Annotated in this window: 114 protein-coding genes, 1 pseudogene and 2 riboswitches (2 of these 117 only partly in view); of the genes and pseudogenes, 13 read left to right on the top strand and 102 right to left on the bottom strand. The window is 44.1% G+C overall.

Going from position 1 to position 115,343, the window contains the following annotated elements; translation table 11 throughout:
* From SporoP37_RS15420 to SporoP37_RS15320, 22 genes are all read right to left on the bottom strand, one after another.
* Nucleotides 1-492 carry the 5' portion of a heptaprenyl diphosphate synthase component 1 gene (locus SporoP37_RS15420; protein WP_081244518.1) on the bottom strand. Its footprint begins 240 nt before the window's first position, so the window shows 492 of its 732 coding nt (coding positions 1-492); it begins with the start codon at nt 490-492; its stop codon lies off the left edge, out of view.
* Nucleotides 493-522: 30 nt separating this feature from the next.
* Nucleotides 523-744: a trp RNA-binding attenuation protein MtrB gene (gene mtrB / locus SporoP37_RS15415; protein WP_081244516.1), complete on the bottom strand. Its 222-nt coding sequence runs from the start codon at nt 742-744 to the stop codon at nt 523-525.
* Between the two features lie 65 nt (nt 745-809).
* The gene (gene folE, locus SporoP37_RS15410) at nt 810-1,379 is read right to left on the bottom strand and encodes a GTP cyclohydrolase I FolE (RefSeq protein ID WP_081244515.1); all 570 of its coding nucleotides are present in this window, start codon (nt 1,377-1,379) and stop codon (nt 810-812) included.
* A 176-nt stretch (nt 1,380-1,555) separates the two neighbouring features.
* On the bottom strand, nt 1,556-1,828 hold the full coding sequence (locus SporoP37_RS15405; protein WP_037561579.1) for an HU family DNA-binding protein: 273 nt from the start codon (nt 1,826-1,828) through the stop codon (nt 1,556-1,558).
* Nucleotides 1,829-2,042: 214 nt separating this feature from the next.
* Nucleotides 2,043-3,521, bottom strand: coding sequence for a stage IV sporulation protein A (gene spoIVA / locus SporoP37_RS15400; RefSeq protein WP_081244514.1), 1,479 nt, complete (start codon nt 3,519-3,521; stop codon nt 2,043-2,045).
* A 99-nt stretch (nt 3,522-3,620) separates the two neighbouring features.
* Nucleotides 3,621-3,779 (bottom strand): hypothetical protein, encoded by a 159-nt coding sequence (locus SporoP37_RS17125; RefSeq protein ID WP_155961380.1) that lies wholly within the window; start codon nt 3,777-3,779, stop codon nt 3,621-3,623.
* Nucleotides 3,780-3,781: 2 nt separating this feature from the next.
* Nucleotides 3,782-4,495 carry a hypothetical protein gene (locus tag SporoP37_RS15395; RefSeq protein ID WP_081244513.1) on the bottom strand — a complete coding sequence of 238 codons (714 nt, stop codon included), beginning with the start codon at nt 4,493-4,495 and terminating at the stop codon, nt 3,782-3,784.
* Nucleotides 4,496-4,498: 3 nt separating this feature from the next.
* Nucleotides 4,499-4,711, bottom strand: a complete 213-nt coding sequence (locus tag SporoP37_RS15390) for a DUF2768 domain-containing protein (RefSeq protein ID WP_369821941.1) — start codon at nt 4,709-4,711, stop codon at nt 4,499-4,501.
* A gap of 11 nt (nt 4,712-4,722) precedes the next feature.
* Nucleotides 4,723-5,742, bottom strand: coding sequence for an NAD(P)H-dependent glycerol-3-phosphate dehydrogenase (locus SporoP37_RS15385; protein WP_081244511.1), 1,020 nt, complete (start codon nt 5,740-5,742; stop codon nt 4,723-4,725).
* Between the two features lie 26 nt (nt 5,743-5,768).
* Nucleotides 5,769-7,079, bottom strand: coding sequence for a ribosome biogenesis GTPase Der (gene der / locus SporoP37_RS15380; RefSeq protein ID WP_085431386.1), 1,311 nt, complete (start codon nt 7,077-7,079; stop codon nt 5,769-5,771).
* A gap of 130 nt (nt 7,080-7,209) precedes the next feature.
* Entirely contained in the window at nt 7,210-8,358 is a 1,149-nt protein-coding gene (gene rpsA, locus SporoP37_RS15375) for a 30S ribosomal protein S1 (protein ID WP_085431385.1), read from the bottom strand.
* A gap of 80 nt (nt 8,359-8,438) precedes the next feature.
* On the bottom strand, nt 8,439-9,023 hold the full coding sequence (locus SporoP37_RS15370) for a lysophospholipid acyltransferase family protein (RefSeq protein ID WP_081244506.1): 585 nt from the start codon (nt 9,021-9,023) through the stop codon (nt 8,439-8,441).
* Nucleotides 9,020-9,697, bottom strand: a complete 678-nt coding sequence (gene cmk / locus SporoP37_RS15365; protein ID WP_085431384.1) for a (d)CMP kinase — start codon at nt 9,695-9,697, stop codon at nt 9,020-9,022. The genes SporoP37_RS15370 and cmk overlap by 4 nt, the downstream gene beginning before the upstream one ends.
* Before the next feature lie 76 nt (nt 9,698-9,773).
* Nucleotides 9,774-10,415 carry a flagellar brake protein gene (locus tag SporoP37_RS15360; protein WP_158233624.1) on the bottom strand — a complete coding sequence of 214 codons (642 nt, stop codon included), beginning with the start codon at nt 10,413-10,415 and terminating at the stop codon, nt 9,774-9,776.
* Between the two features lie 69 nt (nt 10,416-10,484).
* Entirely contained in the window at nt 10,485-11,768 is a 1,284-nt protein-coding gene (locus tag SporoP37_RS15355) for a PepSY1/2 domain-containing protein (protein ID WP_085431383.1), read from the bottom strand.
* A gap of 24 nt (nt 11,769-11,792) precedes the next feature.
* The gene (sleB, locus tag SporoP37_RS15350) at nt 11,793-12,590 is read right to left on the bottom strand and encodes a spore cortex-lytic enzyme (protein ID WP_085431382.1); all 798 of its coding nucleotides are present in this window, start codon (nt 12,588-12,590) and stop codon (nt 11,793-11,795) included.
* Between the two features lie 84 nt (nt 12,591-12,674).
* The gene (prsW, locus tag SporoP37_RS15345) at nt 12,675-13,367 is read right to left on the bottom strand and encodes a glutamic-type intramembrane protease PrsW (RefSeq protein WP_081244501.1); all 693 of its coding nucleotides are present in this window, start codon (nt 13,365-13,367) and stop codon (nt 12,675-12,677) included.
* A 74-nt stretch (nt 13,368-13,441) separates the two neighbouring features.
* Nucleotides 13,442-14,404: a YpdA family putative bacillithiol disulfide reductase gene (locus tag SporoP37_RS15340; RefSeq protein WP_081244500.1), complete on the bottom strand. Its 963-nt coding sequence runs from the start codon at nt 14,402-14,404 to the stop codon at nt 13,442-13,444.
* Nucleotides 14,405-14,432: 28 nt separating this feature from the next.
* Complete coding sequence (locus SporoP37_RS15335; protein ID WP_158233625.1) at nt 14,433-15,197, bottom strand: metallophosphoesterase; 765 nt, start codon at nt 15,195-15,197, stop codon at nt 14,433-14,435.
* A 108-nt stretch (nt 15,198-15,305) separates the two neighbouring features.
* Nucleotides 15,306-15,611 (bottom strand): hypothetical protein, encoded by a 306-nt coding sequence (locus tag SporoP37_RS15330; protein WP_081244498.1) that lies wholly within the window; start codon nt 15,609-15,611, stop codon nt 15,306-15,308.
* A 147-nt stretch (nt 15,612-15,758) separates the two neighbouring features.
* Nucleotides 15,759-17,198, bottom strand: coding sequence for a RecQ family ATP-dependent DNA helicase (locus SporoP37_RS15325; RefSeq protein ID WP_081244497.1), 1,440 nt, complete (start codon nt 17,196-17,198; stop codon nt 15,759-15,761).
* On the bottom strand, nt 17,198-18,226 hold the full coding sequence (locus SporoP37_RS15320) for a YpbB family protein (RefSeq protein ID WP_081244496.1): 1,029 nt from the start codon (nt 18,224-18,226) through the stop codon (nt 17,198-17,200). Before SporoP37_RS15320 ends, SporoP37_RS15325 begins: the two co-directional genes overlap by 1 nt.
* Before the next feature lie 111 nt (nt 18,227-18,337).
* On the opposite strand from SporoP37_RS15320, the gene SporoP37_RS15315 reads away from it, so the two are divergent.
* Entirely contained in the window at nt 18,338-18,595 is a 258-nt protein-coding gene (locus SporoP37_RS15315; protein WP_081244890.1) for a ferredoxin, read from the top strand.
* A 232-nt stretch (nt 18,596-18,827) separates the two neighbouring features.
* Here SporoP37_RS15315 and SporoP37_RS15310 read toward each other — a convergent pair whose 3' ends face one another.
* The 12 genes from SporoP37_RS15310 to SporoP37_RS15255 all read right to left on the bottom strand — a co-directional run bounded on the left by SporoP37_RS15310 (nt 18,828) and on the right by SporoP37_RS15255 (nt 30,877).
* Nucleotides 18,828-19,409: an ECF transporter S component gene (locus SporoP37_RS15310; protein WP_085431380.1), complete on the bottom strand. Its 582-nt coding sequence runs from the start codon at nt 19,407-19,409 to the stop codon at nt 18,828-18,830.
* Between the two features lie 189 nt (nt 19,410-19,598).
* Nucleotides 19,599-19,733, bottom strand: a riboswitch (FMN riboswitch).
* A 72-nt stretch (nt 19,734-19,805) separates the two neighbouring features.
* Complete coding sequence (locus SporoP37_RS15305; RefSeq protein ID WP_085431379.1) at nt 19,806-21,002, bottom strand: GerMN domain-containing protein; 1,197 nt, start codon at nt 21,000-21,002, stop codon at nt 19,806-19,808.
* A 4-nt stretch (nt 21,003-21,006) separates the two neighbouring features.
* On the bottom strand, nt 21,007-21,531 hold the full coding sequence (locus SporoP37_RS15300) for a sigma-70 family RNA polymerase sigma factor (protein ID WP_081244493.1): 525 nt from the start codon (nt 21,529-21,531) through the stop codon (nt 21,007-21,009).
* A 48-nt stretch (nt 21,532-21,579) separates the two neighbouring features.
* Nucleotides 21,580-23,370, bottom strand: coding sequence for an ATP-binding protein (locus SporoP37_RS15295; RefSeq protein ID WP_085431378.1), 1,791 nt, complete (start codon nt 23,368-23,370; stop codon nt 21,580-21,582).
* The gene (locus SporoP37_RS15290; RefSeq protein WP_081244491.1) at nt 23,367-24,086 is read right to left on the bottom strand and encodes a response regulator transcription factor; all 720 of its coding nucleotides are present in this window, start codon (nt 24,084-24,086) and stop codon (nt 23,367-23,369) included. Before SporoP37_RS15290 ends, SporoP37_RS15295 begins: the two co-directional genes overlap by 4 nt.
* A gap of 104 nt (nt 24,087-24,190) precedes the next feature.
* On the bottom strand, nt 24,191-25,375 hold the full coding sequence (gene ccsB, locus SporoP37_RS15285) for a c-type cytochrome biogenesis protein CcsB (RefSeq protein WP_085431377.1): 1,185 nt from the start codon (nt 25,373-25,375) through the stop codon (nt 24,191-24,193).
* Complete coding sequence (resB, locus tag SporoP37_RS15280) at nt 25,366-27,024, bottom strand: cytochrome c biogenesis protein ResB (RefSeq protein ID WP_085431376.1); 1,659 nt, start codon at nt 27,022-27,024, stop codon at nt 25,366-25,368. The genes ccsB and resB overlap by 10 nt, the downstream gene beginning before the upstream one ends.
* A 15-nt stretch (nt 27,025-27,039) precedes the next feature.
* A complete protein-coding gene (resA, locus tag SporoP37_RS15275) occupies nt 27,040-27,501 on the bottom strand; it encodes a thiol-disulfide oxidoreductase ResA (protein ID WP_443028623.1) in 462 nt (153 codons plus the stop codon).
* A 179-nt stretch (nt 27,502-27,680) separates the two neighbouring features.
* Nucleotides 27,681-28,412 (bottom strand): pseudouridine synthase, encoded by a 732-nt coding sequence (locus SporoP37_RS15270; protein ID WP_081244487.1) that lies wholly within the window; start codon nt 28,410-28,412, stop codon nt 27,681-27,683.
* Between the two features lie 107 nt (nt 28,413-28,519).
* Nucleotides 28,520-29,515, bottom strand: a complete 996-nt coding sequence (locus SporoP37_RS15265) for a D-alanyl-D-alanine carboxypeptidase family protein (RefSeq protein WP_099662755.1) — start codon at nt 29,513-29,515, stop codon at nt 28,520-28,522.
* Between the two features lie 5 nt (nt 29,516-29,520).
* On the bottom strand, nt 29,521-30,132 hold the full coding sequence (gene scpB / locus SporoP37_RS15260; RefSeq protein ID WP_335697287.1) for an SMC-Scp complex subunit ScpB: 612 nt from the start codon (nt 30,130-30,132) through the stop codon (nt 29,521-29,523).
* A gap of 13 nt (nt 30,133-30,145) precedes the next feature.
* Nucleotides 30,146-30,877: a segregation/condensation protein A gene (locus SporoP37_RS15255; RefSeq protein ID WP_081244484.1), complete on the bottom strand. Its 732-nt coding sequence runs from the start codon at nt 30,875-30,877 to the stop codon at nt 30,146-30,148.
* Between the two features lie 27 nt (nt 30,878-30,904).
* On the opposite strand from SporoP37_RS15255, the pseudogene SporoP37_RS17765 reads away from it, so the two are divergent.
* Together SporoP37_RS17765 and SporoP37_RS15250 are read left to right on the top strand one after the other, a co-directional pair.
* Nucleotides 30,905-31,057 (top strand): annotated as a pseudogene (locus SporoP37_RS17765) (DUF309 domain-containing protein); the annotation flags it as partial.
* A 6-nt stretch (nt 31,058-31,063) separates the two neighbouring features.
* Nucleotides 31,064-31,423 carry a DUF309 domain-containing protein gene (locus SporoP37_RS15250; RefSeq protein WP_232329854.1) on the top strand — a complete coding sequence of 120 codons (360 nt, stop codon included), beginning with the start codon at nt 31,064-31,066 and terminating at the stop codon, nt 31,421-31,423.
* On the opposite strand, the gene SporoP37_RS15245 is transcribed toward SporoP37_RS15250, so the two are convergent.
* The 12 genes from SporoP37_RS15245 to SporoP37_RS15190 all read right to left on the bottom strand — a co-directional run bounded on the left by SporoP37_RS15245 (nt 31,420) and on the right by SporoP37_RS15190 (nt 42,013).
* Complete coding sequence (locus tag SporoP37_RS15245; RefSeq protein ID WP_231293262.1) at nt 31,420-31,794, bottom strand: GNAT family N-acetyltransferase; 375 nt, start codon at nt 31,792-31,794, stop codon at nt 31,420-31,422. The genes SporoP37_RS15250 and SporoP37_RS15245 overlap by 4 nt on opposite strands.
* Before the next feature lie 176 nt (nt 31,795-31,970).
* Nucleotides 31,971-33,299, bottom strand: a complete 1,329-nt coding sequence (gene lysA / locus SporoP37_RS15240) for a diaminopimelate decarboxylase (protein WP_081244482.1) — start codon at nt 33,297-33,299, stop codon at nt 31,971-31,973.
* A gap of 87 nt (nt 33,300-33,386) precedes the next feature.
* Complete coding sequence (locus SporoP37_RS15235) at nt 33,387-34,844, bottom strand: spore germination protein (RefSeq protein WP_085431371.1); 1,458 nt, start codon at nt 34,842-34,844, stop codon at nt 33,387-33,389.
* A 1-nt stretch (nt 34,845) separates the two neighbouring features.
* Complete coding sequence (locus SporoP37_RS15230; RefSeq protein WP_081244480.1) at nt 34,846-35,634, bottom strand: SigF/SigG family RNA polymerase sporulation sigma factor; 789 nt, start codon at nt 35,632-35,634, stop codon at nt 34,846-34,848.
* Between the two features lie 3 nt (nt 35,635-35,637).
* The gene (gene spoIIAB / locus SporoP37_RS15225; protein ID WP_081244479.1) at nt 35,638-36,084 is read right to left on the bottom strand and encodes an anti-sigma F factor; all 447 of its coding nucleotides are present in this window, start codon (nt 36,082-36,084) and stop codon (nt 35,638-35,640) included.
* Nucleotides 36,074-36,427 (bottom strand): STAS domain-containing protein, encoded by a 354-nt coding sequence (locus SporoP37_RS15220; RefSeq protein ID WP_231293261.1) that lies wholly within the window; start codon nt 36,425-36,427, stop codon nt 36,074-36,076. Before SporoP37_RS15220 ends, spoIIAB begins: the two co-directional genes overlap by 11 nt.
* Before the next feature lie 441 nt (nt 36,428-36,868).
* Nucleotides 36,869-38,164, bottom strand: coding sequence for a pyrimidine-nucleoside phosphorylase (locus tag SporoP37_RS15215; RefSeq protein ID WP_085431836.1), 1,296 nt, complete (start codon nt 38,162-38,164; stop codon nt 36,869-36,871).
* Between the two features lie 7 nt (nt 38,165-38,171).
* Complete coding sequence (deoB, locus tag SporoP37_RS15210) at nt 38,172-39,365, bottom strand: phosphopentomutase (RefSeq protein WP_085431370.1); 1,194 nt, start codon at nt 39,363-39,365, stop codon at nt 38,172-38,174.
* 24 nt (nt 39,366-39,389) lie between these two features.
* Nucleotides 39,390-40,280 carry a site-specific tyrosine recombinase XerD gene (gene xerD / locus SporoP37_RS15205; RefSeq protein ID WP_085431369.1) on the bottom strand — a complete coding sequence of 297 codons (891 nt, stop codon included), beginning with the start codon at nt 40,278-40,280 and terminating at the stop codon, nt 39,390-39,392.
* Between the two features lie 43 nt (nt 40,281-40,323).
* Entirely contained in the window at nt 40,324-40,806 is a 483-nt protein-coding gene (gene fur, locus SporoP37_RS15200) for a ferric iron uptake transcriptional regulator (RefSeq protein WP_081244475.1), read from the bottom strand.
* Nucleotides 40,807-40,902: 96 nt separating this feature from the next.
* Nucleotides 40,903-41,415, bottom strand: a complete 513-nt coding sequence (locus SporoP37_RS15195; RefSeq protein WP_081244474.1) for a hypothetical protein — start codon at nt 41,413-41,415, stop codon at nt 40,903-40,905.
* Nucleotides 41,416-41,479: 64 nt separating this feature from the next.
* Entirely contained in the window at nt 41,480-42,013 is a 534-nt protein-coding gene (locus tag SporoP37_RS15190; RefSeq protein ID WP_081244473.1) for an NUDIX hydrolase, read from the bottom strand.
* Between the two features lie 73 nt (nt 42,014-42,086).
* Here SporoP37_RS15190 and SporoP37_RS15185 point away from each other — a divergent pair, with 73 nt between their 5' ends.
* The gene (locus SporoP37_RS15185; RefSeq protein WP_085431368.1) at nt 42,087-42,989 is read left to right on the top strand and encodes an aldo/keto reductase; all 903 of its coding nucleotides are present in this window, start codon (nt 42,087-42,089) and stop codon (nt 42,987-42,989) included.
* A gap of 143 nt (nt 42,990-43,132) precedes the next feature.
* On the opposite strand, the gene SporoP37_RS15180 is transcribed toward SporoP37_RS15185, so the two are convergent.
* The 4 genes from SporoP37_RS15180 to SporoP37_RS15165 all read right to left on the bottom strand — a co-directional run bounded on the left by SporoP37_RS15180 (nt 43,133) and on the right by SporoP37_RS15165 (nt 50,099).
* Nucleotides 43,133-44,488 (bottom strand): nucleobase:cation symporter-2 family protein, encoded by a 1,356-nt coding sequence (locus tag SporoP37_RS15180; protein ID WP_085431367.1) that lies wholly within the window; start codon nt 44,486-44,488, stop codon nt 43,133-43,135.
* Nucleotides 44,488-45,072: a xanthine phosphoribosyltransferase gene (locus SporoP37_RS15175; protein ID WP_081244470.1), complete on the bottom strand. Its 585-nt coding sequence runs from the start codon at nt 45,070-45,072 to the stop codon at nt 44,488-44,490. Before SporoP37_RS15175 ends, SporoP37_RS15180 begins: the two co-directional genes overlap by 1 nt.
* Before the next feature lie 129 nt (nt 45,073-45,201).
* Nucleotides 45,202-45,303, bottom strand: a riboswitch (purine riboswitch).
* A gap of 523 nt (nt 45,304-45,826) precedes the next feature.
* The gene (locus SporoP37_RS15170; RefSeq protein ID WP_085431366.1) at nt 45,827-48,598 is read right to left on the bottom strand and encodes a DNA methyltransferase; all 2,772 of its coding nucleotides are present in this window, start codon (nt 48,596-48,598) and stop codon (nt 45,827-45,829) included.
* A 613-nt stretch (nt 48,599-49,211) separates the two neighbouring features.
* Complete coding sequence (locus tag SporoP37_RS15165) at nt 49,212-50,099, bottom strand: AEC family transporter (RefSeq protein WP_232329774.1); 888 nt, start codon at nt 50,097-50,099, stop codon at nt 49,212-49,214.
* Between the two features lie 116 nt (nt 50,100-50,215).
* On the opposite strand from SporoP37_RS15165, the gene SporoP37_RS15160 reads away from it, so the two are divergent.
* The gene (locus SporoP37_RS15160; RefSeq protein WP_081244468.1) at nt 50,216-51,448 is read left to right on the top strand and encodes a CynX/NimT family MFS transporter; all 1,233 of its coding nucleotides are present in this window, start codon (nt 50,216-50,218) and stop codon (nt 51,446-51,448) included.
* Between the two features lie 264 nt (nt 51,449-51,712).
* Here the strand turns inward: SporoP37_RS15160 and SporoP37_RS15155 are convergent, their stop codons facing one another.
* The 3 genes from SporoP37_RS15155 to SporoP37_RS15145 form a co-directional block, all read right to left on the bottom strand.
* Complete coding sequence (locus SporoP37_RS15155) at nt 51,713-52,468, bottom strand: exodeoxyribonuclease III (protein ID WP_085431365.1); 756 nt, start codon at nt 52,466-52,468, stop codon at nt 51,713-51,715.
* A gap of 20 nt (nt 52,469-52,488) precedes the next feature.
* Complete coding sequence (locus tag SporoP37_RS15150; RefSeq protein ID WP_085431364.1) at nt 52,489-53,400, bottom strand: pseudouridine-5'-phosphate glycosidase; 912 nt, start codon at nt 53,398-53,400, stop codon at nt 52,489-52,491.
* 63 nt (nt 53,401-53,463) lie between these two features.
* Entirely contained in the window at nt 53,464-54,588 is a 1,125-nt protein-coding gene (locus SporoP37_RS15145) for an NAD(P)/FAD-dependent oxidoreductase (protein ID WP_081244465.1), read from the bottom strand.
* 130 nt (nt 54,589-54,718) lie between these two features.
* Between SporoP37_RS15145 and SporoP37_RS15140 the strand changes: the two genes are divergently transcribed.
* Entirely contained in the window at nt 54,719-55,819 is a 1,101-nt protein-coding gene (locus SporoP37_RS15140) for a branched-chain amino acid aminotransferase (protein WP_369821939.1), read from the top strand.
* 52 nt (nt 55,820-55,871) lie between these two features.
* On the opposite strand, the gene SporoP37_RS15135 is transcribed toward SporoP37_RS15140, so the two are convergent.
* From SporoP37_RS15135 to SporoP37_RS15095, 9 genes are all read right to left on the bottom strand, one after another.
* Entirely contained in the window at nt 55,872-56,669 is a 798-nt protein-coding gene (locus tag SporoP37_RS15135; protein ID WP_081244463.1) for an ABC transporter ATP-binding protein, read from the bottom strand.
* Nucleotides 56,644-57,687, bottom strand: coding sequence for an ABC transporter permease (locus SporoP37_RS15130; protein ID WP_081244462.1), 1,044 nt, complete (start codon nt 57,685-57,687; stop codon nt 56,644-56,646). Before SporoP37_RS15130 ends, SporoP37_RS15135 begins: the two co-directional genes overlap by 26 nt.
* A gap of 19 nt (nt 57,688-57,706) precedes the next feature.
* On the bottom strand, nt 57,707-58,717 hold the full coding sequence (locus SporoP37_RS15125) for an ABC transporter substrate-binding protein (RefSeq protein ID WP_081244461.1): 1,011 nt from the start codon (nt 58,715-58,717) through the stop codon (nt 57,707-57,709).
* Nucleotides 58,718-58,957: 240 nt separating this feature from the next.
* The gene (locus SporoP37_RS15120; RefSeq protein WP_081244460.1) at nt 58,958-59,707 is read right to left on the bottom strand and encodes an amino acid ABC transporter ATP-binding protein; all 750 of its coding nucleotides are present in this window, start codon (nt 59,705-59,707) and stop codon (nt 58,958-58,960) included.
* Between the two features lie 12 nt (nt 59,708-59,719).
* Complete coding sequence (locus SporoP37_RS15115) at nt 59,720-60,379, bottom strand: amino acid ABC transporter permease (protein ID WP_081244459.1); 660 nt, start codon at nt 60,377-60,379, stop codon at nt 59,720-59,722.
* Between the two features lie 106 nt (nt 60,380-60,485).
* Nucleotides 60,486-61,289: an amino acid ABC transporter substrate-binding protein gene (locus tag SporoP37_RS15110; protein ID WP_085431363.1), complete on the bottom strand. Its 804-nt coding sequence runs from the start codon at nt 61,287-61,289 to the stop codon at nt 60,486-60,488.
* Between the two features lie 241 nt (nt 61,290-61,530).
* A complete protein-coding gene (locus SporoP37_RS15105; RefSeq protein ID WP_369821987.1) occupies nt 61,531-62,922 on the bottom strand; it encodes a SpoVR family protein in 1,392 nt (463 codons plus the stop codon).
* The gene (gene yhbH / locus SporoP37_RS15100; RefSeq protein WP_085431362.1) at nt 62,919-64,079 is read right to left on the bottom strand and encodes a sporulation protein YhbH; all 1,161 of its coding nucleotides are present in this window, start codon (nt 64,077-64,079) and stop codon (nt 62,919-62,921) included. Before yhbH ends, SporoP37_RS15105 begins: the two co-directional genes overlap by 4 nt.
* Before the next feature lie 178 nt (nt 64,080-64,257).
* On the bottom strand, nt 64,258-66,156 hold the full coding sequence (locus tag SporoP37_RS15095) for a PrkA family serine protein kinase (protein WP_369821938.1): 1,899 nt from the start codon (nt 66,154-66,156) through the stop codon (nt 64,258-64,260).
* Nucleotides 66,157-66,318: 162 nt separating this feature from the next.
* On the opposite strand from SporoP37_RS15095, the gene SporoP37_RS15090 reads away from it, so the two are divergent.
* Nucleotides 66,319-67,182 carry a YitT family protein gene (locus SporoP37_RS15090; RefSeq protein WP_081244454.1) on the top strand — a complete coding sequence of 288 codons (864 nt, stop codon included), beginning with the start codon at nt 66,319-66,321 and terminating at the stop codon, nt 67,180-67,182.
* A gap of 41 nt (nt 67,183-67,223) precedes the next feature.
* On the opposite strand, the gene purU is transcribed toward SporoP37_RS15090, so the two are convergent.
* The 3 genes from purU to fdhF all read right to left on the bottom strand — a co-directional run bounded on the left by purU (nt 67,224) and on the right by fdhF (nt 71,684).
* Nucleotides 67,224-68,132 carry a formyltetrahydrofolate deformylase gene (gene purU / locus SporoP37_RS15085; RefSeq protein WP_081244453.1) on the bottom strand — a complete coding sequence of 303 codons (909 nt, stop codon included), beginning with the start codon at nt 68,130-68,132 and terminating at the stop codon, nt 67,224-67,226.
* Nucleotides 68,133-68,252: 120 nt separating this feature from the next.
* Nucleotides 68,253-68,741: a helical membrane plugin domain-containing protein gene (locus tag SporoP37_RS15080; RefSeq protein ID WP_085431361.1), complete on the bottom strand. Its 489-nt coding sequence runs from the start codon at nt 68,739-68,741 to the stop codon at nt 68,253-68,255.
* Nucleotides 68,742-68,759: 18 nt separating this feature from the next.
* Complete coding sequence (gene fdhF, locus SporoP37_RS15075; protein WP_085431360.1) at nt 68,760-71,684, bottom strand: formate dehydrogenase subunit alpha; 2,925 nt, start codon at nt 71,682-71,684, stop codon at nt 68,760-68,762.
* A gap of 260 nt (nt 71,685-71,944) precedes the next feature.
* Between fdhF and SporoP37_RS15070 the strand changes: the two genes are divergently transcribed.
* The gene (locus tag SporoP37_RS15070; protein WP_085431359.1) at nt 71,945-72,286 is read left to right on the top strand and encodes a Na-translocating system protein MpsC family protein; all 342 of its coding nucleotides are present in this window, start codon (nt 71,945-71,947) and stop codon (nt 72,284-72,286) included.
* An 11-nt stretch (nt 72,287-72,297) separates the two neighbouring features.
* Nucleotides 72,298-73,098 (top strand): formate dehydrogenase accessory sulfurtransferase FdhD, encoded by an 801-nt coding sequence (fdhD, locus tag SporoP37_RS15065; RefSeq protein ID WP_143565449.1) that lies wholly within the window; start codon nt 72,298-72,300, stop codon nt 73,096-73,098.
* Between the two features lie 124 nt (nt 73,099-73,222).
* Here fdhD and ypfJ read toward each other — a convergent pair whose 3' ends face one another.
* Entirely contained in the window at nt 73,223-74,065 is an 843-nt protein-coding gene (gene ypfJ, locus SporoP37_RS15060) for a KPN_02809 family neutral zinc metallopeptidase (RefSeq protein WP_085431358.1), read from the bottom strand.
* A gap of 213 nt (nt 74,066-74,278) precedes the next feature.
* On the opposite strand from ypfJ, the gene serC reads away from it, so the two are divergent.
* Nucleotides 74,279-75,376, top strand: coding sequence for a 3-phosphoserine/phosphohydroxythreonine transaminase (serC, locus tag SporoP37_RS15055; RefSeq protein WP_369821937.1), 1,098 nt, complete (start codon nt 74,279-74,281; stop codon nt 75,374-75,376).
* Nucleotides 75,377-75,399: 23 nt separating this feature from the next.
* Here serC and SporoP37_RS15050 read toward each other — a convergent pair whose 3' ends face one another.
* The 3 genes from SporoP37_RS15050 to SporoP37_RS15040 all read right to left on the bottom strand — a co-directional run bounded on the left by SporoP37_RS15050 (nt 75,400) and on the right by SporoP37_RS15040 (nt 77,116).
* On the bottom strand, nt 75,400-76,269 hold the full coding sequence (locus tag SporoP37_RS15050) for an STAS domain-containing protein (RefSeq protein ID WP_081244446.1): 870 nt from the start codon (nt 76,267-76,269) through the stop codon (nt 75,400-75,402).
* A gap of 30 nt (nt 76,270-76,299) precedes the next feature.
* The gene (locus SporoP37_RS15045; protein WP_085431357.1) at nt 76,300-76,722 is read right to left on the bottom strand and encodes a hypothetical protein; all 423 of its coding nucleotides are present in this window, start codon (nt 76,720-76,722) and stop codon (nt 76,300-76,302) included.
* A gap of 82 nt (nt 76,723-76,804) precedes the next feature.
* Nucleotides 76,805-77,116 carry a YqkE family protein gene (locus tag SporoP37_RS15040; protein WP_232329773.1) on the bottom strand — a complete coding sequence of 104 codons (312 nt, stop codon included), beginning with the start codon at nt 77,114-77,116 and terminating at the stop codon, nt 76,805-76,807.
* Nucleotides 77,117-77,186: 70 nt separating this feature from the next.
* On the opposite strand from SporoP37_RS15040, the gene SporoP37_RS15035 reads away from it, so the two are divergent.
* Both SporoP37_RS15035 and SporoP37_RS15030 read left to right on the top strand, forming a co-directional pair.
* Complete coding sequence (locus SporoP37_RS15035) at nt 77,187-78,086, top strand: hydroxymethylglutaryl-CoA lyase (RefSeq protein WP_085431356.1); 900 nt, start codon at nt 77,187-77,189, stop codon at nt 78,084-78,086.
* Between the two features lie 18 nt (nt 78,087-78,104).
* On the top strand, nt 78,105-79,028 hold the full coding sequence (locus tag SporoP37_RS15030) for an alpha/beta hydrolase (protein WP_081244443.1): 924 nt from the start codon (nt 78,105-78,107) through the stop codon (nt 79,026-79,028).
* A 58-nt stretch (nt 79,029-79,086) separates the two neighbouring features.
* Here the strand turns inward: SporoP37_RS15030 and SporoP37_RS15025 are convergent, their stop codons facing one another.
* The 6 genes from SporoP37_RS15025 to yneA all read right to left on the bottom strand — a co-directional run bounded on the left by SporoP37_RS15025 (nt 79,087) and on the right by yneA (nt 83,416).
* Complete coding sequence (locus SporoP37_RS15025) at nt 79,087-79,323, bottom strand: YneF family protein (RefSeq protein WP_081244442.1); 237 nt, start codon at nt 79,321-79,323, stop codon at nt 79,087-79,089.
* Nucleotides 79,324-79,434: 111 nt separating this feature from the next.
* Nucleotides 79,435-79,875 carry a sporulation inhibitor of replication protein SirA gene (gene sirA / locus SporoP37_RS15020; RefSeq protein ID WP_081244441.1) on the bottom strand — a complete coding sequence of 147 codons (441 nt, stop codon included), beginning with the start codon at nt 79,873-79,875 and terminating at the stop codon, nt 79,435-79,437.
* A 146-nt stretch (nt 79,876-80,021) separates the two neighbouring features.
* The gene (tkt, locus tag SporoP37_RS15015) at nt 80,022-82,028 is read right to left on the bottom strand and encodes a transketolase (protein ID WP_085431834.1); all 2,007 of its coding nucleotides are present in this window, start codon (nt 82,026-82,028) and stop codon (nt 80,022-80,024) included.
* Nucleotides 82,029-82,135: 107 nt separating this feature from the next.
* Nucleotides 82,136-82,372: a DUF896 domain-containing protein gene (locus tag SporoP37_RS15010; RefSeq protein WP_081244440.1), complete on the bottom strand. Its 237-nt coding sequence runs from the start codon at nt 82,370-82,372 to the stop codon at nt 82,136-82,138.
* A 67-nt stretch (nt 82,373-82,439) separates the two neighbouring features.
* Nucleotides 82,440-83,093 (bottom strand): YneB family resolvase-like protein, encoded by a 654-nt coding sequence (locus tag SporoP37_RS15005; RefSeq protein ID WP_081244439.1) that lies wholly within the window; start codon nt 83,091-83,093, stop codon nt 82,440-82,442.
* Nucleotides 83,090-83,416 (bottom strand): cell division suppressor protein YneA, encoded by a 327-nt coding sequence (gene yneA, locus SporoP37_RS15000; protein ID WP_081244438.1) that lies wholly within the window; start codon nt 83,414-83,416, stop codon nt 83,090-83,092. The genes SporoP37_RS15005 and yneA overlap by 4 nt, the downstream gene beginning before the upstream one ends.
* 195 nt (nt 83,417-83,611) lie before the next feature.
* Between yneA and lexA the strand changes: the two genes are divergently transcribed.
* Nucleotides 83,612-84,232, top strand: a complete 621-nt coding sequence (gene lexA / locus SporoP37_RS14995) for a transcriptional repressor LexA (protein WP_081244885.1) — start codon at nt 83,612-83,614, stop codon at nt 84,230-84,232.
* Nucleotides 84,233-84,280: 48 nt separating this feature from the next.
* Here the strand turns inward: lexA and SporoP37_RS14990 are convergent, their stop codons facing one another.
* From SporoP37_RS14990 to SporoP37_RS14860, 27 genes are all read right to left on the bottom strand, one after another.
* Nucleotides 84,281-85,540 (bottom strand): methionine gamma-lyase family protein, encoded by a 1,260-nt coding sequence (locus tag SporoP37_RS14990; protein WP_085431355.1) that lies wholly within the window; start codon nt 85,538-85,540, stop codon nt 84,281-84,283.
* Nucleotides 85,541-85,635: 95 nt separating this feature from the next.
* Nucleotides 85,636-85,860 (bottom strand): RNA chaperone Hfq, encoded by a 225-nt coding sequence (gene hfq, locus SporoP37_RS14985; RefSeq protein WP_081244436.1) that lies wholly within the window; start codon nt 85,858-85,860, stop codon nt 85,636-85,638.
* 25 nt (nt 85,861-85,885) lie between these two features.
* Entirely contained in the window at nt 85,886-86,833 is a 948-nt protein-coding gene (gene miaA / locus SporoP37_RS14980; protein WP_085431354.1) for a tRNA (adenosine(37)-N6)-dimethylallyltransferase MiaA, read from the bottom strand.
* On the bottom strand, nt 86,817-87,743 hold the full coding sequence (locus tag SporoP37_RS14975) for an alpha/beta hydrolase (protein ID WP_085431353.1): 927 nt from the start codon (nt 87,741-87,743) through the stop codon (nt 86,817-86,819). Before SporoP37_RS14975 ends, miaA begins: the two co-directional genes overlap by 17 nt.
* Complete coding sequence (locus tag SporoP37_RS14970; protein WP_085431352.1) at nt 87,740-89,380, bottom strand: glycerol-3-phosphate dehydrogenase/oxidase; 1,641 nt, start codon at nt 89,378-89,380, stop codon at nt 87,740-87,742. Before SporoP37_RS14970 ends, SporoP37_RS14975 begins: the two co-directional genes overlap by 4 nt.
* Before the next feature lie 27 nt (nt 89,381-89,407).
* Nucleotides 89,408-91,225: a DNA mismatch repair endonuclease MutL gene (gene mutL / locus SporoP37_RS14965; RefSeq protein WP_085431351.1), complete on the bottom strand. Its 1,818-nt coding sequence runs from the start codon at nt 91,223-91,225 to the stop codon at nt 89,408-89,410.
* A gap of 5 nt (nt 91,226-91,230) precedes the next feature.
* On the bottom strand, nt 91,231-93,792 hold the full coding sequence (mutS, locus tag SporoP37_RS14960) for a DNA mismatch repair protein MutS (RefSeq protein ID WP_085431350.1): 2,562 nt from the start codon (nt 93,790-93,792) through the stop codon (nt 91,231-91,233).
* A 239-nt stretch (nt 93,793-94,031) separates the two neighbouring features.
* Nucleotides 94,032-94,382 carry a DUF6568 family protein gene (locus SporoP37_RS14955; protein WP_081244430.1) on the bottom strand — a complete coding sequence of 117 codons (351 nt, stop codon included), beginning with the start codon at nt 94,380-94,382 and terminating at the stop codon, nt 94,032-94,034.
* A gap of 216 nt (nt 94,383-94,598) precedes the next feature.
* Nucleotides 94,599-95,162 carry an outer spore coat protein CotE gene (gene cotE / locus SporoP37_RS14950; RefSeq protein ID WP_085431349.1) on the bottom strand — a complete coding sequence of 188 codons (564 nt, stop codon included), beginning with the start codon at nt 95,160-95,162 and terminating at the stop codon, nt 94,599-94,601.
* Between the two features lie 119 nt (nt 95,163-95,281).
* A complete protein-coding gene (locus SporoP37_RS14945) occupies nt 95,282-95,716 on the bottom strand; it encodes a YlbF/YmcA family competence regulator (protein ID WP_081244428.1) in 435 nt (144 codons plus the stop codon).
* Nucleotides 95,716-97,263: a tRNA (N6-isopentenyl adenosine(37)-C2)-methylthiotransferase MiaB gene (miaB, locus tag SporoP37_RS14940; protein ID WP_081244427.1), complete on the bottom strand. Its 1,548-nt coding sequence runs from the start codon at nt 97,261-97,263 to the stop codon at nt 95,716-95,718. Before miaB ends, SporoP37_RS14945 begins: the two co-directional genes overlap by 1 nt.
* A gap of 308 nt (nt 97,264-97,571) precedes the next feature.
* Entirely contained in the window at nt 97,572-97,841 is a 270-nt protein-coding gene (locus tag SporoP37_RS14935) for a stage V sporulation protein S (protein WP_081244426.1), read from the bottom strand.
* Nucleotides 97,842-97,933: 92 nt separating this feature from the next.
* On the bottom strand, nt 97,934-98,731 hold the full coding sequence (locus SporoP37_RS14930; RefSeq protein ID WP_085431348.1) for a TIGR00282 family metallophosphoesterase: 798 nt from the start codon (nt 98,729-98,731) through the stop codon (nt 97,934-97,936).
* 67 nt (nt 98,732-98,798) lie between these two features.
* Nucleotides 98,799-100,358 (bottom strand): ribonuclease Y, encoded by a 1,560-nt coding sequence (rny, locus tag SporoP37_RS14925; protein ID WP_081244424.1) that lies wholly within the window; start codon nt 100,356-100,358, stop codon nt 98,799-98,801.
* Nucleotides 100,359-100,841: 483 nt separating this feature from the next.
* Nucleotides 100,842-101,903 carry a recombinase RecA gene (gene recA / locus SporoP37_RS14920; RefSeq protein ID WP_081244423.1) on the bottom strand — a complete coding sequence of 354 codons (1,062 nt, stop codon included), beginning with the start codon at nt 101,901-101,903 and terminating at the stop codon, nt 100,842-100,844.
* Nucleotides 101,904-102,069: 166 nt separating this feature from the next.
* Nucleotides 102,070-103,326, bottom strand: a complete 1,257-nt coding sequence (locus SporoP37_RS14915; protein WP_081244422.1) for a competence/damage-inducible protein A — start codon at nt 103,324-103,326, stop codon at nt 102,070-102,072.
* Between the two features lie 16 nt (nt 103,327-103,342).
* On the bottom strand, nt 103,343-103,921 hold the full coding sequence (gene pgsA, locus SporoP37_RS14910; RefSeq protein WP_081244421.1) for a CDP-diacylglycerol--glycerol-3-phosphate 3-phosphatidyltransferase: 579 nt from the start codon (nt 103,919-103,921) through the stop codon (nt 103,343-103,345).
* Between the two features lie 75 nt (nt 103,922-103,996).
* A complete protein-coding gene (locus SporoP37_RS14905) occupies nt 103,997-104,797 on the bottom strand; it encodes a helix-turn-helix domain-containing protein (RefSeq protein ID WP_158233578.1) in 801 nt (266 codons plus the stop codon).
* A 27-nt stretch (nt 104,798-104,824) separates the two neighbouring features.
* Nucleotides 104,825-105,619, bottom strand: a complete 795-nt coding sequence (locus SporoP37_RS14900) for a DUF3388 domain-containing protein (protein ID WP_085431347.1) — start codon at nt 105,617-105,619, stop codon at nt 104,825-104,827.
* Between the two features lie 133 nt (nt 105,620-105,752).
* Complete coding sequence (gene ymfI, locus SporoP37_RS14895; RefSeq protein ID WP_081244418.1) at nt 105,753-106,487, bottom strand: elongation factor P 5-aminopentanone reductase; 735 nt, start codon at nt 106,485-106,487, stop codon at nt 105,753-105,755.
* Nucleotides 106,484-107,779: an EF-P 5-aminopentanol modification-associated protein YfmH gene (gene yfmH, locus SporoP37_RS14890; protein WP_081244417.1), complete on the bottom strand. Its 1,296-nt coding sequence runs from the start codon at nt 107,777-107,779 to the stop codon at nt 106,484-106,486. Before yfmH ends, ymfI begins: the two co-directional genes overlap by 4 nt.
* Entirely contained in the window at nt 107,776-109,050 is a 1,275-nt protein-coding gene (gene yfmF / locus SporoP37_RS14885; protein WP_081244416.1) for an EF-P 5-aminopentanol modification-associated protein YfmF, read from the bottom strand. The genes yfmH and yfmF overlap by 4 nt, the downstream gene beginning before the upstream one ends.
* 617 nt (nt 109,051-109,667) lie before the next feature.
* The gene (locus tag SporoP37_RS14880) at nt 109,668-110,621 is read right to left on the bottom strand and encodes an ABC transporter permease (RefSeq protein WP_081244415.1); all 954 of its coding nucleotides are present in this window, start codon (nt 110,619-110,621) and stop codon (nt 109,668-109,670) included.
* A 1-nt stretch (nt 110,622) separates the two neighbouring features.
* On the bottom strand, nt 110,623-111,669 hold the full coding sequence (locus SporoP37_RS14875) for an ABC transporter permease (RefSeq protein WP_085431832.1): 1,047 nt from the start codon (nt 111,667-111,669) through the stop codon (nt 110,623-110,625).
* Nucleotides 111,659-113,227: an ABC transporter ATP-binding protein gene (locus tag SporoP37_RS14870; RefSeq protein WP_081244414.1), complete on the bottom strand. Its 1,569-nt coding sequence runs from the start codon at nt 113,225-113,227 to the stop codon at nt 111,659-111,661. The genes SporoP37_RS14875 and SporoP37_RS14870 overlap by 11 nt, the downstream gene beginning before the upstream one ends.
* 269 nt (nt 113,228-113,496) lie before the next feature.
* Nucleotides 113,497-114,585 carry a BMP family lipoprotein gene (locus tag SporoP37_RS14865; protein WP_081244413.1) on the bottom strand — a complete coding sequence of 363 codons (1,089 nt, stop codon included), beginning with the start codon at nt 114,583-114,585 and terminating at the stop codon, nt 113,497-113,499.
* A 340-nt stretch (nt 114,586-114,925) separates the two neighbouring features.
* Nucleotides 114,926-115,343: the 3' end of a DNA translocase FtsK gene (locus SporoP37_RS14860; RefSeq protein WP_085431346.1), read on the bottom strand. It continues 1,925 nt past the right edge of the window; 418 of the gene's 2,343 nt are visible here — the last part of the coding sequence; its start codon lies off the right edge, out of view — the gene reads right to left on this strand; its stop codon occupies nt 114,926-114,928.

The raw sequence follows: 115,343 nt of genomic DNA, 5'->3' as shown, positions 1-115,343 counted from the left end.
GCTAAAGCCGAATGTCTCAAAAAATTCCACAATACACGCACTTTCCACTTCAGTAATCAGCTGCAGTCTTTCCTCAAACGTTGCCGGCGGTGTCTGCAGAAGTGTTGTTTTGCATTCATTGACTCTGCCGATAGCGGCTGATAATGAACGAATGAGATGGAAATTAGGGATCGACGCCAATAATTTATAATGGATACCACTAAAGTGATCACCCGCAAGAACCATCAATTGCTGCTCTTTGGATGATGCATCCGCGATATCGATTTGATCATGGACATCAAAAGCCGTATGGATGGCACCAATCGCCAAGGCAGCTGTCTGCATTTCGTCCGACCACTGTTCACCGTTAAGCATAGGCAGCAGAAGCAGCGCGGCTTTTCGTCTGTCAATCGGCGCATGCCCTGCGTCCTGTTCGACTACTGGCTGATAAATCGCACGTCGCAGGTTTTGTATATAATTGTCGACTTGGTCAGTGAGTCCTTTTATCTCCATCAGTAAGCTCCATTCCCGTGAGTTGTACGGTCATTCTTTTTCTTCGCTTGTAATCACTCCATGCGCCGTGTGAATTTCGGCTTCTCCCCGAATTTTAATAGCGGATGTATGCTCGGTAAACTGCGCGATCATGACTTCTCCCCTATCTAACTTTTCGGTATGGTGAAACTTTGTGTCATTGCCTCTGGTGAGACCGATGACATTCACTCCATCTTTTTTCGCTTTGATAATCAGATAATCCGGTTGTGTCATTTTCGCATCTCCAGTCTATATATAGTCCTAATGATAGCATACATATCCGGCGCTCGGCAAAGACCTCAATTTGATTTTATAAGAGATAAAATTTCAGCGCGTTTGACATCATCATGCTCATAGATTCCTCTGGCAACCGTCGTGATCGTTTTAGCACCCGGTTTCTTGATTCCGCGCATCGTCATGCACATATGCTCCGCTTCAATGATGATATATACACCGTATGGATTGAGCTTTTCCATCATCGCATCCGCCACCGTGGACGTAATGCGCTCTTGCAGCTGCGGACGGCGGGCTGCTGTCTCCACGGCACGCGCAAGTTTGCTTAGACCCGCAACCACTCCGTCCCGCGGAATATATGCTACATGTGCTACACCGAAAAAAGGCACCAGGTGATGTTCACACATTGAATAAAACGGAATATCTTTAACTAACACGACTTCATCGTGATTTTCATGAAATACCGTGTCAAAATATTCTTTTGGATCCTTAGTTAATCCTTCAAATACTTCCTGATACATTTTCGCGACACGTTTAGGCGTGTCAAGCAGCCCTTCACGATTCGGGTCTTCGCCTATGGCTTCCAGAATCATTGTGACGGCCTGTTCTAATTTATTGATATCTTTTTCATTCATGACAGTATGTCCTCCTTATAGGAACAAAACCTATTTCACCAAAATACTAGCACATTCCGTTCATTCCGTATAGTTAGTTGTACTTCTTATGTATTCCGCCAAAAAACGGAAAGGAGTCCATCCATGGCCATCTGATTGACAGATTTGCTGGACGGACTCCTATGTAAAATCTCTAATTATTTTACTGCGTCTTTAAGTGCTTTACCTGCTTTGAAAGCTGGAACTTTACTTGCAGCGATTTCGATTTCTTCACCTGATTGTGGGTTACGTCCTTTACGTGCAGCGCGCTCACGAACTTCAAAGTTTCCGAAACCAATCAATTGAACTTTATCACCGTTAGCAAGAGTCGATTGAATTGTATCGAATACAGCTTCAACAGCTTTAGTTGCGTCTTTTTTTGTTAGACCTGCCGCTTCTGCTACAGAGTTAATTAATTCTGTTTTATTCACACCGTTCACCTCCTCTCAAAGGGGATGCTATTGCTGTTAACACTGTAAAAAGAGTAACATAAGAAAAACGGCGGTGCAACAATATTATCATGCTTTTCCTTTATTCGCGGCATTTCAAGGGATTTTCATAAGAATGCATAGAAAAAAGACCCGTTTTCAACGGATCTTTCATCATGCAGCCTATCCCATTTCATAAGAATTCGGCTTGATTACATCAAACAATAAAGGTGATCATGCCCTTATTCCCGTCATTCACCATTTGTTCAATCGTCTCCCGCAGGCGTTTTCTAGCGCGGTCCGGAACTGCGGCAGTCTTAAATCGGATACTTTCTTTCATGACCTCATGAAGCGGTGTGCCGAATAATTGTGTTTCCCACAGCGCATCCCGGTCATGCAAGTAAGCATTTTTCAACTCTTTCAGCAAGTGATGGCTATGGAACTCAGAACCGATCAGCGGGGCAAATTCCGCTTCCATGTCAATTCGGATAATGTGAAGCGACGGCGCTTTTGCCTTCATTTTCACACCGTAGAATGTGTCTTGTTTAATTAATTCCGGCGCAGTCGGCTGGAAATCTTCTATGGACGGCAACGCTACACCATAGCCCGATTTTTTTGCTGTATCGATTGCTTCCGCATACAAGTCATAGGACTTTTTCGCTTTTACTGCTTCCTGGATAAAAACCAGCCAATCTTTTTTCGAACGCATTTCCGTACCCATGAATTCCTCACATACCGCAACAAAAGCTTGTTCATCCATGTCAATCTTGACGATGGCTCTGCCTTTGCCTGCGTCCACTTCAATTACTTCAGCCTGTCTGACGAATTCTTCTTCCTGCAGCAGCTCCGCAATTTCCTGCACTTTACGAATCTTGGATACACCAAGGAAGCCGTCCTGAATCAGCTGATCAATTCGCGCATTCAGTTTATGGCTGTCTCCAAGCTCCTCCATCCAGTCAGGACGCTGCAGTTCAATGTCGGTGATTGGAAATTCATATAGTGCTTCCTTGAGGATCAGCTGGATCTCTGCTGCATTCAGCTGATCTGCACTGATGGCAATAACCGGTACTCCATACTTTTCATGCAACTGCTGTTTCAGTTCCAGCGCCTTCTCATGGGCAGGCATTTTGGAGTTTAATACAATGACAAACGGTTTGCCGATTTCCTGAAGCTTAGATACAATTTCTTTCTCCGCAACTTCCGCTGCAGCTCTTGAAATATTGTTCACTGTGCCGTCAGTCGTCAATAAAATACCGATCGTCGAATGATCTCGGATGACCTTGTCTGTACCAATCCGAGCCGCTTCCTGGAACGGGATTGGTTCATTGTGCCAAGGGGTATGAACATATTTCGGCCCATCCTCATCCTCATAACCTTTGACGCCGTCAATGACGTAGCCGACACAGTCAGCTAAGCGAATTTGGAATTCAAGTTCTCCATCCCCGATTGAAACGCTTGTTCCTTGGGCAGGTACGAATTTAGGTTCTGCAGTCATAATTACGGGACCTGGTGAACTTTGAGGCAGTTCGTCTTGTGCACGAATCCGATCGTTGGCATCCGTCATGTTCGGAATAACAACTTCCTCCATGACTCGTTTGACAAAAGTGGATTTCCCTACTCGAACAGGGCCTACCACACCTATATAAATGTCGCCGTCTGTTCTTCTAGCTAAGTTTTCGTATAATTCTTCTTTCATCATTAGCCCTCCTTTTTCTCCGCATAGTAGCTTATGAAATAGAAAAACGTTTCATGCATGGATGCAAGAAACGTTTTTGGGTAATGTAATTATTTTTAGTTAATACTTTGTGCCAATCCCTATTTCAGACGAATAAGGGATGCCTTCAAAATGCCCGCCGTCAGCCCGCCGGACAGCAAGTGCGAAGGCATGCCCCGCTTTGACCAGCGTCGGGATTTTGCCGAAATCGCAGAAGGAAACAGCAAAGGACCGGTTCACTGTTATTTCTTCATAAACACCGGCTCGTTGTTTTCATCCACTGTATACGGCATGGAATATGCCGGGAGCACAAGGGAGTTCTCGTACAGCAGATAGCGTATATCTGTGCCCGGTTTGATTTCAGGCTTTTGCTCCATCAGGATTTTATTGAGGTCGATGGAATAGTCTACGTAGAAGTTTCCATCGCCGCCTACTACGATAGGCAAATGTGCATCAGAGTATGGGCTTTCTACTGTCAGCGGCTCTTTGAAGCCCATTTTCTTAAAATCTACCGCATACACATTTTCGCCGACCGGGTCCAGAAACGGCAATTCACCGTTGATGAATTTACGAAGGTTTAGGTCGCGAAGTTTCTCAGTGATCCGCAAATCTACCAATTTGACCGTCGGGTTTTCCTCTACATCCATGAGGACGTATTGGAAGATGCCTCCGTTTTCAAAAGCATTGGACGGGATCTTTTCTGTGAAGTCCGGTACTATTTTGGAGAACTCGATAGGATACTTTATGTATTGATCGGTTTCCTGATCGCGTGTTTTAATCGGCAACAGTCCCCCCGATTGTTCTTGATAGCGTTCTACAGCTTTCTGGACAGTTTCCTGCTGATCAGGATACGGTGTCTCACTGGCCTGCTTCTCTTCAGGCGAACGGCCGCCAAGGCATCCCGACAGCAATAGGCCGCAGATGAGGACTGACAGTATCAGCAATTGTTTTTTCATGTTTTACGCCCCTCCAGTCGGTCCGTTAAATACTAAATAGACCATAGCAAAGAACGATGAAATTAATAATGCATACGCAATAATCGCAAACAGGATACTTACCACACGGTTTTTAATTTTATATCGGCTTGCATAAATCAAGCCCATTGAAATTACCATGAAACCCATTGCGTAAAAAGATAGCCACATTTTATCTAACGAGGACAAAATTGTCACCCTCCTACAGTTTAAATACCGAAAAACGTATCGATTTCTTGTTTCTTTCCACGGCTCATCAATTGATCCACAGCCTGCTTTGGCGGAATGCCTCCAAATAATATGGAGTACAGCGCTTCTGTCAGCGGCATATTCACTTCAAATTGCTGTGCGAGCCGGTATGCCGCTTTCGTTGTGCGGACTCCTTCTATGACCATGCCCATTTCCTCCGTAACCTTCTCAAGAGACTGGCCTTTTCCGAGCAGATTGCCCGCCCTCCAGTTTCTTGAGTGGACGCTCGTACAGGTAACAACCAAATCACCTAGTCCCGTCAGTCCGGAAAACGTTTGTTGACCAGCACCCATTTTCACGCCAAGCCGCGTAATTTCTGCCAGACCTCTTGTGATAAGCGCTGCTTTCGCATTGTCACCGTATCCAAGACCGTCTGAAATACCCGCTGCCAATGCGATGACATTTTTCAATGCACCGCCAAGCTCTACACCAATCACGTCTTTATTCGTGTAAACACGGAAATAATTACTCATGAATAAATCCTGGACACGCTCCGCGGCTGCCATATTGCATGAAGCTGCCGCCACTGTCGTTGGATGACGCATAACCACTTCTTCCGCGTGGCTCGGCCCGGACAGTACGACAATCGCTTCACGCAGCGATTCATCGATCTCTTCTGCAATAATTTCAGAAATTCGTTTCAGCGAGTCCGGATCTATTCCTTTGGAGACATGAACAAAGACAGCCGGTTCAGTCAATAATTCTTGTATACTTCTGCATGTTTCACGCATCGCAACAGTCGGCACAGCCAGGACGATGGTTTTCGCATGCTGCACCGCGGTCTTCAAGTCACTTGTCGAGTTAAGGTTCTCGGGCAGTTTCACTTCCGGCAAATACCGGTGATTCGTATGCCGGTCATTGATTTCATCCGCCTGCTCTGCGCGTCTTGTCCAAATCAGGCTGTCATGTCCGTTTTCAGCCAGCACAAAAGCGAGCGCCGTTCCCCAGCTTCCTGCTCCGATTATAGAGACTGTTTCCATTACCTCCACCCTTTCTGTTCTAGTAGTCAGCTTCTTGCTCTCGTAATTAAACGAATCGGCGTCCCTTCAAATCCAAATGACTCACGCAGCCGATTCTGTAAAAAACGCTCATAAGAGAAGTGCATGAGTTCCGGTTCGTTAACAAAGACCACGAACGTCGGCGGCTTAACTGCAACTTGTGTCGCGTAATAAATACGCAGACGGCGCCCTTTATCAGATGGTGCCGGATTTCTTGCCACTGCATCCTCCACCACTTCATTGAGCACGCTTGACTGAATGCGCATCGCATGGTTTTCACTGATCATTTGAATGTTGGAGAATAAAGTATGCACACGCTGCTTTGTTTTAGCGGAGACGAAATGAATGGGTGCATAATCAAGGAATCTGAACTGATCACGAATGTCGTCGATAAAATTATTCATTGTTTTATCGTCTTTCTCCAGTGCGTCCCATTTATTGACTACGAACATGACTCCTTTACCCGCTTCTTCCGCATAGCCGGCGACACGTTTATCCTGCTCACGGATACCTTCTTCCGCGTTCAGCACAATCAATACGACATCTGAGCGGTCAATCGCTTTAAGCGCACGCAGCACACTGTATTTCTCCGTGTTCTCGTAGACTTTCCCTTTTTTTCGCATGCCTGCTGTATCAATGATTTTGAATTCTTGTCCATCCACTATTTTGGCGGAGTCAATCGCATCCGTTGTAGTTCCTGCGATATCACTGACAATCACACGCTCTTCACCAAGCAGCGCATTTACAAGTGACGATTTACCGACATTCGGGCGCCCTATCAAACAGAATTTGATTGACTCATCGTCTTCCTCTTCCAAGTTCATGTCTTTAAAACTCTCTGCCATCGCATCAAGCAAATCACCAAGGCCCAATCCGTGTGATCCGGAAATCGGGTACGGCTCGCCAAATCCAAGTGAATAAAAATCATAAATCATGTCTCTCATCTCTGGATTATCCACTTTATTTACTGCTAATACGACCGGCTTATTCGTTTTATACAGCATACGTGCAACTTGTTCATCTGAATCAGTCACGCCGTCTCTGCCGTTCGTCAAAAAGATAATGACATCTGCTTCATCAATGGCAATTTCCGCCTGCATGCGAATCTGCTCCAGCAGCGGCTCGTCACCAATATCAATACCGCCTGTATCAATCAGGTTAAATTCATAGTTCAGCCATTCTGCTGAACTGTATATACGGTCCCGCGTCACACCGGACACATCTTCTACGATGGAGATGCGTTCGCCTACAATCCGGTTAAAAATTGTCGATTTCCCGACATTTGGTCTTCCTACGATTGCTACTGTTGGTTTTTTCATTTTCTTTCAATACACCCTTCCGACCTATCTTTGAATATTATACACAAAAAGAATGATGATGCATATGAAAGCATCATCATTCTGATTACGCATATTTACGATTTGTGACCAGTTGCACACATTCAAAGAATTATTCTTTAAATTTTTTCAGCTGATCGCCGATGACATCACCAAAAGAGAAGCCGGTAGTTTCTTCAGGCATTTCATAGCTGAAGTTTTCTTCACGTGTTTCTTTTGGTTTGTCAATCAGGTCTTTAATGCTCAACGAAATACGTTTTTCCTGCGGATTGACATCCAATACTTTAACTTGTACGGATTGCCCTTCCTCTAATACTTCTTGAGGAGTGCCGATATGTTCGTGTGCAATACGTGAAATGTGGACAAGGCCTTCCACGCCTGGCAAGATTTCCACGAATGCGCCGTATGCAACCAAACGCTTGACCGTTCCCTCGAGAACAGAGCCGACTTGTGCTTTTTCCTCAATATTTTCCCACGGCCCAGGCAATGTATCTTTAATGGACAGCGACACGCGCTCTGCGTCACGGTCAACAGATAATACTTTCACCTGGATTTCGTCCCCCTCTTTCAGCACATCCGAAACATTTTCGATATGTCCATGGGAGATTTGTGAAATGTGGACAAGGCCGTCTACGCCGCCGATATCAACGAATGCACCGAATGACGCGATTCGCTGAACCGTACCGTCTAGAATGTCGCCTTCTTGAATACCCGAAAGCGCCTCTTCTTTTTTCTGTTCATTCTCTTCTTGAACAACTGCACGGTGTGACAGGATCAACCGGTTCTTTTCCTGATCCATTTCTACGATTTTAAATGTCATCGTACGTCCTTTATAATCATCGAATGACTCGACAAAATAATCTTCCACTAAAGAAGCTGGGATAAAGCCACGGACGCCAAGATCAACAACGAGTCCGCCCTTTACAACATCTTTAACTTCAGTTTCGATAATTTCACCGTTTTCGAATTTCTCTTCCAATGAATCCCATGCGTTTTCCGCATCGACTTGCCGCTTGGACAGCACATACATTTCATCTTCCACTTTTGTAACTGCCAATTGTAATTCATCACCGACTGAGACTGCATCATCTGCTTTTTCAATATGCAGGCTGGAAAGTTCGCTGATCGGAATTACGCCATCAAAAGGAGCGCCTGCGATTTCCACAGTCACCGATTTCTCTTCAACCTTTGTTACTACACCTGTTACGCGTGCACCTTCACCGTATTCTTTCACTTCATCCATATTCATCTCTTCAGTCATATGTAGTCCTCCTCCATAATGAATCTTATCTCTATAGTATGCGAATCTACACACAAAAACAAAAATTTGCTCTTATTCTTTTATTTATGCTGTTCAATTAACTTGGATATTTCAGCCATAATGGCTTCTGTCACTTCTTCTGCTGATGCTTTTCTTTCGCGGTAAGGCGTCATATCCATTGCTTTCCCATATACCACTTTTAATTGGGAAAATGCTTTATACGGTCCAATGATTGCACAAGGGACCACTTTAGCATCCCCTCCTTTTAACGCAAAGAATCCTGCACCCGCCAAACCTTTACCAATCTCTCCCGTCTTGCTTCTGGTGCCTTCAGGGAAAAGACCGACTACCTTTTCGTCGCGCAGCAGTTTAATTGTTTTGCGGAATGCTTCACGGTCACTCATACCGCGTTTCACAGGATACGCCTGCACCCGCGGCAACAGAGTTTTCAGAACTGGCTTCGAGAACAGCTCTTCTTTTGCCATGAAATGAACTGTCCTCGGGCACGTGATGCCAACGATCGGCGGATCCAGATTATCGATATGATTGGTGCATAATAGGACGCCGCCTTCTTTTGGGAAGTTTTCCTGGCCAATAATTTTAATCCGGTAGAGCGGAAAACAAATAGTGCCAATCAGAAATTTGCCAAGCGGATATAAGTTCATTGGGCCAGCCTCTTTTCCGCATACTCAATAATAGAGTTTGTCACTTCTTCTATTGTTTTCCCTGTTGTATCAATTATAATCGCATCTTCCGCTTTTTTTAACGGAGAAATTTTACGTTCGCTGTCCGCCTTATCCCGTTCACTGATTTCCCTTTTCAATGTTTCATAATCTGAAGACATTCCGCGCTGCTGTTCTTCAAGCAGCCGGCGCTCCGCACGTTCTTCAACAGACGCTGTCATAAAGATTTTCAGTTCTGCTTCTGGCAGTACGGACGTGCCAATATCTCTGCCGTCCATAACGACAGAAGATTTTGCTGCCAGCTGCTGCTGTTTAGCCACCAGAAGTTTACGGACAGCTGTCATCGCTGCAATAGCCGAAACATTCGCCGTTACTTCATGCGAGCGTATCGCATCCGTTACATCCGCGCCGTCAAGCAAGACTTTCTGTACTTGTTCACCAGGCTGCAATTCAATATCCGTCTGGCTGATCAGCTGCATAATTTCTTCTTCACTGCGCGGATCTGCTGCGTGTTGAAGCACCTTGAATGTAATGGCCCGATACATCGCACCTGTATCGATATACGTATATCCCAATTTTTTAGCTACTAATTTAGCAATTGTACTTTTGCCTGCCGCGGCAGGGCCGTCAATTGCGATTCTCATTCCACCAGTCATGCTGAAAACCCCTCCATTTACGCCTATATTGTACCATATGCAAAAAGGAAAAGCCTGTTTTCAACAGACTTTTCCTTTAGCTATTTCGCAATTCCAGCTGCCGTTCAAAACAATACCGGATAATATGCTGTCTATCTTTTTCATCAATTTCATTGAAGGCGAAAGAAGTGAGTCTGCGCTTTTCACTTTCCCAGTTTCGGACTACTTTAGCTTTACATGCCACGTATTTGATTTCTGTCTTGGAGAAATACAGCACAATCATTAATTTCACTTCTTCATTCGGAGCAAAATAATCGTGATCTTTCATATTGACCGCCAGTCCGCCGGCACTGATATCCAGCGACACCAGCTGCAAGGCGGATGCATCTGCCTGCAATGCAACGTCGAGCGATGTATCCACACGGACGAACTCTCTTCTTTGAATTTTGATCAATTGCTTATCTCCGGGGTATTTCAGTTTAAGCATAGGGATAGTCCGGTTGACGCGGCTGTGAACTTCCGTACGGAATGCAAAGGACATTTTATACTCGTCCACAAATGTAACCAACAGCTGTGTCCCGTCAATGAAGAAGGCCGTTTTACCGGTTGCCATATTGATGGGATAATCCATCATAAAGTGTTCATCGTCTTCGATATCCACCACCCGGCATTTGAATTTCTCCGATTCCTCTGTATAGTCCTTCTCTATCGTTAATACCGTTCCAATAGTTAATCTCATTTCTCCACCTGCCATTACTTACTATTCCTTCTATTATGTCACGTGGAGTAAATTTTTCCAATCTATTTATTATTGTTTTTCAGTTGTAATGACTTCCAGCGTATCCGTGTCGACAAGAATTTTATACGTCTCTACGTTTTCTTCCCCAGCTACAACGGTCAGATAATATGCAAGACGCTGTTCCAGCTGGCTGTTTTCTACATATGCCAGCTCTTCTTCCATTACAGTGACTTCTGACCTGAAGAACTTATTCCAGTCGACATCCCGGACCGGCTGCGGCTTGAGCTGCTCTTTTCTAATATATTCAGAAGCATCGAGCCCTATAATTTCTCCATTGTCTTTAGCTAATTTGATATGAATTGGATCAGAGAAGACTTTTGCGTTATTGCCGGGATTCACCCGTACATAGACAAAGTGCCAGGCACTGTCATTCTCCCTTGTTTCTTCGAGTACAAGGTCTTTATAATCTGCTTGCTTTAAAAACTGTTCTGCCGATTTCTGCAGCTCTTCATAGGATCTCTGAGGTTCGCCCATCCGGCGCTCAACTAAATAAGACAATACATGTCCGCCTTTTTCCGTGATGTCAATATATCCAATCGAGGAGTTTTCTGCAAATCGAATATGATAAAACGGATAGGGTGCACCTTTTCTGCTTCTTTCCGCAGCAATAATATCATTGGAAACGGCAGGCAATAATTTTTTAAATTTCTGTATCGCTTCTTCTTCAGAAATCTTTTGGTCCTTTAAATTACGGAGTTCTTTTTTCTTTTGCACATCCGATTCACTCGCTGTCAACGGAAATACTGTTTCGGTATATTCCATAACCGTTTGTCCCATCTTATTCCAGTTGGCTTTTCCTTCGGGAGAGTCACGTAATTTTTTTTCCCAATGACCGATTGACATTTTGCCTGACATCAAATCTTTTGTTGCCAGCTGCCATTCACTTGAAAACTCTTCCAGATTGTCTGCCGCACGTTGAATTACTGCGTAATACTCATCAGGATCTCCTTTTTCGGTCGACTGCTTGGCATAGTTCCCCAACCGGCCTAAGTAGTTCATCCAAGAAGTGGAGAAACTTTCATCTACGGGAAGCGACGCAATAGACGTCTTAATGTCAGAGGACAGCCTCCAAATGTCTTCCCTTTCTTTCGCTGAACTTTTTTGATCTTCAAAAAGCAATGATTTTTTTACCGCTTCTTCAAGTTCGCCAAGCTTTTGTGAGGCATCTGTCATACTTTTCGAGTACTGGGTATTCAGTGCAATTGAAAGCTGCTCATTCTCCTGTACAGTTCCGATTGTATAAATCCCCAGTACAATAAATGAATACGTTAGAATAAAAATCATTCGCTTCATAATTCGTCTGCATCCTCCTTTCCATCAATCACAAAAGATGTGTAAACCAATTTTTTTGATCTGCGGCCTTGACCAGATCCATTTGCTCGTGGCGGTTATCGGATTAAAATAATATATCGCATTTTCGGAAGGATCCCAGCCATTGATCGCATCAATTACCGCTTCTTTTGCCCGTTCATTCGGCGTAAGCCAAATTTGTCCGTCTGCAACTGCCGTGAATGCGCCCGGCTGGAATATAACGCCGCCAATTGAATCCGGAAAATCCGGATGCTCGACACGATTCAATATGACTGCCGCAACTGCCACCTGTCCTTCATACGGTTCACCGCGCGCTTCACCGTACACAGCGTTTGCCAGTAAATTGATATCCTGATTGCTATATTTCGGCGGCGCCTGCATTTGTTTTTGAGCTTGTTTTTGCGGGGCACTGCCCTTTTTCACTTGCGATTCCAGCGACTGTCCGCCGTAATACGTAAATTGATTCCCTTTGGCTATTTGTCCTTTCACATATTTTTCATCATAGTCTGTAATTCCCTTCAGCTTTTTTTGCGTACCTTTTCCTGCAATCCCATCCAGCGGCAGACCGTATTGCTCTTGAAAATTACGCAATGCCCAGTACGTGCCGTATCCGAAATTGCCATCGATCTCACCATGATAAAAACCGATGTATTGCAGTCTTGCCTGCAGCTCAATCACGTCATCTCCTTTTGCGCCTTTCGCCAAATCACGGCCACTGAAAGCATCACTGTGACCCGCATAGAAAGAGAACATTAAAATGCCTGCCAATAGTACGAATAAGAAGCGTGAAGATACTCGCTTCATAAACATCCACCTCCAAAAAAATATGCTTCTTTGTAGTTTGTCCAATCTTCAGTATTTTATAAGACAAAAAATCCGTCTGATTGCTCAGACGGATTTTTTTGATTTTATTGAGTTTCTTTTTCTGAATTGCTGCACTGCAAAAGTATGGGCGTATTTCACCCGTGTCAGACCAAACCACCATAGGAACAGCATGAAAGGTATCATCAGATACAGCCAATAATCATAGGAAAATAAAATTGAATTATATAATATGTGAAGCAAAAAAGGAGCAAAAAACGCCATTGCTATCCATTTCGTTTTTTCTGTGACATCTGAGAATTTCGCTTTACCAAAATAATAGCCCATTACAACGCCGAATAACGCATGACTGGAAACAGGCAATAACGCACGAATAAATGCAGTATCTAATCCGAATGTTAATAAATATAAAATATTCTCGACAGTGGCGAACCCAAGAGATACACTTGCGCCGTATAAGATCCCGTCATACGCATCTTCAAATTCTACCGTTTTGTATACCAGTATGAAAATAATTATCCATTTAAAAAACTCTTCCAAACTGCTTGAAAATATGGCATTACGAATAAATTCATTATGAAATACATGTTCTTCTTCAAAGACATGCTGAATAAATAATATCGGGAATGTCATGATCGCACCGTAAATGAACGCATGAAACAGCGTACGCGAAGGCTCTTTTGCAATTTGCTTGCGCAGATACAAATAACTGAAAAGTGCCAGCGCCGGTGCTATTGCAACTGTCAGCAAAATAAACATAGGCGCCTCCTCACGACGCTATTATACCATACTGTATAAAGCAACAGCCGCCTGATCACAGACGGCTGTTTTGTTCATAGATGCTGTTTGATGTGTTTGGCGATCATTCCGCCATGGAAACGTCCATTTTCAATGAATATTTCATTGGCATTATTGCCTGCAGCAATGACACCCGCGATAAATAGATTGTCAATATTTGTTTCCATCGTTTCTTCATTAAAGACAGGGCGTCCTGACACATCGTCGACTTCAATTCCTATTTTACGTAAAAAGTCATGATCCGGGTGATAGCCAATCATTGCAAAGACATAGTCACTCTCTAGGTCAAATATTTTCCCCTGCTGATCCACCGTCACTGCATCTTCCGTGATTTTCGTGACCGACGCATTGAAATACATATCAATATGGCCATTACGCACTAAACTGTCGAACCCGGGCAAGATCCATGGTTTCACACTTTTTGAATAAGAATCATTTCGATAAACGACCGAGACATGCGCGCCTGCACGCTGTAATTCCAATGCTGCATCGACAGCAGAATTTTTACCGCCGATCACTGTCACCTTTTTATTAAAATACGGGTGCGCTTCTTTAAAATAATGAAAGACTGTCGGTAAATTCTCACCTTCGACATGTAAACTGTTCGGCTGATCATAATATCCCGTAGCCACTACGACATATTTCGCATAATAAGCCGATTTATCTGTCGTCACAACGAATCGCCCGTCTTGCCTTCGGATATCCTCCACTCGTTCATGACTGTTGATTTGCAAATTTTCGATTTGGGCGACCGTTCTGTAATAGACTAGCGCATCGTTGCGCTTTGGTTTGTCTATAGCGGTGATAAACGGCGTCTTGCCAATCGATAATTTACTGCTCGAACTAAAAAATGTTTGGTGAGTCGGATAGTTGTAAATCGAATGAACGATATTCCCTTTTTCAATTACCACTGCCGACAGTCCAATATTTTGCAATTCAATTGCCGCAGACAAGCCGCAAGGGCCTCCGCCGACAATTATTGCATCTGCACAATTCATGACATCTACTCTCCTTATTTCTTGCTGCCTAGTAGCGAATCTCCACTACATGGCATTCTGGTTTTGCACCCAGCCGCAGCGGCAGCATAGTTGTTCCATAACCGTTACTGATTAATTTCGCGCTGTCCGCTGTTTTTTGGAAACAGCCAAGATCCTGCATTCCCCATGGCCCAAAACGTATTTGACCGCCGTGCGTATGCCCGGCAAGAGAAAGTGCCGGCTGCAGCTTTCCTTCAATCTTCCTGAGCAGCGAAGGATTATGGACTGCAAGTATCAGCTTTTCATATCCGGCTGCTGAGTCAGCCGCCTTATCAATTTCCACCGGGCCGTTGTTCGGGTCCTGGAGTCCGCATATCCCCCAGCGCGGATGATTCGGAATCGGTGCAGTGCTGTCGACCAAAACCGTACCGCCAGCCTTTTTTACCGCACGTAAAATATTCGGCACACCGACTTCCTGATCGTTGTTGCCGAAAATATAAAACAGCGGAGCAACAGCAGACAGCATGCGCATATTCCTTTCGACTCGTCCGACCGGCACGCCTTTTTCTGCCGCGTCCCCGCCCACTATGACTGCATCTATGGAACGTGTGCGCAACTCTTCGATCAGCCGCTCAGGCAGCCGGCGCCTATGGATGTCTGAAATAAAAAACACCTGCAATATGTTAGTTGCGGATGAATCAGCTGTCAGCGTATGTGTCAGCACACGGTTTCGATGGGCCAGTGTAAACATATAGGCCATCATGGCGACGGCTGACGAGAGAACCGATAAACCTGCAATGCGTACCTTTTTCATTAGACAGCTCCCATAGAAAAAAGCAAAGTGCATGCTTTGCTTTTCAGTAATAAAATTCATTTGTAGTATAGCAAGATTTCATGTAATTCCATAACCATTTCACTCGGTTTATGCAGCCGGGAAATAGCAGTCAGCTGTTGCGGGATGAAAGCCGACAGAGAGCTCGACTTTTTCAACGGGCACCTGATCCGGCACATCCGGGGAATAGAGATCGGACAGTACATACAACAAAATAACAATAGGAATTAATGTAAAAATCGCCAGGAAAATATTAATGATCTTCACCTGGCCGTATTTTTCCACTTTCTTTTTCTCGTGAAGTTCCGCACGTGAAGGGAGTTTATGAGCAGAAACTTTTTCTTTGATCTCTTTTCGATGCTGTTCAAAATCTGTTTTATACTGATTAGTTAACATAAATAATTTCTCCTTTACACCGCATAATGTCTGTTGCTATTATATGATGCAATTCGTTCCTTCATCCTTAAAAAGCGCGTACATTTATAAGCTTATCTTCTTCTATTATGCCGAATTTTGTCTTAAAAGTAAATACAGACTGCCTTCTTATCCCAATAAGCTGTGTAATCGTTCCCGCCACTGTAATGGTTCTGACACTTGTTTCGGCGGAGAATCCGGCATATTCAGCCAAGTGTCGTCCAAGTTCTGACAATTGGAACAGCAATCGGCTTCTGCGGGGAGAGCATTTTCGCCAAAAAATCTTACAAGTGTGTTCCGCAGACAATTTTCACTAGTAACGTAGCTCTCCATTTCGGCAATTTGTTTTTCCTTGTTTTGAAAAATCCGCTGAATTTGACAGACAACATTTTCTGTGTCGAATTCTTCGAAATAATAATCCAGCAAGCGGGCTGAGACTTCTGTTAACCCTGCTTGTTCAGCGGCCGCCTGCGCATCTGTGCCCGCTTGCATAAGCGAATGATAATAGCGGATTTGCTGTTCGTCCGGAAGATCGTCATAAACGATAAACTTTACTTTTTGGATGTCGCGTTCACTGTATAAAAGCGTAGCGGCGGCCTTTTTGCCATCACGTCCCGCACGGCCTACCTCCTGAATATATGCACTTGGCGCCGCCGGAATATGCTCATGAATGATTTGCCGAATATCGTCTTTATGGATGCCCATGCCAAATGCATTCGTCGCGCAAATCCACTCAAGCTCCCCTTGTACAAATTGTTCCTGTATGATGGACCGTTCATCCTGTTCTTTACCGCCGTGATAGCTCGCCGTTCGAATGCCTCGTTCTCTTATGGCTGCTGCCAGTTCATCTGCCCGCTTTCTGGAGGCTACATAGATAATTCCGGGACCGATTGTCGCAGAGAGCCGTTCAATGATCCACTCGGTCTTTGCCGCCTCTTTCTCCATATGTACGACACGGTATGAAATAGCCGGCCGATCAATCGGCTGACGTTCAATATGCGGTTGTCTCATCTGCAGATAGGATGTGATGTCTTCAATGACTTTTTCATTGGCGGTCGCCGTCAGCGCAAGAACAGGCGGCCGTGCCGCATCCGAAAACAGTTCCTTTAAACGTAAATAATCAGGACGAAAGTCAAACCCCCATTCCGAAATGCAGTGCGCTTCATCGACTACATAAAATGCGATGTGCAACTTCCTAACGAGCTGCTGAACCGCAGACTGCATCATCATTTCTGGCGATAAAAAGATAAATTTATATTGCCCTAGCGCTGCAAGAGCCATATCCTTTTCTTTCCTGGATAAAAAAGAGTTTATCGCAACGACACGCTTCTCTTTGTGCTTTCGTAAATTAGCGACCTGATCCTCCATTAGTGCGACGAGCGGAGAAATAATAACTACTGCACCTTCAAGCATATAGGCTGGTAATTGATAGCAAAGCGATTTCCCCATGCCTGTCGGAAAAATTGCCAGCGCATCCTTTCCGGCAAGTAATTCAGTAATGACCTCCCGCTGCCCAGGACGGAATGAATCATAGCCAAATCGCTGTTCAAGCACTTCCTGAAGTTTCATCAGCTATCTCTCCTTCCAATGATGACAATCAGCCGCAGCTGAAAATAAGAAAGCTCGGGACAGCGTTCTTTTAAAAGACGCAAACGCTTTGTCTGCAGCTGATCAATTTGCTGCCAGACTGCCTCGATCTGCTCATCCGTAACAAATTCCAAATAAGGGAAATCATATACGTTAGCAGCCATTTCAATAAAATGATCTTCTATTGTGCTTAATTTCAAGTGACGCAAGGAAGCTATTTGCTCTACCGAATAACCATGCTCAAACAGTTTCCTTGTTCTTTCGGCAGACTGTGTCAGATATGTATCCACTCTGCACCCGGCAGCCAGCTCCGTAAGTAATGGAAAATCTTCCTGCACCGAAATAAAATCAAGCACAATATGTAAGGCCTCCAGATAATAAAGTTGCACCGTCATGACGGGGAGTTTGAAACTTTCAGCCATCTGCTCCCATGTGTATGCAGTTACATGGTGTCCTGTCAGACGTCCGCTGACAATCGTGCACTGCAGCTCCGACAGCTTGGCGTCCGTCATCGACCGCTCCAATTCTGTACGTAAAGCTTCTGCCAGTGCGTTTATTGGAGCCGGCTGATTGCGTAAAAGCCCCTTAATGAACTGCTGGACAGGCAATTCTTTTTGAATTGGCATAAACATCGTTTCGCCGTTTCTCAGATTCGACAGCGTTTGCACTAAAAGTGCCAGCCGTCTGCCGAACTCTCTTTCACGCCCCCTGTAGTCCCAGCCATTAAACCGCCACAATTCACTTCCCGTCGCTATTTGTCCCTTCGCCGTCACATAAACAAGAATATCAATATACAGATACCCTTCTGACACAAGCCGCTCCACAGCCAGCTGAAAATCGCTTGCGGATAAGCCGGGCAGCAGTCCATAGTATGATTTAACTTGATAATATTCGACATCCTGCAACGTCTGGCCGGACCGTTTTCCGCGCAGAATATGAAAGACTCCTTGTGCGGAACGCTCGCCATGCATGCGCTGAAAGATCGTTAATAAGACAGAATCAAAACTCAAATGTGCTCACTCCTGAAGAAATAACGTTTTATTGTTGAAAAGTGATGAAAACAGCTTTAGAATAGAGTAGGTACAAAAAAGGTAGAGTGAATGGAAGAAGGGAGAAAGACAATGTCTAGCAAAAAGTATACGATTGTCGATCAGGATACATGCATAGCTTGCGGCGCTTGCGGGGCTGCTGCACCCGATATCTATGATTATGACGATGAGGGGATTGCATTTGTTATTTTAGATGATAACACGGGAAACACTGAAGTTCCAGAAGAACTGATGGAGGATCTTGAAGATGCGTTCGATGGCTGCCCTACGGATTCAATTAAAATTGCGGATGAGCCCTTCGAAGGCGATCCTTTAAAATATGAAGATTGATTCAATCCCAACAACACTTCCTGCTATTGGATGTGTTGTTTTTCTTTGACTGGATTAACCAGAGAGAATGCAAGCGGACATCGGCAGAGCATTGGCGCATCAGGAGATACGCGCTCTATGAAGCTGTATTGAATTTTTCTTGCGCGTCCATCCTTTGCTGCGATTTTCCGCTTTCCTTTACGCACAAAAACGCCAGTCTCTTTTTAATTCAAGGAGACTGGCGCTTATTTGTTTAGAACGATAATTTCTTTTGCTGCTGGAGAATCCACTTCTCCATGCTTCTATATAACATTAACGTGATGGCTAATAACATGGCACCCTTGACCAGGTTGAACGGCAGGATTCCTAATATGATCATCTGATACAGCGAGTCGCCAGTAACTGCTGGCATACCCAGGAAATATGTGTACATCGGCAAGAACACCAAGTAATTCAATGCGCTCATACCTACTGCCATTGCCACCGTACCGGCGATTAACCCTGCAGCCAGACCTTTAGCAGAACGATACTTCATAAAAATCCAGTAGATCGGCATAATGAACAATACACCTGTTGCAAAGTTTGCGATTTCACCTACCGGCACACCAGTCGGGCTTCCCTGCAAAAACCAGTGCATGACGTTTTTCAATAATTCCACGCCAATTCCTGCAGCCGGACCCATCGTCATGATTGCCATGACAGCCGGAATTTCACTGAAATCAATCTTTAAAAATCCGGGCATTGCCGGGATCGGGAAGTTGAACTGCATCAATACAGTCGAGATGCTCCCGAGAATTGCCACCAATATTAACTTGCGTAACTTCTTGTTATTCACTTGTTCCTCTCTCCTTTTGCGATTCACTTCAAAAGAGGAAAGGCTTGCTCATCCGTTGTTCTGCAAAAAATCCCTAAAGCAAAAATGCTTTAGGGAGAGTAAAATGCGCTTTTAATAACAGATAATATATAGATCATTATCCGTCAGAAATCAAGCACCACTTTTGCGTACACAAAAAGATGGCTGCACCTTCACCTTCTCCCATCCAGACTATACTGTCGGCTCCGGAATCTCACCAGAATCAGCTGTTAAGCTCGCGGGCTAAAAATAGAAAACTATTTCATTTCCGCCGGTCGGGAATCACACCCTGCCCCGAAGATGAATCAATATTTAATTATGAACCTATTATAGCGCAAAAAAACTGTTTTGTAAACTTCACAAGTCTGTAAAACAGAGTTATTCGATAATTAGAGATTTAGGATTCGCTCCAACCGGCTTTTCCAGCGGCTGGGTAAAGTCAAAACCGTTCCATTGTTTCTGCACGATTTGATCAAATTCCACCCGCTTGTCAAAACTTGCTGCTGTAAGCAAAATCCCTTCTATCAGCTGCATTGCTTCTTCGGGCTGATACTTCTCTAGATCTAGTGTTTCCGTGAATTGCACCTTCACACGGCCGGATTCCTCTAATACGGAAAAATCCACGCCTTCAGGAATTACAGTAGCATATATATCATTTGGCGTTGTTTTCATTTCATTCAATGCTTCTGTCACTGTATGAAAAGATTTGCCGAAATCGGAAGACAGGACCGCTTCCCCGTCTGATTTCACGAACAGATAGTACGCCTGCCGGGACAGAGCACCCGTTAACTTGATAGGTTCTTTTATTTCTCCCACCTGATCAAACGTAATCGGTGATCCATCTTCCTGCAGAAATTCCACCTCTTCAAATCCGTAAAATGTATCTTGCACAGACAAGTTCAGCATTTCAAGTGCCGCACTGGATACATCATAAGAATGTCCCTTCGCAAACTTCATCGTCATACGCAGACCATCTGACGATACCGCCGCATCATAGGGGTGATAATCTGAGAAGCCAAGTGATTCCTCATCTATTTTAGAAGCGTATGCATTGTATAGTGCAACAGCAGTCGGTGAAACTCCTATATCTTGACGAACTTGTTCATCTGGAATCAGGAATGTCACAGGAACGACCATTGCCTGATCTGTAATAAGTCCGATGTGGAATGCTGTATGAGAAGCTGTGTCAGCGGGATAAACGGCATAATGCGGCGCTGGTCCCATTTTGGTGTACATGGATACATCTGCGGATTCACTAGACTCGGTTTCTTCTGCGCTCTCCATTTGATTGGTTTCGCCGGAATCTTCCGTCACTGCTTTATCCATCGATACTTCAGTGTTTTGCTGAAGGAAAACAGGCACCAGGATGGTGAGCAGCAGAATCGCTGCGGCAGCCGCAATGATCGGGGGCCAATTGAATGCAGACCTTTTTTTCTCCGGTTCTTTATTTTCGGCAAGTCTTGAATCATTCTTCAGCCGATGCAAAATCTCATCTTTAGTACGCTGATCTTCTACAACCGGCATATTATGTAATCGCTTTTTTATTTCATCTTCATTCCACTTATCCGCACTCATCTCATCACCCCTCCCTCATGGATTGTACTTCCAGTTTCTCCTTCAGCGATTTGATTGCCCGATGCTGGGTCGTTTTCACTTTGCTTTCGGTCCACTCCAGAATCTCTGCTGTTTCAGCAACTGTGAGATCCTGGAAGAACCGCATCAGGATGACCATTTTCTGATCCCCTGTACATGTGTCTAATGCTTTCAGCACTTGCCGCTGCTCATCATCCGCTTCCAGCAGCTGTTCCGGCAAACGTCCGGGCGCGGTCAATTGCTGTGTCTCCCAATCAAAATGAAGATTGGTATGTTTCTTGACTGTTGACTGTTTACGGAAGTAATCAATGGAAACATTCTTTGCAATCGCAAACAGCCAAGTTTTTTCAGAACTTTTCCCTTCAAACCGGCCATATGATTTAAGAACGCGCACATACACTTCATGCATCAAATCTTCCGCCACTTCCCGGTTGCGGGTTAAATATGTCAGGAAATTAAACACGTCACGGTTATAATCTTCATATAGCCGCTGAAAAACGGAATCATCCATTCAATCCCCTCGCTCTGTACTAGTAGTCGATTCAGCAAGGATAAAGTTTCAGTTCTTTGCTGAATCAAATGGAAGTGAACAAATGAAGATGGTTCCTGACTGTTCGCCGCGTGTCGCTAAAATAGATCCATTGTGCGCTTCCATAATGTTTTTTGCAATCGCCAAACCAAGCCCGGTCCCGCCTTTTCCTCTCGTCCTCGCTTTATCCGCCTTATAAAAACGTTCAAAAACGAATGGCAGATCTTTTTCAGGAATCCCTACGCCTGTATCAGCCACTGTAATATCGAGCATTCCACCGGTACGGAACACCCCTAGCGTAACAGCTCCTCCATCTGGTGTATGGCGGATGGCATTGTCGATCAAATTGGTCAGAACTTGTTCCATACGGTCTTCGTCAGCGGTCACGAGAAGTGCTTCTGGCTCTTCAGTCTGTAAAGATAAGGTGACTTGTGCGTCTTTGGCTACTTGTGAAAATTTCGTCACCATGCGGTCGAGGAATTCCACAATCGGCAAAGGTTCTTTATACAGCTGAATATGTCCTGACTCCATTCTGGCCAGACTCAGCAAATCGGTTACGAGACGGCTCATACGTTTTGATTCGTCATGAATAATCTGAACCATTTCCATACGCTCTTCCTCACTGCTCACTACATTATCGATAATCGCTTCACTGTATCCCTGCAGCATCGAAATTGGCGTGCGCAGTTCATGCGAAACGTTCGCGATGAAATCAGAACGCAGCTTATCCAGTTTACGCTGCTCCGTCATATCACGGAACACAGCAACTGCTCCGCGGATACTGCTCTCACTGTACAGCGGGCTGATAGAGATCACATAAAACTGTCCGCCTAATTCCAGTTCATCCTCCACTTCCTCGTCAAATGAAATAGCATGTTCAAGCATATGGAACACTTCTTTTGGCAATGGATGTTCCTTTTTCTCGTTATAGCCGTACCATTTTTTCAGCAGCAGTTCTGCTTGAGGGTTTTTAAGCAGGATAGAATAGTCTTGATTAAATGTCACAACCGCGTCTGTCATCGACGTCAAGATGCTCGACAACTGTTCTTTCTCCTGCTTGATCAATTCCATATTATATTTTAGTTGACGTCCCATCTGGTTAAAAGCGGTTGCCAGCTGACCTATTTCATCTTTTTGCATGACCGGCAAATGCGTATCAAAGTTCCCTTTTGATAATTCAAAAGCGGCCTGCTTCATTTTACGCAGCGGCAGTGTTATACGTGTGGATAGGAAAAAAGCAAAAAATGTTGTCAGAAGAAATGCGATAAACGCAGAAAGGAATACAATATTCGTTGTACTTTTAGTCGTCCTGTGAACAGCATCCAAACTTTGGTACATGAGCACACTTGCCTGTTGGCCAGATGCCTGTTCATACGGATAAGAAAGAATTAAAAACTGCTCCATGACATCCGCTTCAGTCAGAGAAGGCAGTATCATTTCCTTCATTTTTTGCTTGCCGGTTTCAGGCGAATCAAATAAGCCTTTTTCCGAAAGAAGCTTTTCTTCAATCTCTTGTTTGCTGCTTGATGTGTGGAATGAATAAAGAACGTCTCCCCTTGGGTCTACCACAAGAGCATTAGTTTCCGCATCAAGAATATCTTCTATAATCTGATGTACAGAATCGGTCTTCTGTCCGCTTTGGTCGTTGACAATTTTGCTGATGGTGGCAGCTTCTCTCTGCAATGACTCTTCTGCTTGTTTCGTATGGAAGTTATCCAGAAACTCCAGCAGGAACAGTGTGACGATAAACAAGACAAAGGAAACGAGAAGCAATATGGTGGCCCATAGCTTCCCGACAATTGAATTCCATATTCTCATCATTCGTTCGGAACCTCAAACTTATACCCGACACCCCAGACAGTGACGATCATCTTTGCCGCTTTTTCAGACACACGGCTCAATTTCTCACGCAGACGTTTTACATGTGTATCGACTGTCCGCAAATCTCCGAAAAATTCGTAATGCCATACCTCTTTCAGCAATTGTTCACGGTCAAATACTTTGTCTGGTGACTTTGCAAGGAAATACAGCAATTCATATTCTTTTGGCGTCAAATTGACTTCCTTGCCTTCTGCCGTTACGCGGTGTGCATCGTGATCAATTGTTAGCTGCGGAAATACGACCAGATCTTTCGACGTCGTATTGGATGATACATTAGGAAATGAAACGGAGCGTCTTAGCATCGCTTTCACACGCAGCACGACTTCCCTCGGACTGAACGGTTTGACAATATAATCGTCTGCACCGCTCTCGAATCCGCCTACACGATCTGCCTCTTCCCCTTTCGCGGTCAAAAGAATGACAGGCGTCATCAGCTTATTCTCACGCAATTCCGCCAGCACTTCCAAACCGTCTTTCTCCGGCATCATGACATCGAGCAAAATACAGTCATATTGTTCAGTGAATGCTTTTTCAAGAGCCTCTGCTCCATCAACTGCCTCGTCAATTTCATAGCCTTCTCTGGATAAATACATATTTAACAGACGGCGGATACGATCCTCATCATCCACCACTAATAACTTCACGGTTTCTTCCACAAAACATTGCCCCTTTCGACATACTTCTGTCTCCATTGTACAATTATTACCCTCCAAATAGAAATAAAAAGACTGCATGACATTTTCTGTCATGCAGCCGTAGCTTATGCATAAGAGTGTAAACCAGCAATAATTAAGTTTACCGCAATCAAGTTGAACATAATGATGACGAAACCGATCACTGCCAGCCAAGCGGACTTCTTGCCTTCCCAACCGCGCGACAGGCGCAAGTGAAGGAATGCGGCGTAGAACAACCATGTAATGAGTGCCCACACCTCTTTCGGATCCCATCCCCAGAATCGCGACCAGGCTTCGTGCGCCCAAATCATAGCGAAAATCAATGCTCCGAGTGTAAATACAGGGAAACCGATTAATACCGAACGATAGCCGATCTCATCCATTAGTTGAGAGTTTGCCTTCTTCGCGAGTGGCTGGAAAACCGCAGCAATCGGCTTGCGCGCAATTAACCGCAGCAGCAAATAAAGAACTGAACCTACTGCAATTGACCACACTAGTGAGGATAACTTCTGCGCGTTGATGATAGGCGGCATTTCTACCCATGGCGTCATAGTATCCGGTGTCATCGCTTCATATTCATTCATTCCGAATAACGGAGGAACATGATACGTGATTTCGGCAGGCGCTTCATTTTTATCAATATACGTGAATTCTGCTTCATAATTCATTACTTTGAATGTAGTTGATGTGACAACAAAACCAAGAACCAGAATCAGTGTATACATCACTGCTTCAATCCAAAAACGTGATTTAGATTTCTTTGTCATATCAATATTTTTCACCAGGAATACCAGTCCCGCGATCGCACTGATTGCCAGTATCGACTCTCCGATAACCGTTGTAATTACATGAATGAATAACCATTTACTTTGCAGTGCTGGGATCAACGGCGTGACCTCTGTCGGGAACATCGTTGCATAGGAGATAATAATAATCGCAATCGGCAGCGCAAATAATCCAAGTGACGGTGTTCGGTATATAATATACAATAAAATGAACGCCCCCACTAGCATCATGCCAAATGCAGTTGTGAACTCGAACATATTACTGAGAGGTGCATGGCCTGAAGCGCCCCACCGTGTGAAAAAATAGCCTAAATGAGACAGGAAACCGATGATTGTAATCACAAGACCGATTGTGCCCCACTTACTGTTTTGATAGGCTTTTTCTGTTTTTGACTTTTTAATAGCCCCTCCAAAAAACAATGTTGCCACCAAATAAGCAACAAATGAAACCAATAATAAATTACTGCTTATGGTAATTAAGTCCATATCTCTTCGTCCCCTTCCTGTTCCGGCTTGTCCAACTCAGGATCCTGACGATCTATATAAGCAGGCAAGTCTGCAGACTCCCGTAATTTATCCAGTTCTTTACGTAAAGAAAACCAGTTTTTATTCGTGTGAGCTGCAATCAATAGGTGTCCTTCTGCATCCTCTTGAATCCAGATTCTGCGATGCTGCCAGTACATACCTTGAATGACGCCGATCATGAAGATCAGACCGCCAAGTAACAGAATATACAATGTTTTGTCTTTCCGAATCGTAAGACCTGAAATATTGCGGGTTTCAGCAGAGGCAAACTTAATAGCGTAGTCGTTTTCTTCCACTTCAAGCGTTTGACGGATCGCGACAAAACTTTTTTCACCTTCTGGTTTATCTGGTGTGTTCATCTGAAATATGAATGCCGGATTATTCGGAACCGGTGACTTCGAAAACGGTTCACCATCTTTAATCCCGTCATAGTCCGGATAAAAACCGAGCATATTAACTGATGAGCCATTGCCAAGATCGTATTCTTTTTCCGGATCACTTAAATTAACAGTGAATTCCCCTAAAGATTCTTCAGAAGATTTATTGACCAAGTTAAACGTCATACTTTTCAGTTCGTTCAGCTTATAATCCATCTGGAACACATTATAGCCGTCAAATTTCAATGGTTTGTTTACAACAATCGGATAATCCTTTACTTTTGTCAGACTTTCACTGCCGGGCAGAGCATTTTCATCCTGCTTATAGAGTGTGACATCTGTTTTATACGTTTTGGCAATCGTGCCGACTTTATCCAAAGCTTCACCGAATACTTCTTCCGCTTCTTCTTTGGAATAGTTTTCTAATGTAAATTTCTTGTTTTCCAGTACATATCCCGGCGCACCGACGATATTTCGTGTCTCACCTTCACGAAGCCACATCGCTTCATCAACATAGAAGCCCGGAATACCTCTCAACAGTACGCCGATGAAGAATATAATCAGCCCTGTGTGGTTTACATACGGACCCCACCGTGAGAAGCGGTGTTTTTCAGCTAATATTGCACCATTTTCAGTTTTCACATTATAGCGCAGAGCTTTCAGCTTTTCTTCTGCTTTCGCTAATGATTCTGCCGTATTTTGAACATTGCCTGCTCCGTAAATCCGCTGACGCCTCATAAATGAAGGATGACGGCGCGTGCGCTGCTTTTTAAGAGACTTATACAGCGGTACGACCCGGTCAATACTTGCGATAATGATAGATGTGGCAAGCATAAAGATCAGAACTTTAAACCACCAGCTGTTATACATATCGTAAAACCCGAGCTGATAATACAATTTACCTGCCGTGCCATACAGGCGCTCATAGTATTCAAGATACCCTTCTGGCGTAGTGGCGGGCACATAGAATTTCTGCGGGAAAATGGTTCCGATTGCAGAAGCGATCAGCACTGCCGCAATGATGCCGACCCCAATTTTTACACTGGAGAAGAAATTCCATATTTTATCGATTATGGAGCTTTTATATGTTTGGGATCTCCTCGAAGACCCTTCATAACGCATATCTACAATATCACTTTTCTTTGCCTTTTCAGACAAGGGCCGTCCGCACTTTTCACAAAGCTCTGTACCATAAGGATTTTCATGCCCGCATTGGCATATGATTTTGCTCATTGAGTAACAATCTCCTTACTTTGGTTGTATGCTTTCTAAATACTCGATAATTTGCTGTTCTGTCATTCCTTGCTTAATAACTTTTGTAATCTTCCCTTCAGGGTTGATCAGAAAAGTCGTTGGCAATGGTTTGATATTGTACAAGTCCATAACTGTTTTGTTCTTATCCCACAGCATCGGGAATGAAAGGTTCATATCATCTCTGAACAGTTCTACCTTCACTTTCGGCTCTCCAACGTTCACCGTCAGGATATGTACACCTTTCGCCTCGAAGTCTTTGTAAAGATCCTCCATGTGAGGCATCTCCTTTTTACAAGGCGGACACCAAGTGCCCCAGAAATTAAGAAATACACCCTCGCCTTTATAATCGGACAGACGATGTGCGTTGCCTTCCAAATCCACAAGTTCAAAATCAGGCGCTGTATCACCTTCAGCCAAGACTTTCACTTTATCTTTTGAAGCAATTGCGTAGACCATGACCGCTGCTAAAATTAATAGAAGGGCTGCTCTGCTAATCAGCCTGACAGTCTTTTTATTTCTTTTTTTGGCCAATCATGTAACCTCCTGTCTATTTCACGTGCCAACCGCTATTATACCAAAACGAAAATTCAGTTGACACCGCACTAGTGATAGGTTTGTGAACTTTTGACGTTTTCTCAGCCGATTTTTCCTGTTTCAGCCAGAACACGTAATTGTTTCAGTTCATGTGTTGTTAATTCCCGAGCTTCCCCTGCATTCAATCCGCGTGTCGTTAAGTTAGCAAACTCTTCACGCTTTAGTTTTTGCACAGGACAGCCAATCGCGTCAAACATTCTGCGCACTTGACGATTCCGCCCTTCGTGAATGGTAATTTCTACAATTGCGGTATTCGTCTTTTTATCCACAGTTGTCATTTTGACATGAGCCGGAGCGGTTTTACCGTCTTCAAGCTCAATACCTGTTTCCAGCTTTTTCAGGTTCTCGCGTGACGGGATTCCTTTCACTTTGGCTACATATTTCTTTTTGATCTCAAACTTAGGGTGCGTCATCAAATAGGAGAAGTCTCCGTCATTTGTGAGCAGCAGCACGCCCGATGTGTCATAATCCAGTCTGCCGACAGGGAAAATACGCTGACTCACTTCCGGCACCAGATCGATCACCGTTTTACGTCCTTTTTCATCATCCACAGTTGAAATATAGCCTCGTGGTTTATAAAGCAGATAATAAACAGGTGTTTCCTTCGTCAATTGAACGCCTTCCACTTCAATTGTGTCCATTCTGCTAACTTTAGTGCCAAGTTCCGTTACTACTTTACCATTTACTTTAACCAGGCCGTCCAAGATCAGTTTTTCTGATTTTCTTCGTGAAGCAATGCCGGCCTGTGCCAATACCTTTTGTAATCTTTCCATGGGTTCCTCCTTGATGTTACATACTGAAAAAATTATGTCACACTTTGGGCTAAATGAAAAGAAGACTGACCTGTAGAGGCCAATCTTCAAAATAGTATGTTTTCTATTCATTTTTCTGTTTCGATATCGACCGCTATTGTCTTGATTGGTGCAGTCCCTAAATATATAGACCAATAACCTTTCTTCTGCTTCCCGTCTGTTTGGGGAATTTGCAGCACATTGGACAGCAACTTTTTTTCTTCTTTGTTTACGAGAAGTTTAACTGTCTGATCCAGTTTCGCAGTCATGTGAGGAAATACTTGATAACGTCCTTTTTTCACTGCCGTAGACAATTGATACTCGGAGAACACTTGCTGAGACAGCTGTTTATGCACTTGCCAGTCGTTGCCATTATTCAGTGTGACAACAATGACTGATTTTCCGTCTTTTTCAAAATAAGTTGCCAGTGTTCGTCCGGCAGCTTTCGTGAAACCTGTTTTGCCTGCGATCGCTGTTGGCTCAGATAGTACCAGCCTGTGCTTATTCTGCCAGCTGTTTTTACCTTGCTCTGTTTCAAACGGATAATTTACAGTGGATGCGATTTTTCTGAACTCGGGATTCTTCATTCCAAAATACAGCATTTTTGCCGTATCATACGCCGAAGACAGGTGATGTTCTGCATGAAGACCGGACGGATTCGTAAAGTACGTCTGTTCCAGGCCGTGACTGCGCGCCTTTTCATTCATCAAGTAGACAAACCCCTCGAGCGACCCCCCGGCATGTTCAGCCAGTGCCTGTGCCGCATCATTTCCTGAGCGGAGCATTAGGCCATACAGTAAGTCCCTGGTACTTCTTGTCTGACCCGCCTCCAAATAAATTGATGATCCTTCCGCTGTGGCCGCCTGATGTGAGATGACAGTGTCTTGATCATCCGGCTGTATATCTAAAAACGTGTATGCAGTCCACATTTTCGTCAGACTCGCGATAGGCAGCGGATAATGCTCATTTTCGCCCATCAGCAATCTGCCGGTCTCTCCGTCTATCACTGCATAAGAAGATCCTGCAGCCTGACTGCTAAGGGGATTCAACAGCAGAGATATTATCAGTAGAACGATGATCGTCATCTTTTTCAAGCATCATGTCCTCCTTCTTCGGTAATGGAAAACGCTTCCTGGAATTTCGTCATGAATAAATCCGTATCTTCCGAAGACTCCTGTTCTTCATCTAATGACAGCGGAGGCATATCCGCAAGAGAAGCCAGTCCAAAGCGGTCAAGAAAGAAATCCGTGGTGCCGTATAAAATAGGCCGCCCCGGTCCTTCCATGCGACCCACTTCCTCCACAAACCCTTTGCCTGCCAATGAAGACAGCGCCCGTTCTGACTTTACTCCCCGCAGGTCATCGATCTCTACGCGCGTCACAGGCTGTTTGTAGGCAATAATGGCAAGCACCTCGAGTGCAGCCTGTGTAAATGTAGAAGGTTTCGGATCTTCCAGCATTCGCTTGATGTCGTCAGCCCATTCACTTTTTGTCATGAGGCGCCAGCTCCCGCCATAACTTTTTACAGTAATGCCGCGTGTAATGTCTTCATCATATTTTTGTTGCAGCGTCATGACAATATGTTCCGCCCGCTCTTCGTCACACTCCAATAATGCTGCAAGCTGTGCAAGTGTCAATCCTTCCTCACCCGCGACGAATAAAAAACTTTCAGTCATCCCGATGAAACGTGGTTCTATGTCCATTCCCCTCATCCCTTCACATCAATGAGATTCGTAATTCTTCAAAATTACGGCTTTGACGCACTGTCACTTCCTGTAACTTCATCAGCTCCAGCAGAGACAAAAATGTCAGCACGAGTTCTGGCACGCTCGCCGTGTCAAAAAGCGCATGAAACTCACATTCCCCGCCGCTCAATTCCAGCTTGCTCATGATGACAGACATCTTATCGCCGACAGACTGCTCTGATTTTGTTATACTCGCTGTCAGGGGCAGCCGCAGTTTCTTCCGGTGCAGCATCTTTTGAAATGCGCCGATCAAGTCAAAGACATTCAGCTGTTCTTCTGTTTCCGCCATCACCGGTTCACCGTATTCGGTCAGATCTTCCGGTTCTTTTGTAAAGTGCTCATCCCGGTGTGCTGCAGATTCGCGGAGAGAATGGGCCGCTTCTTTGTATTTGCGATATTCCACCAGCCGTGCAATCAGTTCTTCCCGCGGATCTTCTTCATAGCCGAATTCTTCGATGAATGTTTCTTCTTCATTGACAGGCAGCAGCATTTTGCTTTTTATCTCGAGAAGAGTTGCTGCCAGCACAAGATATTCGCTTAACTCATCTAGTTGAAGAACGCGCATGGCGTGCAGATGTTCTATGTATTGCTGTGTCAGCTCCGCCATGGGGATGTCATAAATATCGATTTCGAGCCGGTTGATCAAATGCAGCAATAAATCAAGCGGACCTTCGAAGACTTCCAGTTTCACACTATAACTCATTTTACCTACCTACCTTATCAGAAAGGAATGTATTGTATGCACCCTTACTATCATCCTCTGTTTCTACAGTTTATTGTGTATTTCAATGACAATCAAGATTATTTTGAATGCCATGAAGTGCTTGAGGAATATTGGAAAGAACAAGAAGATTTTTCAAAGGATCATCCTTTGACAGGCTACATTCTCATGGCTACAGGATTATATCACTGGCGCAGAGGAAATATCGCTGGCGCATCTCGCACCCTGAATAAAGCATTAGTGCGCTTTCGTGAGATGCCTGTACAGTTCAGCGACTACCTGGAAGAAGTGGCTCTTGATGAAGTCATCGATCAGCTGGAATACTGCCTCACCCGCATAGAATCAGGTGCCGGCTTCCGTTCATTTCAGCTGCCGGTTTCCCGCGGGCTGCAGATGGAAGCAGACAATTTCAAGCCGCAGCTCTCCCTGCTGCCAAAAGACAGCGCGTCCGTCATTCATAAACATATGCAGCGGGACCGGTCTGATATTCTCTTACAACGTGAAGAAAAGAAGAAGGGCAGCCGTTAAAGATCTGCGCCTTCTTCTTTTCGTAGACAACTCTGTATAAAAGGTTCGGTGAAATCTGTTCCCTGACAGCTATATCCTGGATAAATCTCCCGCAATTCCATCATCATCTTATACGCGATGCCTTCCCCGCGGAATGACGGATTTACGGAAATATGCTGAACGGTATATATCTTGGCTTCATCATCCGTTTCCACACCGATTAATCCGATATAGTCTTCTGATTCTTTATAAAGAAACAGCTGCCACTGTTCATTGCAAATATATTGCTGAACAGTTTCTTGTAATTTGCATAACATTTTTTCACTAGGGATATAAGATAAAAAGCCCATAGCAATTTTCTCTTGTGCTTTCTTAAAGCGAATAAGATTCAATAGTAACCCCTTCTTTTCAGAAATCCTTTGTACAGTCTACACCAATCCTACGCTAACTTCAACCCGCGCTTATTTAAAGCGCGGATCAATCACCGGAACGACGAAATACCAATAGATGACTCCCCAGATAACCGCCATGCCTACAATGGAGATAAATAGAATGATGTTTTTCTTTCTCATGAGAAACTTCCTTTTTCATCCGGCTGCAGCGGAAGATCTAATTTAATAATGTCTTCATATGTTTCACGTCTGACTGCCAGCTGGTGCCTTCCTTTTTCCGCGAACACAACAGCAGGACGCGGCAATCGATTGTAGTTGCTGGCCATCGAGTAGGTGTATGCGCCTGTACAAAAGACCGCCAACAGATCACCGGTCTCCACTTGCGGCAGCGCGGCCTGTTCAATCAGTTTGTCACCCGACTCACAGCATTTTCCCGCCACGGTCCATAGCCGGTCATGCGGTTCATTCATCCGGTTGGCCAGCGCACTGGAATAGGGTGCATCGTATAAAGCCGGACGAATATTATCAGACATACCGCCATCCACCGCTACGTATGTACGCACGCCCGGCACATCTTTTGTGCTGCCTGCGGAATAAATCGTTGTTCCCGCATCGCCGACAAGTGAACGGCCGGGCTCAATCCAAATTTGCGGAATCGGATATTCGCTTTCCTCCGCCATGCTTTTTACCACATCAGCCATTTCTTCCACATAAACAGCCGGCTCAAGGGGCGTATCTTCTTCTGTATAGCGAATACCGAAACCGCCGCCTAAATTCAAGACAGGACAGATAAACTGATAGTCTTTTCGCCACTCTGCCATTCTTTCCATCAGCACTTCTGCTGCGAAACGAAACGCATCAGTTTCAAAAATCTGTGATCCGATATGACAGTGCATACCAAGAAAACGGATATATTCATGATCATACAATGCCAAAAATGCCTGATCTGTTTGACCATTTTTCAAATCAAAACCGAATTTTGAGTCTTCCTGGCCTGTTGTAATATAATCATGAGTATGCGCCTCAATGCCCGGCGTTACGCGAATTAATACATTCATGGACTGCTCGCGTTTTTCAGCTATTTCTTTAATAAGATCGATTTCCAAGAAATTATCAACTACAATACAGCCGATTTCCTCGTCAAACGCATACTCAATTTCTTCACGGCTTTTATTATTGCCGTGGAAATGAATCCGTTCACGCGGGAATCCTGCTGCTGCCGCAGTAAACAATTCTCCGCCTGATACTACATCCAGAGAGAGTCCCTGCTGATCTGCCAGCTGATACATGGCAATCGAAGAGAACGCCTTGCTTGCATAGGCAACCTGGGCGTCAATATTTTTTCTCTCAAACGTTTCTTTGAACGCCTGCGCGCGCGATTTAATTAATTCCGTATCGTACACCATGACAGGTGTCCCGTATTGTGATGCCAGTTCAGTAACGTCTACTCCGCCAATTGTCAGGTGGCCGTTTTCATTCACGGCCTGTGTTCCATAAAGATGCATGTCCCAAACCCCTCCCGAATTCTCTCAGATAACTTTATCACAAGAAGACGGATAGTGGCAACGGCATGCAAGAATCAGAACAACGGCTTACGACATCCTGTCACGATTCGGTGAATCTGTAATGAACGGCCGAGGGTCATCGATTGTCATAGGGAAACGAATTAAGACACGCAGCATCGCTTTCGGGAAGAACGGGGTAAACGGCCACAAATACGGCACATTCATTGGCTTTAAAGAACACAGATAGTAATAAATTACAGCAGACGCAATGAAAAAGCCGGGAGCGCCAAGCAGTGCCGTCGAAACCAATAAGAAAATACGGAATACTTTTGTTGTGATGCTTAATTCAAATGAAGGTATCGCAAATGTCAAAATTGCACTGACTGCCACATACAGCACGACTTCCGAAGAAAATAACCCCACGTCAATCGCCACTTGCCCGATGACGATCGCGGCGACTAGCCCCATTGCGGTAGACAGCGGTGTCGGCGTATGAATCGCTGCCATACGCAGTATTTCAATACCGACATCCGCCAGCATCAGCTGCACGAACAGAGGGACTTCCCCCCATTCATTTGGTCCGATATACTTAATTGCCTCCGGAACGAAATGTTTTTCCGTCGACAGCAAATACCAGAACGGCAGCATGACGAGACTGAAAAATGTTCCCGTAAAACGCACCAGACGAATGAATGTCCCAATCAGCGGCGCCTGCCTGTACTCTTCCGCGTGCTGAAGATGATGGACGAGTGTGACAGGCACCAATATGACCGAAGGCGATGTATCAACGATAATCGCGATATGACCTTCGAGCAGATGCGCTGCGCAAATATCGGCACGTTCGGTATAACGGACAAACGGCATCGGATGAAAGCCTTGTTTGAATAGAAATTCTTCCAGTGATTTATCGGTCATCGTCAGTCCGTCCGTTTTTAACTGATCAAGACGTTGTCTGACAAAATCCAAATGCTCTTCATTGGCAGCACCTTTCAAAAAGGCGATCGCGATATCCGTTTTGCCTTTTACAGACGTTTCGTGCATTTCAAAACGCAGTTCCGTTGCCCGCAAACGTCTGCGGATCAATGATGTGTTCATCAGAATATTTTCTGTAAAACCATCTCTTGAACCGCGTATAACTTTTTCCGTATCGGGTTCTTCAGGATTTCTCCCTGGGTATGAACGCACATCCAGCGCAAATGTAAAACCGTCTTTCATGACAAAGACAGCTAAACCGCTCAGTATTACTTTGGCAAGCGAATCTTCGTCTTTTACTATTTCCAGCGCATGATACGGGAAGTAATCCATCAAAGCCTTGTCAATATTTTCGTCAGTGTTACTTGTATACAATTCATTGCGGTACTGCATTTCTGTCAGTAAGGTTGTTAAGACCTCTCCATCTACTAAACCGTTCATATACAGAAGTAGTATCTCTCTATCCCACAGGTGGATCAGCCGTTTGGTCGCATCAAATGTTTCGTCTTCGCCAAACTGGCTGATGAACCACCGTTCCCCTTCTCGTATAGACGTAAATAGATTTTCGGTCAAATTATGGTCTCCTCACCTTCTCGAGTGCTTCTTCCGCATCCGCACCCATCCAAGTTTTCATTTGTGATAAAATCTTCTTTTCCAAACGTGATACTTGCACTTGCGATATTCCGATCCGTTTGGCAATATCACTTTGTGTGTAGTCAAGATAGTAACGCATATAGATGATCGTCTGATCGCGTTTATTCAAGCGTGTAATCACATCGCGCAACGGAATATGGTCGAAGACGCGTTCCGAGCGGTCGTCACGGAGCTGATCCATCAGTGTCAGACTGTCGCCGTCACTTTCATACAGCTGTTCATTGAGAGAAGCAGGGTCCCGCAGTGCATCAGACGCCAAAATAATGTCTTCCAGCTTCACTTCCAGCACTTCCGCCACTTCTGAGATTGACGGTGAACGGCCATTTTTCTTAATAAAGTCATCCGTTGCGTGACGTATCTTATAACTCAGTTCCCGGATTGTCCGGCCGACTTTCACCATGCCGTCATCGCGGAGATACCGCTGAATTTCCCCTACAATCATCGGTACTGCATACGTTGAAAACTTCACTTCATACGAAAGATCGAACTTATCTATTGATTTCATCAAGCCGATACAGCCAATTTGAAATAAATCTTCTAAATCCGCACCACGCGAAGCGAAGCGTTGAACGATGGACCATACCAGTCTCGTATTTCCTTCCACCATCATTCGTCTGGCTTCTTTGTCACCCGCTTGTGATTCTTTGATGAGCTCCCGCATTTTTTCTTGTGACAATAGAGCGTGTTGCTTCTCAACAGATGCTTCCATACGTCACCTCATTCTACTTACTTCTGTGACGGGAGAAAAACTCTTCTCAAACGTCACGATAGTCCCGTTTCCAAGGGTAGAATCTACACGGATACAATCCGAGAAACTTTCCATAATGGTAAAGCCCATACCCGAACGCTCCATTTGCGGCTTGGTTGTAAACATCGGCTCCATCGCTTGCTCTACGTCGAATATTCCCATGCCTTCATCTTCGACAGTCATTTTCACAGAGCGGTCGTCAATCGTCGCGCGGATGGTTACCATGCTTTTACCGTCACATTCATAGCCATGAATAATCGCATTGGTGACAGCTTCTGAAACGATTGTTTTGAATTCTGACAGTTCTTCCAGCGTCGGATCCAGCGGGGCAATAAAGCAAGTAAGCGCCATCCTTGCAAGCGCCTCATTTTGTTCTATCGCCAGAAACGATAAGGTCAATTCATTTTTCATGTACAACCCCTCCGATTTCGTCGATTGCTTCTTCGACTGTACAGTTTCTGATGGCATCACCCAGTCCTGAGAATTGGAATAGTTTCTCCATTGTCGGAGAAGGGTTCAATATAAGTGTTTCTCCATTGACGGGGACGAGGTCGCGCATTCTTCCGAGTATGAGTCCGATTCCTGCGCTGTCCATGAATCCCAATTGACATAGGTCCCAGATGATAGCACGTGTACTTCCTGTGAATATAGCGGTAGATACTTCTTCTCTAATTTGATTGGCTTCGTGATTGTCCAATTCACCTGCGAGTGTGATTAGCACGATGCCATTTTCCAGTTGTGTAATAGTTGCCATTTGTGGATACGCCTCCTTCATGAAGGCATTGTCGCACATTTAGAACCCATATCCTTTAGTTTTGACAAAACTAGTCATCCATCCCTAAAACTTCTTACGTTGTGACAGAGATTTTTTAAGAAGATGCCACTCGGAAATGACCATGACCGCAATTACAGTTCAGGAAAAAGCATCATGTAAAACTACGTCACCGTTTGTTCTATCCCTTTCCAATTGAAGTGCTTTGCAGGCGGACAGCGAAGTAATGTGAACAGGCCAGGCAGTCCTTGGCGAACGATTCGCCGTCGTCTGAGCATCATCAGCGACGTTATATCATCACTCCCGCCGGGCTACACAAGAGTATGTACAGTCAAAATCGTTTTTACACATAGACAACAAAAAAGCCATGTGTTCTGAAAGGTTCAATTTCCTGAAACCTTTCAGACACATGGCTTTTCTGTATTACAATGAATATATTAAAGGCGGTGCCGCTGTTTTCTCTGATGATATATGCATATGTTCCTTAAGAAGATTTATTGAATCTTCTGCGTGCTGTTTGTTGGTATGCAGTATGGCGAGCGCTTCTCCTTTTTCCACATAGTCACCAATTTTCTTGCACAGCACAATTCCGACAGCCAAATCAATTACGTCTTCTTTCGTCGCACGCCCTGCGCCCAAGAGCATTGCGGCTACCCCTACTTCGTCAGCGTCGATTGCCGATACATAGCCGCTCTTTACAGCAGGAACCTCGATCTGATACCGGGCTTGCGGCAACAGACTCGTGTTATCCACCACGTCTGCATTGCCGCCCTGTGCTTTGATCAGCGAACCGAACAAACGCAGCGCATCTCCATTTTCCATGACAGTCTGTAATTGTGCGCGGGCATCTTCTTCGATTTTCGCTTTGTTTGCAGCGAGCAGCATTTTACTGCCGAGCACCAGACAGAGCTCTGTCAAATCAGCCGGACCTTTTCCTTTCAGCGTATCAATCGCCTCTTTTACTTCAAGCGCGTTTCCAATTGCAAATCCGAGCGGCTGACTCATATCCGAAATGACTGCACTTGTATTTCGGCCGACTTCATTGCCGATCGCCGTCATGGCGTCAGCTAGCTGCTTTGAGTCTTCCAGCGTCTTCATGAATGCTCCGGCACCGGTTTTCACATCCAATACAATAGCGTCCGCACCCGCCGCAAGCTTTTTACTCATAATAGAGCTCGCGATAAGCGGAATGCTGTTTACTGTCGCTGTGACATCCCGCAGCGCGTACAGCTTTTTATCTGCCGGCGTTAAATTGCCGCTTTGTCCAATGACAGCGATTTTCAAATCATTCACTTGCTGAATAAATTGTTCGGTTGAAATTTCTACATGGAAACCTTCAATCGCCTCCAGCTTATCAAGCGTTCCCCCGGTATGACCGAGACCGCGGCCGCTCATTTTAGCAACGGGCACACCGCATGCAGCCACAAGAGGTGCGAGAATTAGCGTCGTTGTATCTCCTACGCCGCCGGTAGAGTGTTTATCCACTTTCACGCCTTCTATAGCAGACAGATCAATCTGATCGCCTGATTCCGACATAGCCATCGTCAAATGACCTTGTTCTTCCGCTGTCATTTTTCGGAAATAAATGGCCATCAGAAAGGCGCTTGCCTGGTAATCAGGAATTGTGCCGTCAGTATATCCTGTCACGAAAAACTCAATTTCTTGTTTGGACAGTTCTTCGCCGTCACGCTTTTTTTCAATGATATCTACCATACGCATCATGATGTCAGTCCTCCCCGGCTACTGAAGATAAAAAACTTTCGCCGTGCTCGGGTCTGTTCACTCTGAAGTTATCCGCAATCGTTGCGCCGATATCTGAGAATGTCTTGCGGATCGGCAGGCTGCCCCCTCCGTTATGGGACGGTGAATAAACGAGCAGCGGCACGTACTCTCTCGTATGATCTGTTCCTTCATGAATCGGGTCATTGCCGTGATCTGCAGTGATGATTAACAAATCATTCGGTTTCAACGCTGCCAAAATTTCCGGCATGCGCGCATCGAATTCCTCAAGCGCTTTACCATAGCCGATCGGGTCTCTCCGGTGTCCGTAGAGGGCATCGAAGTCCACCAAATTGACAAAACTCAAACCTTCAAATTCTTTTTGCATCACGGATACCAGCTTGTCCACGCCGTCCATATTTCCTGTCGTGCGCACAGCTTCCGTTATCCCTTCACCGTTATAAATATCAGCGATTTTGCCGATTGCGATAACGTCGTAGCCGCCATCCTTTAATTCGTTCATCACCGTTTTTCCAAATGGCTTCAATGCATAGTCATGACGGTTTGTTGTGCGCGTGAACGCACCAGGCTCCCCGATGAACGGACGTGCAATGATGCGGCCAACGAGGTATTCCGGCTGCAATGTAAGTTCCCTGGCGATTTCACAAATGCGGTACTGCTCTTCAATGGGAATGACATCTTCATGTGCTGCGATCTGCATTACAGGGTCCGCCGATGTATAGACAATGATTGCACCGGTCTGCATATGCTCCTCACCGAGTTCTTCGATAATTTCAGTTCCGCTGGCCGGTTTATTGCCGATAACTTTTCTGCCGGTCTTCAGTTCAAGCTCATCGATCAATTCTTTCGGGAAGCCATTTGGATACACTTTAAACGGCTTATCGATCAGCAAGCCCATAATCTCCCAGTGCCCCGTCATCGTATCTTTCCCGACAGATGCTTCTTCCATTTTGGTATAATACGCCTGTGCTTCTTTTTGCGGTGAAAGTCCTTTTATCGGTGCAATATTAGCAAGTCCCAGACGTTCAAGGTTCGGCATATTCAGCCCATCCATTTCTTCACCGATATGGCCGAGAGTATTGGAGCCGACGTCGCCGAATGCCTCCGCGTCCGGTGCTTCGCCAATGCCTACTGAATCAAGCACGATTAAATGAATCCGGTTATAACGTAATTTTTCCATATAAAAACCTCCAGTAATAATAGTTTACGCCCGGGGATGGTACATGCTATACACATCTTTCAGGCGTTTTTTGCTGACATGCGTATACAGCTGTGTAGTAGAAATGTCCGCATGACCGAGCATTTCCTGAACCGCGCGCAAGTCGGCTCCGTTTTCAATCAAATGAGTGGCGAATGAATGCCGCAATAAATGTGGAGTAATGGCTTTTTGAATGTACGCCTTCTCCCCTGCCTCTTTCAGGATTTTCCAGCAGCCCTGTCTCGTCAGCCGTCTTCCATGCATGTTGAGGAATAATGCTTCCGTATCACCGGTCAGGCCGGGCCGGGCTTCATTCAGATATTTTGTGCAGGCCTCAACCGCTCCGCGTCCCAGCGGCACAATCCGCTCCTTGCTTCCTTTTCCAAAAACCCGGACAAACCCCATTGTCAGGTGAAGATCAGCCAAATCAATCGCTATCAATTCACTTACCCTCATTCCTGTTCCATATAACAATTCCAGTAACGCAATATCACGCATTCCTTGAAAAGTGTTGCCATCTACCGCGTCAATCAGCCGCTCTATTTCAGGAATGGAAAGAATATCCGGCAATTTTTGTTCGATTTTCGGCAATTCGATATGAATTGTACAATCATGCGTAGTCACTTGCTCTCTCACTAAAAATTGATGGAAAGAACGAATGGACGAAATATGCCTGGATAATGTGCGGCTCGATTTCCCGCTGTCTTTCAGTTTCTGTAAATATTGCAGAACTGTTGCCCGATCAATCGCATCAAGTGTTTCCACTGACAGGCTTTCTATGAATCTCAAGTAGGCTGTGAGATCTCGCTCATACGATTTTACTGTATTTTGAGCGAGCTGCCTTTCCACAGTGAGAAAATGCACATAATCTTCTAAAGCAAACTTTGCATCTTTCATGACGCAGCCTCCTTTCTATGTAAAAACTAAAAAAGGACAGCGCTTAGGCCATCCCTTTGTCGTCATTTTCTTTCTCTGGCTGTTCATCCTTGGCTTTACAGCGTTTACAAATCCCGTGAAATGTCAGCCAGTGATCTTTCACCGTGAATCCATACCGGCCTTCCACGACTTTTTCCACTTCGCCAAGTAAGTCTTCCTGAATTTCATCGACTGTTCCGCATTCAAGGCAAATCAAGTGATGGTGGAAACGGGCTGCCCCTTCCTCACGCAAGTCATAGCGCGCCACACCATCTCCAAAGTTAATTTTATCGACAACCTTCAGTTCGGTTAATAATTCCAATGTGCGATATACAGTCGCAAGACCGATATCGGGTGCTTTTTCTTTCACAAGCAAGAAAACGTCTTCTGCACTTAAATGGTCTTCTTCATTTTCCAGAAGAACTGCTACAGTCGCTTCACGCTGAGGCGTCAACTTGTAGCTGGCCCCGTGCAATTGCTTCTTGATTCGTTCAATTCGGCTCTCCATACGACGCCCCCCTCAAATTGATTCCATTATACCAAACTGTCGTTCCAGATGACAATAGAAAGGAAACGTTCCGTTCATAATGTGGTATAGAGGAAATTACTTTATGAAATGAAAGACCGATAGTTCCAGCAGCTGCGTGATCAGCAGTAAGCCAATCAGAAGCGGCACTGCCGTTAGCGGACGGTCTTTCCTGACGGCCGGTGCGACAAAAAATGGCGGGTTCAGCACTGTGCATAATATAAGGAACAGCAAACAGCTGATCAGCTGGAATGGGAACCACCAAACCGTGTACGTTAACAGTTTCAAGCCTGTCGACAGTAAATAGGTGGACGACAAGCCAAAAAGGGTGCATTTAACCGCACCTAGAAACATAGTCATAAAACGGACCCTTTTATATTTTGACAGAATGATGGCGAGCACTACAAAGCTCAATGTCACAGCTACAGGTGACCATAAAGCCGCTTCAGCTCCCATTACTACACGCTGATCGTATAAACCGACGATCTGTTCAAGTGAAGTGACCGGCCACTCCCTGAATAATAAAGCTCCTCCTATATAACTGATTGCGAGTATAACGAACAAATAGATAAAAGACAATGATCGAGCCATAAATAGGACACCTCCGCATCGTTTCTACAACATATGCTTGTCCGATCTAAAATAGCTCAATCATTTATAGGTTTTTTACATACCAGACTGCAGCAACTGTCTTGGCATCATAAATCCGTTCGTTCGCAATCAGTTCTTCCGCTTCTTTTACGGATACTTCCAGCACTTCGATGAATTCATCTTCATCGCCGGCTGCAGGATGTTCAATTCTAACGAGATTCTCCGCTATGTACAAGTGAATAATTTCATCGGCAAATCCGGGAGACGTGGAGAATGTCTGCAAATATTTGAATGATTTTGCACGGTATCCGGTCTCTTCTTCCAGTTCCCGTCTGGCGGTGAGTTCCGGCTCTTCACCGGGTTCGATTTTACCAGCGGGAATCTCCAGCATCGTTCGTTCGAGCGCCTTTCTGAACTGTTCCACCAGCACGATCTTTTTATCTTCAGTCAAGGCGATAATTGCAACGGCACCAGGGTGTTTCACTAACTCTCTTTTCGCAAGTTTTCCATCAGGCAGTTCTACTTCATCCACTTGCAGCGAAATGATTTTGCCTGCAAATATCTGTTTTGTTGAGAGGGTCCGTTCTTCAAACTTCATTCAGCACCCAACCCTTTCCATTGGTTTTCTTTCCTGCTTTCATTGTACCATGAAAGCTAAAGGAGTGAAGCACATGAAGAAGCGTACAATCGGTTCCAGTGATCTGCTTGTTTCTGAACTCGGTTTAGGATGCATGTCGCTGCCGGCCGAACTCGAGGCGGCTCGTTCAGTCCTGGACGAAGCGATCGAGAGCGGCATCAACTACTTTGATACAGCAGATCTGTATGATAAAGGAACGAACGAAGAACTTATAGGAAACGTGCTGAAAGAAAAGCGTCAGGATCTGGTCATTGCAACAAAAGCGGGAAATAAGTGGACATCTGAAGGGGAGTCTTGGACATGGGATCCCTCCAAAGAACATATTATGGACGCGGTTAAACAGAGCCTGCAGCGGCTGCAGCTTGATTATATCGACCTGTACCAGCTCCATGGCGGTACAATGGAAGACGATGCGGATGAAACAATTGAGGCGTTTGAGACGCTGAAGAAAGAAGGTGTCATTCGTGAATACGGCATATCAAGCATTCGGCCGGCTGTCATCGACCGTTTCCTGCGCAGCAGTAATGGCGTTTCTGTCATGATGCAATATAATTTGTTAGACCGCCGTCCTGAAGAGTATTTCCCGCTGATTGCAGAACACGGCGCGTCTGTTGTCACACGCGGAACATTGGCAAAAGGATTACTGACAGCAGAAGGAATGAAGCGCATACAGAAAACTGACGGTTTCGCGTCTTATACATCGTCAGATTTGCAGCAAACCCTAAAAACACTTTTTGATCAAACCGATAACCTGCATGCCTATGCCCTTGCCTTCGCGCTTAAAGAGCCTGTTGCAGCCTCTGCGCTGATCGGCTCCAGAACGCCGGAGCAGCTGCGGGAGTCATTGCAGGCATATGACACACCGATAGACCCCGAGATATTGAAACAGTTAATAAAAGCGACCGTGCCGCACCGTTATGAAGAGCATCGGGTGTAAGCGATATAAAAGAGTTTGAGGCTGCACGCACTCAAATAAAAAAACCGCGTAAAACCAAGTTGTACGAACTCTGGTTTTACGCGGTGTTAATTTTAAAATGGGAAATCACACTGGATTACCTGCTTATGTCCCAACCGCTTTAGTTATTTATGGTCTGCTGTTGCGCTTGCCAGAACAGAAGCCGGTCCTTCTTTCATGCTAAGAGGCATCGTTTTTGGAGTGTCAGCTTTTTCAGCAGCTTGTCTTTTCTTAGAAGGCATCATATTGAAAATGATATTCAGGAAGATCGCTGTAATACTGCCGAGCACAATTCCGTTGCTTGTTAAAATTTGCAAGTTTTTCGGTAATTCATTAAACAGATCCGGCACTACTGCAACGCCAAGGCCGATGCCGACAGAACATGCGACGATCATTGCATTGTCCTGACTTATCGAAATGACAGGACTGAGCATCTTGATTCCTTGCGAGACGACCATTCCGAACATTGCCACCATCGCCCCGCCAAGAACCGCATTGGGGATGATCGTTGCCAGTGCAGCAACTTTTGGCAGAAAGCCCAGTGAAATCAGCATAATAGCCGTCACCAATATCACACGGCGTGACTTCACACCGGATAACTGCATCAGACCGACATTTTGAGAGAACGTTGTATAAGGGAAAGCGTTGAAAATACCGCCGATCACTGAAGCCAGCCCTTCCGCACGATACCCTCTTTCCAATTTTTTCTGATCAATTTCTTCTTCACAAATATCACCGAGTGCAAAATATACACCTGTTGATTCCACAAGTGACACCATTGCCACGAGTGTCATAATCGCAATGGGCAGGAAGTGGAATGTCGGTGTTGCCAAATAAAACGGCATCACCATATGCACGTAAGAAGCATCCTGCACATTCGAAAAGTCCACAATACCGAGTAATACTGCTGCAAGCGTACCGCCGACCAGCCCTAGCAGAATTGCAATGGACTGCATAAATCCTGACGTGAACCTGAACATCAGCACGATGAATAATAACGTACCGAAAGCCAAACTGATATTGGTCATCGAACCGAAATCCTCGGCACCCTGTCCGCCGCCCATATTATTGATGGCAACAGGAATTAAAGTGATTCCGATGATCGTCACAACGGAACCAGTGACGATTGGAGGGAAAAACTTCACAAGACTTCCGAAAAATCGGCTGATTACAAAGATAATTGCCCCCGAAGCCATAACCGCACCGTAAATTGCGGATATACCATAGTCATTGCCAATTAAAATCATCGGACCGACTGCTGTGAACGTACAGCCTAGAACAACGGGCAATCCGATTCCAAAATACTTATTGCGTGATATTTGTAACAAGGTCGCTACACCGCACATCAATATATCAATTGAAACCAGATAAGTAAGCTGTGTCGGCGTTAACCCAATCTGCGTTCCAACGATGAGCGGCACCAATACTGCACCTGCATACATTGCCAGTAAATGCTGAAAACCAAGAAGCGTAGTTTTCATCAGTCAGTTTCCTCCCCGACGAACTGGACCTGGCCGTTCTGCAGAGATTGAAGCTCTGCCAATGATTCCAGGCGCACTCCTGTTTTACGTATCAAGTCTCCGCCTTGCTGAAAACATTTTTCAATGACAATTCCAACTCCCGCGATTGTCGCCCCCGCCTGTTGTGCAATATCTATCAGCCCAAGTGCCGCTTGACCATTTGCAAGGAAATCATCAATTAACAGCACGGTATCTTCTTTCGTTATGAAATCTTTTGAAACCGAAATATCACTGGTTTCTTTCTTTGTGAATGAATACACTTTTGCGGAGTACAAATGATCCGTCAGCGTTAAAGATTTGCGTTTTCTGGCAAACACTACAGGCACCCCTAAAATCATTCCCGCCATTGTTGCAGGAGCAATTCCTGAAGATTCAATCGTGATGATTTTCGTGATGTTATGTTCGCTGAAACGTCGCACGAACTCTTTGCCGATTTCCTGCATCAGTAATGGATCGATTTGATGATTCAAAAATGAATCAACCTTCAGTACCTCTTCCGATAATACTTTACCTTCTTGTCGAATCTTGTCTTTTAGCAACTCCACGCTGTTGTGCTCCCTTCAATTTTACGAATAAAAAAAGCGTATACGCCCTACTCCCATATAACACTATGAGAGAGCGGCGTGTACGCTTGTAAAAATGAAAAAGCATTTTTCCGTCAAACGACAAAAAAAGCTGCTTTTCATTCTCCCCATAGGCGGTTCATTTACGGTAAACCGGTAGAAACTTACGGGCCATATTCCCGTGATTATATGAGTCTTATTTAACTGAATGCTATCAGTATAGCATGATTCGACAAATTTTCAATACGAATATTTACCATTTAGATTGATAGGTTTAAAGCTGCCGACAGATGGACATATTCTGGACAAATGTTGGGATTGGATTGGTTACCATTCATTGGGTATCTCAATAAAATACTATGTACTTAAATTATAAGTTACTTGTCTTTAAAGAAAAATATAAGGACTTCGAATGTTTTACGAGTGTACATAATTAGCTTATTGTACATAAAAATTCTCTTTTACTTTAATTATGTACATAAATTCGTGATTTACTAAAATTTATAATTTGTGGAGGTACATTTTATTGTGTAGATTTGAATTACTAGATGGTTTATGAACTTATTATGGGTATTATTGAGGCATATTTAATATTGGATGACTTGAGTGGAAGTGATATAAACGCCAAATATAAATGAATCGTATTCGTGGGTGTACCATTAACGGGTGCAAGAGTTGGATAAGACGACCAGTAATACGGTCGTCTTGTTTTAAATGTGGATTACAAGTATTCCTCTTACTCAGTGCTGAATTTTTTATAAAGTTTAAATAGGTGAGCTACCGCATCAGCTTCTGTCGTGGGCCCAATTTCCATACCATAAGCCACCATGACGGCCCGATCATTATTTTGATGCGCTTTTCTTAAATCAGGTGGCATTGATGCCTCATTGTATAAATCAGCATAGGATGATTCAGGATATTTTGCTCGAACATCTAAAATCGTTTGAGCAGTTTTAGAAATTAATTCTTTTTGTTTTTCGGTAGCATTTGGCCATGGAAAATTATTATAAACGATATTCTTTGAATATCTATAATCAGATTTTAACCGTCCACCAACTGTTCTTAACCATGCCATATGGACATTTGAAGTCATTACTCCAAAAGTATAGAGATCAGCCTCTGGCATTATTAAAACCAAATTACTTGCCATGCTATTTTTATCCATATAACCAATTGGAATATAGCGACGATTTTCTGATGATGCGCTTGGAATCAATAAATAATCACTTGTCGGGATATTTTCAACGTGGAAACGAGTTGGAGTATCTGCAATTTTACGAGTTCCTTTACTTTTACTCGCCAGACGGTACTCACGTACTGCTTTTACTCTTTCAAGTACTTTAGACATTGCTCTTAATTCATTTGGTAAAGCCTCCCCGACCCATAGACAATATCTGGGATCTTTATTGATAAACTCTCTGGCACCATACCATGGTCTAAACCATTTTTTACTCTGGGGTTCTTCAGATATAAAAGCATCCATTTCTTCTTTAGTAAATAGATAATTACCATCGTCAATTGGTTTATTTCCTATACCTATATCTGGAACATCACTTAATGGAGTAGTTCGACTATGAACCAAGACATTGGGTGCTTCTAGCAAATAGGGATTAATATGCTTTACGACTTGTGCAGCATCATCTTGATAAATGACTTTATCAGATTGTTCACCTTTTAAGGTACTAAAACCTATGATTACACAATGAACAGCTGCTTTATTTGAGGCTTCACTTTCCCATTTAAATGTACGATAGGCAAAGTTAATCACGGTATCATAGTCGTTTATTAATGACTCCCATAAAACAGCTACTTGTTGACCTTGTGTAATTGAATTTGTAGAAACAAAAGCACATTTTATAGCTGAATATTGGATATATTCAGCTGCTTTTCGATACCAACCTGATACATAATCTAAGTTACCAGATCCAGTTTGTACATCGAATATTTCTTTTATCTCATCAGTTTGTTCCGATGACATCAATCGTGCGCCGAAAAATGGTGGGTTGCCTATAATATAATCTAAATCTCGTTTGTCAATGACGGTATTCCAATTCATTGTTAGAGCATTTCCTTCAATAATATTGATATATAATTTTAAAGGGAAAAACTCTGCATTTGAATAGACTAATTCCTTTGTCTTTTCGAACATCTGCGACTCGGCAATCCAAAGAGCCGTTTTTGCTGTCGAAACGGCGAAATCATTAATTTCTATGCCGTAAAATTGGTCTAGCGAAACTTTAATGAAATCATCAACTACATCCAGTCTTGGACTATCTCCATAGATAATTGTAAAAACTTGATTTTCTAGTTCTCTAAGAGACAAATATGTTTCAGTTAGGAAATTTCCCGAACCACAAGCCGGATCTAAAAATTGCATATTTGCTAGTTTATCTTGAAATTCCAAAGCCCGTTGTCTTTGTCTATTTATTTGCTTCATTTGTTGGATCAGGGCGAGTTCTTCCTTTAAATCATTTAAAAATAACGGGTCAATGACTTTGTGTATATTTTCAATTGATGTGTAATGCATTCCGCCTTCTCGACGCTGTTCTGGATTCAGTGTTGATTCAAATACACTACCAAAAATAGTTGGGCTAATCTCAGACCAATCAAAATCACTTGTAGCATTCTTTAATATCAATTCTCTCAAATGTTCTGTAAAATTTGGTATTTCAATATTTCGCTCCTCAAATAACCCCCCATTGACATATGGAAAAGAGCCTAATTTATCCCCTATATATGGATCACGCTCAGCTTCTGGAGTATCTAAAACTTCAAATAAGTCAATAATTGCTCTTCTAAAGTAAAGTGCAGGCACTTCTTCCAAATAATCACGGAAAGCCCCTTTACGGCCAAATAACCCGGCATCTTCCGCATAAAAACAAAAGACTAATCTAACAGATAAAACATTGATGCTTTCAAGTGTATTTGGATTGTCAGGTTCGTTATATTGCTCTAATAACTCACTATAAATTTCGCCTATTAGCCCACCAGCTTTAATAGACACTTTCGTTTCTTTTTCAATATCTTCGTTTGTTTTATCAATTAAAAAATCTAGGCGATAATATTCTTTACTCAAATCGGTTAATTGAATGACCGCTGGTGTTCCATATGGATTGTTCATGTCGTGAATTCTAATTTCCTGAAAGTTTGACACAATAATCCATCGGGCTTTCTTGTTATAAGGTTGATGGTTGTTATATCGAAAAGCTTGCTGATATGGGTTTAAAATAGAGCCATCTGATTGTCTTTCGCCTTTATCAAGATTGATATGAGAGCTTTTTTGCTCGATAAGTACTTTAGTTTTTTCGATATACCCATCAATGAAGTTTCTTGTTTTCATATTTCTTACAGGTAATTCAAAGTTAATATATCCTGTCGGGTTGCTAACCCCATATACTTCATTTAATAATTCAAGCCAAAATGATTGCGTATGTTGTTTTTCGTCTCCTTTGTCTTTCCATCTATCAGTAAATATTTTTGCTGCTTTTTTTCGCACAGATACTTCCATGGGTGATCCCCCTCTAAGTCACAAAATAATTATCTACATTTTTACGGTTCACGTTAACATATTAAGTATATATTAAATAATGTAGGTTTAATAATAGGATTATCGTGTAAGAACCGTCTTAGTATTTAATATCTCATTTAATACTACTTCATTTGCCACGTCACCAATTTCACGAATTCCTAAACTTCCTGCATAAGATGATGAAATGTTCTTTTCCGTATAGAAAGACAACCCATTTCAGGAGTTCAGCAATGTAATTCAACTAACGGGCGCTTTAACGCAACAAGAAATTCAATTAATGATAACTTATCTAGAAATGAATCCTTTAATGGAAAGTCATAAAAACTAGAAAATTTGATGATTGCTGCTTTTACATGAATAAAGGAAGTCTTATTAGCCTCTTCACGTAAATGGCTTTCAAATCTTTATGAACAATAATAAATATTCTTATTATTTTGCAAATCTTATAATATCAATGTTTATATATCTATTAAAACTAGTGATTATATACACTTTCTTAATGTACAACATTATTAAGATATCATTATGAACAGAAGCCCGCATGACTGCTGGCGTTTCTTTGTCCTTCAGTCTTGCAGGCCTTTCCATTCCCCTACCCAAACAATAAAGACGAAAGATAAATCACTACACCTACTGTAAAACTGCTGGCTACAGTGTTAAAAAGTACAATTTGGGCCGCAAGTTCGGATTCTACATCGTATTCAAGCGCCAGCGTGGAACTGTTCCTTGACGTAGGAAACGAGCTTGCGATCCACAATGACTGCGCTGTTACACCGTCTATCTGTAACAGCAAAATTAATAACAGCGCCGCAACTGGTGAAATGATAAGACGGCCAAGCGCACTGAGGAAAATGAGGCGGTTCCACAGCGACTTCACTTGAATTTGCGCCAACTGTGCGCCCAGCGTGATTAATGCGATGGCAATGAAAGCATCCGAAAGATGGCTGATCGGCAGCTCAACAAATTGGGGCAGCCTTATATCTGCCAGATTGAGCAGCGCTCCAAGCCAAAGCGCATGAATAATCGGCATCCTGAGAAACTGCTTCACAATCTCGGTGCCCGATTGAGTTGAGGCAACCAGGTTATACAGGCCATATGAATAAGTCAGCAGGTTTTGATAGACGATCAGGACAATTTGTATCGAAACTCCGAGCGGATCGGCATGGAAGACCAGCTGGCTGACAGGCAATCCATAGTTTCCTGAGTTGATCAGGACGATGCTGTTCTTCATCACGGCCGTCTGCTGACGGTTAAGGCGCAGAATTTTACTGAAAAAATGACCTGTAATTAGTAAACAAGTTGAGAATAATAGAACAAAGAGTAATACATCCACTAAAACTTCCACATCAATAACCGTGTGATATAAATTCATGAAAACAGCAGCGGGAATCAGACAGTATGTTAAAATATTCCCCAGTGCTTTCACATTAAAAGTAAACTTTATTTGCAATACCACGCCAATTGCTAATAAAATGAGCATCGGTGTGATAACATTTATAAAGACTATGAGCAAGTACTCCACAAAGGAATCTCCTTTCTGCTGATTCAGCTGCATACTTCTCAGAATAATCTTCAAGGAATACAGGAGGCTTCAAGATGGAAAAAGAACGACCTAGTAAACATTTGCATTTCCCGAAAAGTCAGTGGATATTGCTGGCGGGCATTTTGTTTTTAGCCGCCACGATCCGTTCACCGCTTACTTCGGTAGGACCTATCATCGGAAACATCCGTGACCAGCTGCAGATTACCAATTCGCTGGCAGGATTTCTGACTACGATCCCATTACTGGCATTCGCCATTGTATCACCTTTTACGCCGCGTTTAGCAAAACGTTACGGATTATCCCGAACACTTTTCTATTCGATGATCATTTTATTGCTCGGAATCATTATGCGTTCCATCGGCAACAGTACGCTGCTGCTGATCGGCACATTTTTAATCGGAGTAGGAATCGCTTTTGCAAACGTACTCCTGCCGAGTCTTCTCAAACTCAGTTTCCCTTTACATATCGGATTGATGACAGGACTGTATTCAGTGTCAATGAGCATATCCGCAACTCTGGCTTCAGGCATCGCAGCTCCAATTGCTAATCAGACTTCCTACGGCTGGCAGGGAGCGCTTGGAATATGGGGTGTCATCACATTTCTGGCCATTATTGTATGGATTCCCCAGATACTAAAGAAAAAGGAAATTGTCAAAACGGCACAAAAGAATAAGAAAACGAAGCCCGCCGCGCCGCTCTTGCGTTCACCGCTGGCGTGGAGCATCACCGTCTTCATGGGACTGCAGTCCTTTCTATTCTATACGACTGCATCATGGATTCCGGTTGTATTGCAAACTGGCGGAATGACGGACGAGGCCGCTGGATGGATGCTTGCACTCGTTCAGCTCGCACAATTGCCCATGATGTTTATCATACCAGTGATTGCAGATAAAGTGCACGATCAACGCGGACTTGTAATAGGCGTTTTTGCCTGTTATCTGATTGGTTATGGAGGTGTACAATTCGGCAGCGAAAGTCTGACAGCGCTGTGGATGATTTTCATTGGCCTCGGAGGCGGTTCCGCATTCGGACTGGCAATGATGTTCTTTACATTGCGCACCAGCACTCCGGCACAGGCAGCATCAATCTCCGGCATGGCACAGTCTATCGGCTACCTGCTGGCGGCAGTCGGACCGGTTCTGTTCGGTTCGCTTCACGATTATTCAGGTTCATGGACATTGCCGCTTTACACGTTTCTTGTCATCGCAGCCATACTATTTGTAAGCGGTATGTACGCGGGGAAGAGACGGTATATTTCACAAGAAGCAGATATGGAGGCTTCATGACAAAAGAGACTGGGACATAATATGAAAAAAGCGTAAAGGAGTTTTCCCTTACGCTTTTTTATGTCTATTTTTTAATAAATACTTTGCAAAGCATTTGAGTGGACCGGAGCGGAAAAAGGCCGACTCCTGCGGGATTTAGCGCGAATGTTGAGACCTCGCAGGAGCGCCAGCGACGAGGAGGCTCAAGCGCGCCCCGCGGAAAGCGTGCCTTTTGGAGCGCAGGGGAACGGACTTTATTTTTAGTTTTGTCCCAGCCTCTTTTTATTACATTAAAAATTCTGCAGAAATAGGACAATGATCGCTACCCAACACTTCTGAATGAATGGAAGCCGTTTGCAGAGCCGGCCCGAGACGTTCAGAAATAATGAGGTAATCAATACGCCACCCGATATTTCTTGCTCTCACATCACGCATATACGACCACCACGTATAGGCTCCTTCCTGATCAGGATTCATATAACGGAATGTATCAAGAAATCCCGCATTCAGAAGGCGTGTCATTTTTCCGCGCTCTTGTTCCGTAAATCCTGAATTTCCTATATTGGATTTCACATTGCGAATATCGATTTCTTCGTGTGCGACATTCAGATCGCCGCAATAGATGACGGGTTTCATCGCATCCAGTGCGGTTAAATGGACGAGCAATTCGTCTTCCCAAGCCAGACGATACGGCAGACGCGCTAAATCACGCTGTGCATTCGGTGTATAACTGTTGACGAGGAAAAACGTATCAAATTCCAGCGTCAGCACACGCCCTTCCTCTTCAAAATCCTGATCATTCAAGCCATAACGAACAGATAGCGGCTTTTTTTTCGTAAACACCGCAGTTCCTGAATAGCCTTTTTTTACTGCATAGTTCCAATAGGATTCATAGCCTTCAAACGAAAGATCTATTTGTCCCTGCTGACATTTAATTTCCTGTATACAAAAAATATCTGCCTTTGCTTGTTCAAAAAAATCTACGAACCCTTTCTTTACACAAGCCCTGATCCCGTTGACATTCCAAGATACTACTTTCAACTGTTCACAACCTGTCTTTATTAATTCCCGTTAAAACTGACTGCCAGTTTTGCGGCAAGTTCCGCATTCGCTTTTACTAATGCAATATTAGCATCCAGACTTTTCCCGCCTGTCATTTCCTGCACTTTTTTCAGCATATACGGTGTGAGATTTTTTCCGCTGACACCTGATTGTTCCGCCTCTGCAAGTGCATCTGAAACCAGTTTATCCATATACTCCTGATCCATTGCGTATTCTTCTGGAATTGGATTGGCGATGATGGCACTGCCCTCCAAACCCAAATTCCATTTAACCCTCAGCATTTCTGCCATCATATCGATTTCATCCATACGGTAATCTACATGATGCGCGCTGCTTCTTGTATAAAAGGCAGGAAATATATCCGTTTTATATCCCATAACAGGCACACCTTTTGTTTCCAAGTATTCAAGCGTCTTGCCAAGATCTAATATTGACTTGGCGCCTGAGCAGACGACCGCCACGCTCGTACGTGCAAATTCCTCAAGATCGGCGGAAATATCCATTGTTTTCTCCGCACCGCGGTGTACACCCCCGATGGCCCCTGTCGTGAACACACGGATACGTGCCAAGTCCGCGAAAAACATCGAAGCTGCGACTGTTGTGGCTCCGGGCTGTTTCGTTGCGATTAAATAACTGATATCCCGTCTGGAAGCTTTGACAACCCCCTTACTGTCACCAAATCGCTCCAGTTCTTCGTCAGTCAGGCCGATTTTAATTTTCCCGTCCATAATAGCAATCGTTGCTGGAACTGCCCCATTGCCCCGTATGATTTGCTGAACTTCCCGGGCCGCTTTGACATTTTCAGGATACGGCATACCATACGTGATAATAGTGGATTCCAATGCAACAAGCGGTTTACCGTACTTCATCGCTTCCTTTACTTCTTCTGAATACGAAACATATCTTCTCATGTCCATCTTCCCCCTAACCGTTCAATGGCTCTATCTTCATAATAAGCATTCTGCGTGCTTTGTTCAATGCGCATCTTCAATTATTTGCTCAACAGCATAGCTTTCCAAATTCCATCCTGTTTCTTCACCAAGTACCAATTTTGATAACAGCTTCCCGAGCAATGGTCCGACCGTTAAGCCGGATGAACCGAGCCCATTGACAACCCAGACTTGCGGATGATCAGGCAGCTGGCCGATCACAGGCATAAAATTTGGAGTATGCGGACGAATGCCCACACGCACCTCCGCCAGCTCCGCTTCACGCAATGCGGGAGCAATCGGCAGTGCATTCGCCAATATCTCCATTATGCCTCCGGCTGTGGACTGAATAGTAACGTGATCTGTATCTTCATGTGTCGCGCCTGCAACGAATCTGCCATGTTGGAACGGTACAAGATACTGGGTGCTTGGCGGCATGATCACCGGCCAGTCGCCGGATGATTCATGAACTGACTGCAAGTGAAGAATCTGTGCTTTCTGTCCCGCTACTTGCAGTTTCTTGCCGAGCGGTTCTGTAAATTCACCCGCCCAGGCGCCCGCTGCAACGATGATTTGATCCGCTTTTACTATTTCTCCGTTGACCATGACACCTCGAACTTCGCCATCTTCTGCATATGGAGTTGCGGAGCCGCGGATCAGTTGGACGCCCCGTTTTACTGCGACACGCTCCAATGCCTCCCGCAGTTTATCTCCCTCGACTTTGGCTGCGCCTGAAATTCGGACTGCTGAATAATCCTCTGACAAAACCGGAAAATAGACCGCCGCCTGACCAGGTTCCAGTAACTCTACTTCCCCAATTTCAGGGCTTTGTTCTCTTCTTGTATGCAACAGGTCCACTTTCTTTTCCAGACGGCTCACATCCGTATGAATCGCCAAAGCGCCCACTTTTTTATACCCTGTCTCCATCTCTCCCTGTTCTTCCAGTGAACGGATGAGTTCAGGATAATACGCAGCACCTGCTGACGCCAGCGCGTACCATGCTTTATTTCGCCGTTGAGAGGCCCATGGACAAATAATGCCTGCTGCAGCTTTTGTTGCCTGCCCCGGCTCCTGTCTGTCGACCAGCACGACTTCCGCCTGTTGTGCTGACAAGTGATAAGCGGCGGATACTCCGGCGATTCCAGCCCCGATAATCAGTACCTTTTTCATTTCATCTCTGTCCTTTCTACAATAATTTTCAAAAACGACAAACTTTTCACTTTATTTTTTGGAAAAAAGCAGTATAATTACACTATTCGGAATTGAAGTTTCGGAATATTCTACACTTTGAGGAGATCTGATGATTATGACGAGATTACCTATGCAAATACAATTAACACAAAGCAAAAAGGAAAAACCGGACCCCAGCACACTCGTTTTTGGGAAAACATTTACCGACCATATGCTAATTATAGACTATGAAGAAGGTAAAGGATGGCATAATCACCGTATTACTCCTTACGCACCATTGACGCTTGATCCAGCCGCAATCGTTCTTCATTACGGACAGACTGTTTTTGAAGGCATGAAAGCTTATCGTTCAGAAGACGGGACGATTCGTCTGTTCCGTCCGGATGAAAATATGAAGCGCCTGAATTACTCGCTGGACCGACTGTGCATGCCGCGTATCGACGAGGCGAATGCGCTGTACGCACTGAATCTGTTACTGCAAATAGAGCAGGATTGGATTCCTGCACTGGAAGGAACTTCACTTTACATTCGGCCATTCGTCATTGCAACAGAGGCTTTCCTGGGCGTGGCTCCTGCAAAGAAATATCAATTCTATATAATTTTATCTCCTGTCGGCTCGTATTACAAAGAAGGCATCCATCCTGTCAAAATTCTCGTGGAAAATGAATTTGTCCGTGCGGCTAAAGGCGGAACAGGCAGCGCCAAAACTGCAGGCAACTATGCAGCTGCTTTAAAAGCACAAGAAACAGCAGACAAACAAGGCTATTCGCAAGTTCTATGGCTCGACAGCACGGAACGTAAATACGTTGAAGAAGTAGGCAGCATGAATATTTTCTTCAAAATTAATGGTGAAGTCGTCACGCCTGCAATCAACGGCAGCATTTTGGAAGGCATTACACGAAAATCGATTTTACAGCTGCTTCGTCACTGGAATATACCGGTCGCTGAACGAAAAATCTCCATGGATGAAATCCGTGCAGCCTATGAGTGCGGTGAACTGGAAGAAGTATTCGGCACCGGAACAGCTGCTGTCATTTCCCCTGTAGGCGAACTGAACTGGGATGGCTATAAAATGATTATCGGGAACGGTGAAACGGGTGAACTTTCCGCTAAACTGTACAATACATTAACGAATATTCAAACAGGCAAAGAGAGCGACCCATTTGACTGGGTGTATGAAATCAAAAAACCTATTGCACATCTTGCCTGAGCAGACGAAACAGCCCCTGTTTTCCCAATAGCGGAAAACAGGGGTTTTTCATTTATACAGACAGTAATGCAGCATCACTGTTTAATTGTTCACCGCGAATCCGCTGGAATTCATCCATTAACTTCGCAATGGTCAGATGCCGTTTCTGTTCTTCTCCTACTTCCAGGATAATCTGTCCCTTGTCCATCATGATCAAACGATTCCCGAGGTCCAGTGCCTGCTGCATATTATGCGTAACCATCAATGTCGTCAGCTGATCTTTCTCAACCAGGCGCTTCGTCAGGTCAGTGATCAGCTCGGCACGTGACGGGTCAAGTGCTGCTGTATGCTCGTCAAGCAGCAGGATGGACGGTTGTGTAAATGTCGCCATCAGCAGTGACAGCGCCTGCCGCTCCCCGCCTGACAGCAGTCCTACTTTTGCCGTCATTCGGTTCTCGAGATTTAAATGTAACGTTTCCAGTGATGTGCGGAATAAATCTTTTCGTTTCTTATCTACACCGCGGTGCAGTGAACGGCGTTTATTACGTGAATAGGCCATCGCCAGATTCTCTTCAATCGTCATAGCGGGCGCTGTTCCCGCCATCGGATCCTGGAACACACGGCCAATCATTTTGGAGCGTTTAAACTCTGGGAGTCGCGTAACATTTTTACTATCAATAAATATATTGCCGAAGTCAGGTGTCAGGGCACCGGAAATCATATTCATCATTGTTGATTTCCCCGCTCCGTTACTGCCGATCACCGTAACGAAGTCGCCCGGCTTTAAATGCAGGTTGATCTGGTCGAGCGCCACTTTTTCATCCGGAGTCGCTTCATTAAAAATTTTATTGATTTGGTCCAGTTTCAACAATGCTGTGACCCCCTTGTGATGCTTTCATTGCAATTCGTTCAGATTGTCTTTTCGCTTTACGTGCTTTTTCCCGTCTCTTTTCCAAAATCTGCGGAATGATCAAAGCAGCAATTACAATTACTGCTGTAATCAGTTTCATGTCTCCGGAATCCAGGATTTTTACGCGCAGTGACAGTCCGAGTACGATACGGTAAATGACAGCACCAATTACGACTGCCAATGTCGTACGGAAAATAGTTTTCGTTCCGAATATTGCCTCTCCAATAATTACAGAAGCCAGGCCGATGATGATCATACCGATCCCCATCCCGTTATCGGCGAATTTTCCGTATTGCGCAATCAGAGAACCTGAGAAAGCGACTAATGCGTTAGAAATACCTAATCCGAGAATAACGAGAGTATCTGTATTGGCAGAAAAACTGCGAATCATTTTTTTATTATCGCCTGTTGCGCGGATTGCCAAGCCGACTTCAGTCTGTAAAAACCAGTCCGCAATAAATTTAATTACAATTACCACGAGAATCATCAGGAATAATGTTCCCCATGTAGAAGGCAGATGTTCTATGCCGAGTCCTGATAAGAAGCCGTTAATCATTCCGTCAATACCTAGATTACTCCAGAATCCCTGGAACTTACTGAAAATCGTTTCTGCATTTAATAGCGGAATATTTGGGCGGCCTACTGAACTTTCGGTAGTCAGTCCCATTATCCGAAGGTTTATCGAGTAAAGAGCTATCATCATGAGGATTCCGGATAAAAGTGGATTGATTTTTCCTTTGGTATGTAATAAACCTGTTATACATCCAGCAAAAAAGCCTACCACGATCGCGGTAAGTGTTGCAACAAGCGGATGATAGTCAAAGACGATCATCGTAGCAGCCACCGCTGCGCCTGTTACAAAACTTCCGTCCACTGTTAAATCTGGAAAATCAAGCACCCGGAATGTCAGATACACTCCGAGTGCCATGATCGCATAGATGATACCCTGCTCAACTGAGCCAAATACAGCTGAAAACATGCAAGATCATCTCCTAATTTTATTCTACAATTTCTGCATTCCAGTCGTCTTGTATTTTCAAGCCGATTGCGTCTGCTGTTTTTTCATTCATCATCAGCTTCAGGTTCTGCGGCACTTGTACAGGCAACGATTCAGGTGCAGCTTCCCCTTTAAGAATCTTGACTGCCATTTCGCCGGCTTCATAACCGATGTCATAGTACTCGAAACCGTACGCGCCAAGTCCGCCGCGCTTCACAGAATCAAATTCACCGACCATCATTGGAATCTTATTGTCATTCGCAACGGAGATAACAGATTCCAATGCTGATACTACAGTGTTGTCTGTAATGATATAGAATGAGTCCACTGAACCGATCAGCGATTCTGCAGCCTGTTTCACATCAGCTGAAGTAGCAACAGATGCTTCCACTACTTCCATGTCCATGTCTTTTAGGATCTCTTTTACGTGATCCACTTGCAGACGGGAGTTCTGTTCTCCAGAGTTGAAGATCATCCCTACTTTTTTCGCGCTTAAGTTTTCTTTCAAAAATTTCATGGTGTCAGAGATTGCCTCCGGATGGTTATCGATTGTTCCGGTAACGTTCCCGCCTGGCTCTTCATTAGAAGCCACAAGCTCTGCAGCCACTGCATCTGTTACAGAAGTAAAGATGATTGGAATCTCCTGTGTGGCACTGGCCGCAGCTTGAGCGCTCGGTGTAGAGTTGGCAAAGATTAAATCTACCCCCGCCCCTGCCAAGTTGTTCGCAATCGTGGAGTTGGAACTATTATCATTTTGCGCATTTTGCTTATCGTATTCGACGTTCAGTCCGGCATCTTCAATCGCCTTTTGGAAACCTTCAAATGCCGCATCCAACGATGGATGTTCTACAATTTGCGTGACACCAATCGTATATTTTTCTTCTGTGTCTGCTTTGTCATCACTTGTATCCCCTGATGATGAATCCGATGACCCATCTTTCCCCCCGCACGCAGCTAAAATGAGCACAATACTGAATAGTGCTGCTGCGTAAGTCATCCAACGTTTCTTCATGCAAATCCCCCTCAACTATTATCTACCAGCTTTTCGATATATTCTAAAAAGATGATAATTATACGTAATCGTACCCTTTACACAGTTATTCGTCAATGCAATATTCGATATTTTACGTGAATTCCCATAAGTTTACGGGTAACTTGCCTAACCCTTTCACAAATTGCGATAATTCCGGTGTTACTTCACCAGGATAGTAAAAAGCCAGGCGAATAGTTTACTCGCCTGGCCCTATTTTCCTTATTCTTTTTGTACGTAGTTCAGGAATTTTTTCGTCCGTAATTCTTTCGGCGCTTTAATTACTTCATGCGGAGTGCCGGATTCTATAATCATACCGTCATCCATGAAAATCACTTGATCCGCGACATTACTTGCAAATTCCATTTCATGCGTGACGACAATCATCGTCATATGCTCTTCCGCAAGATTTTTCATGACTTGCAGCACTTCTTCTGTCAGTTGCGGGTCAAGGGCAGACGTCGGTTCGTCAAAGAGCAATATATCAGGGTTCATCATCAGCGCCCTTGCAATTGCTACACGCTGCTTTTGACCGCCCGAGAGTCTTGAAGGCAGTTCATGACTTTTTGAAGCAAGACCTACTTTTTCAAGCAACTCCATACTTCGTTCACTGTAATTTTGGGCTTTCTCTTTTTTCACCAGTTTTGGTGCAAGCTCCAAATTCTGCTTCACTGTTAAATGCGGAAACAGATTGAATTGCTGAAAGACCATTCCCATTTTCGAGTTGATTATTTTACTGTCGGCCGCGTTCGCATACACTCCATCTTTTACGAGGTAATCCCCGTCAACGATAATGCTTCCGCCCCCTACCTGCTCCAGCTGTATCAAACTTCTGAGCATCGTACTTTTTCCAGATCCTGAAGGCCCGATAATTGCCAGCACATCATTTTTCTGAACATCAAATGAAATGTCCTTCAATACTTCCAACGGACCGAATGATTTTTTTAAATTGCGCACTTCAATGAAAGACATAATTTTCTCTCCTCAATCGTATTGCAGCTTTCTCTCTAAATACTTGAACACCAGTGTCAGTCCGAATGCAATCAGCAAGTAGATCCCCGCCGCAATAAAAAACGGAATGATCGTGAAATCTCTATTGACGACGGTTTGTGCATAATGAAGCAGTTCCGGGACCGCGACCGCATACAACAGAGCCGTATCTTTAACAAGAGACACTGATTCATTGGCAATTGGCGGCAGCGTCACACGGAACATCTGCGGCAAAATTACACGTACGGTCGTCTGCCATTTGGACAAACCGAGTACTTGAGAAGCTTCATACTGTCCTTTATCGATGGAGATCAATCCGCCGCGGAATATTTCAGCGAAGTACGCAGCATAGTTCAGAATAAACGCGAGTGTCGCTGCGACGAAACGGTCGAGTACTAAAAACTCACCAATTACCGGCAGAAGTGGTAAACCAAAAACAAAGAACAGCAGCTGCAGTAACAAAGGGGTCCCACGCATGACATAAATATAAGTCTGCGCCAAATAAGAAATTGGTTTAATACTACTTCTTACGGCAAGTGTCAGTATGAACCCAAGCGGTATGGAAAGGACAATCGCAATTACAAATAACAGGACAGTCGCTTTGGCACCTTCCAGCATGGGAATCAGCATGGACATAAAATATTCATAGCTCATCAGTCAATTCCTCCAAAAAACCAATTGCGGTTTTATGTACTTCTTTTACAATAAAACCACCGGAAATCCTAACGGCAACTTCCGGCGGCATCACTTATTCTACATCTTAACGAAGAACTTTGTCTTCTCCGAACCATTCCTTGGAGATTTCAGCAGAAGTACCGTCTTCATTCATTTGATCTAATGCATTCTGGAGGCTTTCCAGCAGTTCTTCATTGCCTTTTTTTACTCCAATTCCGTATTCCTCCACTGCTAATGAGCCTTCAAGTTTTTTGAAGACATCCTTTTCTGTTGTCATGTAGTAATCGATGACGACTTCATCGATGATTACTGCATCCAGACGGCCTGTCTTTAAATCCGTTAATGCCAGCACATTATCCGCAAATTCGGTAACATTTTTTACTTTTTCATTGATTGGATGATTTTCCAGTGCCGGACCGGCAGATGACAGCGCCTGCAGGCCTACAGTTTTCCCAGCCAAATCCTCAAATGTTTCAATATCAGAACCCGCCAATGTAACGACCACTTGATTATTATCCAAGTACGGCTTTGTGAACAATACTTTTTCTTTACGCTCTTCTGTGATTGTATAGCCGTTCCAAATTAAATCAATACGGCCGCTGCTGAGTTCAGTTTCTTTTGTTTTCCAGTCAATTGGCTGGAATTTCGCAGCAGCACCCATATGTTCAGCAGCTGCTGTCGCCATATCGATATCAAATCCAACTAAGTTATTTTTATCATCACGGAATCCCATCGGTGCAAACTTGTCATCAACACCAATGATAATTTCTTTCGTTTCTTCTTTTCCTTTGTCATCTTTCGAGCTGTCCCCGGTCGAAGACTTGTCCGAACATCCTGCAATTACTAGGAACATTGCGGCAAACAGGAATGTAAACAGTATCTTTTTCATGTATTTTCCTCTTTTCTCAACTCTTTAGTACGTTAATGAGTTAGTATACTATAAAAATAACATTAGATGCATGAAATGAAAAGTACCTTGATAAAAAAAGATCGAGGAAAGTTCAATGGGGACGTACGAGACAGCCTGCCGCTCCGGATACAGACAGCGGCAAATACAAATAAAAGCTGAAGACACCCTAGTTTCCGGAATGTGTCTTCAGCTTTACAATTAACCTTCTGCTCTTTATCCATTACTTGCTTCTTCTGAACACTTTGTGACCGTCGTATGAAAAAACAAGTGGTTTGTTTTCGAGTACTGTCTCAATGTGCACTATGCGGCCCCACAGATGATGAATATGCGGCAAGACGTGTTCCAGGTACGGAAGATCAAGTTCGGTATCTTCATAGCGGTGTACGAGGTAGAGCTCGCCATTCCTCATATAATCACCGTCTTCTACTACAATATAAGGGAAACCGCCGTTGACGCGCTGTCCGATCAGCTGATTCCTGACCGCTTCAGCCTGCTTATCAGATATTTTATACTGATCATCCTGTTTCTTGAACACATACAGATCTTCCTGTTTGATTAAATCATCCGTCAGGTAATTACGGATAAAGGACGTATCATTCTCAATTTCGCGTGCTTCGAATATTTTTTCACGTCCTGTAACAGCCTGCTCGCCTCTTTTGCCGGCTTCTGCCGCCAGCAGGTCATAACGCTTTTCTATATCCTCGTATATTTTAACTCCCAGATAATATGGATTGATTGAGGTCTTTGAAGGCTGAAGTACACTTGCATTAAGCTTAGCAAATTCTATTGTCTCCGCAGGCGTCAGATCCATCTGGCGCAGTATAGTCTGATGCCAGTAAGAAGCCCATCCTTCATTCATGATTTTTGTTTCCAGCTGCGGCCAGAAATACAGCATCTCCTCACGCAGCATCGTAAGAATATCCGATTGCCATTCGGTCAGGCTGCGGCTGTTTTCAAGAATAAAAAGCAATATGTCTTTTTCTTGGTTTCGCGGATTTTTTTTATGCATTTCAATCGCCTGCTGGCCCGGAATTTTCTTTTGATCCAGCTCCCATAAATCATCATATGCTGTCTTTCTCGGCTGCTGTACAGCGGAAGCAGACGGTATGACATCCCTCATAATACTCGGGTCGACGTGTTCCTGAATTGCCAGCACTGCATCCAGAAACGTTTCCACACGGCTCTTGCCGTGTCGGATTTCATAATCCGCGATTCTGTCTGCTGTTGCTGCCATACTCTCCACCATATCTTTTCGGGTCTTTGAGAAATAAATATTGTTCTTGAAAAAATCACAATGCGCCAGAACGTGCGCAATAATTAACTTATTTTGAATGAGACTATTTGTATTCAATAAAAATGCATAACAAGGGTTTGAATTAATGACCAGCTCATAAATCTTACTGAGCCCTACATCATACTGGAGCTTCATTTTGTGGAACTGCTTACCGAAACTCCAATGAGTAAAGCGGGTCGGCATTCCATAGGCACCGAATGTGTACAAAATATCGGCGGGACAAATTTCATAGCGCATCGGGTAAAAATCAAGTCCGTATCCGCTGGCAATCTCCGTGATCTCATCTATCGCATAGTGTAATGCCTGTTGATCGGTCAGCGTAATCCCTCCGTTCGCTTTTCGAAGAATTTCTTGAGCGCAAAGTAGACATCGCGGTTTTTCTGCAAAATGTAATAATTAAATTTGGGATGTTCGATTGATTTATAAGCAGACATCAATGTAGACATTCTGCGGTGTTCATTGACTTCCGCATAACCGAACATATTGGATATTGCCAATAATTCATCCACGTACTCCAAACATTTCTTGTTATCGCTTGTCATATTCTCACCGTCCGAAAAATGAACAGGATAAATATTATAACTTGCAGGAGGATAAGACTCTTTGATTACTTCCAGCGCCTTTACATAAGCTGACGAACATCTCGTTCCGCCGCTTTCCCCTTTATTGAAGAAATTATCTTCAGATACCACTTTTGCTTCCGTATGATGCGCTATGAATTCAATTTCGACGGTTTCGTATTTTGTACGCAGGAACTTCGTCATCCAAAAGAAGAAGCTGCGTGCCATATACTTTTCGAACTTGCCCATCGACCCGCTCGTATCCATCATGGCGATGACTACCGCTTTAGACTGCGGTTTCTCCACAGGGTTCCATGTTTTGAAGCGCAGGTCATCTTCCAGAATCGGTGCGATTTCCGCCTTTCCCTTCATCGCATTGCGTTTGATTGCTGATAATAGGGTCCGTTTCTTATCAATATTTCCGATCAGACCTTTTTTACGGATATCTGTAAAATCAATATCTTCAATTGTTGTGACGGATTGCTCTTTTTGCTCTAAGTGAGGCAGTTCCAATTCTTTGAAAAACATTTCTTCCAATTCTTCGATAGAAACTTCTGTTTCATAAATATCCTCGCCCGGCTGATCTCCTGCCTCTTTCCCTTTCCCCGGCTGCGCCTGCTTTTCACCCTGCGCCACTACATCCCCTACTTCGCTGTCGCCCTGCCCTTGGCCGACGTGCTTGGACTTGTCGTGGTTGTAGCGAATTTTAAATTCATCCAATGAACGAATCGGTATTTTCACCATGTCTTTTCCATTTGACAGTATGATGCTCTCTTCGCTGATTAAGTCGGGTAAATTACTTTGCAACACTTCATTTATTTTATCCAAATGGCGTTGCTGATCCTGATGGCCTTTGCGATGGAGTGACCAATTTTCTTCGGTAACAACGAATCGACTTTTCTGGTTTTCTTCCATTCGAATCCCCGCCTATCTCTCGAACAATTTGTTTCCTTATCATATGCGATAGAAGTTTGAATATTGACAAAATAAAAAGAGACCTCTTGTTTAAGAGGTCCCAGAATGAATTCAGATCAAACTATTTTCATAAAACACTGGCTGCAGTCTGCTTGCCTTCCCGCTATTCTCCATCTGGTTATCTGTTCAGCAAGCTCCCGACATAGCGCAGCAGTTCATTTGCGGAAACAGTATTATAACCGTGTTCGTCTACCAGACGGGCTACTACTTCATTCATTTTCTTCAATTGCGTCTCATCCGGTGTAGAGGAGGTTGTAGTGATTTTTACTACATCTTTCAAATCGGCGAAAAGCTTTTTCTGAATGGCTTCACGCAGACGGTCATGCGAACGGTAGTCAAAGCGCTGACTTTTTCTGGCGTATGCTGAAATACGGATTAAAATCTCTTCACGGAAAGCTTTCTTTGCATTTTCCGAAATTCCAATCTGTTCTTCCAGCGAACGCATCAATTTTTCGTCGGGACTGACTTCTTCACCGGTAAGCGTATCCCGTAATTTATTTTTATTGCAGTAAGCTTCCACATTATCCAGGTAGTTATCCATCAGCGTCTTCGCTGATTCTTCATAGGAATAGACGAACGCTTTCTGCACTTCTTTTTTCGCAATTTCATCGTATTCTTTGCGTGCCATGGAAATGTAATTCATATACGTGTCACGGTCTTCGGCAGATATCGATGCGTGCTGATCAAAGCCGTCTTTTAACGAACGCAATACATCCAGCGCATTGATGCTCGGCACTTCTTTTCGAATGATTGCGGAGGAAATGCGGTTAATGACATAGCGCGGGTCGATTCCATCCATACCTTCGTCAATGAATTCGTTTTTCAGTTCTTCAGTATCTGCATTATTAAACCCTTCCACATTCTGTCCATCATACAGACGCAGCTTCTTCAAGCGGTCGACTCCTTGTTTTTTAGAAGCTTTCAAACGCGTCAATACAGAGAATATCGCAGCTACGCGCAGTGCATGCGGTGCAATATGGACGTGAGCCATATCACTGTCGCGAATCATTTTTTCGTAGATTTTTTCCTCAGCACTTACTTTCAAATTATATGGAATCGGAATGACAATCAACCGTGAATGCAGCGCTTCATTCTTTTTGTTGCTGATAAAGGAACGGTATTCCGTTTCATTTGTATGCGCGACAATCAATTCATCTGCACTAATCAGCGCAAAGCGGCCTGCTTTGAAATTCCCTTCCTGTGTCAGGGATAATAAATGCCAAAGGAACTTTTCATCGAGCTTCAGCATTTCCTGGAATTCCATCATGCCGCGATTCGCTTTATTTAACTCTCCGTCAAACCGATAAGCGCGGGGATCTGATTCGGAACCAAATTCGGCTATCGTTGAGAAATCGATGCTTCCTGTCAGATCAGCAATATCCTGTGATTTTGGGTCAGATGGAGTGAAAGTCCCGATTCCCACTCTTCGGTCTTCAGACAGCAGGATACGCTCCACCAGGACATCTTCAATCTTTCCGTCATATTCTTCTTCCAGACGCAGCTGATTAAGAGGCGACAAGCTGCCTTCTACACGTATGCCGTACTCTTCAAAGAATGACTCCCGCAGCGGGTTGGGGATGAGATGCAGCGGATCTTCATGCATCGGACAGCCTTTAATTGCGTACACTGCCCCTTCATCTGTGCGTGAGTACGCTTCCAGCCCGCGCTTGAGCATCGTAACAATAGTTGATTTACCGCCGCTGACAGGGCCCATGAGCAACAGCACCCGTTTCTTTACGTCCAAACGTTTTGCCGCAGGATGAAAGTATTCCTCCACCAGACGCTCGATCGATTCTTCAAGACCAAATAATTCTTCATTAAAGAAATTATAGACTTTCTTGCCGTCGTGCTTTTCGATTCCTGCACTTTTGATCATTTCATAAATACGTGAATGGGCAGTTTGCGCAACTTCTTTGCGCTCTTTTAACAGCTCCAGGTATTCCATAAACGTGCCTTCCCACTTCAACTCATTTTCTTCTTTGCGATAATTATGCAACTGACGAATGATATCCAACATATCTCCTCCAATTAGGCTATGATGTATCATCGTATGCCCGGGAAGTAAAAATGATTCATCCCTCTTCCTAGAGAGAAAAATGAAACTCTTATAATTCATCCTTCTTTCTTCGTTTAAATTCCGTTAAGATAGTACATATCGGATTTGGAAAAGGGGAGTGTTATGAACAAGCAGCATAAAAAAGAGACGATCGGGCATCTGCTCAGACGCTATGTATTTATTTCAATCGGTGTAGTCATCACCGCCATTGCATTAGATTTATTTTTGATCCCGAATTCCGTGATTGACGGAGGAATTATTGGAATTGCCCTTATATTAAACTTCATCACAAAAATACCGTTCGGGATTTTGATTTTGCTCTTAAATTTACCTTTTCTGTTTTTCGGGTATAAACATATCGGGAAAAATTTCTTTTTCTCCTCATCCTATGCTATTGCATTACTTGCCATTGTAGAGATTCCGCTAAAAAATGTCGGACCGTTCGTTACGGATTCATTGCTTGCCACTGTGTTTGGCGGTCTGCTGCTCGGGGCCGGTGTGGGAACCATCATCCGAAATGGCGGTGCGCTAGACGGCACGGAAATTTTAGGCATCTTATTGACGAAAAAAATTCCGTACAGTGTCGGAGAATTTGTTATGTTCTTCAACCTCTTCATCTTCGGCTGGGCAGGGTTTGTGCTTGGCCCGGAAAAAGCTATGTACTCCATCATTACCTATTATATCGCCTCAAAAGCAATCGATATCGTCATACAGGGACTGGATGAAACAAAGGCTGTCTTTATCATTTCAGATGAATACGAAGAGCTTGGCGAGGCGATTCGTCTGCGGCTTGGAAGAAGTATTACAAAACTGCACGGCCGCGGCGGCTACACAGATAATGAAAAAGACGTCATCTACGTCGTAGTGACACGGCTGGAAATTTCAAAACTGAAACAGATTACGACCGATATAGACCCGTCTGCATTTCTGACGATTATGAACACGCAGGAAACGCACGGGGCCACTTTCAAATCACCCATACACTAAAAAAACCGTCATCCAATGACATCGGATGACGGTTTTTTCTATTACTGGAAAACGATTGTTTTATTGTTCTCTACAATTACACGGTCTTCCAGATGCCATTTCACCGCGCGGGCAAGGACACGCCGCTCGATAGTACGTCCAATCTTCTTCAGCTGGGCTACATCGTCCCGGTGATCTACCCGTTCGATATCCTGCTCAATGATCGGACCTTCATCCAGATCATTCGTTACGTAGTGCGATGTCGCACCAATCAATTTTACACCGCGCCCAAACGCTCTCTCATATGGGCGTGCGCCGATAAATGCCGGTAAAAATGAATGGTGGATATTGATGATCTGATTTGGAAAGTGACTGACAAAATCAGGCGTCAGAATTTGCATATAACGCGCTAAAACCAGTACGTCGACATCGTATTCCTCCATCAGCCTGATCTGCTGCTGCTCTACTTCTTGGCGGATATCTTTATTTGCAGGAATGTAGTGAAAAGGGATGCCAAGTGCTTCTACCATACCGCGTGCATCTTCATGGTTACTGATGACGACCACGATATCCGTATTCAAATCACCGTTTTGCCACTCCCAAAGAAGCTCCATTAAGCAATACGGCTCTTTAGAAACGAAGATTGCTGTCCGTTTCAGCTCTACTGCATAGGAAAATTTATAATCTAATTCATGCTGGGCTGCAATTTCCTCAAAATCTGCCTCAATCTCTTCTTTCTTTTCAAGCAAATGATCCAAGTGGAATTCGATGCGAAGATAGAACATGCCGCCTTCAGGATCAGTTGAGTATTGGCTGGACTCTACAATATTTGCGCCGTGTTTCAGCAAAAAAGTAGAAACTGCAGAAACAATTCCCGGTCTGTCCGAGCATTTAACAAGCAGTCTGCCGATATTTTTCAATGATGCGGATTGTTCTTTTAAATGTGAAGCTATTTTACTCTGTGTTGACATTTTTCCATCTCCTACTAATAAAGTTACTTAATGAATAAGTTCCCCGGCCCAAATGGCCAGGGAACGGGTGAACTATTACGTTACAGTATGAAGCAAATTCGCCGGTTTCGCAAAGTTTTGTTACTCTGAAGAATCCTCCAGGCCTTTACCCATTCCCTTGAGGAAGTTCAGACCGAATGTTAACGCACGATTTATATCAGGATCATTCATCGATTTCATCAGCTGAAGCAGACTTGTTTTCTGTCCTTCTGCATTTCCCTGTTCCGCTTCAGATAAGCCCTTTTGAACACTTTGAGATAATTGTTTAACGGTTGCCGGATCCAAAGCGGTCAGCACGCCGGCGCCGGCCATCAAATTATTGAGCATATTCGTTACAGGCTCCCTTGATACTTGACCCAGCGCTATTCCGGTGATCTTTTCTTTTGATTGAAGCATGGCCTGCAATGCATCCAATGCTCCAATCTTATGAAGTTCACCTGTAAGCTCCATCACTTTCTGCAAAGACTCTTCCTGTTCTGCAATTTGTTTCTGCAATTCGGCCAGTTTCTCCTGCTGCACTTCCATTTCCGAACGTTCTTTTCTTTTAATAGAAGTTATTGGTGCTGCCATTCACATTCACCTCACTGTTTATCGGTCTGTTAATTGAACATACCCTGGACGGTTCCATTTACGCTGCACTTCCACGCCGTTTTGCGGATGGCGCTTCTTATCGCGATGATTACTCTTCGGCAATGGATTATCTCCCTGCTTTTCAAGAACTTCCATCCGCACTTTGGTCTGCTTGTATGCCGGCGTGTTTGTTCGCTCATCTGTTGCCGGGCCGGTCAAGAAATTAATTGCTGATTCTTTTTCCACTGAATTCATAGGTAAGAATAATTCATTCTTCTGTACTCTGTCCGTGACAAGTGCAGGCAGCTTAACCGCACCGTACGGCGATATCAATCTGACATACGTACCTGTTTCCACTCCCCGTTCACTAGCCAGTTCGGGAGAGATTTCCACATAAATATTCGGTACCTTTTCTTGAATTCCTTCTGATTTATTGGTCATATTTCCTTCATGGAAGTGCTCAAGCATACGTCCATTATTAATATGAAGATCAAATTCATCAGGAAATTTCACAGGCTCTACCCAATCTGATAATGCAAAGCGGGCTTTTTTGTCAGGGAAATTGAACCCTTCGGTATAAAGCAGCGGAGTACTCTTTCCTTCAAGACTGCCCCATAGGAAACTGCCCCAATCTTCCAGCACTTCATAGGAAGCTTCGCCGAACATTGGACTCAAACTTGCCATTTCAGCGAAAATCTCACTTGGATGCGTGTAATTCCAGTCAGCGCCTAATCTATTCGCAACTTCCTGGATAATCCACCAGTCCTGCCGTGAATCACCTTTATTCGGCAGCGCTTTATACAGTCTTTGTACCCTGCGCTCGGTATTCGTGAACGTACCGTCTTTCTCAAGTGATGGCACGGCGGGCAATATCACATCCGCATATTGTGCAGTACGTGAGAAGAAAATATCCTGAACAACGAGAAAATCCAGCTTCGACAGAACGTCATGAACATAGTTCGCATTGGAGTCTACAAGCGCCATATCTTCCCCGACAATATACATTCCTTTCATTACCCCGTCATCAATTGAATGCAGCATTTGAATATTATCGAGTCCAGGTTTACCTTCTATTTCCACACCATACGCGCGCTCAAATTTCTCTCTTGCCGCGTCGTCCGTAATATGCTGATAGCCTGGCAGCCAGCCCGGAAGACTTCCCATGTCGCAGGCACCTTGGACGTTGTTGTGACCGCGAAGCGGATACGCACCTGCACCCGGACGGCGGTAATTCCCAGTAGCCAGCAGCAAATTGGAAATTGCTGCAGAGGTATCCGAACCGCCCGTATTCTGTGTCACACCCATCCCCCATAAGATACACGTGCCGTCTGCATCGCGGATCATTTCCGCAGTGCGGATGAGTACGTCTTTTGAAATACCTGTCACTTCTTCCGCGTATTCCAACGTATAGCGGTTTAATACTTCGTTAAAGTCTTCAAAGTGCAAAACATTCTCTTCGATAAATTGCTGGTCGTGCCAGCCCTGGTCAATCAGATATTTCGTTACTGCCATCAGCCATACCTGATCCGTCCCTTGCTGCGGTGTCATAAAGATATCTGCGCGTTCCGCCATCTCGTGCTTTCTGAGATCCGCCACGATTAGCTTTTGGCCATGAAGTTTATGCGCTCTCTTAACGCGTGTCGCAAGAACAGGATGTCCTTCTGCGGGATTGGCACCGACAATGATGACGAGGCCTGCTTCTGCAATATCTTTAATTGTGCCGGCATCCCCGCCCATCCCTACTGTACGGAACAATCCGTCTGTAGCCGGAGATTGGCAATAGCGCGAACAGTTATCTACGTTATTCGTACCGAACACCTGCCGGGCAAATTTTTGGATGACATAGTTCTCTTCATTCGTAATTTTAGATGAAGAGATGATGCCTACCCCATCCTTTCCATGCTCATCACGTATTTTACCGAGGTTTTTCGCGACCAGATCCAATGCATCATCCCATGACGCCTCTACAAAGTCCTCGCCTTTACGAATAAGCGGAGCCGTAATGCGCTCTTCACTGTTAACGAAATCCCAGCCGAACTTCCCTTTGACACATGTAGATATTTGATTGACTGGTGCATCAGAAACCGGCTGAATTTTCAATATAGTTCGATCTTTCGTCCATACTTCGAACGAACAGCCTACACCGCAAAAAGTGCAAACCGTTTTGGTTTTATCAATCTTCGGCTCTCTCATCGCAGCTTCCACATCGGAAATTGCCATGATGCTGCTGTAACCCGGTTCCACTTCTTTAATTAAATCGATCATCGGATCCAATAGCTCATCATCCATTTTCGTCAGGAATCCTGCTTCACCCAGCATCGTTTTTTCCATGAGTGCGTTACACGGACAAACCGTGATACAATGGCCGCAGCCTACGCAGGACGATTCATTGATCTTCGCACCGCCGTCCCATAAAACGATTGGACGGTCACGTTCCCAATCGATAGAAAGTGTTTCATTGACCTGCAGGTTTTGGCACACTTCCACACACTGGCCGCATGCGATACACTGATTCGGGTCATAGCGGTAGAATGGATGCGTGAAGTCTACTGCATCTTTTGAACACTTTGGCTCATAAGGATATTTTTGTTCTTCCACTCCCATGAGTGCCACTGTATTATGTACTTTGCAGTTTCCATTATTATTGTCGCAGACAGTACAATACAGCAAATGGTTTTCTAAAATTCGGTCCATCGCCTCGGTCTGTGCAGCTTTCGCACGGGGAGATGCTAATTTCACATCCATGCCGTCCACTGCCTTCGTAGAACAGGCACGCGTGAGTTCGCCATTTACTTCCACGATACATGTATCACATGTCTCAATGGGGTCTACTTCAGGCAAATGACAAATTTGCGGATGCTCGATGTTGTTTGCATTAATCACCTGAATAAGTGTCGACCCCGGCTGGAAATCAAACAGCTTATCGTTTATTGATATTGACATACAGGCGCCCTCCTTCTCAAATAAAAATCCACCATAAAAAAACCGTCAGTGCGGTAATTTTTATGGTGGAATAGTTTCTTAACAGGACTTGCTAAAGAACCAATCCATACTTATTATATCAAGTAGGCTGATGAACCCCCGGCAATCGCATACTGGAGTTTCATCAATTCTGTATTTAGTATAAAGTAATAGAGCACATTATACAATGCCTAATGACAAAAAATTAGACTATTCTGCCAATAAGAGTAAGGAAGTGTCCTATGAAAAAAATTCATGAGTTTAATGATGTGATCCGGAAACTGCGCAAAGATCTATTCGGTAAAGGACCAGAGCGTATTCATACGGTATTTATTGATAATATGGCGGTGTCTACCCTGTACGGCAATTTGACACCGACTGAAAAGTTTATTGCTGGCACTGAGGACGGCAAAGAGATGGTGCACCGCGCGCGCACGAGCATGATTCAGGCTGTTTATGATAAAGAACCGCCCGCAGGCTTGGAAGAACTTGTCGATGCGAAGTTTCTGCACTTATTCAGCGATTTTAAAATTGACGATGACATAGCGGTATCGGTTTTTTTATTCGATCGTTCGATTGATTGAAGGGAGGCAGCATCATGGAGCTGCAGCAGCAACGTTCTATTATTCGTTTTCAGGACGGCGAAATTTTGAAAAAAGATGACCGTGTGGCAATAGAATACGCGATCACTATAAAGCTGAATGGAAAAGAATTTGCAACAATCGTCTGTACGCCTGAATACATTGAAGATATGACAGTCGGCTTTCTTGCCTCAGAAGGTGTCGTACCGAAATGGGCGCACATTAAAGATATCCGATTGGATCTCAAAAATGGCTTTATTCATATCGAAACGGAAAAAGTTTATCCTTTCTTTGAACAATTGCAGAACAAGCGTTATATTACATCGTGCTGCGGCATGAGCAGACAAGGATTCATTTTCGCAAGTGATGCATTAACCGCAAAAAAAATGGACAGCGTTTCGGTTCATCTTACACCTGCTCAAATATTTTCACGGATGAATGAAATGGAAGAACAGGCAGACATGTTCCGCCATACTGGCGGTGTCCACAATGCAGCATTATGTGCGCCTGATCAGCTGCTGCTGTCTCGCATGGACATCGGCCGGCATAATGCACTGGATAAAATTTATGGCCATTGTTTGAAAAACGATATTTCCGTTCGCGATAAAATTATTGTGTTCAGCGGGCGAATCTCTTCTGAAATTTTATTGAAAGTCGCGAAGATCGGCTGTGAAATCGTATTATCTAAATCTGCACCGACCGAGCTGGCCCTGTCTTTAGCGGATGACCTTGGCATTACAACTGTCGGTTTCATTCGCGGCAAGTCTTTTAATGTCTATACTCACCCTGGTCGGATCCGATGGAATGAAGAGTGAAGTATTTCCCTGCTTATGTGAGAGAATACTAAACGGCTTCGCAATGAAAAGCATAAATCACATCACGCAACAAAATAAAAAGACAGCACCTGTCATTCTTTCTGCATGAATGACGGGTGCTGTTTTATTTTTCGGTCTGATTAAATGTGTCTCCGCCTTTAATCGTACCCAGTTCAAATCCGTGCTCAAACCAGTACATGCGTTGTTTTGCCGTGCCGTGCGTAAAACTTTCGGGCACTACATATCCCCTTGCACGTTTTTGAATCGTATCATCTCCTACGGCACTTGCTGCTGTAATAGCTTCCTGTAAATCACCCTGTTCCAAATATCCGCGCCCTTGCGCATGATGCGCCCATACGCCTGCAAAATAATCTGCCTGCAATTCAAATCTCACCAAATATTTATTGAATTCTTCTTCGCTCATTTTTTGGCGTAATGGCATCACTTGCTCTGAAATTCCCAGCAATGTCTGCACGTGGTGCCCCACCTCATGTGCAACGACATACGCCATTGCAAAATCACCCGGCGCTTTAAATGAATTTTGCAATTCATTGTAAAATGCTAAGTCAATATACAATTTCTGATCTCCGGGACAGTAGAATGGGCCGGCAGCTGCGCTTCCAAATCCACAGGCAGTCTGTACTTGTCCAGAATAAAGCACGAGCGTGGGATTCTCATATTGCAGTCCTTCGCGCGCAAACAGCTCTGACCAAATATCTTCAGTATCCGCCAAGACAACTGACACAAAATCCGCCAGCTCTTTATCCTGTGCTGTTTCGACGTATGGCTCATCAGGAGCTGCCGGGCTGCTGTCCAAAAGGTCTCCGGGGTTACCTCCTAACAGCAGAAAAAGAATAATACCTACGATGCCAAGGCCTCCGCCGCCTAAAGCAATCGCTCCCCCTCCTCTTCTTCTGCCTCTGCGGTCTTCCACATTTGTACTTTTTCTGCGTCCGTCTGTTTTCACTATCTATGCCCCCGTTCCTTCTTTTACTCATCGGAAATATTTCATTATGTAGACTGTACTTGCTTACATTGTACCCATCTTTACAATTCAGCAAACTAGACGGCAAGACAAATCGAAGCGGTTCTTTGCAGATATTCGGCAGATAACTATTCCACACGCTCTGTTTTTCATATATACTTTACTTTAGGGTTGTAAATTAATGAAGGAGTGATTTTGTTGAATAGTCAAAAGGCTGTCTATAATTTTAATGCGGGTCCATCCGCTCTTCCAAGAGAAGTACTGGACAAAGCACAAGCTGAACTTGTGAATTTTAAAAAATCCGGGATGTCCATCATGGAAATGAGTCACCGCAGTGCAACATATGAGGAAGTACATAATCAAGCAATTCAGCGTTTACGTTCTTTATTCTCCATTCCTGAAAACTATGAAGTCCTATTTTTACAGGGCGGGGCAAGTCTCCAATTTGCCATGGTCCCAATGAACTTCCTGCCTGAAGGAAAAAAGGCCGGCTATATCATGTCTGGTGCCTGGTCAGATAAAGCATTAAAAGAAGCAAAGACAATCGGTGATGTATACGAAGCAGCTTCCACAAAAGATACAAACTATAACCATGTTCCATCCGCCGAGGAAATCAAATACAACGAAACGGATGCTTATGTTCATATTACATCCAACAATACCATTTTCGGCACACAGTTCCATGAGTTCCCGTCTATCGGCAATGTTCCGTTGATTGCTGATATGTCCAGCGATATTTTGTCCCGACCTCTTGACGTCAGTAAATTTGGTATGATTTATGCCGGGGCTCAGAAAAACCTTGGTCCATCAGGTGTTACAGTTGCTGTCATTCGCAAAGATCTGCTGGAGGATGCCAACAGCGGAATTCCGGCCATCTTAAAATACAGCACGCATGCGTCTAACAATTCTTTATACAATACACCGCCGTCTTTCGGAATTTATATGCTGGGCGAAGTATTGGGCTGGATGGAGCAGCAGGGCGGACTGGAGCAAATTGCAAAACGAAATGAAGAAAAAGCAAATCTGATCTATGACGTAATCGATAACAGCAATGATTTTTATACAGGACACGCTGAAAAAAGCAGTCGTTCACTTATGAACATCACATTCCGCGTAGCAGATGAAGAATTGGAAAAGCAATTCTTGCAGGAAGCAAAGGAAGCTGGATTCGTCGGATTAAACGGCCACCGTTCTGTCGGCGGATGCCGGGCATCAGTTTATAACGCAGTGCCGTATGAAGCCTGCCGGGCATTACAGCAATTCATGCTTGACTTCCAGAAAAAACATCAATAAAAAAATAGACCCAGCCGCTTCTGTTAAGAAGAGGCCGGGTCTTTAATTTTCCCTATTGAAAATACATCTGAAAATGCCATTTCCAGCGAACTGAACGTTTGAACATTCGTGAAATCCAGGCCAAGCTCTGTAGAAGCATGGGCAATTTCTGGCCGAATCCCTGTAATTGTAGTTCGTGTGCCTAATAAAGAAAGGACCTGTGTGATTTGAAAAATCTTCTGGGCCACCAACGTGTCAATTACTGTCACCCCGGACAAATCAAGGAATACATGCTCAATATCTAATTCCAAACTCCTTTTTGGAATACTTTCCAGCATAATCCGCGCGCGTAGCACATCCATATCCCCCACTAAAGGCACGATTCCGATCTTATCCGTAATTTTAATAACAGGTGCGCTCAACTCATTGATCAGGCTTTGCTGTATAGCAAACTTGCTGTTCATGTATTGATTATAAGTTTCCGCAAAGCTTACATAAATTTCGTCAAAAGCATTACTTAATGTGTCACTCCAGCGCATATAATCTTTCATCGTAATTTCGTCTTCATGAAGTGTATAAAACTCTTTTATGAAGCGCCAATGCGTTAAGCGGACTTTGCTTAATGCGTCAATCACATCTTCAACAGGTGTGTTGCTGTTGACTCTGCTGAGGGCGACTACTGCAGCCCACTTCTTTTTATTTGCCGCAAATACATCCGGATTGCCGAGCAAGCTGCTGGTAACTGTCAAATTTGTCAGTTCATTCTGTTCACGAAGTGTTTCTACAGTCCGCGAATCGGCATCAAGAGAGTATATGGAGTCGTTTTCAACCGCCCTCATCGCCAGCCACTCATTTGTGATTTCCGGGGATTTATCTAGTAAATATTCATAAAGCTTACTGTCAAGCTGCCTCATCTTTTGTCCTCCTGAATACTTCAGTACTTCTTATTGAATATACACAATCAGCTGATTGGCAGTAAAATCAAAGATTTGTAAAATTATGCCGAGCGCCGTTATGTATTTGTACAGTGTATCATAATAGATCACACCATATTCTTTCTCGTAATGAGCAATTGGATAAGGATAATTTTGCTCGTCCGGTATCGGCAAGTACTTCCATGGCCTTGGTGAGTCTTTTGATTTTTCTGCATGAGCATCTGACAACTTGCCGTAAAGTCTTTCTGCCTTCTCTTTTGGGAAATCAAAGTATGTTACATTGCCATTTGCAGAAATCGGCGTCAGATTTTCCCGGATCCATTGAACAATCGGGTGCTCAATCGGCGCTGAATGGACACGTTTGAGAGATTGATTGAACTGTTCTTCCTGTATATCCTGTCTGTTGCGATAGGCAATATACAAAAAAATCATATTTTCTCCTCCTCAATTGAGCGTAATAAGTAGCACATCAAAGTATTCCGCACGGCAAAACTGCTGCCTGTATTATCAGTTTTTAATATTTTGTTCCCTGATCTCCATATTCCTCAAGCAATTCTTCAAAGCTTTTATTTTTCTCTCTTTCTTTACGTTCTTGAATCCGCTGTACTTTTTCCTGTTCTTTTTTTGTTTCTTCTATAGCTTTCATTTCTTGCTTCATTTCCTTTAATTTAGCGAGCATATCATCGCTAACTATATCTGAAAGAGATGAAGCGGAGTTATCTGCAGATTTTTCTTGCTGCTTTATAGCTGGCTTCCGTAATTTTTTGGACATTACAATCACTGCTTTCTGTTTACTAGAATTGTTGTGCTTTTCGATTTTTTTCAAAAAATAGCAAGGGGTTTGCATTGCCCTTATTCTCTGTAATTACGTACAATAGAAGAAGGGAGGTATGTGTATGTTTAGTCTACCAAAAAACGTGACACTAATCGAGGTTGGACCGCGCGATGGTTTGCAAAATGAAAATAATAGTATCCCGACAGATCAAAAACTAGCTTTTATTCACGCTTTGCAAAATGCAGGAGTCAGAGAGATGGAAATCACGTCTTTTGTCTCTCCTAAATGGGTCCCCCAAATGGCAGATGCAGCAGAGATAGTACATCGTGTAAAGAAACTAGGCAGACAACTCGTCCTGACACCGAATGCACGCGGCGCAGAAAATGCCCTGGAATCCGGCGCAGAAAGTTTCGCCGTCTTTGTGGGAGTAAGCGATACATTCAACAGGCATAATATTAACCGATCTACTGCGGAGAGTATGGAATTATTGCAGCCCATTATTACACAGGCAAAAAAAGAAGGTCATTTTGTCAGAGCCTGTATTTCGACCGCTTTTCACTGTCCTTATGAGGGGTTCATTTCTCCTGCACAGACTATGGCACTGTGTCAGCAGTTTGTAAGGATGGGTGTCGATGAATTAAGCGTTGCAGATACAGACGGCATGGCGAATCCGTCGGCCAGTTATTCTTTATTCCTTGCACTGAAAGAGCAATTTCCGGACATACTGATTACAGCTCACTTCCATGATACGCGAAAATTAGGCTTGGCGAATATTTATGCTTCCTTGCAGGCAGGTGTCGACCGTTTTGACACATCCGCTGGCGGACTGGGCGGGTGTCCTTTCGCACCCGGGGCTACAGGTAATGTCGCAACAGAAGACGTTTTATATTTGCTGGATTCACTGGAAATTGAAACAGGTATTGACAGAGAGAAGATTTGTGCCGCGGTGGATACAGTAGCACCGTATTTATCACGTCCTATTGAGACTGCTATGTATAATCTGTACAAAAGAAATCATTAAACGGAAAGGAGAATATTGTTGAAACGTAGAGTGATGTATGTCGCCGGAATTGCATCCAGTGTAGTAACGGCGTTTCTTACCATCTTCGGTATTGTCGTAACGAACCGCCTTATGTACCTGAAAACAAAGGATTCCGAATTCATTTTACAGCGTGAAATGATTGCAAAACGCTTTGACCGGCAATGGTTTGAAACCGTAAGAAAAGATGATATTTGGATTCCTTCGCCTAATGGCTATAACTTGCGTGCGATTTTCCTTCGGCCTTTGGATACGACACGCACTGTCGTTATTTGCCACGGAGTGACTGAAAATAAAGTGAATTCTATTAAATATGCCCGACTGTTTGAAAAGCTGGGATTTAATTCTGTAATTTTCGACCATCGCCGCCACGGTGATTCCGGCGGTAAGACGACAAGTTTCGGATTTTATGAAAAAATGGATTTAAAAGAAGTGGTTTCGGCTGTCCGTAAACGCGTGGGCAAACGTGCGTTAATCGGAATTCATGGAGAATCAATGGGAGCTGCGACGACGCTGCTGTACGCCGGCACGTATGAGGATGAAGCAGATTTCTATATTTCTGACTGTCCTTTCTCTGATTTCTCTGAGCAACTCTTGCATATTATTCGGACAGAACTTCCTTTTAAGACGTCCATGAGCTTGCGGATCGCCAACTTATTTTTAAAAATTCGGGATGGCTACACGTCTGCGGCAGTTTCACCGCGTGAAGTTATGAAATTCATCGACAAACCGGTATTGTTCATACACAGTATGGAAGACACGTTCATTTTGCCGCATATGACGGAAGAGCTGTATGATCTGAAAGAAGGGGATAAAATGATGAAACTTTTCGCAAAAGGCGCGCATGCCAAATCATATAATGACAACCCAGAAGAATATTTACAGACCGTGCAAAGATTTTTAAATCGTTTTCAGTTATACTAATTAGCTTTTGAAAGTCAAAAAACTCCGTGGCAGCTGGCAGCTGATCACGGAGTTTTACTTATTTTTTTTTAGCGGGCTTGTCCTGAACTTTATTCATTTGAGCCATCATTTGATTGATTTTCTTTTGTGAAGGTTTTTGTCCCATTTGCATCATCATCATACGCAACATCTGTTCATTAATTGGTGGATTTTCCTTCAAGTAATTCATCATATATTTACGCGCGATGAAAAAGCCGAGTGCGACTCCGCCGATCAAAGCGACGACGATCAATACAATTGCTAACCATAAATCCATTGCTGCCAATCCTCCCTCACTGAAAATAGTTCGATAACATACTACCAAGAAGGATTATACAACATAGCAGCAGTGAATAGCAATGACTGTTCGTAATTTGTGCGGAAGTTTTTACATCATTGCATTCTCCAGTATCATCCGCTCTGAATATTTAATTGGTTTCAGCCATCCGCATTCTTCCTGTTCATTCATGATTGCGAAAAATCGATCGGTGGAAGTGGACAGTGCGACGAATAAGTCCAGGTCAAGCATTCGGGAACCCTGACAATACACTTGGATACAATGAGTGCTCACTTTAATAAAAACTTCTCCTTTAATCAGGTGGGTCAGCCGATATTCATGATGATGCGAGTCCACATGATCAAAGCATTTGGCCAGATTATGCTGAATGATATGATCCAATTCCTTTTGGTTTAACTGATCACATAAATATTCAATTTCCTGATAGTTCGCAGAAGGACTCACCGCTAATAACTCAAAAAGTAACCGTTCACGTCCCATTATGAAGGATTGATACGCAGACTTTATCTTAAATATTTCATACTTCCTCATAACGAACACCTCCTACTGTCTATCATAGGGCTTGTCTTATGTAAATCATGTCAGTTTACGGAAAACTTCATCACTATTATTGTCGTAAAGATGCATAAAAAAACACACGGCTCCGGTACTCAGCCCGGGCCGTGTGTAAATTATTTTCAGTTATTCAGCAGATTAGTCATTTCTTTCACGACATTCTCCACGGTAAAGCCATACTTCTCGATTACCAAGTCCCCAGGGGCACTGGCACCGAATGTATCGATTGCCATGACAGTTCCTTCATCACCTGAATATTTATGCCATCCAAGCGACGCGCCCATCTCGATTGCTACTCTCTTCTTCACATTCTTAGGCAGAACTGACTCTTTATATGCCTGATCTTGTTTCTCAAAGAGATCCCATGAAGGCATTGATACGACACTGACGTCGATATCCTGTTCTTTTAATGCTTTCTGCGCTGCAACAGCCAAACCAACTTCTGAACCGCTTGCCAGCAGCAAACCGTCAGCTTGCTCTTTGGCAGCAGGCGATACTACATATGCCCCTTTAGCTACATGAGTCATCGCAAGTTCTTTTGACTTCGGCAGCACTTCCAAGTTTTGTCTGGACAATACCAGAACAGTTGGCGTATCTTTTGATGTCGCTGCTGTGAGCCAGGCAGCGGATGTTTCATTGCCGTCTGCAGGGCGGATAATAGACAATCCTGGCATCGCACGCAGAGAAGCAAGTTGTTCTATTGGTTCGTGTGTTGGGCCGTCTTCTCCTACAGCCACACTGTCATGTGTGAATACATACGTTACAGGCAAGCCCATTAACGCAGACAGACGTATAGCAGGCCGTACGTAATCGCTGAACACGAAGAACGTGCCGCCGAATACTTTAACACCGCCATGGAGTGCCATACCGTTCAGCGCCGTTCCCATCGCAAATTCACGCACGCCGAACCAGATATTGCGTCCTGAGTAATCAGCCGCTGTAAAATCGCCTGCATTTTTAATTGTAGTTTTGTTTGAGCCTGCAAGATCCGCACTGCCGCCAAATAAAGCCGGCACAGCGTTTGCCAATGCATTAATTGAATCCCCAGATGCGGAGCGGGTCGCTACAGAAGCACCAGCCTCATAGACAGGCATCTGCTCCTGTAAATCAGCGGGAAGTTCATTCGCTACGGCTTGTTTGAATTGGGCTGCCAATTCTTTGTGTTCGTTGGCATAGCTCTCAAACAGCTCATTCCATTGCTGTTCTTTTTGCACGCCCAGTTCATCTGTTGCCGAATTGAATCGGTCATACACTTCTTCTGGGACATAGAAATCCTCTTCGAATGTCCACTTATAATACTCTTTTGTCAGAGCCATTTCTTCTTCTCCAAGAGGGGCGCCGTGCGCGTCTGCTTTACCTGACTTATTCGGAGATCCGTAACCGATGACAGTTTTTACTTCGATGATTGTCGGTCCGCCGCTGTTTTCTTTTGCTTGTTCAATTGCAGCTGATACAGATTTCGTATCGTTGCCGTCTTCTACACGCGCATAATTCCAGCCGTATGATTCAAAGCGTTTTCTGATATTCTCAGAAAACGACATATCCAAATCGCCATCTAAAGAAATGTCATTACTGTCATATAGTACGATCAATTTATCTAATTGCAGGTGACCAGCCATGGAAATAGCTTCAGCCGCTACTCCCTCCATAAGATCCCCGTCACCGCAAAGTGCGTACGTGTAGTGATCAACAATATTAAAGCCAGGTTTATTGTATGTTGCCGCAAGGTGCTTTTCAGCCATTGCCATTCCGACAGCCATACCAATCCCTTGGCCAAGCGGTCCTGTCGTCGCTTCGACTCCTGCTGTATGACCATACTCCGGGTGACCCGGCGTTTTTGAATCCCATTGTCTGAAATTCTTCAGATCATCAATCGTCAAGCCGTAGCCGCTTAAATGCAGCAAACTGTAAAGCAGCATGGAGCCATGTCCTGCTGAAAGCACAAAACGGTCACGATTGAACCATTGTGGGTTTGATGGATTATGGTGAAGATGCTGTGTCCATAATGTGTAAGCCATCGGTGCTGCGCCCATCGGTAATCCCGGGTGACCTGAATTTGCTTTTTCAATTGCGTCGATTGATAATGTCCGGATTGTCGTTATTGCCAGTTGATCGATTTTTTCGGTCATGCTGTACATCCTTTCCATCCTGCTCATATGAGTGTTTTATGGTACATATTCCTTCTCTAGTGTAGTCAATTCCCGAGATAATTACAATGTTATTCCGTTGCCTGCAGTCAATTCAGGGGTTTTTTGTTTGCTTTTGCTTCTTTGACTTTTTCAGGCGTGACATCATTACCTTCCGCATCGATTACTTTGACGGATTCGATTGTTTCACGCATTCCCGAACGGAACGTTTCGAGGTACTCTTTGCGTAATTGTGTCTGTTCTTTTGCTTCTTCAATCGATAAACCTGTTGTCTTCTTTTTATTTGCAAGCTCATTAATACGTTTCATTTTCTTTTCTGGCAGCATGTTATAAACCTCCACATATTTATTGTTCAACTAAAATGTAAACAACCTGGAGGAAAAGTGCAAACGATTAGTGTTCCTGCGCTATAAACTCTCTATATCTTCTATGAACTGTTGCCTTGCTGACTGTGTGGCCCAGTCCATTCAGCACATTGGCAATCTCTTCATAGGTGAGGCCTTTACTGCGCAGCGAGACAATCTCTTCCATGGGCAGCTCAAGTCTTTCACGCCCTGGGCCCTGATCGATATTATACAAGTTTTCAGATGGATTATAGCCTCTTTCAACAGCCCGCTTCATCCCTCTGCGTATTTTTGCATTATGTAGTTTCCGCTGATATTCTTCCACTATTGCAAGAATCTCCAGCAGCATGGTATCCATTTCGTTAAGTTCTATCGTCCCGTTGGAATGATTCGTAATTACTGCAGTATCACTCTTGGCAATAACATGCAAAATAGCCACCCGCGCATTCCCCCGTCCCAAACGTGTTTCATCTTGAATGAATACGGCATCTACAGCTCCGCTCTGAATATGATCCAGCATGGCAAGAAGCCCTTCGCGGTCCATATCATATCCGCTTTGACGGTCTGTATAAATCCCTTCACATGTGTAGGACAATTCTGCAGCCAATTTCTCAAGTTCTTCCTGCTGACGAACAATCGACTGCTCTTGTGTTTCTTTTTCTGTACTCACACGGCAATAGATTACGCAATTCTTTTCCTTCATCTTTCTCCCACTCCCATTTCAGCTACACGCATATCTGACTGTTTATTTATTTTAACAGGGACACGCAGTAATTCACCTGAAATGATCTGATCACTCTGTAATTCATTCAATGAGCGCACCTGTTTAATCCAATGTGCTGCAGGTATATCTTCTGAATAATTGGAAGCCAGCCCCCACAATGTATCTCCTTCATTAATAACTATTTCCATGTATTGGTCATCTTCTGCCAGTTTATCAAATTGCACCCATGCAAATGTTACACATACTGCCAGCAGTACCGCAAAATAATAATTGTTTTTAATAAATTCTTTCATAATCTCCATGATAACTCCTCCTAAAATATACGATTTAAGAATGCATGTTCGGAATACTTGTTCTTAATTATAAGAGAACATACGATTCCATGTCAAGTAAAATTAGAACCTTTGTTTGATTAGTAATCGAACACATGTTATACTATATTCAAAATAATGGTTCAGTATTCCATTGCTCGTAATCTTGCAGAAGAGGTGAATATGTTGAAAAAAATATCGAAGAGACAAGAAGAAATACTCGCTTTCATCAAAGATGAAGTCCGTTTAAAAGGATATCCCCCTTCCGTGCGCGAAATCGGAGAAGCTGTGGGACTTGCGTCAAGTTCAACCGTTCATGGGCATTTGTCGCGATTGGAAACCAAAGGATTCATCCGCCGGGACCCGACAAAACCCCGTGCTATCGAGATTTTAGATCCAGATGGTCTGGATGAGATGAAAAGCGGAGTTATGCACGTGCCGCTCATCGGTAAAGTTACAGCCGGCAATCCGATTACAACAGTTGAAAATATTGAAGAATACTTTCCATTGCCGGATACGTTCGGTTCTTCAGAAGATGAAATTTTCATGCTGGAGATTGTCGGAGACAGTATGATTGAAGCAGGAATCCTTAACGGTGACCGCGTAATCGTCAGACAGACGCATTCAGCAACCAACGGAGAAATTGTAGTGGCGATGACAGAAGAAGATGAAGCGACAGTGAAACGTTTCTTTAAAGAAAAAGATTATTTCCGTCTGCAGCCTGAAAACTCTTCCATGGAGCCGATCATCGTAGATCAGGTATCCATCCTTGGAAAAGTGGTCGGCGTCTACCGGATGATCCATTAAAAAAAGTGTATCGAGAACCGAAAACAGGTTCTTGATACACTTTTTTATTTATACTAGCTTTTTTTCCAGTAATTGTTCCATGGAATTCAGCACCGCTGATTTCACATGCTCATAAGTCAGTCCGCCCTGAATATAAGCCGTGTAGGGCGGTCTGATTGGACCGTCAGCAGTCAGTTCAATGCTCGATCCTTGTATGAATGTACCCGCCGCCATGATGACGTCGTCAGTATAGCCCGGCATATAAGAAGGCTCCGGCGCATACTGGGCATTGATCGGGGAATTTTGCTGGATCATCTGACAGAACGTTATCATTTGTTCTGCCGTGGAAAAATTCACTGATTGAATTAAATCCGTGCGCTGCTCACTATAATGAGGTGTTGTGTCCATCCCAAACATACCGAAAAATGCTGATGTGAACAATGCGCCTTTAACTGCCTGGCTCACTACATGAGGCGCCAGGAAGAATCCTTGATACATCTCCAGTAACGTATCCAGCGATGCTCCTGCTTCTGCGCCTAAACCGGGAGATGTCATCCGGTATGCACATTTTTCCACCAGTTCTTTTTTTCCTGCTATATAACCGCCAGTTCTCGCCAGACCGCCTCCGGGATTTTTAATCAGTGACCCCGCCATCAAGTCTGCTCCCACTTCTGCAGGCTCTTTCATCTCGACGAATTCTCCATAGCAGTTGTCCACGAAAATTACAACATCTTCCTTGATCTTGCGCACTTCCTGAATGATGGCTTCAATTTCATGGATACGGAATGAAGGATTGCTCGAATACCCTTTTGAGCGTTGAATAGCAACCATTTTCGTTTTAGACGAAATGACTTCTTTTGCTTTTTTATAATCGACTGAACCGTCTTCATTCAAATCGATATGCCGGTAGGATATTTGATAGTCTTCGAGCGAGCCGGTATCTTTCCCGTTGCCGGAAATGATAGACTCCAGTGTGTCATAAGGCTTGCCTGTAACATAAAGCAGCTCATCGCCCGGGCGCAAAATCCCGAACAAGCTGATCGTAATTGCATGGGTGCCTGAAATAATTTGGTTTCTTACAAGACAGTCTTCCGCTCCAAACACATCGGAATACACTTGTTCTAATACATCGCGGCCGCTGTCATCGTAACCATAGCCTGTAGAGCCCGATAAGTGGAAATCACTTACCTGATTCTGCTTAAATGCCTGAAGAACTTTTCGCTGGTTATAAAAAGCAATTTCTTCGACTGTTTTCACATACGGCGCAATCAGCTGTTCCGCTTCCTTCGATTTCGCCAGTAAGTCTTCATTAATTGGTGCAATTTGCATTATGTAGTACCTCATTTCATTTTCTCATCTTCTATTTTAGCAGATGCGCAACATTTGCCAAATGAAAGACAACAAAAAAACAGGCGGATGCCTGTTTATTGTTCATCTTTTAAGATAACTGGTTTTGAAGGAGCATAAGTTGAGATCGCATGTTTATAGATCAGCTGCTGTTTGCCTTCTGATTCCAGCAGGACCGTATAATTGTCATATGACTTGATCAGACCTTTCAACTGAAAACCATTGAGTAAAAAGATTGTTACAAATGTGTTGTTCTTGCGTAATGAATTTAAAAAAGTATCTTGCATATTTCCTTGTGCCATTCAATTGCCTCCTTGTCTCTGTCCTTTATTTATTCCATACTTCTTTCTGAAAATCCTTTATTATTTCCAATGTTTTCTGATAAATTTCTTCACCTGACTGATCAGCTTCCACCCACCGCACAGGCAATTTATTGCGGAAGTATGTCAGCTGGCGCTTGGCGTAATTACGTGTGTTCTTTTTCACGGCTTCAATTGCCTGCTCTTTTGTCAGCAGCCCGTCAAAGTAAGATATCAATTCTTTATAGCCGATAGCCTGTACAGACTGCGTCTTTCGAATCCCTCTGTCCCAAAGGCTTTTCACTTCGTCAAACAGACCCATTTTGACCATTTCATCGACACGCTGACCGATTCGTTCATAAAGTATATCTCTCGGAAGGTCGAGTCCAATGATCAGATAATGATACATTGGCATATTTCCTTGCTGCTGCTCATGATCCTGCTTTGTTTGTCCGGTCACTTCCAAAATTTCAAGCGCCCGCACTAACCGGCGATGGTTATTCGGATGGATTTTTTCCGCACTTTTTGGATCCAGCTCCGAAAGTCTTGCATGTAATTGCTCAGCACCTGCTTGTTCCAGCTCTTCTTCCAGCCGCGCCCGCACTGCAGGATCAGCCGCTTGTTCGGTGAATCGGTAATCAAATAATACGGATTGCACATACATGCCGCTGCCTCCTACGATAATAGGCAATTTTCCGCGTGATTGAATATCTTTAATCCACTGTCTGACTGCCTGCTGATACTCCGCCACAGAAAAGGATTCTGTCGGCTCTTTCACATCAAAAAAGTGATGCGGGATACCCCGCATCTCAGAAGGGTGAATCTTGGCTGTGCCGATATCAAGTTCTTTATATACTTGCATGGCATCGCCGTTGATAATTTCCCCATTCAACGAAGCGGCAAGTGCTGTGCTCAGTGCTGTTTTGCCTGAAGCAGTTGGTCCTACAACCGCCAGTACATCAATTGGTGCGTTCATTTCGTTTCATCCACTCCACAATAGTCGTATAGACTTGCTGATAATTGATTTCCTGAAGCATCTCATGTCTTCCGCCCTCATACAACTGAACAGTAACCTGCTGCTGGCTGGCTTTATTCAGCTGTTTCGCCACTTTCCAAACACCTTTCGCTTTATCCCCCACCGGATCATCTGTGCCTGACAGCAGTAAGATTGGCAAATCATCCGGGATATTACGTAAAAACTCTGGCGCTTCAAGCGAATTCATTCCTTCAAGAAGTACGCGAAACAGTTGTGCAGTCGGTACAAAACCGCATGCTTCATCTCGTTCATAATCCGCAACGCTTTCTGCATCGCGCGACAGCCAGGCAAATGATGTTTCACCCGGGAATAGCTTGGAGTAATTGCCGAATATCAATTCATTTAAAAACTCATCCGGCTGCCGGTCATCAAGCTTTCCTTCTCTGTAAGCCGCCAGTGCAATCGCCGCATGTGCTATGAACTCAGAATTACTGCCTGTGCCAGATAATATCACTGAATGGAGTGTGGAACCGTACAGTTGGATATAACGCCTGGCCACGAACGATCCCATACTATGTCCAAGCATTACCGCCGGCAGTTCTGCATACTCCAGTTGATAGGATTGGTTCACTTCAAACGCATCATCGACCAGCTGGTCAAAAGTGGCTGATTCTCCTAAATAACCATACGTGTGACCGTTTCCGGCAGCGGTCTTGCCATGCCCTCTTTGGTCATGCATCGTTACGGCATATCCTTCTGATAGCAAGTACTTGGCAAAGCGCGTATAACGCCCGCTATGCTCAGCTAATCCATGAATGATATGTACGCGGGCTTTTGGCTTTTGATCAGGCGCATAACATCTGCTGTAGATCTTTGTGCCGTCACGCATCTCTATCCACCGTTCTGTCATGAAACTGCACGCCCTTTCGCTTCAGCAACCGCATTCATCAAATCGTTTTCATGAACGGCCTTTTCATTGTCCGTGTAATCCAGTAATGCTGCCATATATTCAGTGACCTGTTTCGCCAATGATTCTACTGTATCGATTTGGAAATATAGATCCCCTTTGCGCCGAATAAAGAAATCACTTGGAGAGGTAACCATTTCATAATGAATACCGTATAAAATTTCTGCACGCAAACTGATTGGCAATGGATTCTCTTCTGTCGATATCGAATGTGCAAACTGGAAGACACGTTCACTGTTTCTTCCATAAAAAGATGCAATACGCGCACCTTGCTGGGGTGTTAAGCCGAATTGAGGCGCTCGTACAGCCTGCACATTTATAAATTCTTCCAGTGCGGCATCATCTGCAAAATCACTTCCTGAAACCGGTATATTTTTCGTCTGACATTGTTTAATAGAAGGCTTTTTTAATCGTTTAGTAATTCGGTCAACGACAACTTCCGCCATCTGACGGTAGCCCGTCAATTTTCCTCCGGCAATCGTCAGCAGTCCCGGCACAGTTTCCCATATCTCATCTTTCCTCGAGATTTCAGATGCATCTTTGCCTTCCTGTGCAATTAACGGCCGGATGCCCGCCCATGTGGATTCCACTTGATGACGCTGCAAGCGGACGCTCGGGAATATTTCATTTACTGCGTTGATAATATAGTGAATATCATCTTCCGTTGCGACGGGATGCTGTTTGTCTTCTGAATAGAAAGTATCTGTCGTACCAACGTACGTTTTATTATCACGGGGAATTGCAAACAGCATCCGGCCGTCTGAGTTATCAAAGTATACTGCCTGCCGCAGCGGAAAAACAGACTGATCCGTTACAATATGGACCCCTTTCGTAATATGCAGCTGCTTGTCCTGCTTACTGATAACTTTCTTCTGTAAATCATCCACCCACGGACCGGAAGCATTCACTACCATCGATGCCGCCACAGAGAACCGTTCGCTTGACAGCTGATCGCTCAGCACTGCTCCGACGATGCGCTCGTTTTCAAAGTTAAACTGTTCACATTTCATGTAATTTACACATAGTGCACCTTTTTCAGCCGCTTTCTTCAAAACTTCAATGGTCAGGCGAGCGTCATCTGTCTGATATTCCACATAATATCCGCCGCCTTTCAGCTGCTTTTTTTTCAAAAGCGGTTCAAGTGCAGACGTTTCTTCTTTCGTCAGCATTTCGCGGCGTTCATTATGCTTTACACCTGCGAGTAAATCGTAGACAAGAAGCCCGGCGGATGTAGAATATTTGCCGTACGTTCCTTTTTTGTAGATGGGCAACAGCATCGGTCTGGACTTCGTTATATTACGTGAATTGCGGAAGACAATTTCACGTTCTTTCCCTGTTTCTGCTACAATTTTCACTTCCAGCTGCTTTAAATAACGCAAACCGCCATGTACAAGTTTCGTTGAACGGCTCGAAGTCCCAGCTGCAAAGTCTTGCATATCTACCAGAGCAACTGAAAACCCTCTTGCTGCTGCATCCAGTGCGATTCCTGCCCCTGTTATTCCTCCGCCGACAACCAGCACATCGAATGAAAATTGTTTCAAATCCTGAATTTTGTTTGCTCTTTCTACTGTAGAAAACATACTATCGCTCCTCTCTGAACTGCTCCGTCACATTACACGCTTGAACATTTTTTCCAATTCATAAGTTGTAAAATGAATCAGCACCGGCCGGCCGTGCGGACAGGTATACGGATTTTCACAAGTGCCCAAATCCGTCAGTAAACGCTCCATATCCTCTTGTCTTAAGAAATAATTAGCCTTAATAGATTTTTTACAGCTCATCATAATGGCGCTTTCTTCCCGCAGCTTTTCCACATCGACTTTTCTTTTATCCAAAACCTGCTCAATCATTTCTTCTATGATTGCGGCTGCCTGTCCCTCGGGAAACCAGGCAGGATATTCTTTTACTGTATACGTCGCCGGCCCGAATGCCTCCAAAAACACACCGACTTCTTCCAGCGCATCTTTGCATTCTTCTATCTTCACTTGTTCGTCTGCTGAATAATGAAAAACGAGAGGCAGCAGCAGCTGCTGACGTTCACCCGCATCCACCTGACCAAGCTTCACTTTGAAATACTCGTATTTAATCCGCTCCTGTGCTGCATGCTGATCGATTAAATAAAATCCATCTTCATTCTGTGCCACGATATAGGTGCCGTGGACTTGTCCGATTGGCACGATGGAAGGAAAGTGATTCGTTTCCTGTATTTCCTGCTCAAATACTGCAGGCTCTTCGATGACAGGCTCTGGCTCTGCAGGTGCTGGTTCTTCCTGCTGCTCAAAAACCGCTTCAGGAAATGCTGGCGCTGGGGCGGTCGGCTGATAGGTCTGCTGTTCGGCAGGCGCCGTTATTTCTGGCCGGCGATAGGCTGGCGTCCAAATTGTCTGCTGCTCCGATTCCCTTTTAACAGGCTTCTCCTTTTTCACAGCGTCCGGAATAATGGTCACCCCTTGTATTGCCTCCCGAATTGCATTTTTTATGAGAGACAGCAGTTCGCCTTCTTTACTGATCCGAATATGTCGCTTTGCAGGATGCACATTGACATCTGTTAATATAGGATCTGCAGTAATATCGATTACAGCTATGGGAAATCGGCCAATCGGCAAATACGTATGCATTGCATCAATTGCCGCCTGTGTTCCGGCATAACTTTTAATCCAACGTCCGTTCATCAGAAGGGAAATGTAGTTTTTTGATGCCCGTGTCATTTCAGGCAGTGTAATGAAACCTTTCACAGCGAAATCCGCATCTTCTTTTTGAAAAGATATCATTTTACGGGCCACTCCGAAGCCGTATATATCAGATAATACCCGCAATAAATCTCCTGAACCCGAAGTCCTGAGAATTTGATGCTGATCATGCGTCAAAGTGAAAGATATGTCTGGGTGGCTTAATGCCAGACGGTTGATTAAATCAATTGTATGACCAAGTTCTGTCTGAATGGTTTTCATATATTTTAAACGCGCGGGCGTATTAAAAAATAATTGCTCAATAAGGAAGTCTGTTCCTTTTCGGAGCGCCCCTGCTTCATGCTTGAGAACCTTTCCGCCTTCAATTTCAACGACCGCACCCTGTTCGCCGTCAGAAGTCCATAATGAAACTTTCGATACGGCCGCGATACTTGCCAATGCCTCCCCGCGAAATCCAAGCGTTCGGATCCGAAACAGGTCGTGTTCATTGGTAATTTTACTTGTGGCATGCCGTTCAAAACAGCGTATCGCGTCTTCCCCAGACATTCCGTTGCCGTTATCGGTCACACGGATTGAAGTCAGACCTGCCTCCACAAGCGATACTTCAATTTTGGTGCTTTGCGCATCAATCGCATTCTCCACCAGTTCCTTGACGATTGAAGCGGGGCGTTCCACTACTTCCCCCGCCGCAATTTTATTGGCCAGTGTGTCATTCATAATGTGAATTTGATTCATCCGCTTCACCCTTCCTTATCGGTCATCAGCCGTTCCTTCCATTCCATTAATTTCTGCATCGTTTGCATTGGTGTCATATTCATTAAATCCACTGTTTTTATTTCCTTCAGCAGCTTCTCTCGTTCGTTTGACAGGACGGGTTCATCATGCGCATCAAATAAGGCAAGCTGTTCCGATACCGCCGCTTTTGTTGTACTGTCTTTTTCAAATTGCTGCAACAGAGTTTTTGCGCGGCTGACTACTTCACCAGGCAGTCCTGCCAGTTCCGCAACATGAATCCCGTAACTTCGGTCAGCTGCTCCCGGCAACACCTTATGCAGGAATACGACTTTGCCGTCCTGTTCTTTTGCTGCCACATGAACATTTACTAAGCGCGCCAGCACGTCTTCCAACTTGGTCAATTCATGATAATGGGTGGAAAATAACGTATTGGCTCCGATTTCTTCATGGATGTATTCCATCATTGCCTGCGCAAGTGCCATGCCATCATAAGTAGATGTCCCGCGGCCGATTTCATCAAATAACAGCAGGCTGCTGGATGATGCGTGAGCAAGAGCATACTGTGACTCCATCATCTCCATCATGAACGTACTTTGTCCCGATGCCACGTCATCTGCCGCACCAATCCTTGTGAATATTTGATCTGTAATAGGCAGCAAGGCAGTCTCACACGGTACAAAGCAGCCGATTTGCGCCATCACTACCGTAAGCGCCACCTGACGCATATACGTACTTTTACCGGACATATTCGGGCCGGTGATGAGCAGCATATTCTCGTCTTCGGCAAGCGTGCAGGAATTTGGAATATACAGTGAGTGATTCATCATTTTCTCTACAACAGGATGCCGGCCATTTTGTATATCGAGTGCCCGGCCTGTATGAAATTGCGGACGGACATACTGATTTTTTTCAGACACTTTTGCAAATGCCAATAACACATCCAGTTCACTGATGACGGAAGCTAACTGCTGAATGCGCTGCACATCGCTTTTTACCTGTTCACGGATTGACTGGAACAAATCCAGTTCTAATGTCTGGCTGTCTGCCTCAGCGTTCAGAATCAGTTCCTCTTTTTCTTTCAGTTCTGTCGTTATGTATCGCTCGGCATTGGCCAATGTCTGTTTACGCTCGTAACGGGACAAGTCTGCCAAGTGAATATTGGATTTGGTGATTTCTATATAATAGCCGAAAATCCGGTTATAGCCGATTTTCAATGTTTTAATACCAGTCAGCTGCCGCTCTTGTTGCTCTAGCTGCGCCAGCCACGTCTTCCCATTACGTGACGCATCCCGCAATTCATCCAGTTTTTCATTGTAGCCGTCACGTATCAGTCCGCCATCTTTTACAGATATAGGCGGGTTGACTGCAATCGCATCTGTCAGCAGCTGAAACGTTTCGCTGCACGGATCCATTCGATCCGCCAATCGCTGCAGCATAGGACGGCCCGATTCTTCGAGCAGCTGTTTTAATTTCGGAATGTGTGATAATGAATTCCGTAACTGTGCCAGATCCCGTGCACTTGCACTGCCCATGGATATTCTTCCTGCCAGGCGTTCCACGTCATATACGTCATGCAGCTCTTCCAAAAGTTCTTCACGCAAGAAAAATTCATCCAATAAATTACTTACGGTTTCCAGGCGGTCTTCAATGGCTTGACGCTGTGCAAGGGGCTGGTGAATCCACATGCGCAGTTTTCTGGCGCCCATCGCTGTGACTGTTTCATCAAGCACCCAGAATAATGTTCCTTCCTTTTTGCCCGAACGGATAGTTTGAACAAGCTCTAAATTCCGCATAGAATTCGCATCAATGGATAACTTTGCATCTTTTTCGATATAAACGAAAGGACGAAGATGACCGAAGACCATTTTTTGCATGCGCAGCAGGTATGATTGCAACTTGCGGCAGGCTTCCTGCAATTGCTCGGGGAGATGTTCATAAGTGTCGCGGCCGATCGTCCCCGCATGCTCGGTATCTTCAATGGACAGCATAATTTCACGGCTTTCAAACAGGTCTGCCAGCATCACATGGAGCTGTTGATCTACAACGATTTCCTTCATTCCAAGTGATTCGATTTCGGCCAGCAAAGTCCGCTCGCTTCCTTCTATCAGCTCTACTTTCCCTTCACCTGTTCCTACATCCAGGTATGCCAATGCATAACATTGATTCCCGAGGCTGTCGATTGCACCGATGAAATGATTGGCTTCGGTATCTATCGTTTTCCCTTCAGTCAATGTCCCCGGCGTAATGACTTTGACAACTTCACGTTTCACAATTCCCTTTACTGAGCGCGGATCTTCCATCTGCTCACAAATCGCCACTTTATGGCCTTTCTGTATTAACGTTTCAATATACCCAGTGGCAGAATGGTACGGTATGCCGCACATTGGAATGCGGTCTCTTGCACCGGAGTCCCTGCTCGTTAATGTGATTTCCAAAATGGAAGATGCATTGACCGCATCTTCAAAGAACATTTCATAAAAGTCCCCTAACCGGAAAAATAGAAATGCATCTGTGTACTGTTCTTTAATTTTTAAATACTGCTGTATCATTGGTGTATGCTCAGACATGGTAAACCCTCTTTTACTCGATCATTTTCTCTTCATTATATCAAACAGCCCCGAAGTTAACGAATCAAAAGGGATTGTTGTTTTTTTCAATTAAAAGGTGATTGGCAACATAAAATAAATTGCCCTGTCCCTGTAAAGCGGAAATAAGCCATACAGAACAATTTTGTTCTGTGTGGCTTATTTTGGGAATCCAGTATAAAATCCAGACTTATTGATCATATGCAGGATGTATAACCGGGTTATTTATTCATGAACGATTTAATTTCTTCTTCAGGCATAGATGAATCGCACTTCACATGCACTGAGCTGCCGTCAGTATAGACGAAGCCTGGTACCGTAGGAATCTCGTATTCATTTCGGAACGCTGTAATTCCTTTCATGTCAGACGCTTCTGCGCTATCGACATAGTAAATATGAGTGTTTGTTTCTTCAGATGCTTTTTTCAATTTCCCAACGAATTTTTGGCAATATGGACATACAGACTTGCCAATATAGATGACAGCCTCGTCTTCCCCTTTAACCAGATCCAGTGCTTTTGCAGAATCAATTTTATCAAATGCAGCTACAGTTTCTTCATAAGCAGTAAACATCAGTCAAAACTCCTTTCTCTTCTTTCATTAGTATAACGCAATGGATACATGTTAAAAAAGGTTTTGCTTACTTCGCTGACTGTCAGCGTTTCGAAACTGCTTCTGTCCTGTTGAATAAATGTACTGTCCATGCACGCATAATGACTGACCATGTCCTCATGCTTTATTCTTTGTAGCTGAACCCAAAATAAAAAAAGCCGGTAAAACTCCCGGCTTTTAAAATGGTGAATCTTTACGCTTTGGCGGCTGATGAGGCTGTTCTTTATTCACACTCTCTTTATTTGTCTTATCTTCCATAACGACAGAGGTAGATTCTGATTCTATTTCAGCCATCGGCCATTCTTCGTCATACGGATGCGGATGAATGGTGACAGAAACTTTTGTTTCACCGATCATTTCCACCAATAACTCTCTTTCAATGGAAATTGAGAAGTTTTGGCCGCATTCAGAAATACTGGCTTCCGTACAATTTGGATGCTGCAGCACCGTTACGATTGTCTCTTCTTTCGCAGAGGTGGGTTCATCCCGGTAATGTAATGCAATCTTATCCTTGTAAGGAACAGATTCCGTAAAAACGGATGTTTTGGAGTGATCATGATGCGAGTACCAAACATTTACATCAAAACTGCCCGTTACTTCCACATGTGAGCCGACCTTTTTTGCCTGGTGCGTGTGGTTGATTACCCAGCAACCTAAAATGCTGGAAGGACGATTAGGCGGCTTCAGCGTCACGTTGGAATCTGAACGGTGCTTCCCTTTGGCGATAACAGCTTTGGTCACAATTTGTCGTAAGTTTTTCAGTTTTCTTCCTCCTTCTTAGGCTTCTATCCATCCTATGCAACAGCAGCCCAAAAATTGAAAAAATCGGCAAGGAATTTTCTCCTTAGCCGATTTAATATTTACGACAATGATTTTTTCTGCGTATTCTCTACATATGAGCCTGTTTCGCCGCGCAATAAATCGCCGCCTGTTGATTCAATAATTTCATCTGTTACGCTGTTTGCGATTGTATTGGAAACCAACTGAAGCAAGTTATTGACTTCGTCCTGTGACTGTTTGAACTCCTGAACTAATGGAATTTCATCAATTTCGCCTTGAACCTGCTCAATTTTCTTCTCAATTGCTTTCAATGCGCGTTCTTTTTCGTAGTTCTGGAAGTTTACAGCCTGAGTTTGAAGTGATTTCAAGCTTGCGATCTTTTCACGCACTTTTTGATTTTCATTAATTTGTGCTTCTGCACGCTTATAGAATTCAACCTCTTCCGTGTTTGCCAGCATGTGCGCCAGCTCGCGCGCTTTTTCTATAATTTCGTCTTTCGTAAACGTTTTTTCCATTATAACATCACCTTTTCCTCTTTGACCACTCCGATGAATTCACCGTTGAGTGACCATGATTTTGCTTCTTTAATCTGTACTTCTACGATCTCACCGATTACAGAACGCGGTCCTGCAAAATTCACCAGCTTATTTTTCTCGGTATAACCGGCGAGCACGTCAGGGTTTCGCTTACTTTCCCCTTCGACGAGCACTTTTACAATCTGTCCTTCATAGGGCTTCATCGCTTCTGCAGACAGTTCGTTTACAAGTTTATTTAAACGCTGTAAACGCTCCTTTTTTACTTCCATTGATACATTATCCTGCATCTTCGCAGCAGGTGTTCCTTCACGCGGTGAATAAATATATGTGAACGCCATGTCAAAGCCGACTTCACGATAAAGTGACATCGTTTCTTCAAACTGTTCGTCTGTTTCATTAGGGAAACCAACGATTATATCTGTCGTCAATGACGCATTTGGGATCGCAGCTCTGATTTTATCCACTAACTCCAAATAACTTTCGCGTGTATATTTACGGGCCATGATTTTCAGCATATCCGTCGAACCTGATTGAACCGGCAAATGAATATGATCGACAAGATTGCCGCCTTTTGCAAGCACTTCAATTAAGTGATCATCGAAATCACGCGGATGACTGGTTGTGAAACGGATCCTAGGAATATCAATTAACCGCAATTCATCCATCAGGTCTCCAAGCCGATAATTGATGTCCTCGAAGTCTTTGCCGTACGCATTGACGTTCTGACCAAGCAAGGTGATCTCTTTATACCCTTCTGCGGCCAGCTGCCGGACTTCCTGAATGATATCCTTCGGCCGTCTGCTGCGCTCTTTTCCGCGTGTATACGGCACGATACAATACGTACAGAACTTATCGCATCCGTACATAATATTAACCCATGCTTTGATCTTGCCGTGGCGGACTTTCGGCAAATCTTCAATCACGTCGCCTTCTTTTGACCACACTTCTATGACCATCTCTTTGGACATATATGCCTCATGTAAAATGTTCGGTAATCGGTGGATATTATGCGTCCCAAAAATCATATCTACTTGATCATACGTTTTTAATATTTTATTTACAACGGATTCTTCCTGAGACATGCAGCCGCACACCCCGATTAATAAATCAGGCTTTTCCGTTTTGAGCGGTTTATAGTGACCCAGTTCACCAAACACTTTGTTTTCCGCGTTTTCTCGTATGGCACAAGTGTTCAGCAAGATGACATCTGCATCTTTAACGTTGTCTGTGGCTTCATAACCAAGTGCCATAAGGATACCTGCGATGACTTCCGTGTCATGTTCATTCATCTGACAGCCAAAAGTGCGGATGAAAAACTTACGGCCTTGTCCCATCCCTTTAAAACGTTGATCTATTTGAAAGTTATCGTGATATTCCACTTCTTCTTTCCCGCGTTTTTTTGCGTCTTTCAGAGAAGGTCCGCTATACACAGACTCAAAATATTTACTGTAGTCTTTCTCTGCCGGTTTAGCTGTCGGTTTATCCTCTGTAGCGAGTCCAGCCTGCAGGCGCTGTTCTTCATTCATTGCAGTAGCCCCTTTCTATTACTTATCGGGAAATAAGCATACATGATGTTATTATACTGAACTTTCGCCGGATATGACAGCAAAGGGGAAAATTGTTGCTTGTTTGTCATGAAAGACAAAAGAGATTGGAGACTATTGAAAACACGCCACGTGATTTATCTTCCGGAATGAAGTCTGCCGCTTGCAGTTCGTCGTTTTATTGGATGGAGAGACGCTGTTCTGCCCGCAATATAAAAAAACTGAAGCTAAACTCTGCAGTAAGAGTTTGTCTTCAGTCTCATACCACAGATCTCATGGTATTTTACGTTCTACTTCCGATCCTTTTTTTCTACGAAGAGTTTGAGCGCTGTGCGCCCTTCTCCGTTGATTTCGATATCAGTGAATGCAGGCGCGCAAACTAGATCGCCTCCGCTTGGTGCTACGAATCCTCTTGCGATCGCAATTGCTTTTACTGCTTGATTTAATGCTCCGGCTCCGACTGCCTGAATCTCCGCATAGCCTTGTTCACGAATGACCGCAACTAATGCACCAGCTACTGAGTTCGGATTCGAGCGGGAAGATACTTTCAAGGGACTCACGATATTTCCTCCTTATTTTGCAATGTCTATGGAACGCGTATATTCCATACAACATCCTATGATAAGCAAGAAGGTTTTAGACACCTCGAAAGTCAGTTTGTGAACGGGTGATCTTCGTTAATGCGAATTCGTTCAATTTTAGTCGCTTTTCCCGTTTTGTCATCCAATTCGACGAACATGCCGTTGAGCTGCGGCCGGCCCCTTTTTGGCACTTCAAACCGGGTGGGCAAATTAGTATAGAACCGATACAGCACATCCTCTTTTTTCATGCCAAGGATTTCATCATACGGACCTGTCATTCCTGCATCTGTCAAATAAGCAGTACCGCCAGGAAGAATCCGCTCATCGGCAGTCTGTACATGTGTGTGCGTCCCTACTACAACAGACGCTTTTCCATCAAGATGCCAGCCCATCGCAATTTTTTCACTCGTTGCTTCCGCATGGAAATCAACAAAAACAAGCGGCGATGTCTCCAATGCCTGTTCTACTAAATCATCCGCTTTCGCAAAAGGATCATCATGCGGCGGCAGAAATGTGCGGCCATGCAAATTAATTACAGAAAGTGTGACGCCATTTTTCGTGACAGACGTCATTCCTTTGCCTGGCGCCTGTTCAGAGAAGTTTGCCGGCCGGATTAAATAATCGACATCATCAATGAAATCATAAATTTCGCGCTGGTCCCACGTATGATTTCCCATCGTGATGACATCTACGCCGGCATGCAATAAATCATGATAAATAGATTTGGTAATCCCTCTGCCTGAAGCTGCGTTTTCTCCATTTGCGATAATAACATCCGCCTGGTATTTGCGTTTCAGACGCGATAAATAATCTGTCACCATTTCTCTGCCCATCGATCCAACAATATCTCCAATAAAAATTACTTTCATCTGTACTAACCTCTTTCCAAAATGAAAACAGCTTCCAAACGAATCGGAAGCTGTTTTATGTCAGGTATTATTTTGCATATTCTACTGCGCGGGTCTCCCGAATGACCGTCACTTTAATATGCCCCGGGTAATTTAATTCTTCTTCGATCTGTTTTCGGATATCACGTGCCAGACGGTGTGCAGTGATGTCGTCAATTTGTTCAGGTCTGACAATAATACGCACTTCCCGGCCTGCCTGAATAGCAAATGACTTTTCTACACCTTCATATGATTCCGAGATTTCTTCGAGCTTTTGCAGACGTTTAATATAGTTTTCCAATGTTTCGCTTCGTGCACCCGGTCTTGCCGCAGATAATGCATCTGCTGCTGCTACAAGTACAGCGATAACAGATGTTGCCTCTTCATCACCGTGGTGGGAAGCAATACTGTTAATGACAACTGGATGTTCTTTATATTTCACTGCCAGCTCTTTACCAATCTGCACATGACTGCCTTCCACTTCATGGTCAATTGCTTTTCCAATATCGTGAAGTAAACCGGCACGTCTTGCAAGCGTAACGTCTTCTCCGAGCTCCGCTGCAAGTAAGCCTGTCAAATAGGCCACTTCTATGGAGTGCTTCAGAACGTTCTGTCCGTAACTTGTACGGAAGTGCAGACGCCCGAGGATTTTAATCATATCAGGATGCAAGTTGTGAACACCTACATCAAATGTAGTCTGCTCTCCTTTTTCCCGTATGAGCTCGTCCACTTCTCTTCTGGACTTGTCCACCATTTCTTCGATACGCGCAGGATGGATTCGTCCGTCCTGAACCAGTTTTTCAAGAGCCAGCCGTGCTGTTTCTCTGCGTACCGGATCGAAACCGGAAAGAATGACTGCTTCTGGTGTATCGTCAATAATCAGATCAATTCCTGTGAGTGTTTCAAGCGTACGAATATTTCGTCCTTCACGGCCGATGATGCGGCCTTTCATCTCATCATTAGGTAAATTGACGACAGAGACAGTCGTTTCTGCCACATGATCTGCCGCAAACCGCTGCAGTGCCAACGAAAGAATTTCACGAGCTTTTCGCTCAGATTCCTCTTTCGCCCGCTGCTCTGATTCTTTCGTCATGACCGCAATATCTGTTGACAGTTCTTCTTCGACATCTTCCAAGATCACGCGTTTTGCTTCATCTCGGGTAAGAGAAGAAATTCTTTCCAGCTCGGTCTTCTGTTTCGTAACGAGTTCTTCCGCTTTGCGTTCCATCTCTTCAATATGCTGTTGTCTTTCTAATAGCGCTTCTTCTTTGCGCTCTAGACCTGCTTCTCTTTTATTGAGCGCATCATCCTTGCGATCAAGGTTTTCTTCACGCTGTAAGAGACGGTTTTCCTGTTTCTGTAGTTCCGTCCTTCTCTCACGGATTTCTGTTTCTGCTTCAAGCCGCAGTTCGTGAGTTTCATCTTTCGCTTCTAACAGTGCCTCTTTTTTCACTGACTCCGCTTCACGCTTCGCCTCTTCGACGATTTGGCTGGCAGTGTGTTTGGCACCAGTCACTTTTGAATCATTCACATTTTTCAATATAAAAAAGCTAACAACTGCACCGACGATGAGACTTAGCAAAACGGAGATGAGTATTTCAATACCCATTGAGGTCACCTCCTCCTGCTTATTCTTTTCTTTTCAGTCGGCTCGTATAATCAATTTTTGCCGCGGCGAATTTCTTCACGTTACCTATTACCGAAGTTCCCGGTAATGTCCCGAAAATTTGTGAAAACGCCGAAGGCTTAACTTAATCCAACGGGTAGTAGAAACCCTGTTGCTCCGGGACTGTTTTCTATTCATGCCACTACTTTTTACTTAACGTACATAATTGCTGAATTAAGTTAAAATCAACATACCGCCAAAAAAACAATTGATTGGTTTGTTAAATATAGGACGTATATAATACGCCACTTTAATTGTATAGTTGTATTTTTATTGTGTCAAGGAATGATGGATTATTTTTGATTGTCCGGTTTAATTTCACATGGTTTCATATAGATTTTACAGTTGTTTTCTTCTAATCTGCAGAAATTTATTTCAACGTATGAAAAAGACCCCCAATGTTCATTGGCGGGTCTGTGTGAAAAATTATTTTTCTTCCGGCATAAGCAGTAATTCTTCGAGCTCATCTTCTTCGTCATGAGCTGCTATCACATAATTCGTGCTGTCCAAACCATATGATTCACGAATTTTTGCTGCGATTTCATTACGCATGTCTTTGTTTTCCTTCAGGAATTGTTTCGCGTTTTCACGGCCTTGTCCTAAACGCTCTCCTTCGTAGGAATACCAGGCACCACTCTTTTGGACTACTTCCAATTCTGAGCCCAGATCCAGAATTTCACCTTCTTTTGAAATTCCTTCACCATACATAATATCTACTTCTGCAGTACGGAAAGGCGGTGCAACTTTATTTTTCACGACACGAATTCTTGTTTTATTACCCATGATATCGTTCCCTTGCTTGATCGCTTCGCCGCGGCGCACTTCAAGCCGAACGGAAGAATAGAACTTTAACGCGCGGCCGCCCGGCGTAACTTCCGGGTTACCAAACATAACGCCGACTTTTTCACGAATCTGGTTAATGAAAACGGCAATGGTATTCGATTTATTGATGGCGCCTGAAAGCTTACGCAATGCCTGTGACATTAAACGCGCCTGCAAACCAACGTGTGCATCTCCCATTTCGCCTTCAATTTCCGCTTTTGGCACAAGCGCTGCCACGGAGTCAACGACAATGATGTCGACAGCACCTGAACGTACGAGTGCTTCTGCGATTTCCAGTGCCTGCTCGCCTGTATCCGGCTGTGACAGCAGCAATTCATCAATATTGACACCCAGTTTTTGCGCATAGACAGGATCCAGCGCGTGCTCCGCGTCAATGAACGCTGCAGTTCCGCCGCTTGCCTGAACTTCTGCAATTGCGTGCAATGAAACCGTCGTTTTACCCGAACTCTCCGGTCCGTATACTTCAATCACACGTCCGCGCGGATATCCGCCTATTCCAAGTGCCGCATCCAGTGCCAGTGATCCTGAAGATGATGTAGCAATTTGAAGATCGGTCTTTTCTCCAAGTTTCATGACAGAACCTTTACCAAATTGTTTTTCTATTTGTTTTAACGCCATATCTAAAGCCGCTTTACGATTATTCAATCACAATTCCTCCTCAAACTCTATTTCTACTCTTATTATACCTTTTATCCGCGCAATACACAAGAAATAAACGAACGGGTATTCGATTAATTAGAAACAGAAATTGAAAAACAAACCTCATTTACTGGGTGAAATTGATTTTTGACGGCTGAATCGGCAGCAAAATTCAATACTTCAGTTCTTTTTTCTCTTTCATCATCTGAATAAGGTAATGCAGAGCAAACTGCACGGATCTCCTGCGATTGGTGTTGCGGGTTCCCGACAGCTGAAGTTTATAGGCAGCGGTTTTCATGCCTTCTGCAGCGATTCCGATCCAAACCGTTCCAGGCGGCTGCCCGTCATGCGGTTCTGGACCTGCCGCACCCGTCAGTCCGACGCCAAATGTTGTGCCGAAACGTTCTCTGACGCTTTCCGCCATAGCAGCAGCACACTCTGCACTGACAATGCCGTGAAAATCAAACAGTGACGGCAAAATGTCCAGCTGTTCAATTTTCATTTCCTTATTATAGACAACGACGCCGCCTTTTAATGCATTGCCGATACCGGGTTCAGATCCGAGTTCTGCCATGAACATGCCGGAAGTAAGACTTTCAGCAGCAGAAATTGACCAATCATTCTGCAGCAGGAGTTCAGTTGTTTTAGATGCCAGGGTATCATCATCTACACCATAGATGAACTCTCCCACAATCGAACGGATTTCCTGCTCCACAGGCAAGATCAATTTTTGCGCTTCCTCTTCTGTTCTGGCTTTTGCGGTAATTCGCAATTTCACCATTCCCGGCGATGCAAGCGGTGCAATTGTAGGATTTGTCTGTTTTTCTAAGAGAGACTGAATACGGACTTCTAATTCCGATTCTCCGATGCCCTGCAGCTTCAGTACTTTTGAAGAGATGATGTCCTGTCTGCCGTATACTCCGCGCAGATAAGGAATTGCTTCATCTTCAAACATCGGTTCCAATTCATGGGGCGGACCCGGTAATAGAATATATTGTTTTCCATCTTTTTCAATTGCCATGCCAGGCGCCATGCCGTTTCGATTCGGCAGTACGGCAGCCCCTTCCATTACAAGTGCCTGCTGCTTATTATTTTCAGTCATTACTTTCCCGACTTGATCGAAGTACTCAGAAATAGTTTGCATCGCTTTATTATCCAGCACCAGCTCAAGGCCCAATTCCTTTGCGATGGTTTGCTTTGTCAAGTCGTCTTTGGTAGGTCCGAGACCTCCGCTGAAAATAAGGATGTCTGCACGCTGCTGAGCCAATTTTATCGTTTCAGACAACCGCTGCGGATTATCGCCTACCACGGTGTGATAATACACGTCGAATCCAGCCTCTGCCAGCCTTCCAGAAATGAACTTGGCATTCGTATTAGTTATTTGACCAAGCAAAAGTTCTGATCCCACTGCAATAATTTCTGCTTTCATGAATGAATCCCACTCCTCACATTGACTCAACTAACACTTTACGGTTTTTAATGAAATAATCGACTCCTGACCATACGGTAAACACTAATGCGATATATAGCATAATTGTGCCGAATGGAATTCCGATTGCTTCAAAGAAAATATTATGCAATAGAAGGAAGGAAATCGCCAATAATTGCGTGACGGTTTTAATTTTCCCTAATTGATTGGCGGCAACTACTTCTCCGCCGCCCGCTAAGATTAACCGCAATCCTGTAACCGCAAACTCACGGCTAATAATTACGATGACGATCCACGCAGGAGCAGCCCCCATTTCCACCAATAAGATGAATGCCGCGGAGACTAATAATTTATCCGCCAGCGGGTCCAGGAACTTCCCCATATTTGTTACCAGATTATTTTTTCTGGCTAAGTAGCCGTCCAGCCAATCTGTTGTTGATGCGATGATAAAAATAATTGCGCCTACTAAATGTTCTGCCGGCATTTCCACTCCGCCCAGCCGAATCAATCCCCAGCCGAAATCTACTGCAAGAAACAGGATGAAAAAGGGAATCATCAATACTCTGGAGAGCGTAATTTTATTTGGCAAATTCATTGCAAGTCCACCTTCCTGACATTCATGTTGTGCATCTGAATAATAAAATAGTCACCTTTTTAGATGACTATTTTTCTACGGCTTTTTCATAACAATATTTTGTGTAATCAGGTCAGTTGGATAATCCACCCGCTGTCCGTTAACAGTCAATTTTGCAAAGTTCGTGTTACCGACCCGAATTCTCAGACTGTCAGCGTCGTCAGCATCGATCTCAATCGTTTCTCCATCATTCACTACTCTGCCCCTATTATCAGGCATACGTTCTTCGCCGTCCTGATCTGTCACAGAGATCCATGAATTGCCTGTCGTTTTCACGATTACTCTTAATTTGTCGGGGTCTGACACAACAAAAGTAGACGTCTCGCCTGCAGTGGAAGCGTGTTCGAATGGTTTCTTCGGCTTTTCAACTTCAGCAGTATCCGTCTGCGTTAATTCGGACATATCGCCTTGCGGTGTGTCACTTCCAATCCCCGATTCTGCCGCTTTGTCCCTTAGTAACACATAAACTATGACAAATATCATGATAATGAATGCCGCCACAATAATTTTAGGCAATGCCGCTTTTAACTCGCTGTACTGCTTTGTCCCCGCACTGCGCTGCATAGTTGCTGGGGTTACTTTTTCCTGTTCGTCCTGAACAATGCTTTCATATTCCTTCTGATACAGCGACAAAATCTCATCCGCATCCATGTCGACTGAATCAGCATATTGTTTGATGAAAACCCGCACATAAAACGCACCGGGGATCACCTTGAAATCCTCATTTTCAATTGCCGACAGATAACGTTTTTGGATTTTGGTACTGTCCTGCAAATCTTCCAATGTTAATCCTTTTGCAATTCTTGCTTCTTTTAAACGTGCACCGATTCCGAGCAAGTTCAACACCCACCTAACTAATCTCTATCAATTAAACATATCAAATCCGCCCATGGGATTGCGGGTTGACATTTGATCATTCTTTTCCAAGATATCATAAGTAATTTCCTGATCAACGTGTGTCCGCAACTCTATAATGATATCAAAATCGTCAATAGTATATTCGGATTGCTTGACGAACATATCAGGATGTTCAACCACTTTGATCGTAGGCAATCCCATAATTTCACGAACCAGCTGCATATGCCGTTCATCAGACGATTTGCGTGTGACGATCCCATCTAAAATAAAGATGTTATCATCTGAAAACTCATCACCCATCATGCTTGTGCGCACCGTTTGTTTAATCATCGTAGAAGACAGAAACACCCATTTCTTATTGGCACAGACACTCGCTGCCACCACTGATTCCGTCTTGCCTACCCGCGGCATCCCGCGAACACCAATTAACTTATGACCATCCTGTTTAAAGATTTCGGCTAAAAAGTCTACTAGAATTCCCAGTTCACTGCGTATGAACTGGAATGTTTTCCGGTCATCCGTCCCGCGCTGGATATAATGTCCATGACGAACAGCCAGAATATCCCGCAATTTGGGCTCTCTGATCTTATGAATGACAATCGTGTCCATAGTAGACGCGATTAACTCAAAACGTTTAATCTGCTGATCATGATCTGTTTGAACGAGCATGCCGCGATACCTTCCATCTACCCCATTAATGGTTACGATGTCCACGCGCAGCATGCCGAGCAAGGAAGCGATATCGCCCAGCAATCCCGGCCGATTGACTTGAATCTCGTATTCGACATACCACTCTCCCATTCGACACACTCCCTCATATAATCTGTTTTTTTCCAAAATGCGCTACTTTGCATGTAGTTCTATAATAGCGGATACACCGTATGAATTAAAGAAAAAAAGAAAAGGACATCGTGCGCTGTCCTTTTCCCGCAGACTATATGTACCAGCCGCCATTGATTTGAATAATCTCACCAGTCATATAATCCGCTTTTCCGCTCAGCAAAAATTCTGCCATATTCGCTATTTCCTGCGGTGTCCCGACTGACAAGAGCGGGATCTGCTCGAGCACCTGCTGCCGCTCTTCAGCGGAGAACTCCTGATTCATCCTAGTATCAATCCATCCGGGCGCAATGGCATTGACACGAATGCCTGAATAAGCAGCTTCCTTTGCATAGGCTTTAACAAATGCGTGCTGCGCGCCTTTCACCGCTGAATACATGACTTCCCCTGCGGCTCCGGCACTTCCCCAAATCGACCCGATAAACGTTATATAAGACACATTATGCCTGCGCAGTTTTTCAGATAATAATGCGATTAACCTGGCAGGATTTTGTATATGAACCTGCCACAGCTCAGTCATCTCTACTTCCGTTGTATCGGACAACAGTTTCACCAAGGCTTGCCCATTGGCAACAACAATGGCCTGAACGTGCGTAATATCTGCTGCGAGCTTTTCCGCTGCCTGTTCCGCTCTAAAATCTGCCTGAACACTGCGGAACTGTTGGCCGGGATACGCTTTTTTAAGTTCATCCAGCAGCAGATCCAGCTGTTTTTTATTTGTATTATAATGCAAATATAATGACCAGCCAGCTGCAGCCAGCTGTCTGCTGATTACTTCGCCTATTCCGCCTGACGAACCTAAAACGAGAGCGAATCGCAGATTGTTCATTGCGTGCTTGGCGGCAGAATTTTAAAGATGGTGTAGCTGCTGTCATCAGAAATTGTAGAGAATGCCTGCTTTAACTTATCCATTGACAGTTTCTCTAATGTCGGAACGACGTCAAATAAGTTCATTTCGTTAAATTCATATCGGGTATACTGATTAGCGATAAATTCTATAGAATTCAGCGAACGCATAAATTGACCGATTTTCTTTTTGCGCATTCTTTCTAAATCCTCATCCAGCACCGGCCAATTAGTTTTTGCGTCTTTAATTGTTTGACGAATTAATTCTTCTAAACGTTCCGGTTCATCGGTATCTGATCCAACCATTGCAAAACCGTAGCCCTCTTCCATTGAAAACTCATAGGAAAATGATTCATCAACGAGCCCTTCTGCATTGGCTTTTTCATAAAATGAAGAAGTGCGTCCGAAGAGACTGTCAAGGACCAGGTTGGCTGACAATTCCGTTTCCAGCATTTGCTGCCCCTGCTGGTCGACTGCAGTGCACTTCATGCCGATGTTCAGCTTTGGTTTTGAGACATCCATTGTTAAGGTGCGTTCTGGCACATCCACTTCCATAGATTCTGAAGGGAATTTCCGTTCGATCGGTTCAGGCTGATCGAACTTTTTCTTGGCCTGGTTTTCTTTGACAAAAGCCATCATCTCTTCCGGCTCTACAGCGCCAACGATGAACAGCAGCATATTGGACGGATGATAGAACGTTTCATAGCATGTATGCAAATACTCCGCCGTAATATCCTGAATGGACTCTACAGTGCCTGCAATATCAATTTTTACGGGATGATTTTCGTAAAGATTTTCAATTGTGCCGAAATACAAACGCCAATCGGGCTGATCATCATACATTGTAATTTCCTGGGCAATAATCCCTTTTTCTTTATCTACAGTCTGTTTGGTGAAGTACGGGTCTTGAACAAAATCTAACAGCACTTCCGTATTCTCTTTTAATTTATTTGTCGCAGAGAATAAATAAGCAGTTCTGCCGAATGTTGTATAGGCGTTTGCAGAGGCGCCATTCAAACTGAATTTCTGGAATACATCGCCGTCTTCCTTCTCAAACATTTTATGTTCAAGGAAATGTGCGATCCCGTCCGGTACAGTTATGAATTCATCTTTGCCGTGCGGCTTGAATGTACGGTCAATGGATCCGTATTTTGTAGTAAAAGTAACGAATGTTTTAGAAAATCCGCGTTTCGGCAAAATGACGACTTTCAATCCGTTGTCCAATGTTTCCGTATAGATTTTTTCCTGCAGCTGATTAAATACTATTTCTTTCATTTGGATTCATCTCCCTTGCCTGACAGCAGATACACGATTTCAAGCTGAATTGTTTTTGCCATTTCTTTAATATCATCCAGAGTGACAGATTCCCATTTCTTGATCAGTCGCTCTGATGTGAAATTTTCATCGAGCTCTTTGTATTGATCGTAAATTTCAATTTGGCTGCGTGCAGAATCATTTGCACCCAAAATGCTATTTTCAAGGAGTGCAATCGTCTGATTCAACTCGAGTTCGGTTGCTCCGCCATTCTGCAGCGATGTCAGCTGCTCCAGGATTAAGTTAACCGCCTTCTCTTCCAGATCCGCATCTATTCCTGCTGTCACGTAGACAATGCCGTACTGTGAAGCGAATGCACTGTTTGCATAATAGGCCATACTTTCTTTCTCCCGTACGTTCATGAACAGTTTACTGTGCGCAAACCCGCCAAAAATTCCATTCGTCACTTGCATCTTATGGTAGTCGGGATGGCGAAATGAAACCGGTGTATCAAAACCTAAGTGCAGTTTTCCTTGCTTCATATCTTGCTTTTCTCTGACTGTTTTTACTGCATCCGGTGCTGTTACTTCCGGCAACTCGTTTTGAACAGCTGCTTCTCTTGCCGTGAAAGGCAGGAACTGCTTGATCTGTTCAATGATTTCATTCTCATCCACATCACCCACCACATATATATCAATCAAATCATTAGTGATCATATCTTCATATGTAGCATAAAGGCTTTCATGTGTAATTCCTGCCACAGCATCTTCTGTTCCATAAGCTGAAATCGATGCAGGGTGATCAGGACGCATGATCTCCAGCATACGCTTCTGTGCAAAGCGTGTTTTGTCATCATATATCGATCGTATACGGTCACGCACATTTCGCTTTTCTCTTTCCGTCACAGCGGGATCAAATGCGCCGTCTGTAACGTTCGGATCAAATACAACAGAGCGGATCAGCTGCCACAATTGCTTAAAGATATCTTCACCTTCGAAAAACTCATCGTTTACACATTCTGTATAAAGCGAAACAATGTGCTGTGAACTTCGCTTAGAGACATCTGTAAACAATACCGTCCCATAGAGTTCATCGAGCGCCTTGCGCATCTCACTTAACGTTGGATACTGCTTCGTTGTAGCCTCCAGCACATTAGCAAGCACCGTACGTTCAGAAGCCTTCTTCTGATCCAGCGGCGCTTTCCACTTGATCGTCACATTCACTGTTTTAAACTGATCCGTTTTCCGTATATACAAATGAACGCCATTTTGTAATTTTGTTTTATTGAACATACAAACACCTCGTTTACCTTATTATATGTATTCCTAGTCTCACTATACATTTTAGCCGTGGAAATGGAAAATAATACACCTACAAGTGCTGAGAGCGCCGTTTAGCCTCGACAGGTGCTGGAGGCGATAAAAATAAAGGCGCTCTTTGCCTTTAATTTTATTGCTGAAGCAACCCGAGAGGCTGGCGTTCGAAGCCGGGTGACACAAGTGCTGAGAGCGCCGCTTAGCCTCGACAGGTGCTGGAGGCAATAAAAATAAAAGCCGCTCTTTGCTTTTAATTTTATTGCTGAAGCAACCCGAGAGGCTGGCGTTCGAAGCCGGATGACACAAGTGCTGAGAGCGCCGCTTAGCCTCGACAGGTGCTGGAGGCGATAAAAATAAAGGCGCTCTTTGCCTTTAATTTTATTGCTGAAGCAACCCGAGAGGCTGGCGCTCGAAGCCGGATGACACAAGTGCTGAGAGCGCCGCTTAGCCTCGACAGGTGCTGGAGGCGATAAAAATAAAGGCGCTCTTTGCCTTTAATTTTATTGCTGAAGCAACCCGAGAGGTGGTAAAACGCATGCAAACCTGCAAAAGCTATCTGAAGAGCATGTGTCTCCAGATAGCTTTTATGACTGTTATCGGTTTCCTTTTATATACGGCTTACCAATTGCTTTCGGCGCATTCGCTTTTCCAAGGAAGCCGGCCAAAGCAAGTATCGTCAGAACGTAAGGGAATATATGGAAATACACTGCCGGAATATCAGACAGGAATTTAATACTTGAAGAACTGATGGCAAGAGCTTGTGCAAAACCAAAGAATAAAGCTGCACCCATTGCACCAAGCGGATGCCACTTACCAAAAATCATTGCGGCAAGCGCCATAAATCCCTGCCCGTTAATCGTTGCATGTCCAAAATCATTTGTAATCGTCTGAGAGTAGACGGCACCGCCGATTCCGGCAAGCCCTCCCGAGATGATCACTGCGATGTAACGGATTTTTGTTACTTTAATTCCCATCGTATCTGCCGCCATCGGGTGTTCCCCTACTGAACGCAGACGCAGACCAAATGGTGTTTTGTAAATAACGAACCATGCGATAAATGCAACAGCTATCGCAATAATAGAAGACCCGTACACTAATTTAAAGAACATGGGACCGATGATTGGAATATCTTCCAAATACGGCACATTGAAACGCGGGATTTTTTGCTGAATGAAATCCGTCTGCCCTTTGCCGAAGATCATCTTAACAGAGAACAATGCAATAGCAAGACCTAGCATATTGATCGCAACACCCGATACTACCTGATCTGCCCGAAACGATATCGAAGCGATTGCGTGAAGCGTTGCGAACAAAGCTGAGACGATCATCGCAACGATTAGTGACAGCCATGGTGTCCAGGCGCCAAACGTATCGGCAAAGAATAAGTTAAATAAAATACCGATGAATGCCCCCATAATCATGAGACCTTCCAATCCGATGTTGATCACACCGGAACGTTCTGAAAATACGCCGCCGATTGCTGTGAATATAAGAGGAGCCGCTGAAGCAATTGTTATAGGTATGATGAAATATAACACATCTAACATGTCACTTCGCCTCCTTCTTATTACGTAAACGCACAAGTCCTACACGGATGATGTATCCGCAGGCAACAAAGAAAATAACCAATGCAATAATAATAGACACAATTTCTACAGGAATGCCCGCTTCATTCGGCATGTTATTTGCACCGTATTTCAGCGATCCGAACAGTGTAGCACCGAAAATTACGCCAAGCGGAGTATTCGCTCCAAGCAATGCAACTGCGATTCCGTCAAAGCCGATGCCTGTGAAGCCGCCCATTGAAGAAATGTTTCCAAACGTGCCCAATGCCTCCATTGCACCGCCGAGACCCGCGAAGGCACCCGAGATGACCATAGCAAGGACAATATTTTTATTGGCACTCATTCCTGCATATTGTGCAGCATTTTCATTAAAGCCAACAGATTTTAATTCAAATCCTGTTTTGGTTTTCTCTAAAATGAACCACATGACAATGACCATCGCTAAGGCGATAAAAATTCCATAGTGCAAAGTAGAATAATCCGTTAAATTAGATAGAAATTCTGACCGGAGGGATGCCGATTCGTGAATACGGTCTAATTTGAATCCGCCGCCGGAAAGCGTTTTGATTAATGCGTTTACTATATGTAATGCAATATAGTTCATCATGATCGTAACAATAACTTCATGGACTTTCAAAGTGGCTTTTAAAATACCAGGGATCAGACCCCAAAGTGCCCCTGCAGCAGCGGCAGCAAGGAGCGCAAGCGGCAAGTGAATTATTTTCGGCAGTTCGAATGCCATTCCTACATATGCTGCGGCAAACCAGCCGACAATCAATTGTCCTTCCACCCCGATATTAAACAGCCCTGTTCTAAATGCGAATGCAACGGCAAGTCCCGCAAGTAAGTAGGGGCTAATCTGACGAATTGTCTCGCCGATTGCATAAGAATCACCAAAAATACCATTCCACAATGCTGTATAACCGGCAACCGGATTATAGTCACTGACCAGCATTACAATCGCGCCTACAAGCAGACCTAAAATGATCGAAATTACCGGCACCAAAATATTGATCACTTTATTCGACATGATGATCATCACCGTCCTTCTCTGCGGCTATTACTTTCTTTTCAGCCACATCTTTTGAATGGCCCGCCATCATCAATCCGAGTGCCTGTTCAGTTGTTTCCTGCGGCACCACTGTGCCTACTATCGCTCCATCGTAAATAACTGCAATCCGATCGGAAACGTTCATGACTTCATCTAATTCAAATGTAATCAGCAGAACCGCCTTGCCGCTGTCTCGCTGTTCAATGAGGCGGCGATGAATAAATTCTATGGCCCCCACGTCCAGACCGCGTGTCGGCAGTGCAGCAATCAACAGATCAGGATTTCGCTTAACTTCCCGGCCAATAATCAATTTCTGCTGGTTTCCCCCGGACAATGCCCGTGCCAATTCATGAGTTCCTTGCGTTCTGACGTCGTATTCCTTAATCAGCTCTTCCGCTTTCTCATTCACCACTTTATAATTCATAATACCGCCTTTGGAAAAAGGTTCATGATAATACGATTGAAGTGCGGTATTATAGCCGACTGAAAAATCTAATATAAGTCCATGTTTGTGGCGGTCTTGCGGAATATGTCCAAGACCTTTTTCTGTTATTTCTCTTGGCTTTTTATTGGTTATGTTTTCATTATTAAGATAGATTTTCCCGCTTTTAACTTTCGCCAGACCGGTGATTGCTTCTATTAACTCGGATTGTCCGTTGCCGTCAATCCCTGCAATCCCGACTATTTCTCCGCGTCGAACAGAAAGATTCAAGCCCTTCAGTTTATCTACACCGCGATAATCAGTAACGACGAGATCCTCAATTTTCAATACTTCCTCTTTCGGATCGGCGGGCCCTTTTTCAGTTTTGAACGTTACTTGACGTCCTACCATCAGAGTGGCCAGTTCTTCCGGATTCGTTTCCGCTGTAATGACGGTGCCGATCCCTTTACCTTTGCGTATAACGGTTACTTTGTCTGTCACATTCATGATTTCTGCCAATTTGTGTGTAATCAGGATGATCGACTTTCCTTCTGAAACCAGCTTGCGCATGATATTCAGCAGTTCATCGATTTCTTGCGGTGTCAAAGAAGCGGTCGGCTCATCGAATATCAATATGTCTGCACCGCGATAAAGTGTTTTCAGAATCTCGACACGCTGCTGCATACCTACAGAAATATCTTCAATTTTCGCGTACGGGTCAACATCTAGCCCATACATCTTTGAAATTTCAGCCACTTTTTTTGCAGAATCTTTAATATTGATGATTCCGGATTTCGTCGGCTCACTGCCTAAGATAATATTCTCGGTAACGGTCAGATTTTCCACAAGCATAAAGTGCTGATGGACCATCCCGATTCCCAGATCATTCGCCACGTTCGGATCTGAAATCTCAACTTTTTTCCCATGCACCCGGATTTCTCCGCCGTCTGGCTGGTACAGTCCGAATAATACGTTCATTAAAGTAGACTTCCCTGCACCGTTTTCACCAAGCAGTGCATGGATCTCCCCTTTTTTCAATTGCAGCGTAATATGATCATTCGCATAAAAGTTTCCGAACTTTTTGGAGACTTCCAGCATTTCAATTACATAATCCATTCCAATCACTTCCCTGCCTGTAATAGAATTTATAAGAACTGAGCGGTTCGGCTCTTGTGTTGAATAATACGTGAAAAAACCTCCAAGTGACAAGTGGAAAGCATTTACACAAGATGTGAAGCATACCTACGTATTTTCTATATTATTTCCTTATTAATCTTACAAATTAATAAAATAAAAGTTCCGGACCAATATGTCAGAGAACCTTTATTTTATTAATTTAATGAAATAAAGGCCGATTTGAAACCGGCCTTTATTGTTTTGAGAGCTTATTTCTTTTTTTCTACAAACTCAGGTACTTCAATTTCGCCATCCGCGATCTTTTGAGCATACTCGTCAATTTGATCTGTTACTTCCTTTGGAATGGCACCGCGTGAATCAGCAAGTTTAAGTCCGTTATCCTGGAGACCGTAAACCTTTGTTTCTCCCCCTGGGAAATTACCTTCCATTGCCAATTTCGCGATATCTTTAACCGCTACGTCAACACGCTTCAGCATAGATGTAAGTGTAACGTTATCATCTCCGACTTTACCTTCTTCATACTGGTCAGAGTCAACACCTATTACCCAGACATATGCATCTTTATCAGCCTGCTTACGCTCTTTTGCTTCAGAGAATACACCATTGCCTGTACCGCCCGCAGCGTGGAAAATAATATCAACGCCTGAAGAGTACATACGGCCAGCTTCTGCTTTACCAAGTTCCGCTTTATCAAATGCACCTACATATTTAGAGTCTACTTTGATTTCGGGCTTGACTGCTTTAACGCCTTCAATGAATCCGGCTTCAAAACGTTCGATTACCGGGTTGTCCATACCGCCGATGAAACCAACTTTATTCGATTTTGTCATTAACCCAGCTGCTACCCCGGCTAAGTATCCGCCTTCTTGTTCTTTAAAGAGGATACTTGCTACGTTCGGCGCATCTACTTCACCATCAATAATCGAGAATTGAGTATCTTTTTGTTGCGCTGCAATATCAGCAATTGCATCTTCCATTAAGAAACCTACTCCGAAAATCAAGTTGAAATCACGACGTGCCAAGTTATTAAGGTTCGTTGTATAATCTCCCGGGCCAGTTGACTGAAGGTAATCGTACCCCCCGGTTCCTTTTTCCCATCCTTGTTCTTCACCGAACTCCTTAACGCCTGTCCATGCAGACTGGTTGAATGATTTATCATCAATTCCACCTACGTCCGTTACCATGGCAAGTGAGAATTCGCTCTTTTCACCGTCATTCCCCGCAGCCGGTTTTTCCCCAGCTTCGTTCTTGCCCTTATCATCAGAACCACATGCTGCCAGCATTGTGCCTGCGGCTAGCACTAAAGACATAGCCAGACCGAATTTTCTCTTTTTCATCAACAATGACCTCCCCTTAAATAATTTTGGTATGAAATCAGGACGTTATACGTCTTATACCCGGTTATGCCTATTTAAAGCAAATTAATTGCCATTTCCCAGTGAATAATAGAACCTTCAATCATTATTCGCTGTTATGTTGTCGGTAATATGATTACTTAGGCAAAAATGCATTGTATGAGAGCGCTTTACCAGATTCTAAATATGAGATAATCTGCTTTTTGCATTTCCCTGGAACACACATTTCCTTCCGCCTTTACTATATCATTTTCTTAGGCGGAAGGAAATATCTAGTTAAAATCACGGACATTTTCGATTTATTCATCTATTCCGTCAGCCATCACAAGTCAAGTTCTGACTGACCGATCATTACCTGTCTTGGTTTACTGCCCTCCGGCGGCCCGACAACACCCCGGGCTTCCATCTGATCGACAATACGGGCAGCTCTCGCGTATCCTACCCGGAACCGGCGCTGAATCATCGACACGGAAGCGGTCTGCATATCCACTACCATTTGGACCGCCTCATCGTATAAATCATCGGTTTCTTCATGCGGTGCGACTACTTCCACCTCAGTGGGAATCATTTCTTCCTGATATTGTGCTTTTTGCTGTTCAATAACGAAATTGACTACCGATTCGACTTCTTCATCCGAAACAAAAGCACCTTGGATACGTGTCGGTTTCGAAGCTCCGGCAGGCAGGAATAACATATCTCCGCGCCCCAGCAGCTTTTCTGCACCACTTCCATCAAGAATA

This window comes from Sporosarcina sp. P37, assembly GCF_002109365.1.
In the GTDB taxonomy this organism is placed as follows: Bacteria; Bacillota; Bacilli; order Bacillales_A; family Planococcaceae; genus Sporosarcina.
The sequence above is the reverse complement of the archived record's forward strand: the minus strand, read 5'-3'. Positions and strand labels throughout refer to the sequence as shown.

Excerpts from the sequence above, each read along its gene's own strand:
- mtrB (WP_081244516.1), bottom strand. The coding sequence starts at position 744 with ATGACACAACCGGATTATCTGATTATCAAAGCGAAAAAAGATGGAGTG.
- folE (WP_081244515.1), bottom strand. The coding sequence starts at position 1,379 with ATGAATGAAAAAGATATCAATAAATTAGAACAGGCCGTCACAATGATT.
- spoIVA (WP_081244514.1), bottom strand. The coding sequence starts at position 3,521 with ATGAAAGAAGAATTATACGAAAACTTAGCTAGAAGAACAGACGGCGAC.
- SporoP37_RS15395 (WP_081244513.1), bottom strand. The coding sequence starts at position 4,495 with ATGAAAAAACAATTGCTGATACTGTCAGTCCTCATCTGCGGCCTATTG.
- SporoP37_RS15385 (WP_081244511.1), bottom strand. The coding sequence starts at position 5,742 with ATGGAAACAGTCTCTATAATCGGAGCAGGAAGCTGGGGAACGGCGCTC.
- der (WP_085431386.1), bottom strand. The coding sequence starts at position 7,079 with ATGAAAAAACCAACAGTAGCAATCGTAGGAAGACCAAATGTCGGGAAA.
- rpsA (WP_085431385.1), bottom strand. The coding sequence starts at position 8,358 with ATGACTGAAGAGATGAATATGGATGAAGTGAAAGAATACGGTGAAGGT.
- SporoP37_RS15370 (WP_081244506.1), bottom strand. The coding sequence starts at position 9,023 with ATGAACTTATATCCGCTTGGCAAATTTCTGATTGGCACTATTTGTTTT.
- cmk (WP_085431384.1), bottom strand. The coding sequence starts at position 9,697 with ATGACTGGTGGAATGAGAATCGCAATTGACGGCCCTGCCGCGGCAGGC.
- SporoP37_RS15360 (WP_158233624.1), bottom strand. The coding sequence starts at position 10,415 with ATGAGATTAACTATTGGAACGGTATTAACGATAGAGAAGGACTATACA.
- SporoP37_RS15355 (WP_085431383.1), bottom strand. The coding sequence starts at position 11,768 with ATGAAGCGAATGATTTTTATTCTAACGTATTCATTTATTGTACTGGGG.
- sleB (WP_085431382.1), bottom strand. The coding sequence starts at position 12,590 with ATGAAGCGAGTATCTTCACGCTTCTTATTCGTACTATTGGCAGGCATT.
- prsW (WP_081244501.1), bottom strand. The coding sequence starts at position 13,367 with ATGTTTATTTTGCTGACAGTTGCAATAGCACCGGCGCTGGCACTTTTC.
- SporoP37_RS15340 (WP_081244500.1), bottom strand. The coding sequence starts at position 14,404 with ATGAATTGTGCAGATGCAATAATTGTCGGCGGAGGCCCTTGCGGCTTG.
- SporoP37_RS15335 (WP_158233625.1), bottom strand. The coding sequence starts at position 15,197 with ATGAAAAAGGTACGCATTGCAGGTTTATCGGTTCTCTCGTCAGCCGTC.
- SporoP37_RS15330 (WP_081244498.1), bottom strand. The coding sequence starts at position 15,611 with ATGTTAACTAATCAGTATAAAACAGATTTTGAACAGCATCGAAAAGAG.
- SporoP37_RS15325 (WP_081244497.1), bottom strand. The coding sequence starts at position 17,198 with ATGAAACTTCAGGAAGTGCTTGAACAGCGATTTGGCTATGATTCATTC.
- SporoP37_RS15315 (WP_081244890.1), top strand. The coding sequence starts at position 18,338 with ATGTCTAGCAAAAAGTATACGATTGTCGATCAGGATACATGCATAGCT.
- SporoP37_RS15305 (WP_085431379.1), bottom strand. The coding sequence starts at position 21,002 with ATGAGTGCGGATAAGTGGAATGAAGATGAAATAAAAAAGCGATTACAT.
- SporoP37_RS15300 (WP_081244493.1), bottom strand. The coding sequence starts at position 21,531 with ATGGATGATTCCGTTTTTCAGCGGCTATATGAAGATTATAACCGTGAC.
- SporoP37_RS15295 (WP_085431378.1), bottom strand. The coding sequence starts at position 23,370 with ATGATGAGAATATGGAATTCAATTGTCGGGAAGCTATGGGCCACCATA.
- ccsB (WP_085431377.1), bottom strand. The coding sequence starts at position 25,375 with ATGGACTTAATTACCATAAGCAGTAATTTATTATTGGTTTCATTTGTT.
- resB (WP_085431376.1), bottom strand. The coding sequence starts at position 27,024 with ATGAGCAAAATCATATGCCAATGCGGGCATGAAAATCCTTATGGTACA.
- resA (WP_443028623.1), bottom strand. The coding sequence starts at position 27,501 with ATGGTCTACGCAATTGCTTCAAAAGATAAAGTGAAAGTCTTGGCTGAA.
- SporoP37_RS15270 (WP_081244487.1), bottom strand. The coding sequence starts at position 28,412 with ATGGAAAGATTACAAAAGGTATTGGCACAGGCCGGCATTGCTTCACGA.
- SporoP37_RS15265 (WP_099662755.1), bottom strand. The coding sequence starts at position 29,515 with ATGACGATCATCGTTCTACTGATAATATCTCTGCTGTTGAATCCCCTT.
- scpB (WP_335697287.1), bottom strand. The coding sequence starts at position 30,132 with ATGGACATAGAACCACGTTTCATCGGGATGACTGAAAGTTTTTTATTC.
- SporoP37_RS15255 (WP_081244484.1), bottom strand. The coding sequence starts at position 30,877 with ATGAGTTATAGTGTGAAACTGGAAGTCTTCGAAGGTCCGCTTGATTTA.
- SporoP37_RS15250 (WP_232329854.1), top strand. The coding sequence starts at position 31,064 with ATGGCTACAGGATTATATCACTGGCGCAGAGGAAATATCGCTGGCGCA.
- lysA (WP_081244482.1), bottom strand. The coding sequence starts at position 33,299 with ATGCATCTTTATGGAACACAGGCCGTGAATGAAAACGGCCACCTGACA.
- SporoP37_RS15230 (WP_081244480.1), bottom strand. The coding sequence starts at position 35,634 with ATGGAAGCATCTGTTGAGAAGCAACACGCTCTATTGTCACAAGAAAAA.
- spoIIAB (WP_081244479.1), bottom strand. The coding sequence starts at position 36,084 with ATGAAAAATGAATTGACCTTATCGTTTCTGGCGATAGAACAAAATGAG.
- SporoP37_RS15220 (WP_231293261.1), bottom strand. The coding sequence starts at position 36,427 with ATGGCAACTATTACACAACTGGAAAATGGCATCGTGCTAATCACACTC.
- SporoP37_RS15215 (WP_085431836.1), bottom strand. The coding sequence starts at position 38,164 with ATGCGTATGGTAGATATCATTGAAAAAAAGCGTGACGGCGAAGAACTG.
- deoB (WP_085431370.1), bottom strand. The coding sequence starts at position 39,365 with ATGGAAAAATTACGTTATAACCGGATTCATTTAATCGTGCTTGATTCA.
- xerD (WP_085431369.1), bottom strand. The coding sequence starts at position 40,280 with ATGAAAGATGCAAAGTTTGCTTTAGAAGATTATGTGCATTTTCTCACT.
- fur (WP_081244475.1), bottom strand. The coding sequence starts at position 40,806 with ATGGAGAGCCGAATTGAACGAATCAAGAAGCAATTGCACGGGGCCAGC.
- SporoP37_RS15195 (WP_081244474.1), bottom strand. The coding sequence starts at position 41,415 with ATGGCTCGATCATTGTCTTTTATCTATTTGTTCGTTATACTCGCAATC.
- SporoP37_RS15190 (WP_081244473.1), bottom strand. The coding sequence starts at position 42,013 with ATGAAGTTTGAAGAACGGACCCTCTCAACAAAACAGATATTTGCAGGC.
- SporoP37_RS15185 (WP_085431368.1), top strand. The coding sequence starts at position 42,087 with ATGAAGAAGCGTACAATCGGTTCCAGTGATCTGCTTGTTTCTGAACTC.
- SporoP37_RS15180 (WP_085431367.1), bottom strand. The coding sequence starts at position 44,488 with ATGAAAACTACGCTTCTTGGTTTTCAGCATTTACTGGCAATGTATGCA.
- SporoP37_RS15170 (WP_085431366.1), bottom strand. The coding sequence starts at position 48,598 with ATGGAAGTATCTGTGCGAAAAAAAGCAGCAAAAATATTTACTGATAGA.
- SporoP37_RS15165 (WP_232329774.1), bottom strand. The coding sequence starts at position 50,099 with ATGCTCATTTTATTAGCAATTGGCGTGGTATTGCAAATAAAGTTTACT.
- SporoP37_RS15160 (WP_081244468.1), top strand. The coding sequence starts at position 50,216 with ATGGAAAAAGAACGACCTAGTAAACATTTGCATTTCCCGAAAAGTCAG.
- SporoP37_RS15150 (WP_085431364.1), bottom strand. The coding sequence starts at position 53,400 with ATGAGAAGATATGTTTCGTATTCAGAAGAAGTAAAGGAAGCGATGAAG.
- SporoP37_RS15145 (WP_081244465.1), bottom strand. The coding sequence starts at position 54,588 with ATGAAAAAGGTACTGATTATCGGGGCTGGAATCGCCGGAGTATCCGCC.
- SporoP37_RS15140 (WP_369821939.1), top strand. The coding sequence starts at position 54,719 with ATGATTATGACGAGATTACCTATGCAAATACAATTAACACAAAGCAAA.
- SporoP37_RS15130 (WP_081244462.1), bottom strand. The coding sequence starts at position 57,687 with ATGTTTTCAGCTGTATTTGGCTCAGTTGAGCAGGGTATCATCTATGCG.
- SporoP37_RS15125 (WP_081244461.1), bottom strand. The coding sequence starts at position 58,717 with ATGAAGAAACGTTGGATGACTTACGCAGCAGCACTATTCAGTATTGTG.
- SporoP37_RS15120 (WP_081244460.1), bottom strand. The coding sequence starts at position 59,707 with ATGTCTTTCATTGAAGTGCGCAATTTAAAAAAATCATTCGGTCCGTTG.
- SporoP37_RS15115 (WP_081244459.1), bottom strand. The coding sequence starts at position 60,379 with ATGAGCTATGAATATTTTATGTCCATGCTGATTCCCATGCTGGAAGGT.
- SporoP37_RS15110 (WP_085431363.1), bottom strand. The coding sequence starts at position 61,289 with ATGAAAAAGATACTGTTTACATTCCTGTTTGCCGCAATGTTCCTAGTA.
- yhbH (WP_085431362.1), bottom strand. The coding sequence starts at position 64,079 with ATGGAAGAAAACCAGAAAAGTCGATTCGTTGTTACCGAAGAAAATTGG.
- SporoP37_RS15095 (WP_369821938.1), bottom strand. The coding sequence starts at position 66,156 with ATGTTGGATATCATTCGTCAGTTGCATAATTATCGCAAAGAAGAAAAT.
- SporoP37_RS15090 (WP_081244454.1), top strand. The coding sequence starts at position 66,319 with ATGAACAAGCAGCATAAAAAAGAGACGATCGGGCATCTGCTCAGACGC.
- purU (WP_081244453.1), bottom strand. The coding sequence starts at position 68,132 with ATGTCAACACAGAGTAAAATAGCTTCACATTTAAAAGAACAATCCGCA.
- SporoP37_RS15080 (WP_085431361.1), bottom strand. The coding sequence starts at position 68,741 with ATGGCAGCACCAATAACTTCTATTAAAAGAAAAGAACGTTCGGAAATG.
- fdhF (WP_085431360.1), bottom strand. The coding sequence starts at position 71,684 with ATGTCAATATCAATAAACGATAAGCTGTTTGATTTCCAGCCGGGGTCG.
- SporoP37_RS15070 (WP_085431359.1), top strand. The coding sequence starts at position 71,945 with ATGAAAAAAATTCATGAGTTTAATGATGTGATCCGGAAACTGCGCAAA.
- SporoP37_RS15050 (WP_081244446.1), bottom strand. The coding sequence starts at position 76,269 with ATGAGGCAGCTTGACAGTAAGCTTTATGAATATTTACTAGATAAATCC.
- SporoP37_RS15045 (WP_085431357.1), bottom strand. The coding sequence starts at position 76,722 with ATGATTTTTTTGTATATTGCCTATCGCAACAGACAGGATATACAGGAA.
- SporoP37_RS15035 (WP_085431356.1), top strand. The coding sequence starts at position 77,187 with ATGTTTAGTCTACCAAAAAACGTGACACTAATCGAGGTTGGACCGCGC.
- SporoP37_RS15025 (WP_081244442.1), bottom strand. The coding sequence starts at position 79,323 with ATGGATTTATGGTTAGCAATTGTATTGATCGTCGTCGCTTTGATCGGC.
- sirA (WP_081244441.1), bottom strand. The coding sequence starts at position 79,875 with ATGAGGAAGTATGAAATATTTAAGATAAAGTCTGCGTATCAATCCTTC.
- tkt (WP_085431834.1), bottom strand. The coding sequence starts at position 82,028 with ATGACCGAAAAAATCGATCAACTGGCAATAACGACAATCCGGACATTA.
- SporoP37_RS15010 (WP_081244440.1), bottom strand. The coding sequence starts at position 82,372 with ATGCTGCCAGAAAAGAAAATGAAACGTATTAATGAGCTTGCAAATAAA.
- SporoP37_RS15005 (WP_081244439.1), bottom strand. The coding sequence starts at position 83,093 with ATGAAGGAAAAGAATTGCGTAATCTATTGCCGTGTGAGTACAGAAAAA.
- yneA (WP_081244438.1), bottom strand. The coding sequence starts at position 83,416 with ATGGAGATTATGAAAGAATTTATTAAAAACAATTATTATTTTGCGGTA.
- SporoP37_RS14990 (WP_085431355.1), bottom strand. The coding sequence starts at position 85,540 with ATGCAAATTGCACCAATTAATGAAGACTTACTGGCGAAATCGAAGGAA.
- hfq (WP_081244436.1), bottom strand. The coding sequence starts at position 85,860 with ATGGCACAAGGAAATATGCAAGATACTTTTTTAAATTCATTACGCAAG.
- miaA (WP_085431354.1), bottom strand. The coding sequence starts at position 86,833 with ATGAACGCACCAATTGATGTACTGGCGGTTGTAGGACCAACTGCTTCA.
- SporoP37_RS14975 (WP_085431353.1), bottom strand. The coding sequence starts at position 87,743 with ATGACAGAACGGTGGATAGAGATGCGTGACGGCACAAAGATCTACAGC.
- SporoP37_RS14970 (WP_085431352.1), bottom strand. The coding sequence starts at position 89,380 with ATGTTTTCTACAGTAGAAAGAGCAAACAAAATTCAGGATTTGAAACAA.
- mutL (WP_085431351.1), bottom strand. The coding sequence starts at position 91,225 with ATGAATCAAATTCACATTATGAATGACACACTGGCCAATAAAATTGCG.
- mutS (WP_085431350.1), bottom strand. The coding sequence starts at position 93,792 with ATGTCTGAGCATACACCAATGATACAGCAGTATTTAAAAATTAAAGAA.
- SporoP37_RS14955 (WP_081244430.1), bottom strand. The coding sequence starts at position 94,382 with ATGTTTACTGCTTATGAAGAAACTGTAGCTGCATTTGATAAAATTGAT.
- SporoP37_RS14945 (WP_081244428.1), bottom strand. The coding sequence starts at position 95,716 with ATGGAAAAAACGTTTACGAAAGACGAAATTATAGAAAAAGCGCGCGAG.
- miaB (WP_081244427.1), bottom strand. The coding sequence starts at position 97,263 with ATGAATGAAGAACAGCGCCTGCAGGCTGGACTCGCTACAGAGGATAAA.
- SporoP37_RS14930 (WP_085431348.1), bottom strand. The coding sequence starts at position 98,731 with ATGAAAGTAATTTTTATTGGAGATATTGTTGGATCGATGGGCAGAGAA.
- rny (WP_081244424.1), bottom strand. The coding sequence starts at position 100,358 with ATGGGTATTGAAATACTCATCTCCGTTTTGCTAAGTCTCATCGTCGGT.
- SporoP37_RS14915 (WP_081244422.1), bottom strand. The coding sequence starts at position 103,326 with ATGAAAGCAGAAATTATTGCAGTGGGATCAGAACTTTTGCTTGGTCAA.
- pgsA (WP_081244421.1), bottom strand. The coding sequence starts at position 103,921 with ATGAATTTGCCAAATAAAATTACGCTCTCCAGAGTATTGATGATTCCC.
- SporoP37_RS14900 (WP_085431347.1), bottom strand. The coding sequence starts at position 105,619 with ATGGGAGAGTGGTATGTCGAATACGAGATTCAAGTCAATCGGCCGGGA.
- ymfI (WP_081244418.1), bottom strand. The coding sequence starts at position 106,487 with ATGAACAATCTGCGATTCGCTCTCGTTTTAGGTTCGTCAGGCGGAATA.
- yfmH (WP_081244417.1), bottom strand. The coding sequence starts at position 107,779 with ATGAAAGAAATAGTATTTAATCAGCTGCAGGAAAAAATCTATACGGAA.
- yfmF (WP_081244416.1), bottom strand. The coding sequence starts at position 109,050 with ATGTTCAATAAAACAAAATTACAAAATGGCGTTCATTTGTATATACGG.
- SporoP37_RS14880 (WP_081244415.1), bottom strand. The coding sequence starts at position 110,621 with ATGTTAGATGTGTTATATTTCATCATACCTATAACAATTGCTTCAGCG.
- SporoP37_RS14875 (WP_085431832.1), bottom strand. The coding sequence starts at position 111,669 with ATGTCGAATAAAGTGATCAATATTTTGGTGCCGGTAATTTCGATCATT.
- SporoP37_RS14870 (WP_081244414.1), bottom strand. The coding sequence starts at position 113,227 with ATGGATTATGTAATTGAAATGCTGGAAGTCTCCAAAAAGTTCGGAAAC.
- SporoP37_RS14865 (WP_081244413.1), bottom strand. The coding sequence starts at position 114,585 with ATGAAAAAGAGAAAATTCGGTCTGGCTATGTCTTTAGTGCTAGCCGCA.